The 110,995-nt window shown below is 71.0% G+C and carries 104 protein-coding genes, 2 tRNA genes and 2 pseudogenes (1 of these 108 cut by a window edge); 48 read left to right on the plus strand and 60 right to left on the minus strand.

The features are described from left to right. Positions 1–144 precede the first annotated feature (144 nt). A complete protein-coding gene (locus ACLQ3K_RS07140) occupies positions 145–888 on the plus strand; it encodes a VIT1/CCC1 transporter family protein (RefSeq protein ID WP_295141368.1) in 744 nt (247 codons plus the stop codon). 46 nt (positions 889–934) lie between these two features. On the opposite strand, the gene ACLQ3K_RS07145 is transcribed toward ACLQ3K_RS07140, so the two are convergent. Next, positions 935–1,420, minus strand: a complete 486-nt coding sequence (locus ACLQ3K_RS07145; RefSeq protein ID WP_168547852.1) for a DUF2231 domain-containing protein — start codon at positions 1,418–1,420, stop codon at positions 935–937. A 308-nt stretch (positions 1,421–1,728) separates the two neighbouring features. Between ACLQ3K_RS07145 and ACLQ3K_RS07150 the strand changes: the two are divergent. After that, positions 1,729–1,851: pseudogene (locus ACLQ3K_RS07150) on the plus strand (IS21-like element helper ATPase IstB); the annotation flags it as partial. Between the two features lie 148 nt (positions 1,852–1,999). Here the strand turns inward: ACLQ3K_RS07150 and ACLQ3K_RS07155 are convergent. Further along, a tRNA-Ala gene (locus ACLQ3K_RS07155) sits at positions 2,000–2,057 on the minus strand. A 72-nt stretch (positions 2,058–2,129) separates the two neighbouring features. Between ACLQ3K_RS07155 and ACLQ3K_RS07160 the strand changes: the two genes are divergently transcribed. Beyond that, entirely contained in the window at positions 2,130–2,264 is a 135-nt protein-coding gene (locus ACLQ3K_RS07160) for a hypothetical protein (protein WP_425998157.1), read from the plus strand. 42 nt (positions 2,265–2,306) lie between these two features. Here the strand turns inward: ACLQ3K_RS07160 and ACLQ3K_RS07165 are convergent, their stop codons facing one another. Continuing rightward, complete coding sequence (locus ACLQ3K_RS07165) at positions 2,307–2,639, minus strand: PadR family transcriptional regulator (protein ID WP_168546431.1); 333 nt, start codon at positions 2,637–2,639, stop codon at positions 2,307–2,309. Between the two features lie 30 nt (positions 2,640–2,669). Next, positions 2,670–3,917, minus strand: a complete 1,248-nt coding sequence (locus ACLQ3K_RS07170; RefSeq protein WP_168546432.1) for an APC family permease — start codon at positions 3,915–3,917, stop codon at positions 2,670–2,672. Positions 3,918–4,114: 197 nt separating this feature from the next. On the opposite strand from ACLQ3K_RS07170, the gene ACLQ3K_RS07175 reads away from it, so the two are divergent. Then, entirely contained in the window at positions 4,115–4,501 is a 387-nt protein-coding gene (locus ACLQ3K_RS07175) for a hypothetical protein (RefSeq protein ID WP_168546433.1), read from the plus strand. A 24-nt stretch (positions 4,502–4,525) separates the two neighbouring features. Here ACLQ3K_RS07175 and ACLQ3K_RS07180 read toward each other — a convergent pair whose 3' ends face one another. Continuing rightward, complete coding sequence (locus ACLQ3K_RS07180; protein WP_168546434.1) at positions 4,526–4,867, minus strand: hypothetical protein; 342 nt, start codon at positions 4,865–4,867, stop codon at positions 4,526–4,528. Between the two features lie 77 nt (positions 4,868–4,944). On the opposite strand from ACLQ3K_RS07180, the gene ACLQ3K_RS07185 reads away from it, so the two are divergent. Then, positions 4,945–5,367 carry a hypothetical protein gene (locus ACLQ3K_RS07185; RefSeq protein ID WP_168546435.1) on the plus strand — a complete coding sequence of 141 codons (423 nt, stop codon included), beginning with the start codon at positions 4,945–4,947 and terminating at the stop codon, positions 5,365–5,367. A gap of 32 nt (positions 5,368–5,399) precedes the next feature. Here ACLQ3K_RS07185 and ACLQ3K_RS07190 read toward each other — a convergent pair whose 3' ends face one another. The 5 genes from ACLQ3K_RS07190 to ACLQ3K_RS07210 form a co-directional block, all read right to left on the minus strand. Then, entirely contained in the window at positions 5,400–5,819 is a 420-nt protein-coding gene (locus ACLQ3K_RS07190) for a DUF6262 family protein (RefSeq protein WP_168546436.1), read from the minus strand. Beyond that, complete coding sequence (locus tag ACLQ3K_RS07195; RefSeq protein ID WP_246207826.1) at positions 5,816–8,284, minus strand: tyrosine-type recombinase/integrase; 2,469 nt, start codon at positions 8,282–8,284, stop codon at positions 5,816–5,818. Before ACLQ3K_RS07195 ends, ACLQ3K_RS07190 begins: the two co-directional genes overlap by 4 nt. Beyond that, complete coding sequence (locus ACLQ3K_RS07200) at positions 8,277–9,518, minus strand: tyrosine-type recombinase/integrase (protein WP_425998162.1); 1,242 nt, start codon at positions 9,516–9,518, stop codon at positions 8,277–8,279. The genes ACLQ3K_RS07195 and ACLQ3K_RS07200 overlap by 8 nt, the downstream gene beginning before the upstream one ends. Before the next feature lie 34 nt (positions 9,519–9,552). Beyond that, the gene (locus ACLQ3K_RS07205; protein WP_168546438.1) at positions 9,553–10,815 is read right to left on the minus strand and encodes a helix-turn-helix domain-containing protein; all 1,263 of its coding nucleotides are present in this window, start codon (positions 10,813–10,815) and stop codon (positions 9,553–9,555) included. 61 nt (positions 10,816–10,876) lie between these two features. Continuing rightward, positions 10,877–11,665, minus strand: a complete 789-nt coding sequence (locus tag ACLQ3K_RS07210; RefSeq protein ID WP_168546439.1) for a hypothetical protein — start codon at positions 11,663–11,665, stop codon at positions 10,877–10,879. 166 nt (positions 11,666–11,831) lie between these two features. On the opposite strand from ACLQ3K_RS07210, the gene ACLQ3K_RS07215 reads away from it, so the two are divergent. The 6 genes and pseudogenes from ACLQ3K_RS07215 to ACLQ3K_RS07240 all read left to right on the plus strand — a co-directional run bounded on the left by ACLQ3K_RS07215 (position 11,832) and on the right by ACLQ3K_RS07240 (position 14,340). Continuing rightward, a complete protein-coding gene (locus ACLQ3K_RS07215; protein WP_425998165.1) occupies positions 11,832–12,017 on the plus strand; it encodes a hypothetical protein in 186 nt (61 codons plus the stop codon). After that, positions 12,014–12,814 (plus strand): type II secretion system F family protein, encoded by an 801-nt coding sequence (locus ACLQ3K_RS07220; RefSeq protein ID WP_425998167.1) that lies wholly within the window; start codon positions 12,014–12,016, stop codon positions 12,812–12,814. The genes ACLQ3K_RS07215 and ACLQ3K_RS07220 overlap by 4 nt, the downstream gene beginning before the upstream one ends. After that, a complete protein-coding gene (locus ACLQ3K_RS07225; RefSeq protein WP_425998169.1) occupies positions 12,811–13,413 on the plus strand; it encodes a type II secretion system F family protein in 603 nt (200 codons plus the stop codon). Before ACLQ3K_RS07220 ends, ACLQ3K_RS07225 begins: the two co-directional genes overlap by 4 nt. 23 nt (positions 13,414–13,436) lie before the next feature. Beyond that, positions 13,437–13,631 carry a DUF4244 domain-containing protein gene (locus ACLQ3K_RS07230; protein ID WP_224648440.1) on the plus strand — a complete coding sequence of 65 codons (195 nt, stop codon included), beginning with the start codon at positions 13,437–13,439 and terminating at the stop codon, positions 13,629–13,631. A gap of 35 nt (positions 13,632–13,666) precedes the next feature. Further along, positions 13,667–13,963 (plus strand): annotated as a pseudogene (locus tag ACLQ3K_RS07235) (TadE family type IV pilus minor pilin); the annotation flags it as partial. 56 nt (positions 13,964–14,019) lie between these two features. Further along, entirely contained in the window at positions 14,020–14,340 is a 321-nt protein-coding gene (locus ACLQ3K_RS07240; protein WP_425998171.1) for an Rv3654c family TadE-like protein, read from the plus strand. Positions 14,341–14,346: 6 nt separating this feature from the next. Here ACLQ3K_RS07240 and ACLQ3K_RS07245 read toward each other — a convergent pair whose 3' ends face one another. After that, the gene (locus tag ACLQ3K_RS07245; RefSeq protein WP_425998173.1) at positions 14,347–17,883 is read right to left on the minus strand and encodes an ATP-binding cassette domain-containing protein; all 3,537 of its coding nucleotides are present in this window, start codon (positions 17,881–17,883) and stop codon (positions 14,347–14,349) included. A gap of 125 nt (positions 17,884–18,008) precedes the next feature. Here ACLQ3K_RS07245 and ACLQ3K_RS07250 point away from each other — a divergent pair, with 125 nt between their 5' ends. Further along, positions 18,009–18,338 (plus strand): TfoX/Sxy family protein, encoded by a 330-nt coding sequence (locus ACLQ3K_RS07250; protein ID WP_425998175.1) that lies wholly within the window; start codon positions 18,009–18,011, stop codon positions 18,336–18,338. 1 nt (position 18,339) lies between these two features. Here ACLQ3K_RS07250 and ACLQ3K_RS07255 read toward each other — a convergent pair whose 3' ends face one another. Then, complete coding sequence (locus tag ACLQ3K_RS07255; RefSeq protein ID WP_425998959.1) at positions 18,340–20,613, minus strand: DEAD/DEAH box helicase; 2,274 nt, start codon at positions 20,611–20,613, stop codon at positions 18,340–18,342. Between the two features lie 409 nt (positions 20,614–21,022). Between ACLQ3K_RS07255 and ACLQ3K_RS07260 the strand changes: the two genes are divergently transcribed. The 3 genes from ACLQ3K_RS07260 (at position 21,023) to topA (ending at position 25,046) form a co-directional block, all read left to right on the plus strand. After that, complete coding sequence (locus ACLQ3K_RS07260) at positions 21,023–21,226, plus strand: cold-shock protein (protein WP_068523077.1); 204 nt, start codon at positions 21,023–21,025, stop codon at positions 21,224–21,226. A 131-nt stretch (positions 21,227–21,357) separates the two neighbouring features. After that, complete coding sequence (locus ACLQ3K_RS07265; RefSeq protein WP_336670862.1) at positions 21,358–21,936, plus strand: hypothetical protein; 579 nt, start codon at positions 21,358–21,360, stop codon at positions 21,934–21,936. Between the two features lie 170 nt (positions 21,937–22,106). Further along, positions 22,107–25,046 carry a type I DNA topoisomerase gene (gene topA, locus ACLQ3K_RS07270; RefSeq protein WP_425998178.1) on the plus strand — a complete coding sequence of 980 codons (2,940 nt, stop codon included), beginning with the start codon at positions 22,107–22,109 and terminating at the stop codon, positions 25,044–25,046. Here the strand turns inward: topA and ACLQ3K_RS07275 are convergent, their stop codons facing one another. Beyond that, complete coding sequence (locus ACLQ3K_RS07275) at positions 25,047–26,543, minus strand: adenylate/guanylate cyclase domain-containing protein (RefSeq protein ID WP_224648455.1); 1,497 nt, start codon at positions 26,541–26,543, stop codon at positions 25,047–25,049. Between the two features lie 85 nt (positions 26,544–26,628). Here ACLQ3K_RS07275 and ACLQ3K_RS07280 point away from each other — a divergent pair, with 85 nt between their 5' ends. Then, complete coding sequence (locus tag ACLQ3K_RS07280) at positions 26,629–27,849, plus strand: DNA polymerase III subunit delta' (RefSeq protein WP_425998180.1); 1,221 nt, start codon at positions 26,629–26,631, stop codon at positions 27,847–27,849. On the opposite strand, the gene ACLQ3K_RS07285 is transcribed toward ACLQ3K_RS07280, so the two are convergent. From ACLQ3K_RS07285 to ACLQ3K_RS07295, 3 genes are all read right to left on the minus strand, one after another. Next, a complete protein-coding gene (locus tag ACLQ3K_RS07285; protein WP_425998182.1) occupies positions 27,846–29,492 on the minus strand; it encodes a protein kinase domain-containing protein in 1,647 nt (548 codons plus the stop codon). The genes ACLQ3K_RS07280 and ACLQ3K_RS07285 overlap by 4 nt on opposite strands. 84 nt (positions 29,493–29,576) lie before the next feature. After that, positions 29,577–31,070, minus strand: a complete 1,494-nt coding sequence (locus ACLQ3K_RS07290) for a flavin-containing monooxygenase (protein WP_425998184.1) — start codon at positions 31,068–31,070, stop codon at positions 29,577–29,579. Between the two features lie 130 nt (positions 31,071–31,200). After that, complete coding sequence (locus tag ACLQ3K_RS07295) at positions 31,201–32,445, minus strand: PucR family transcriptional regulator (RefSeq protein WP_425998186.1); 1,245 nt, start codon at positions 32,443–32,445, stop codon at positions 31,201–31,203. Positions 32,446–32,497: 52 nt separating this feature from the next. Here ACLQ3K_RS07295 and ACLQ3K_RS07300 point away from each other — a divergent pair, with 52 nt between their 5' ends. Together ACLQ3K_RS07300 and ACLQ3K_RS07305 are read left to right on the plus strand one after the other, a co-directional pair. After that, a complete protein-coding gene (locus ACLQ3K_RS07300) occupies positions 32,498–33,454 on the plus strand; it encodes an arsenic resistance protein (protein WP_425998961.1) in 957 nt (318 codons plus the stop codon). A 171-nt stretch (positions 33,455–33,625) separates the two neighbouring features. Continuing rightward, a complete protein-coding gene (locus tag ACLQ3K_RS07305; RefSeq protein WP_425998188.1) occupies positions 33,626–34,069 on the plus strand; it encodes a hypothetical protein in 444 nt (147 codons plus the stop codon). An 8-nt stretch (positions 34,070–34,077) separates the two neighbouring features. Here ACLQ3K_RS07305 and ACLQ3K_RS07310 read toward each other — a convergent pair whose 3' ends face one another. From ACLQ3K_RS07310 to ACLQ3K_RS07320, 3 genes are read right to left on the minus strand one after another with little or no spacing between them, the layout of a single operon-like run. Then, positions 34,078–35,280, minus strand: coding sequence for a cytochrome P450 (locus ACLQ3K_RS07310; RefSeq protein ID WP_425998190.1), 1,203 nt, complete (start codon positions 35,278–35,280; stop codon positions 34,078–34,080). A gap of 51 nt (positions 35,281–35,331) precedes the next feature. Beyond that, complete coding sequence (locus ACLQ3K_RS07315) at positions 35,332–35,901, minus strand: TetR/AcrR family transcriptional regulator (protein WP_425998192.1); 570 nt, start codon at positions 35,899–35,901, stop codon at positions 35,332–35,334. Positions 35,902–35,938: 37 nt separating this feature from the next. After that, positions 35,939–36,574 (minus strand): TetR/AcrR family transcriptional regulator, encoded by a 636-nt coding sequence (locus ACLQ3K_RS07320; protein WP_425998194.1) that lies wholly within the window; start codon positions 36,572–36,574, stop codon positions 35,939–35,941. Positions 36,575–36,772: 198 nt separating this feature from the next. Here ACLQ3K_RS07320 and ACLQ3K_RS07325 point away from each other — a divergent pair, with 198 nt between their 5' ends. Genes ACLQ3K_RS07325 through ACLQ3K_RS07340 form a run of 4 tightly spaced genes read left to right on the plus strand, consistent with a single transcriptional unit; the run spans position 36,773 to position 40,981 of the window. Beyond that, positions 36,773–38,191 carry a flavin-containing monooxygenase gene (locus ACLQ3K_RS07325; protein ID WP_425998196.1) on the plus strand — a complete coding sequence of 473 codons (1,419 nt, stop codon included), beginning with the start codon at positions 36,773–36,775 and terminating at the stop codon, positions 38,189–38,191. Beyond that, a complete protein-coding gene (locus ACLQ3K_RS07330) occupies positions 38,188–38,988 on the plus strand; it encodes an SDR family NAD(P)-dependent oxidoreductase (protein WP_425998198.1) in 801 nt (266 codons plus the stop codon). Before ACLQ3K_RS07325 ends, ACLQ3K_RS07330 begins: the two co-directional genes overlap by 4 nt. Further along, the gene (locus ACLQ3K_RS07335) at positions 38,985–39,749 is read left to right on the plus strand and encodes an acetoacetate decarboxylase family protein (RefSeq protein WP_425998200.1); all 765 of its coding nucleotides are present in this window, start codon (positions 38,985–38,987) and stop codon (positions 39,747–39,749) included. Before ACLQ3K_RS07330 ends, ACLQ3K_RS07335 begins: the two co-directional genes overlap by 4 nt. A 5-nt stretch (positions 39,750–39,754) precedes the next feature. Next, a complete protein-coding gene (locus ACLQ3K_RS07340; protein ID WP_425998202.1) occupies positions 39,755–40,981 on the plus strand; it encodes an NADH:flavin oxidoreductase in 1,227 nt (408 codons plus the stop codon). Between the two features lie 56 nt (positions 40,982–41,037). Here the strand turns inward: ACLQ3K_RS07340 and ACLQ3K_RS07345 are convergent. The 4 genes from ACLQ3K_RS07345 to ACLQ3K_RS07360 form a co-directional block, all read right to left on the minus strand. Beyond that, positions 41,038–41,110, minus strand: a tRNA-Thr gene (locus tag ACLQ3K_RS07345). 129 nt (positions 41,111–41,239) lie between these two features. After that, positions 41,240–42,232: an ABC transporter substrate-binding protein gene (locus ACLQ3K_RS07350; RefSeq protein WP_425998204.1), complete on the minus strand. Its 993-nt coding sequence runs from the start codon at positions 42,230–42,232 to the stop codon at positions 41,240–41,242. A gap of 87 nt (positions 42,233–42,319) precedes the next feature. Next, positions 42,320–42,574, minus strand: a complete 255-nt coding sequence (locus ACLQ3K_RS07355; protein ID WP_224648491.1) for a hypothetical protein — start codon at positions 42,572–42,574, stop codon at positions 42,320–42,322. Then, positions 42,574–43,494 carry an SPFH domain-containing protein gene (locus ACLQ3K_RS07360; protein ID WP_425998206.1) on the minus strand — a complete coding sequence of 307 codons (921 nt, stop codon included), beginning with the start codon at positions 43,492–43,494 and terminating at the stop codon, positions 42,574–42,576. The genes ACLQ3K_RS07355 and ACLQ3K_RS07360 overlap by 1 nt, the downstream gene beginning before the upstream one ends. Positions 43,495–43,769: 275 nt before the next feature. On the opposite strand from ACLQ3K_RS07360, the gene ACLQ3K_RS07365 reads away from it, so the two are divergent. Both ACLQ3K_RS07365 and ACLQ3K_RS07370 read left to right on the plus strand, forming a co-directional pair. After that, complete coding sequence (locus tag ACLQ3K_RS07365; RefSeq protein WP_224648505.1) at positions 43,770–44,252, plus strand: SgcJ/EcaC family oxidoreductase; 483 nt, start codon at positions 43,770–43,772, stop codon at positions 44,250–44,252. 158 nt (positions 44,253–44,410) lie between these two features. After that, a complete protein-coding gene (locus ACLQ3K_RS07370; protein WP_336670878.1) occupies positions 44,411–45,130 on the plus strand; it encodes a hypothetical protein in 720 nt (239 codons plus the stop codon). 64 nt (positions 45,131–45,194) lie between these two features. On the opposite strand, the gene ACLQ3K_RS07375 is transcribed toward ACLQ3K_RS07370, so the two are convergent. From ACLQ3K_RS07375 to ACLQ3K_RS07395, 5 genes are read right to left on the minus strand one after another with little or no spacing between them, the layout of a single operon-like run. Then, positions 45,195–45,821, minus strand: a complete 627-nt coding sequence (locus tag ACLQ3K_RS07375) for a PaaI family thioesterase (RefSeq protein ID WP_425998208.1) — start codon at positions 45,819–45,821, stop codon at positions 45,195–45,197. 3 nt (positions 45,822–45,824) lie between these two features. Continuing rightward, entirely contained in the window at positions 45,825–46,997 is a 1,173-nt protein-coding gene (locus ACLQ3K_RS07380; protein WP_425998210.1) for a lipid-transfer protein, read from the minus strand. Further along, positions 46,994–47,410, minus strand: coding sequence for a MaoC family dehydratase (locus ACLQ3K_RS07385; protein WP_304941285.1), 417 nt, complete (start codon positions 47,408–47,410; stop codon positions 46,994–46,996). Before ACLQ3K_RS07385 ends, ACLQ3K_RS07380 begins: the two co-directional genes overlap by 4 nt. Then, the gene (locus tag ACLQ3K_RS07390) at positions 47,407–48,405 is read right to left on the minus strand and encodes a bifunctional MaoC family dehydratase N-terminal/OB-fold nucleic acid binding domain-containing protein (RefSeq protein WP_425998213.1); all 999 of its coding nucleotides are present in this window, start codon (positions 48,403–48,405) and stop codon (positions 47,407–47,409) included. The genes ACLQ3K_RS07385 and ACLQ3K_RS07390 overlap by 4 nt, the downstream gene beginning before the upstream one ends. Beyond that, the gene (locus ACLQ3K_RS07395) at positions 48,402–50,681 is read right to left on the minus strand and encodes an acyl-CoA dehydrogenase (protein ID WP_425998215.1); all 2,280 of its coding nucleotides are present in this window, start codon (positions 50,679–50,681) and stop codon (positions 48,402–48,404) included. Before ACLQ3K_RS07395 ends, ACLQ3K_RS07390 begins: the two co-directional genes overlap by 4 nt. Positions 50,682–50,780: 99 nt before the next feature. Between ACLQ3K_RS07395 and ACLQ3K_RS07400 the strand changes: the two genes are divergently transcribed. Next, on the plus strand, positions 50,781–51,647 hold the full coding sequence (locus tag ACLQ3K_RS07400; RefSeq protein WP_336670882.1) for a TIGR03619 family F420-dependent LLM class oxidoreductase: 867 nt from the start codon (positions 50,781–50,783) through the stop codon (positions 51,645–51,647). Between the two features lie 8 nt (positions 51,648–51,655). Then, positions 51,656–52,066, plus strand: coding sequence for a nuclear transport factor 2 family protein (locus tag ACLQ3K_RS07405; protein ID WP_425998218.1), 411 nt, complete (start codon positions 51,656–51,658; stop codon positions 52,064–52,066). A 116-nt stretch (positions 52,067–52,182) separates the two neighbouring features. Here the strand turns inward: ACLQ3K_RS07405 and ACLQ3K_RS07410 are convergent, their stop codons facing one another. From ACLQ3K_RS07410 to ACLQ3K_RS07440, 7 genes are all read right to left on the minus strand, one after another. Continuing rightward, positions 52,183–53,040, minus strand: coding sequence for a MaoC/PaaZ C-terminal domain-containing protein (locus ACLQ3K_RS07410; RefSeq protein WP_425998220.1), 858 nt, complete (start codon positions 53,038–53,040; stop codon positions 52,183–52,185). A gap of 31 nt (positions 53,041–53,071) precedes the next feature. Continuing rightward, a complete protein-coding gene (locus ACLQ3K_RS07415; RefSeq protein WP_224648541.1) occupies positions 53,072–54,154 on the minus strand; it encodes a ferredoxin--NADP reductase in 1,083 nt (360 codons plus the stop codon). Between the two features lie 15 nt (positions 54,155–54,169). Continuing rightward, the gene (locus ACLQ3K_RS07420; protein WP_224648543.1) at positions 54,170–54,490 is read right to left on the minus strand and encodes a hypothetical protein; all 321 of its coding nucleotides are present in this window, start codon (positions 54,488–54,490) and stop codon (positions 54,170–54,172) included. A gap of 4 nt (positions 54,491–54,494) precedes the next feature. Further along, entirely contained in the window at positions 54,495–55,667 is a 1,173-nt protein-coding gene (locus ACLQ3K_RS07425) for a Rieske 2Fe-2S domain-containing protein (RefSeq protein ID WP_224648545.1), read from the minus strand. Continuing rightward, complete coding sequence (gene kstD, locus ACLQ3K_RS07430) at positions 55,664–57,385, minus strand: 3-oxosteroid 1-dehydrogenase (RefSeq protein ID WP_425998224.1); 1,722 nt, start codon at positions 57,383–57,385, stop codon at positions 55,664–55,666. Before kstD ends, ACLQ3K_RS07425 begins: the two co-directional genes overlap by 4 nt. 173 nt (positions 57,386–57,558) lie before the next feature. Beyond that, positions 57,559–58,002, minus strand: coding sequence for a hypothetical protein (locus ACLQ3K_RS07435; RefSeq protein ID WP_425998226.1), 444 nt, complete (start codon positions 58,000–58,002; stop codon positions 57,559–57,561). Between the two features lie 238 nt (positions 58,003–58,240). Next, a complete protein-coding gene (locus ACLQ3K_RS07440) occupies positions 58,241–59,704 on the minus strand; it encodes an FAD-dependent oxidoreductase (RefSeq protein WP_425998228.1) in 1,464 nt (487 codons plus the stop codon). A 160-nt stretch (positions 59,705–59,864) separates the two neighbouring features. On the opposite strand from ACLQ3K_RS07440, the gene hsaA reads away from it, so the two are divergent. The 4 genes from hsaA to hsaB are packed head-to-tail and all read left to right on the plus strand — an operon-like array spanning position 59,865 to position 63,395. Further along, the gene (hsaA, locus tag ACLQ3K_RS07445; RefSeq protein WP_415675952.1) at positions 59,865–61,040 is read left to right on the plus strand and encodes a 3-hydroxy-9,10-secoandrosta-1,3,5(10)-triene-9,17-dione monooxygenase oxygenase subunit; all 1,176 of its coding nucleotides are present in this window, start codon (positions 59,865–59,867) and stop codon (positions 61,038–61,040) included. A 2-nt stretch (positions 61,041–61,042) separates the two neighbouring features. Then, complete coding sequence (gene hsaD / locus ACLQ3K_RS07450) at positions 61,043–61,912, plus strand: 4,5:9,10-diseco-3-hydroxy-5,9,17-trioxoandrosta-1(10),2-diene-4-oate hydrolase (protein WP_425998230.1); 870 nt, start codon at positions 61,043–61,045, stop codon at positions 61,910–61,912. A 17-nt stretch (positions 61,913–61,929) separates the two neighbouring features. Then, complete coding sequence (gene hsaC / locus ACLQ3K_RS07455) at positions 61,930–62,835, plus strand: iron-dependent extradiol dioxygenase HsaC (RefSeq protein ID WP_425998232.1); 906 nt, start codon at positions 61,930–61,932, stop codon at positions 62,833–62,835. Further along, the gene (gene hsaB / locus ACLQ3K_RS07460) at positions 62,835–63,395 is read left to right on the plus strand and encodes a 3-hydroxy-9,10-secoandrosta-1,3,5(10)-triene-9,17-dione monooxygenase reductase subunit (protein ID WP_425998234.1); all 561 of its coding nucleotides are present in this window, start codon (positions 62,835–62,837) and stop codon (positions 63,393–63,395) included. The genes hsaC and hsaB overlap by 1 nt, the downstream gene beginning before the upstream one ends. Before the next feature lie 23 nt (positions 63,396–63,418). On the opposite strand, the gene ACLQ3K_RS07465 is transcribed toward hsaB, so the two are convergent. Beyond that, positions 63,419–63,859: a MepB family protein gene (locus ACLQ3K_RS07465; RefSeq protein WP_425998236.1), complete on the minus strand. Its 441-nt coding sequence runs from the start codon at positions 63,857–63,859 to the stop codon at positions 63,419–63,421. A 105-nt stretch (positions 63,860–63,964) separates the two neighbouring features. Between ACLQ3K_RS07465 and ACLQ3K_RS07470 the strand changes: the two genes are divergently transcribed. Next, positions 63,965–64,528, plus strand: a complete 564-nt coding sequence (locus ACLQ3K_RS07470; protein ID WP_425998238.1) for a peroxidase-related enzyme — start codon at positions 63,965–63,967, stop codon at positions 64,526–64,528. A 1-nt stretch (position 64,529) separates the two neighbouring features. On the opposite strand, the gene ACLQ3K_RS07475 is transcribed toward ACLQ3K_RS07470, so the two are convergent. The 6 genes from ACLQ3K_RS07475 to ACLQ3K_RS07500 all read right to left on the minus strand — a co-directional run bounded on the left by ACLQ3K_RS07475 (position 64,530) and on the right by ACLQ3K_RS07500 (position 71,153). After that, complete coding sequence (locus ACLQ3K_RS07475) at positions 64,530–65,444, minus strand: SAM-dependent methyltransferase (protein WP_425998240.1); 915 nt, start codon at positions 65,442–65,444, stop codon at positions 64,530–64,532. A 70-nt stretch (positions 65,445–65,514) separates the two neighbouring features. Further along, positions 65,515–66,555 (minus strand): acyl-CoA dehydrogenase family protein, encoded by a 1,041-nt coding sequence (locus ACLQ3K_RS07480; RefSeq protein WP_425998242.1) that lies wholly within the window; start codon positions 66,553–66,555, stop codon positions 65,515–65,517. Next, entirely contained in the window at positions 66,552–67,565 is a 1,014-nt protein-coding gene (locus tag ACLQ3K_RS07485; RefSeq protein WP_425998244.1) for an acyl-CoA dehydrogenase family protein, read from the minus strand. The genes ACLQ3K_RS07480 and ACLQ3K_RS07485 overlap by 4 nt, the downstream gene beginning before the upstream one ends. After that, on the minus strand, positions 67,562–68,722 hold the full coding sequence (locus ACLQ3K_RS07490; protein WP_336670893.1) for an acyl-CoA dehydrogenase family protein: 1,161 nt from the start codon (positions 68,720–68,722) through the stop codon (positions 67,562–67,564). Before ACLQ3K_RS07490 ends, ACLQ3K_RS07485 begins: the two co-directional genes overlap by 4 nt. Further along, entirely contained in the window at positions 68,722–69,630 is a 909-nt protein-coding gene (locus ACLQ3K_RS07495) for an enoyl-CoA hydratase (RefSeq protein ID WP_336670894.1), read from the minus strand. The genes ACLQ3K_RS07490 and ACLQ3K_RS07495 overlap by 1 nt, the downstream gene beginning before the upstream one ends. Next, positions 69,627–71,153, minus strand: a complete 1,527-nt coding sequence (locus ACLQ3K_RS07500) for a FadD3 family acyl-CoA ligase (RefSeq protein ID WP_425998247.1) — start codon at positions 71,151–71,153, stop codon at positions 69,627–69,629. The genes ACLQ3K_RS07495 and ACLQ3K_RS07500 overlap by 4 nt, the downstream gene beginning before the upstream one ends. Before the next feature lie 113 nt (positions 71,154–71,266). On the opposite strand from ACLQ3K_RS07500, the gene ACLQ3K_RS07505 reads away from it, so the two are divergent. The 4 genes from ACLQ3K_RS07505 to ACLQ3K_RS07520 are packed head-to-tail and all read left to right on the plus strand — an operon-like array spanning position 71,267 to position 74,970. Beyond that, positions 71,267–72,427, plus strand: a complete 1,161-nt coding sequence (locus ACLQ3K_RS07505; RefSeq protein ID WP_425998249.1) for an acyl-CoA dehydrogenase family protein — start codon at positions 71,267–71,269, stop codon at positions 72,425–72,427. Next, on the plus strand, positions 72,424–73,212 hold the full coding sequence (locus ACLQ3K_RS07510) for an SDR family oxidoreductase (RefSeq protein ID WP_336670897.1): 789 nt from the start codon (positions 72,424–72,426) through the stop codon (positions 73,210–73,212). The genes ACLQ3K_RS07505 and ACLQ3K_RS07510 overlap by 4 nt, the downstream gene beginning before the upstream one ends. Further along, positions 73,205–73,810, plus strand: coding sequence for a TetR/AcrR family transcriptional regulator (locus ACLQ3K_RS07515; RefSeq protein WP_425998251.1), 606 nt, complete (start codon positions 73,205–73,207; stop codon positions 73,808–73,810). Before ACLQ3K_RS07510 ends, ACLQ3K_RS07515 begins: the two co-directional genes overlap by 8 nt. Then, positions 73,807–74,970 (plus strand): acetyl-CoA C-acetyltransferase, encoded by a 1,164-nt coding sequence (locus tag ACLQ3K_RS07520; RefSeq protein ID WP_425998253.1) that lies wholly within the window; start codon positions 73,807–73,809, stop codon positions 74,968–74,970. Before ACLQ3K_RS07515 ends, ACLQ3K_RS07520 begins: the two co-directional genes overlap by 4 nt. Here the strand turns inward: ACLQ3K_RS07520 and ACLQ3K_RS07525 are convergent. Further along, a complete protein-coding gene (locus ACLQ3K_RS07525; protein WP_425998255.1) occupies positions 74,967–75,665 on the minus strand; it encodes a response regulator transcription factor in 699 nt (232 codons plus the stop codon). The two genes, ACLQ3K_RS07520 and ACLQ3K_RS07525, sit on opposite strands and share 4 nt — an antisense overlap. A 362-nt stretch (positions 75,666–76,027) precedes the next feature. On the opposite strand from ACLQ3K_RS07525, the gene ACLQ3K_RS07530 reads away from it, so the two are divergent. Continuing rightward, on the plus strand, positions 76,028–76,714 hold the full coding sequence (locus tag ACLQ3K_RS07530) for an MspA family porin (RefSeq protein WP_224645366.1): 687 nt from the start codon (positions 76,028–76,030) through the stop codon (positions 76,712–76,714). A gap of 92 nt (positions 76,715–76,806) precedes the next feature. Here the strand turns inward: ACLQ3K_RS07530 and ACLQ3K_RS07535 are convergent, their stop codons facing one another. The 4 genes from ACLQ3K_RS07535 to ACLQ3K_RS07550 are packed head-to-tail and all read right to left on the minus strand — an operon-like array spanning position 76,807 to position 80,274. After that, positions 76,807–77,865 (minus strand): NAD(P)H-dependent flavin oxidoreductase, encoded by a 1,059-nt coding sequence (locus tag ACLQ3K_RS07535; protein ID WP_425998257.1) that lies wholly within the window; start codon positions 77,863–77,865, stop codon positions 76,807–76,809. Continuing rightward, entirely contained in the window at positions 77,862–78,605 is a 744-nt protein-coding gene (locus tag ACLQ3K_RS07540; protein WP_425998259.1) for a CoA-transferase subunit beta, read from the minus strand. The genes ACLQ3K_RS07535 and ACLQ3K_RS07540 overlap by 4 nt, the downstream gene beginning before the upstream one ends. Further along, positions 78,602–79,471, minus strand: a complete 870-nt coding sequence (locus tag ACLQ3K_RS07545; RefSeq protein ID WP_224645363.1) for a CoA transferase subunit A — start codon at positions 79,469–79,471, stop codon at positions 78,602–78,604. The genes ACLQ3K_RS07540 and ACLQ3K_RS07545 overlap by 4 nt, the downstream gene beginning before the upstream one ends. Continuing rightward, entirely contained in the window at positions 79,468–80,274 is an 807-nt protein-coding gene (locus tag ACLQ3K_RS07550) for an enoyl-CoA hydratase family protein (RefSeq protein ID WP_425998261.1), read from the minus strand. Before ACLQ3K_RS07550 ends, ACLQ3K_RS07545 begins: the two co-directional genes overlap by 4 nt. Positions 80,275–80,379: 105 nt before the next feature. On the opposite strand from ACLQ3K_RS07550, the gene ACLQ3K_RS07555 reads away from it, so the two are divergent. Beyond that, positions 80,380–81,177 (plus strand): SDR family oxidoreductase, encoded by a 798-nt coding sequence (locus ACLQ3K_RS07555; RefSeq protein ID WP_425998263.1) that lies wholly within the window; start codon positions 80,380–80,382, stop codon positions 81,175–81,177. A gap of 28 nt (positions 81,178–81,205) precedes the next feature. Further along, on the plus strand, positions 81,206–82,111 hold the full coding sequence (locus tag ACLQ3K_RS07560; protein WP_336670906.1) for an SDR family oxidoreductase: 906 nt from the start codon (positions 81,206–81,208) through the stop codon (positions 82,109–82,111). A 90-nt stretch (positions 82,112–82,201) separates the two neighbouring features. On the opposite strand, the gene ACLQ3K_RS07565 is transcribed toward ACLQ3K_RS07560, so the two are convergent. Both ACLQ3K_RS07565 and ACLQ3K_RS07570 read right to left on the minus strand, forming a co-directional pair. Continuing rightward, entirely contained in the window at positions 82,202–83,179 is a 978-nt protein-coding gene (locus ACLQ3K_RS07565; RefSeq protein ID WP_224645359.1) for an NAD-dependent epimerase/dehydratase family protein, read from the minus strand. Between the two features lie 4 nt (positions 83,180–83,183). Further along, on the minus strand, positions 83,184–84,344 hold the full coding sequence (locus ACLQ3K_RS07570) for a steroid 3-ketoacyl-CoA thiolase (protein ID WP_425998266.1): 1,161 nt from the start codon (positions 84,342–84,344) through the stop codon (positions 83,184–83,186). Positions 84,345–84,590: 246 nt separating this feature from the next. Between ACLQ3K_RS07570 and ACLQ3K_RS07575 the strand changes: the two genes are divergently transcribed. Both ACLQ3K_RS07575 and ACLQ3K_RS07580 read left to right on the plus strand, forming a co-directional pair. Further along, on the plus strand, positions 84,591–85,814 hold the full coding sequence (locus ACLQ3K_RS07575) for a cytochrome P450 (protein WP_224645357.1): 1,224 nt from the start codon (positions 84,591–84,593) through the stop codon (positions 85,812–85,814). Between the two features lie 253 nt (positions 85,815–86,067). After that, positions 86,068–87,204, plus strand: a complete 1,137-nt coding sequence (locus tag ACLQ3K_RS07580) for an MFS transporter (RefSeq protein ID WP_425998268.1) — start codon at positions 86,068–86,070, stop codon at positions 87,202–87,204. A 130-nt stretch (positions 87,205–87,334) separates the two neighbouring features. Here the strand turns inward: ACLQ3K_RS07580 and ACLQ3K_RS07585 are convergent, their stop codons facing one another. From ACLQ3K_RS07585 to ACLQ3K_RS07595, 3 genes are read right to left on the minus strand one after another with little or no spacing between them, the layout of a single operon-like run. Then, positions 87,335–88,507: a thiolase domain-containing protein gene (locus ACLQ3K_RS07585; RefSeq protein WP_425998270.1), complete on the minus strand. Its 1,173-nt coding sequence runs from the start codon at positions 88,505–88,507 to the stop codon at positions 87,335–87,337. Further along, positions 88,507–89,586, minus strand: a complete 1,080-nt coding sequence (locus tag ACLQ3K_RS07590; RefSeq protein WP_425998272.1) for a thiolase domain-containing protein — start codon at positions 89,584–89,586, stop codon at positions 88,507–88,509. The genes ACLQ3K_RS07585 and ACLQ3K_RS07590 overlap by 1 nt, the downstream gene beginning before the upstream one ends. Next, positions 89,583–90,512 (minus strand): Zn-ribbon domain-containing OB-fold protein, encoded by a 930-nt coding sequence (locus tag ACLQ3K_RS07595; RefSeq protein WP_425998963.1) that lies wholly within the window; start codon positions 90,510–90,512, stop codon positions 89,583–89,585. The genes ACLQ3K_RS07590 and ACLQ3K_RS07595 overlap by 4 nt, the downstream gene beginning before the upstream one ends. 162 nt (positions 90,513–90,674) lie before the next feature. On the opposite strand from ACLQ3K_RS07595, the gene ACLQ3K_RS07600 reads away from it, so the two are divergent. After that, positions 90,675–92,228: an AMP-binding protein gene (locus ACLQ3K_RS07600; RefSeq protein WP_425998274.1), complete on the plus strand. Its 1,554-nt coding sequence runs from the start codon at positions 90,675–90,677 to the stop codon at positions 92,226–92,228. Positions 92,229–92,312: 84 nt separating this feature from the next. On the opposite strand, the gene ACLQ3K_RS07605 is transcribed toward ACLQ3K_RS07600, so the two are convergent. Then, on the minus strand, positions 92,313–93,110 hold the full coding sequence (locus ACLQ3K_RS07605) for a crotonase/enoyl-CoA hydratase family protein (protein ID WP_425998276.1): 798 nt from the start codon (positions 93,108–93,110) through the stop codon (positions 92,313–92,315). Between the two features lie 117 nt (positions 93,111–93,227). On the opposite strand from ACLQ3K_RS07605, the gene ACLQ3K_RS07610 reads away from it, so the two are divergent. The 3 genes from ACLQ3K_RS07610 to ACLQ3K_RS07620 are packed head-to-tail and all read left to right on the plus strand — an operon-like array spanning position 93,228 to position 95,529. Then, positions 93,228–94,331 carry an NAD(P)H-dependent flavin oxidoreductase gene (locus ACLQ3K_RS07610; protein ID WP_425998278.1) on the plus strand — a complete coding sequence of 368 codons (1,104 nt, stop codon included), beginning with the start codon at positions 93,228–93,230 and terminating at the stop codon, positions 94,329–94,331. A 4-nt stretch (positions 94,332–94,335) separates the two neighbouring features. Next, positions 94,336–94,833, plus strand: coding sequence for a pyridoxamine 5'-phosphate oxidase family protein (locus tag ACLQ3K_RS07615; RefSeq protein WP_425998280.1), 498 nt, complete (start codon positions 94,336–94,338; stop codon positions 94,831–94,833). Positions 94,834–94,842: 9 nt separating this feature from the next. Further along, positions 94,843–95,529, plus strand: coding sequence for a hypothetical protein (locus ACLQ3K_RS07620; RefSeq protein WP_425998282.1), 687 nt, complete (start codon positions 94,843–94,845; stop codon positions 95,527–95,529). 3 nt (positions 95,530–95,532) lie between these two features. Here the strand turns inward: ACLQ3K_RS07620 and ACLQ3K_RS07625 are convergent, their stop codons facing one another. Then, positions 95,533–96,552, minus strand: coding sequence for an LLM class F420-dependent oxidoreductase (locus tag ACLQ3K_RS07625; protein ID WP_425998284.1), 1,020 nt, complete (start codon positions 96,550–96,552; stop codon positions 95,533–95,535). A gap of 45 nt (positions 96,553–96,597) precedes the next feature. Here ACLQ3K_RS07625 and ACLQ3K_RS07630 point away from each other — a divergent pair, with 45 nt between their 5' ends. Then, complete coding sequence (locus ACLQ3K_RS07630; protein WP_425998286.1) at positions 96,598–98,178, plus strand: succinic semialdehyde dehydrogenase; 1,581 nt, start codon at positions 96,598–96,600, stop codon at positions 98,176–98,178. Positions 98,179–98,230: 52 nt separating this feature from the next. After that, positions 98,231–101,458 carry a BTAD domain-containing putative transcriptional regulator gene (locus ACLQ3K_RS07635; RefSeq protein WP_425998288.1) on the plus strand — a complete coding sequence of 1,076 codons (3,228 nt, stop codon included), beginning with the start codon at positions 98,231–98,233 and terminating at the stop codon, positions 101,456–101,458. Positions 101,459–101,500: 42 nt separating this feature from the next. On the opposite strand, the gene ACLQ3K_RS07640 is transcribed toward ACLQ3K_RS07635, so the two are convergent. Both ACLQ3K_RS07640 and ACLQ3K_RS07645 read right to left on the minus strand, forming a co-directional pair. Next, complete coding sequence (locus tag ACLQ3K_RS07640) at positions 101,501–102,322, minus strand: ABC transporter permease (protein WP_425998290.1); 822 nt, start codon at positions 102,320–102,322, stop codon at positions 101,501–101,503. After that, complete coding sequence (locus tag ACLQ3K_RS07645; protein ID WP_425998292.1) at positions 102,319–103,341, minus strand: ATP-binding cassette domain-containing protein; 1,023 nt, start codon at positions 103,339–103,341, stop codon at positions 102,319–102,321. Before ACLQ3K_RS07645 ends, ACLQ3K_RS07640 begins: the two co-directional genes overlap by 4 nt. Before the next feature lie 102 nt (positions 103,342–103,443). Between ACLQ3K_RS07645 and ACLQ3K_RS07650 the strand changes: the two genes are divergently transcribed. Continuing rightward, the gene (locus tag ACLQ3K_RS07650) at positions 103,444–104,961 is read left to right on the plus strand and encodes an ATP-dependent DNA ligase (protein WP_425998294.1); all 1,518 of its coding nucleotides are present in this window, start codon (positions 103,444–103,446) and stop codon (positions 104,959–104,961) included. On the opposite strand, the gene ACLQ3K_RS07655 is transcribed toward ACLQ3K_RS07650, so the two are convergent. From ACLQ3K_RS07655 to ACLQ3K_RS07670, 4 genes are read right to left on the minus strand one after another with little or no spacing between them, the layout of a single operon-like run. Further along, complete coding sequence (locus tag ACLQ3K_RS07655) at positions 104,947–106,497, minus strand: long-chain-fatty-acid--CoA ligase (protein WP_425998296.1); 1,551 nt, start codon at positions 106,495–106,497, stop codon at positions 104,947–104,949. The two genes, ACLQ3K_RS07650 and ACLQ3K_RS07655, sit on opposite strands and share 15 nt — an antisense overlap. A 1-nt stretch (position 106,498) precedes the next feature. After that, complete coding sequence (locus tag ACLQ3K_RS07660) at positions 106,499–108,142, minus strand: GMC family oxidoreductase (protein WP_425998298.1); 1,644 nt, start codon at positions 108,140–108,142, stop codon at positions 106,499–106,501. Further along, positions 108,139–109,221, minus strand: a complete 1,083-nt coding sequence (locus ACLQ3K_RS07665; protein ID WP_425998300.1) for an acyl-CoA dehydrogenase family protein — start codon at positions 109,219–109,221, stop codon at positions 108,139–108,141. Before ACLQ3K_RS07665 ends, ACLQ3K_RS07660 begins: the two co-directional genes overlap by 4 nt. A gap of 15 nt (positions 109,222–109,236) precedes the next feature. Beyond that, positions 109,237–110,418, minus strand: coding sequence for an acyl-CoA dehydrogenase family protein (locus tag ACLQ3K_RS07670; RefSeq protein WP_425998302.1), 1,182 nt, complete (start codon positions 110,416–110,418; stop codon positions 109,237–109,239). A gap of 121 nt (positions 110,419–110,539) precedes the next feature. Here ACLQ3K_RS07670 and ACLQ3K_RS07675 point away from each other — a divergent pair, with 121 nt between their 5' ends. Continuing rightward, positions 110,540–110,995 carry the 5' portion of a 3-oxoacyl-ACP reductase gene (locus tag ACLQ3K_RS07675; RefSeq protein WP_425998304.1) on the plus strand. The gene runs 435 nt beyond the window's last position, so only the first 456 of its 891 coding nucleotides appear in the window; its start codon is at positions 110,540–110,542; its stop codon lies off the right edge, out of view.

Genomic DNA, 110,995 nt, shown 5'->3' on the forward strand with positions numbered 1-110,995 from the left:
TAGGCACGATGGCCATCCTTCCAGGCCCACCCCTCGGGCAAGCCAGATCAGATGTCACCTATCGGTGCAGCAGTCCCTCCCCCTGCACTAGGGTAGCCTCACGTTCGTTGAAATGGCCGCTGACCAGCGTTTAGTCTGGCCGCTGTGACGAACAGGGACGGGATCGCCGACACCGCGACAGAACGCTCAGGACACGACGGTGAGCCGCACAGCGGCGCAGTCGGGAGCAAGCTGAATTGGCTCCGAGCCGGAGTCCTCGGAGCCAACGATGGCCTGCTCTCCACCGCGGGATTGGTGATCGGCGTCGCCGCAACCGCCGCCACCCCCGGAGCCATTCTGGTCGCCGGCGTCGCCGGACTGTCAGCAGGCGCATCAGCAATGGCCCTCGGTGAATACGTATCCGTGAGCACCCAGCGTGACACCGAGAAGGCGTGGATCGCGAAAGAGCAACGGGAACTTCTGGAGCAGCCGGAAGAGGAGTTCGACGAACTCGTCGGCCTCTACACCGCCAAGGGACTGAGCGAGGCGACCGCCCGGCAGGTCGCCACTGAACTCACTGCCGCCGACCCCTTGCGTGCTCATCTCGACATCGAGTTGGGTATCGACCAGGAAGAACTGACCAATCCCCTGGCAGCGGCGTTATCGTCAGCGGTCGCGTTCAGCCTCGGCGCGCTCATCCCCATCGCAGCCTCCCTGATCGCCTGGCACCGCATGCTCTGGATCGTGCTCGCCGTCGCAGTCGGACTCGCCGTCACCGGCTACGCCTCAGCCGCGCTCGGCGGCGCCAACCGCCGCACAGCGGTCATCAGGCTCCTCGTCGGCGGCGCAGCCGCCATGGCCATCACCTACGCGATCGGCCGACTCCTCGGAACCACAAGCCTCACCTAAACCAAGATCCGCCACCGCAGCGCGCCGCAGCCCGATAACCCGATCGTCAAATGCCTGACCACACCATCGCCGCGCCCGAATGCCCTGCAATCACCACCCCGACGATCCCACCGACGGCAACAAGAACAGACAGAACACCGAGCGCGATTGCGCCCACCCGCCCACGAAGAGCGGCCATCACCGGAACCTTCCGATGAACCCACGAACTAGAACCGGCCCACACCATCACCGCAAGAACGAACAAGGCAATAGACCACAAGAACGTGACTGTCCCCTGCGTCGAGTGATCCTCGATCTGCGCGCGCATCGAAGCCATCGCCAGCCGCTTCTCTAACCGCTCCCCCGACTCCTTCGCCAGATAGCAGCCGATCACCGCAGCAAGCGCAAGGACCGGGAGAACCAAGCCCGCGCGGTCGCAGGCCCGAGCCGACCATGCGCAGACCACCAGTAACAGAGCTGCAAGCGGCACCAACACCACAGCACCGTGAACGAACAAGGGATGCGCCGGAATCCCGGCGATATCAGTGAACACACCGAAACAATGCCACCCGATCCTGCCAATCCACTGTCAACGAAGCCGGAACTCACCAGAGCGCGTGCACGAGGCTCGAGGCGAACACCCCGTACCACGGGCGAGGACTCGGAAGCGTGGAGCCCCCTGACGAGGACCACGAGTTGCGAGCGACGGCCCACCTCCTACCCGCCCTCATTCATCGTGTCATGCACTACAGATGACTCTGTAGCGAACAATGCAGCGGCGGAGCATCACACCGATCGAGACAGTCCCTCTGAATGGGCGCCGAGGTTCGACGCGTACCTGCTGGTTTCGTGCGATGATGCTGCGCCGCCATCGTCGACAGGCTGACCTTCTGCGGGAACATCATCGAATCCGGCACCGACTCTTACCGCCTCGCCCACACCCGGAACCGTCTCGCTGGGGGAGCCGCAACGCCCGCCGAGTGACGCTCAAATTCATGAACATTCCAAGGCAGATCCTGCCCCGGATGGCGCTCAAATTCGTGAACAAGTGATGCTGACCCTCACGAACCTAGCCACCCGACCGGTAGCCGGAAGCTCTCTGTTGACGACGTTCGTCAGTAACCCGCAACGCTAGGGGATTCGAACCCCTGACCCTCGCCTTGCAAAGGCGATGCTCTACCAACTGAGCTGAGCCCCCGTATTCGGATGCGCACCCGCTAACGGGCTCCGTCCTACCGTCAAGCTACGACCGTGTGGTGGACATGCCCACCACAACATCCCTGCTGGCCAACCCCTCACCGGACCCGTCAGCTATAGATAATCTCCGGATGCATCTGGTCCGCGTCGACATCGCCGCCCGCGTCAGCGCCCTGATCGCCGAGCTGGCCAGCCGATAGGCACGCCGCTGCGAGCTGGCCGGTGACCACGACTGCGCCCGGTCAGCAGGAGTTGTCCTCGCGAGGACTGGGATCGAGGAGCTCGCCGGAGAGTTCACCGATGACCCGGCGGAGGTTGCCCAGTTCGTCGATCCCTGCGGTCGTGGCAGTGTAGACGCGGCGGACGCGGCCATCGACGGTCTGCTCCTGCGAGGTCAGTAGCCCGGCGTCCTCGAGCCGTTGCAGCAGTGGGTAGAGGGTGCCCGGTGAGATGCGGTATCCGTGGTGGGCGAGTTCGTCGGTCATCCACGCGCCGTAGACCCCACCGTTTTCGGCGGCATGGTGCAGGACGTGGACGGGAACGACTCCGCGGAGTAGGTCACGTACCAGGTCCATATCGGTCGACGATACCGAAACCGGGACCGTTCACCGGGCCTGCATCTGCCGGCGTGCGCCGTAGACGAGGGCGCCGAGGGCGATGACTGCGGCGCCGGTCAACACCGAAGGCAGTGGCAGCGTGAACGCCAGCACGACACAACCGGTTGCGCCGACGATCGGGATCAGCCGACGGGGGCGGCCTTCAGAATTGCTGAGCATCCAGGCCGAGGCGTTGGCGATGCAGTAGTAGGCCAGTACCCCGAACGAGGAGAAGCCGATCGCGCCACGCACGTCCACGGTGGTGGCGAGAACGGCGACGACCACGCCGACGGCGATCTCGGCGTGATGCGGCACCCCGAACTTCGGGTGCACGGCTGCCAGCGCTTCCGGGAGGTGCCGATCGCGCGCCATCGCCAAGGTGGTGCGGGACACGCCCAGGATCAGTGACAGCAACGACCCCAAGGCAGCGATCGCGCCACCGACACTGACCAGCGCGACGATCCCCGGGACGCCGGCCACGCGAGCGACGTCGGTCAGCGGCGCCGCTGAGGCGGCCATCTGCTCCGGGCCCAGGACCGCCAGTGCCGTCGTCGCCACCACCGCGTACACCACGAGCGTGATCGCCAACGCGATCGGAATCGCCCGCGGGATCGTGCGCTGCGGATCACGCACCTCCTCACCGAGGGTCGCGATCCGCGCGTACCCAGCGAACGCGAAGAACAACAGGCCCGCGGCCTGCAATACCCCGTACACCGACACCGGCGAGGAGATCGCCAGCCGCTCGGCATGCAGCGATCCGGACCCGCTCGCCGACACCACCACCGCGGCGAGCACGGCCAGCACCACCGCCACGATCACCCGGGTCAGCAACGCCGACTTCTGCACCCCGCGATAGTTGACCGCCGTTAACGCCACCACCGCGCCGACAGCGACGGCACGCGCGTGCTCCGGCCACGCGTACGCGCCGACCGTCAAGGCCATCGCCGCACACGAGGCGGTCTTGCCGACCACGAAGCTCCACCCGGCCAGATACCCCCAGAATGCGCCCAAGCGCTCACGCCCGTACACGTACGTACCGCCGGACTGCGGGTACCGCGCGGCCAACCGCGCTGACGAGACCGCGTTGCAGTACGCGACCACCGCGGCGACAGCGAGGCCGATCAGCAACGCTGAACCAGCCGCGGACGCCGCCGGCGCCAACGCGGCGAAGATCCCCGCGCCGATCATCGACCCCAAACCGATGACCACCGCGTCACCGACGCCGAGTCTTCGTTGCAGCGCAGCCTGTTCGGACACCGATCCTCCTCAGTCGTGACCTACCAACCTCGAGAACGGTAGTCGATATCGAAATCCGATACCAGGTCGGTGGTGGTACGCCGATGCGGTGTTCATGCAGCGTTCACGCTCGGCGGCAGTTTCGGCCGGATCCAGCCAGGCCGGGTTGCGGTCGGGGGTGTGGACCGCCGGTGTGCCGGGGCTGGCAGGCTCAGACCATGACAGAGGACCTGACCGAGGCTGCACTGGAGCGGATCCGCGCTCGTTTTCTTCCGGGCGCGTACCCCTCGCTCGACATCCGAAGCGGCTGGTACCAGCTGATCATCGACCTCGACCACGAGCTCAGCGCCATCGACCCCGACTACCAGCTGGTGCAGGTCAAGGAGAAGTTCGGCGGCCTGCGCTACTACGTCGAGTTCGAGCCCGACAAGTCCCGGCCCGGCTTCAACGATCTGATCCGGGCGGCCGAGCGGCGATCGGAGCGGACCTGTGAGGAGTGCGGCGCGCAGGGTGCGCCTTCGCACCGCGGGAGCTGGGCCAGGACACTGTGCGCAGCCGATGCAGCGGCGAGCGGTTTCGTCCCCGACGCCGCTGCGACCGACTAACGAGCACCGCCCCTTTGCGGCGGTTCAGTGTTCGGCGCCGCCGATGACCCGCTGCATCGGCACCGTCACCTCGTGATCGGCGAGCGTGAGCGTGATGCCAACCTCACGCACACCGGCGGCCAGGAGGCGCCGCTGGAGTGCCTCGAGCACTACGGCGGCCGACGTGCCGCCATGGGGCCCGATCAGAGGTTCCGTCGCGGCCACGGCGCTGTCGAGGGCCTGTACGGCCGCGCGGTAGCGGCGGTCGATCAGGCTCATCTCGTCGACGATCGCATCCACACGTGTCCGTAGCTGCGGATCGGACAGGATCTGGGTCAACCGGTCATTGCCGGAGACGAACTGCGCAGCCTCGTCGCTTCTGGCCATATCCGTCAGTATTTACCCCCCCAGGGGCCGGGATCGGGGGTGGACAAGCCCACGCCGCGCCAAGGATCATCGACCGCGTGAACGAGGCCGCCACCGACACCGACGACTCTGACGGCGCAGGCTCTCTGCTCGACCAGCTCGTTGGGCCCTTCTACGACGCGGACGGGGTCACCAGCTACCTCACGGTCACAGACGCTGAACTGAGCGCGATGGTCGCCGCCGACCACGTGATCGCGGTGCCGCTCGCCGCCGGCACGCCGGTATTCCCGGCCTGGCAGTTCCGCCCCGACCGGCGGGTTGACGAGCAGTTGCTCGCTGTCTGGCGTGCATTGCGCGGTGCGGCTGATCCGTGGACCGCGGCGTGCTGGATGTGCGCGCCGTCCCGAGACCTCGATGGCGAGACGGCGATCGCCTTTCTCACCGACCGGGCCCGGAGAGCTGATCGCCTGCAGACGGTGCTGGCCCGGGCAGCCGAGGACTGCGCCCGTTGGTTGCAGTAGCTGATCGGGCCGGCAGTGCCGGAGGGTGGCGGTCAGTCCGGTGAGAGGTCGTCGATCTCACCGTGCAGCCGGGCGATGGTGCCCTCGAGGTGCTTGATTTGCCGGGTCAGCTCGGCGATCTTGGCGTCCTTGTGACGCAGTCGCAGGTGCATTCCTGCGATCACCCCGGCATCGGGGTCGGCCGCTGGCTGCGGCACGGCCGCGGCTGAGCCGTCAGCGGGACGATCCGGCGCGGCGCTCCGGCGTTGCCGGTGGATCTTCTCGAGCAACTTCTTATGCCGGTAGACGGTGGCGCGGGCCAGTCCGGCCCGCCGGGCGACGGCCGCGACGCTGATGGCCTCACCGTCGCGGCGCATCTGCTTGAGCGCCTTCTCGATGCTGCGCTTGGACTCCTCAGATCGGAATGCGGCACTGGCGGCGAGCGCGGTGAGCGAGGCTTCGTTGGCCGTCACAGGCTGCCCGCCTGACCTACGGCATCGTCGCCGTCCTCGCAAGCGTCGTTGACGGTGCCGCGATCGGTGTCGATCCCGGGGGAAGCGGCGCGCAGCGCCGATTCGTGGGTTCCGCGGGTCTGGATCTGCAGGATCGGTAGCCGGTCGCGGGCGCCGGCGCCGGTCACCGTCGCGGTGCTCGCCGGGGACGAGACCGGCGATGCGTCATCCTCCGGTGCGGTCAGGCGGGTGATGATCTGCTCGAGGGAATGCAGCTCTCGCAGCCGCTGGTGCACCCAGATGTTGTCATCGGTCAGCGTCCGGCCGGTCCGAGCGTGGAACTGCTCGCGGCGGACCTGCAGCAGGGCCGTGGTGGCGGCGTGCTGCGAGCGCAGCTCATCGAGGTGCGAGAGGTCGGTGGCGAAGTGCCCACAGGTCAGGCAGGCGTTGCCCTTGTCGCAGGTCTTCACTGGCGGCAGCAAGCACACACCGTTGGGCAGGATCCGGTCGGTGCGCTTGGACAGCTGCGTCATGTCGTAGATGTCGCTGGGGCTGAGTGCGATATCGATGCCGCTGGCGCCGATCTTCTTGTGTTTGAGGAACTCCGCCTCCGACGTCGCGGCCAGCGTGGCAGCGTACCGGAGTGTCATTTCCGGGCTCTTGTGCCCGAGGTAGCGCTGCACCACGTGCAGTGGCACGCCGTCGTTGAGCAGCTCGGTGGCGCGGGTGTGCCGCAGTCGATGGGTCTGGGTGAACCGTAGGGGCCGCCCGGCGCCGTCGGTGATGCCGTGAATCCGGTCGAGCTTGCTCAGGGCCGTCCGGTAGCTGTTGTAGGGGCGGTGCCGGCGGCCCTGGTGGTGATCGCGCAGCGGCACGAACAGGTACCGCGGCGACCAGTCCGGGTGCTCAGCGGCGAGCCAGGCCCGCTGCTCGGCGATCACGTTGACCACGGCCTGCTCGATCAGGATCGTCGGGATGACGCCGTCGACCTTGGTCTGCTGGTACCGCAACTTCGCCACGAACACCGCGTCATCGTCACCGCCAGCCCTCTCGGTGACCCCGTCACTTACCTCGCCGCCGACCCCATCGGTAACCCTGTCACTGACCCGGTCGGTAACCCCGTCGGCGAACCCGTTGCTGGACCCGCCGCCTGTCCCGTTCGGGTGTCCACTGTCCGTACCGGCACCGGGCGCGGCGCCGGCGGCAGGTCGCTCGAACCCTGGGATCGGCTCGATCGGGTCGAGGTCGAGCATGAGGATCTCCGAGGCCCGCCGTCCGGTGAGGGCTTGCAACAGCCAGATTCGGGCCGCCTGCGGATCGCCCAGGCCGGCGATGAGCGAGACCGCCCCGTCGGGATGGGTGATGGTCACGTGCCGGCCGCGATCGGCGGCAAGGACATCGAGGTAGCACAGCATCTGCTGCAGCTCCCCGGTGCTGTACCAGGTCAGTTCCCGGTTCCGCGGCGCGGCGCGGCGGCGGAACGCCGACCCCCACAGCCGGGTGTGTGCGGGCCCGACCGCGCCCCAGCGGGCGATACCGGTGGCGGCGGCCGCCTCGTCGGCGTGGTCGACCATGAAGGTGTAGAACACCTGCGTCTGCGACACGGTCGCCTCGATCGCCGTGCCGGTCAGCCGCCGGTCCGGGCGGGCTGACGCTTCTGGGCTCCGCAGCCACGCCGCGAAGTCGGTGAAGACCATCCGCAACTGGGCGGGATCGTCGGCGAGGACCGGATCGGTCAGGTGCCCGGTCGCGGTGAGGAACCGCCCCAGGTGCCTGGCCGCCATCCTCGAGCGTTCCACCGCCGAGGACCAGCGCAGTAGCTCGGCGGTGATGGACACCCGCAACCAGAACCGCACCCCTTCGCGCAGCCATACCGGTTCGATGCCGCCCAGGCGTGCGGCCATGTCGTGGCTGGGTTCGTGCTCACGTTGGGGGATCCGCGGATCGACCCGCAGGTCCCAGATGTCGTGCTCCCACCAGCTGCGGTCGGTGCACCGCACCGACAGGTACAGGTGCAGGTGCTCGATCAGGTGCGTGATGCTGCGGCGCGTGTTCAGCGGCGGCAGCCGCTTGTTGCGGGTCTGATATGCGAGCAGGGCGTGACGCAGCAGCATCGAGGAGCTCATGTCGGTGATCGACTCCGGGGCGTGCCCGTGCTCACGGGTGTGGCTCTGGCAGGCCAGGGAGATCGCCTCGCAGCACCAGCGCAGGTAGGCCGGTTCGATCTTGCCGATCTGGTCGGTGGCACACAGCCACACGAACCATGCGACCTCGCGGCCGAACCTCGGCGGGCAGTCCGCCGGGGTGAAGTCCAGCCGCCTGCCGAGGTACCGCGAGTTCTGCCGGAACACCTCCCGGTGCTCTGGTGAGTCGATCTGGTAGATCGGCTCGCGCCATGCTGCCGGGACGAGGGCTGCTTGCGCCTGCCAGGTGAATGCGGTGGCCGCGGCGGCGGACAGTCGCGGGGCCCGCCCGGGTTCAGTCATTGTGCAGCCCTTTCCATCCGGCGACGTAGCTGCGCCATTGCGCGATCGAGCGCATTTCGGCGTCCTCGGTGACCCATCCGTACGTCGACAGGGTGGTCTGCACGTCCGCGTGGCCGAGACGGCGCATCACGACATGAGGCGCGACACCGGAGAGCAGTAACGCGGTGGCGTGGGTGTGCCGTAACCAGTGCGGTGTCCATCCCGGCTGCAGCACCTGCTGCGCCGGGCCTCCATGGCCACCATCGGTGGCATGGCTGTTGCAGCGGCGGGTGACCGACCGGACTGCCGAGTAGACCGTCTCCGGGCGCATCGGCGCGAACCGTGTCCCGTGTGTGAGGTTGACGAACACGAAATGCGTGGTGAAATCAGGCACGTCGAGGTCGGCGCCGTCGTCGATCAGCGCCCACACGTACTCCGAGTAGAGCGCGGCCAGGTCGTCGCCGACGTAGATCCGCCGCGGCCCGGTCTTGCAGCGCACCTCGTGGGGGTGGTCCTGGCGGCCGGCGACTTCGACCCAGGGGGTACCGCCGCCGCCGATGTGGAAGTCGTGATGCCGCAACGACAACGCCTCACCCAGGCGCATGCCGGTCTCAGCCAGGACCGCGAACAGTAGCCGGTTCCGCAGCCCAGTGCCACCGCCGGACCAGCTGGTGCCGTCGTGCGTGGCGCAGGCGTTGAGGATCGCGGCGACCTCCCGGGGCAGCAGCACCGGGGTGGCGGCCCGGTTGGGTTGCCGGACCCGGTAGATCGGGTGATCGGCGCTCTGGTGCGGGCCGACGCCGTCGAGGAACCCGATGTAGCGGGAGCGGCGCCGCCACTGCCCGTGCGAGGTGAACAGCTTCTCGTACGGGCCCAGTAGGTGGTGCGCGTCGGCCTGGAACCGGTAGAAGCTGAGCACCGCGGTCGCCCGTAGCTGCACCGTCGCGGTCGATGAGCCGCCGACGACCTCCGGGCCGATCTGCCGAGTTCCCGGCAGATCCCCGGTCCGCAGGAATGTCAGGAACTGCCCGAACAAGGTGGTGGGGAACTCGTCCCAGCGGTGCCCGCTGTGATCGAGCACCGTCCACCACAACGCCAATCCGGCCGCGTACGCGCGGACCGTGTTTGGTGACGCTGCGCTCGCCGTGAGGAACCGCAGGTACTCGCGGGCCGGCTTGATCGGCCGATCGAGGTCATCGACCACGACGTACGTGCCGGGTCGGTCTGAGTACCGCACCCGCTGTACCTTCGCCACCGCCCCGCACCTCCTCGCCCTGGCTCGCCTGGGGTCAGGCTCGCCGGGAACGCTGCTGGAACCGGCGGAAGTCGATCACATCGGCGGTACCGTCCCCGGCGCCGCGATCGCCGCCCCGCGAACCGGTGGTCGTTTCGACGGCCGGTACGGCCGGTGCCGCAGGCGATGCGCTGGTCGACGGCGCAGGGCGTTGCCCGACCAGGAAGTCCCCGAGAATGTCGCCGGGGAAGATCAGGTCGTAGGTCGACAGAAGCTGAGCGGACGGCACAGCAAAGCCGAGCTCGACCCATTTGCTCAGCAACCGGGGCCGTTCCACGGCGCGGTCATCCCAGCCCGGTTCAGTCCGGCCCCAAGTCCGACCGGTGTCGGGGTTCACCCGCTGGTAGAGCTGCTTCTGCAAGCTGCGGAACCGGTCGTCGTCGAGCATGCCACCGGTGTGCAGGTGCCGCAGCAGTGCGCCGATCGAGATGCCCCACTTCTGCTTGACCGGCACCAGCGACATCAACGACGGTGTCGGTGAGACCTCCTTGCGGATCTGCGCGAGAGGCGCAAGCAACTCGGACGCGAACCGTGAGGCCTGCTCCTCCTTGTCCTCGGTGACGTCACCGCTCCAATGCAAGCTCAGGTGGCCCAGCTCATGTGCGAGCGTCCACCGTGTCCGCTCCCACGACGTCGACTGCCGCACCACGATCAGCGGGCGTGCCTTGAACTCACCAACTCGCGTCGAGTACCCCAGGTGCTTCTCCGACGCGGCTCCACCGTCACCGTCGCGCAGTGTGGCGGCGGCGAGCATCCGCCGCATCACGATCGGCACACCCGCGTGCTCGATGTTGTGGGTGAGGTAGTCGATCGGCTCATCCCAGGCCACACCGAGCGCTTCACGCACCCGCGCCGCCGCTTCCGCGACAGGCGCCGACGGATCGACCATCGGGATCTTCACCGCCGGCAACTGCCACCGCGAGTGCAGCTCGTCGAGAAACTCCCCGACCATCGACGCGAAGTCCGCCAGATACTCCTGCTCAGTCTTCGTTGTCGACTGCGGCGCACGGAACAGCAAGTCCGACGCATGAATTCGCATCGGAGGCTCAGTAGTGAAGAACCGGGGCGGGAACCGCAGAATCGTCGTCAACGCCTCCAGCTCCGCCGTACTGATCTCGCCCGTGATCGACTTCTCCAGACGGGTCAACCGAGCCGCCGACGGCCATCCCAGCTCAGCTGCCAGTGACTTCGCGGTCATCTTCCGCATGATCCGGGCTTGACGCACCCGGCGTCCGTAAACGTTCACCGTCGCCTTCATTGCTCATCCGATTCAACGCTGCAGGTCCCCGCTGCATACCAGTTTCCCCCTGCTGTGACGGCTACGCAGGCGTAGGCGTGGGGTCCGGCGGCTCGTCGTCGCTGCCCGGGCCAGTGACCGGCGTCTCGAAGCTCCCGAAGTTGCCCGTGCTCTTGACGGGCGTTTCGTAGTGCGCGAAGTCGTCCGCCGGAGCGCCGCCGACCGGCTTCGGCCTTTCCTGCCCGTAGAACGGCGACTCCGTCGCCGGCGGGAACTCCACCAGCGCCAAGATCTCCGCACTGGCAGGGTTCTTCAAGCCGCGCACCACGGCCAGGTGAAGCGACTCCAACGTGGTGTTGTCCTTCGTTGACCACAACGCGTAAATGCCGTCGTGAACAGGCTCGGCCTCGTCGTCGCTGTCCTCGGCGGACGAATCGACCAGGCCCCAGTTCGTGAACAGGTTCATCTGTTTCGGCTGCAGACTGCCACTCGCGAGTGCTTTCTCCACCTCCGGCGGGAGTACGACGTCCCGGTCGACCGCCGCCTGCACATGCCTGGACAGGAATTTCCGCAGCCGAAACTCTGTGCCCAGGTTCATGAATACGGTGCCGCCGCCCTGCCCCCGGTTGCACTGCAGATTGATCCCCGGCTTGCCGTTGCGTTCCTTTTTCCAGATGTCGCGCATCATGTGCCGCACATCCGCGCAGAACGTCTCGCCGGACACCTCGGCTGGATCCGCGTGTCGCGCCGACCACATCTTCCCGACCTCGGTGATCGCCGCCGGCAGGTCGAGACGCACCGTCGCCAACGCGGGGCGATGCTGCTCGACGAATTTCTCGAGCGTCTTCTGAAGCTCCGCATGGAGTGCCATAGCGAAATAATTGCACGGAAACCCTCCACTTGCAAGAGGCTCGCTCACTGCCGTTGTTCACGGTAGATCCGACCACTGACATGCATCTAATGTTACATGTCTAGGACGATAGAAACCAGCTCTGATATGAATGAATTATCGTGTCATGCATCGCAATTACGGATAAGTGGGACAGGTGGTGTTCGCGGTGCACCGCTGGCCCTCGGGCCGGCGTGGGCTGCGCAGCATCGGCGTCGTCGACCGGGGCGACGACGGCTACGTCCGGGTGCTGCCCGCGTGGGACCGCGAGGGCGGTTTCACGGCGGAGGCGGAGCGCGTGCAGGTTCTGCTCGCCGAGCGGGGTATCCCGTGACCGCCGCGATCGTCCTGCTCGCCGCGGCGGCGCTGGCCTGGCCGGGCGGTCCCGCCGCCGCGCGGCTCCGGGCGCAGAACGCGCCCGCGTCGTCGCCGGTCGCGGTGCGCTGGGGGTGGCTGGCGGTCGCTGTGCCGCTCGGTGCGCTGCTCATCGGCCCCGGTCAGGCGCTGGCGGCGGCGCTCGCCGCGGGCACCGTCCGCGATCTCCGGGCGCGGAACCGCGCCGCGCGGGAGCGGATGTCCCGGCTCTCGGCGATCCTCGCCGGCGTGGAGGCGATGGTCGCCGAGCTGTCCGTCGGCGCCCACCCCGCTGCCGCCTGCACCACCGCGGGCCGCGACGCCGACGACCCGCACGTCCGGGCCGTCTTCGCGGAGATGGCCGGGAGGGCGGAGCTCGGCGGCGACGTGGCCGTGGGCCTCCGGGCGCACGCCGGCGAGAGCGCGGCGTGGTCCCGGATCGCCGCGGCCTGGGAGACGGGCACGCGGCACGGGATAGGCATGGGCGAGCTCCTCGCCTCCGTCCGGGAGGACCTGCGGGCGCGCGAGCGGTACGAGCGGCGGGCGCACTCGGCGCTGGCCGGGGCACGCGCCACCGCGCAGGTGCTCGCCGCCCTTCCGGTACTCGGCGTGGCGATGGGCCAGCTGATCGGCGCCGACCCGCTCGGCACGCTGCTCGGCACCGGCGCGGGCGGCGTCCTGTTGGTGCTCGGGACGTGCCTGACGTGCGCCGGGCTGCTCTGGTCCCGCGCCATCGCCGACGGTGCCGCCGGCACCGGATCGGGGGAGCGGTCGTGAGCGGGCACGGACCGCTCGCCGCCGCGCTGGCGTTGCTGGCGGCGGCGCTGCTCGTACTGCCGGTGGCGGCGCGCTCGGCGGTGGCGGCCACCGTCTCCGGGGAGACGGCGCGGTCGCGCGGGATGCGACTGCCGCGGCGGGCCGCGGTGCAGGACCCGTTCGAGGCCGCCGCGGCCTACGACCTGTTCGCCGTCTGCCTCCGCGCGGGTATGCCGACGGCCGATGCGGCCCGCGCCGTCGTCGCGGGCGCGCCGCCCGCGCTCGCGGAGGTGCTGACCCGCGCGGCGGAACTGCTGGCCCTGGGCTCGGACGCCGAGACCGCGTGGCGGACGGAGTCGGCGGACCCGCAGGTCGCCGGGCTCACCCGCATGCTCCGACGGTCCGCCCGCGCGGGTTCCTCGCCGGCCGCCGGGCTGGCGGACCTCGCGCGCACCGAACGGGCGCAGGCCGAGGACCGCGCGGTCGCGGCGGGCGAGCGGGCCGGCGTCGCGGTCGCGGGGCCGCTCGGACTGTGCTTCCTGCCGGCGTTCGTGTGCTTGGGCATCGTGCCGGTGGTGATGGGACTCGCGGGCAAGGTGCTCGGGGAGGGGCTGCTGTAGCGGTCCGACGGAAGGGGGATGGAATGTGGATTCGATTGCGATGCAGGATGACCGAGCTGATGCTGGAGGACGACGGCATGTCGACCGTGGAGTACGCGATCGGCACCATTGCGGCTGCGGCCTTCGGCGCGGTGCTCTACGGAGTCGTTACCGGCGACAACATCGTCAGCGGGCTGACGGACATCATCGGCAAGGCGCTGGGCACCTCGACCGGCTAGCCGGGGAGGCGGGCGCCGTCACCGTCGAGGCGGCGTTCGCCGTCGCCAGCCTGATCACCGTGTTGGTGCTGAGCGTGGGCGCGGTCGTGGGCGTCACCGCCCATGTGCGGTGTGTGGACGCCGCGCGCGAAGCGGCCCGGCTCAGCGCCCGGGGCGACGACGCCCGCGCTTCCCGCGCGGTCGAGTCGGTCGGCCCGCCGGGCGCGACGTCGACGGTGAGCCGGAGCGACGACACGGTGACGGTGCAGGTCCGGGCCCCGGTGGCGCTGTTGCCGGGACTGACCGTCTCCGCCACGGCGGTCGCCGCCTTGGAACCGGGGGCGGCACCGTGACGGCGGGGCCGCGCGCCGCTCCGACGAGGGCCCCGCGTGGCGGGCGGGAGGACGGCGTGGCGACGGTGCTCGCCGCCGTGATGGTCGCCGCGATCGTCGTGGTGGCGGTCATGGTGGTCGACGTGGGCGCCGCCGTATCCGCCCGCCACCGCGCGCAGGCCGCGGCCGACCTGGCGGCGCTCGCCGGCGCCGCGAGCGCGATCGACGCGGAGGAGGCGTGCGCGGCGGCGGACCGTCTGGCCCGGGCGAACGCGGGATCGCTCCGGGCGTGCGGCGTGGACGGCTTCGAGGTGACGGTGCGCGTGAGCGTCCCGGTGTCCCTGTCGGTCTTCGGATCCGACGAGGCCGCCGCGGTCGCCCGAGCGGGCCCGGAGTGAGCGACCTCAGCCGGCGAGGTAGCCCCACTCCGGCGCCAGCTCGGCCCACGGCCCGATCGCGGCGATCCGCCCGTCGACCAGCACTACCACCCGGTCGGCCTGGGCCAGCGCGGCCCGCTTGGACGTCGCCCCGATCACGGTGGCGCGGCGCTCGCGCAGCGCCTGCCACAGCTCGATCTCGGTCGTGGCGTCCAGCGCGCTGGACACGTCGTCGGCGAGCAGCAGCTCGGCGTCGGTGGCCAGCGCCCGCGCGAGCGCGAGCCGCTGGACCTGGCCGCCGGAGAGTCGCACGCCCCGGTGTCCGACCAGCGCGTCCCGTCCGCCCGCCGCGGCGACGTCCGATCCGAGTCGGGCGTCGGCGACGGGGCCGTCGAAGGCGCGCTCGTGGCCGAGCCGGACGTTGTCGGCGAAGGTCCCGGACAGCACCCGGGGCACCTGGGCGATGTGCGCCACCTGTCCCGGCCGCAGGAACACCTCGGCGTCGGCCACCGGCCGGCCGTTCCACAGGATCTCGCCGCGGTGCGACACCAGGCCGGCCAGGGCCGCCAGCAGGCTCGACTTGCCGGATCCGACCTGGCCCACGAGCAGCACCAGCTCGCCCGCCGAGACGCGCAGGTCGACGTGCTCGACGCCGATCGTCCCGTCGTCGTGGACGGCGGCGACGTCGCGCAGTTCCAGCTCGGCCAGCGGAACCCGGGGCACCTCAGGGGGCTCCGGTGCGGCGCCGGCGACCAGGTCGACGCCCGGCGGCACGGTCATCAGATCCACGCCGCCGGCGAAGCGGCTCGTCTCGGCCTGCCAGGCCCGGGTGCCGGGGGCATCGGTCACGACGCTGCCGGCGACGCGTCCGAACCAGCCGAAACCGCTGACCGCGTTGGCGACCAGCAGCGTCGTGGCCAGCTCCCACATCCCACCCGCGTACGCCGCCCATGCGGCCACCACCCCGGCGCTGACCATGACGACCGGCACGCCCTCCAGGACGGCCTGTACGCGATGCTCGGTCACGGCGGCCTGGACGCGGCCGGAGTCGACCCTGCGCAGGTGCGCCAGGACCGCGGGGGTGGTGGCGGAGAGCTTGACGGTGCGCGCCGACTCCAGTGCGGACACCAGGGCGCGGCCGAATCGCGCTCGGGCCCTGGACGCCGCCGCCGCGGACCGGCCGGCGATCGGGCGGCCGATGCTGGAGGCGACGGCGGAGGCGAGCAGAACGACGAGCAGGATGCCGCCCGCCGCCCAGGTCCCGCCGAGGACCGAGGTCGCCGCGGCGATCAGGATGCCGTTGACGAAGTCCACCCAGCGATCGGCGTACCGCGCGTAGCGGTCCGCGTCCATGGTCCGGGCGACGACCTCCCCCGGCGGGGTGCGGGGGAGGCGATGCGGTTGGGTCTGGCCGTGCAGGACCGCCATCCGGACCCGCAGCATGACCTCGATCCACCACCGCGGGTAGAGCCGGAAGGCTTCGGAGATCGCCAGCGGTGCGACGATCATCGACAGCACCACCCCCAACGTCAGCCACGTCGGCCGTTCGCCCCGGCTGATCGCCTCCACGGTCTGGCCCCAGAGAAGTCCGGTCACCGCGCCCTGCGCGCCGGTCAGCGCCGCCACGAGGAACAGGACCGCGCCGACGACACCCCAGAGCGGCCGGACCAGCAGCACGTGGACGATCCCCCGGGTCAACGACGGGCCGTTGCCGACCTCCCGGAGCGGGGGCGGCGGTCCCATCCGCCGGCGCCCCCCGACGGTGGCCTCCGGCGGCGCCGCCGGAGCCGCGGAGGACGCTCCCTCGGCCGGGGCGTCGGTCCTGCTGGCGGCGAGCAGTGCGGCGAACGGCCCGGGCACCTCGGCCAGCGCCGCCCGAGATCCCTGTTGCACGATCCGACCCCGGTCGAGCACGGCCACGAGCGGCGCCCGCTCGATGGTGGTGAGCCGGTGCGCGATCAGGATTCCGGTGCGGCCCACCAGCAACCGGTCCGACGCGGCGATCACGAGCTGCTCGGTGAGCGGGTCCATCCGCGCGGTGGCCTCGTCCAGGATCACCACATCGACGTCGCGGACCATGAGCCGACACAACGCGACCAACTGCTCCTCACCCGCCGACAGCGTCGTTCCGCCCGGCCCGAGCGGACTGTCCACCCCGTCGGGCAGGCCGTCGACCCAGGTCTGCAGGCCGAGCCGGCGGATGGTGGCGTCGATCTGCTCGTGGGTGATCGACGGGTCGAACAGGGCGATGTTGTCGGCCAGCGACCCGATCAGGATCTCGGTCCGCTGGGTGACGACGCCGACCCGGGACCGCAGTCGGTGCAGGTCGATCCGATCGATGTCCATCCCGTTGAGGAAGACGGTTCCCGCCGGGGGATCGACGGCGCGCGACAGGAGCGCCGCCAGCGTCGACTTGCCGGACCCGGTCCGCCCGACCAGGGCGACGGTCCGCCCCGCGGGGATCGTGAGGTCGATCCCGCTCAGCGCGAATGTGCCTTCGGCGTAACTGAAGTCGAGGTCGCGGATCTCGATGGTCACGCCCGGATCGCCGTCGGGGGTGGGGATGTCCGCGCCGCCCTCGGGCTCCGGCGTGGAGGCGAGCAACTGCCGGATCCGGATGACCGCACCCATCCCTGCCTGCAGATCGGGCAGCTGCTCGGCCAGCTGGGCGACCTGACCGACGAACATCGAGGTCACCAGGAACAGGGTGACCAGCCGGGCGACCGACATCGAGCCGTCGACCGCCAGCGCGATTCCGGCGACCGCGATCCCGGCGAGCAGGCCATGCAGCAACAGTCCGGCGCGGCGCGCCAGCCGCGTTTCGACGCGGACGACGTCGTAGAACCGGGCGTGGATGACGGCCGAGAGCCGTGCCAGCCGGGCGATCGAATGCGACTGGCCCAGGCTGGTGCGCAGGTCGTCGCGGCCGGCGATGCCCTCCTCCAGGGCGGCCGCCTGGTCCGTCCACGCGATTTCCTCGATCACCTTGCGGCGTGCGATCTCGCCGAGCAGTCGCCGGATGGCGAACCAGGTGAGGGCCGCGAGGATCGGGAGCAGGAGGAACGCCGGCCACCACGAGACGCCGGCGATGATCCAGATCGGCAGGCACGACGCGACCGTGCGGAACAGTGACCACAACTGCCAGCGCGCCAGGTTGCCGATCTCGTGGGTGTCGTCGTCGACCCGGTCGAGGATCTCGCCCACCGCCTGCTCGGTGAGCACCGACAGGGGCTGACGCATCGCCGACTGCAGGACGTCGTCGCGCAGTGCGCCCTCGGCGCGGTCGACCACTCCGACCCAGGCGATCTTGCCGACCGATTCGATCACCGCCGCCCCCAGCAGGCACACCGCCAGCGCGACGATCAGGTGGCCCGCAGGGTTCTCCGCCAGCCGCCCGGCGAACACCGTGCCCGCGGCGGAGCCGAGCGCGGCCACCCAGACGGCGACGATCGCGCCGACCGCCACGGGGCTGCGAAGCCGCCGCCAGGTCACCTGGCGTTCGGGGCTGATCGGCGGGATCGGCGGCGTCGAGGTCGGCGCGGCGGAAAGGGTCGAACTGGACATCGTAGGTCCACGGTAGAGCGCGCCGGTGACCGTTGTCGCGTCGTTTTCCGGCCGGCCGGGTCACCGTAGTTCCCGATCGTCGGAGACGTGCTGCGCGCCGCCGACGACCGGCGCACACTGGGGCGATGGCGTACGACGAGGGGCTGGCGGACAGGATCCGGGACGCGTTCGGCGGGCAGCCCGGTGTGGTGGAGAAGCGCATGTTCGGCGGGCTGGCGTTCCTCGTCGACGGGCACATGGCGATCGCCGCGAACAGCAAGGGCGAGGCCATGGTGCACCTGGCCCCGGACGTTGCGGACGAACTGCTCGGGCCGCACGTCACGCGCACCGTCATGCGGGGGCGCGAGATGCGCGGCTGGCTCGACCTCGATACGGAGGCGACGGCCTCGGACACCGAGCTCGCGGACTGGGTGCGGCGCACCGTCGACTACGCGCGGTCCCTGCCGGCCAAATGACTCAGCCAGCGGCCACCGCGGCGAGCACCAGGTCGAGCACGAGGACGGCGCCCTCCTTGTCGAGCGGGTCGTTCCCGTTGCCGCACTTGGGGGACTGCACGCACGAGGGGCAGCCCGACGGGCACTCGCAGGCCGCGACGGCGTCCCGCGTCGCCACGAGCCAGGTCGCCAGGGACTCGTAGCCGCGTTCGGCGAAGCCGGCCCCACCGGGGTAGCCGTCGTAGACGAAGATCGACGGCAGGCCGGTGTCGTCGTGCAGCGCCGTCGAGAGCCCGCCGATGTCCCAGCGGTCGCACGACGCGACGAGCGGCAGCAGGCCGATCGCCGCGTGCTCGGCGGCGTGCAGCGCCCCCGGCCAGCGTTCCGGGACCAGGCCCGCCGATTCGAGCACCTCCGGGGTCAGCGTGATCAGGGCGGCGCGGGTGGCCAGCGTGGTCTCCGGCAGGTCCAGCTCGACGGCGTCCATCACCTCGCCGCTGCGCAGCGTCCGCAGGTAGCCGACCACGCGGCTGGTCACCTCGACGGAGACGAACCGCGCGGTCACGTCGCCCAGCACCTCGGTCTCGTGCACCGCGGTGACGTGCACGTCGAGGTCCTCGCGCGCCGACGTGGTCCACTCCGGCTCCTCCGCGCGCACGAGCGCCAGCCCGTCGTCGAGGTCCAGCTCGTCCACCACGTACGACTCGCCCTGGTGCACGTGCACCGCTCCCTGGTGCACCGTCGAGAGCGCGCGCGTGAAGTCGATGGTCCCGAGCAGCCGCCCGGTCGCCTCCTCGACGATGAGGATCTCGCTGCCCGCGCCGCCCCGGATGTTCACGCCCGCATGCGGATCGATCCCCGCCGCGAGGAAGTAGCCCGCGGGCCGCTCGCGCAGCAGCCCGTCGGCCACCAACCGGCCCACGACGTCGACGGCGCCGAGCGTGCCGACCTCCGCACGGCTCAGCGGGATCTCGCTCGCCGCGCACAGCAGCTGCGGCCCGAGCACGTACGGATTCCACGGGTCGGTGATCGTCGCCTCCACCGGCCGCCCGAGCAGCGACTCGGGATGGTGCACCAGGTAGGTGTCCAGCGGATCGTCGCGGGCGATCAGCAGGATCAGCGAGCCCTGCCCGCGCCGCCCGCTGCGCCCGGCCTGCTGCCAGAACGAGGCGACGGTGCCGGGGAACCCGGCCATGAGCACCGCGTCCAGGCCGGCGATGTCCACGCCCAGCTCCAACGCGTTCGTCGTGGCCACGCCGAGCAGCGCCCCGTCGTTGAGGCCCTGCTCGAGCCGGCGTCGGTCGTCCGCGAGGTAGCCCGCCCGGTAGGCGGCGATCCGCTCCGCCAGCTCGGGCGTCGCCTCGGCGAGCATCCGCCGGGCAGAGAGCGCGACGGTCTCGGCGGACCGTCGGGACCGGACGAAGGCGAGCGTGCGCGCCCCCTCGACGACCAGGTCGGACAGCATCCGCGCCGCCTCCGTGGTGGCGGGGCGCCGCACGGGCGCCCCGTTCTCGCCCTCCAGGTCGGGCAACAGCGGCGGCTCCCACAGGGCGACGGTCCGCGGCCCGTGCGGGGACGAATCCTCGGTGACGGCAACGCAGTCCGCGCCGATGAGCCGCGACGCGGCGCCCGCGGGATCAGAGGTGGTCGCGGACGCGCAGATGACGGTGGGGGTGCTGCCGTACTTCGCCGCCACCCGCAGCAGGCGCCGCAGCACCAGGGCGGTGTGCGAGCCGAAGACGCCGCGGTAGTGATGGCACTCGTCGACCACCACGTACCGCAGGCCGCGGAGGAAGCGGGCCCACTTCGCGTGCCGCGGAAGCAATCCCACGTGCAGCATGTCCGGGTTGGTGAACACCCACCGGCTGTCGGAGCGCGCCCAGCGGCGCATCTCCTGCGAGGTGTCGCCGTCGTACATGGCGGGCGAGGCGTCGTTCGGGCCGTAGTCGGTGGTCAGGCGCACCGCGGCCCGGTGCTGATCGGTGCCGAGCGCCTTCGTCGGCGACAGGTAGAGCACCGTCGCGCGGGGGTCCTCCGCGAGGGCCGCGAGCACCGGTAGCTGGTAGGCGAGGGACTTGCCCGAGGCGGTCCCCGTCGAGATCACGACGTGCCGGCCCGCGTGCGCGTGCTCAGCGGCCGCCGCCTGGTGGCGCCACGGCTCCCGGACACCCTCGTCGACGAGCCCCTCCCGCACCCGCGGCGGGACCCAGGTCGGCCAGGGGGCGAATTCCGCTCGGCGTGACGGGATGTCCGCCACGTGGGTCAGGCTCTCGGCGCCGGACCCCGAACCGGCCATGACCCGGTCCAGCAGCTCCCTGCCGAAGGTGTTGTGCTCCACCGTGATAGCCCCCGCATCGACCCGGCGTCCGCCGGGCCGCACGGGCCGCGGACGCGCCGATCGTCCAGTCTAACCGTGCCGAGAACGGACCGTCGTCCGGTGGGACGGCGGGTGAACGGAAGGCGAAATCGCGCCGCCCGCTGTTGCTCGATGGGAAATCGTGATTGACTGTACGCGGTCGCAGCTCCCGCCGGGGGTCCGAAGGGACCATCGGGGGATCGATGTTGCGGGCGTGGTACTGAAGGTTTTTGTGTGCGGTCTCCGCAAACGGCTCCAGAAAGTATGGCGGCCGGAACCGGCCAGGAGTCGCGCCCCACAGGGGGAACGGTTCCTACACCGGTAGGTAGACAAGTTAGGAAACATCTCAATGGCACAGGGAACTGTGAAGTGGTTCAACGCGGAGAAGGGCTTCGGCTTCATCGCACCGGCCGACGGCTCGGATGACGTGTTCGTCCACTACTCGGAGATCCAGGGCAACGGCTTCCGTACCCTCGAGGAGAACCAGCTCGTGGAGTTCGAGGTCGGCCAGGGCACCAAGGGCCCGCAGGCCACCGGCGTCCGCGCTCTCTAAGAAACCTCGCACCACGCGATAAGAGTTTCTCGCAGCACCCCTCCGCCTTCGGGTGGAGGGGTGCTGTGCATTTCCCGGCCCGTTCGCCGTGTCGACGGCGCCGCCGCACCACGGCCCTCTAGGCTCATCACGTGTCCCAACTGTCACTCTTCTCCGCCGAGCAGACCGAGCCGTCGCCCCGCGACCTCGCCGGCCTGCTCGCCTCGACGGGGCAGATCGTGCAGGTGGGTGGGAGCGCGCGGGTCTCGGTGGTCGTCGCCGATCCGTGGCGCGCCGAGGCGATCGCCGTGATGATCGAGGAGGCCGGCCTGCGGCCGCAGCTCGACACCTCCGAGGAGGGGAATCCGCTGGTCCGGACCCTCGCGGCGCCGGAACTGCAGCCGATGGCCGTCGCCTGGACGCGCGGCGCGGCCAAGACGGCACCGTCGACCTGGGTCCCCGGCCCGCGCGCGCTGCGGGCCTGGGCGCTCGCGGGCGGCGACGTGGACGGCGTGCACTACCTCCTCGCGCTCGACCAGCACGCGCCGGAGAGCGCGCCCGTGCTGGCGACGGCCCTCATGCGGGCGGGCGTCGCGCCCACCCTGGTGGGCACGAGGGGGACGAAACCGGCGCTGCGGGTGTCCGGGCACCGTCGGCTCCTGCGACTGCGGGAGAGCATCGGCGACCCGCCCGCGCACGCCGACGCGGCCGCCCACTGGCCGCAGCCCTGACGCCGGATCGGACCCGTCCGGCGGAATCCATGAGGCGTGCAGCGGCCCCTGTATATAAGGTGGGGCCCGAGGTGCGGCAGAATGGGCACCGGAGTGGCCGCCTACGTCGCAAGTGACGCGAGGGGTCGAGGTGGTGACGCAGGTGCCACCGGAACAGATCAGGAGGGTCCATGGCGGCACGAGGGAAGGCAGCAGCTGGAGACGGCCTGCATCGTCTGGTGATCGTGGAGTCCCCCGCCAAGGGCAAGAAGATCGGCGACTTCCTCGGCCCGGACTACACGGTCCGCGCGTCGATGGGCCACATCCGCGACCTGCCGAGCCGCGACAACCCGCTGCCCGAGGCCGACCAGGGCAAGCCCTGGGCCCGCCTCGGTGTCGACGTGGACCACGACTTCGAGGCCCACTACGTCACCTCCGCGAGCAAGCGCTCGACCGTCTCCGAGCTGAAGTCCCTGCTCAAGCAGGCCGACGAGCTCTACCTCGCGACAGATGGTGACCGCGAGGGCGAGGCCATCGCGTGGCACCTGCAGGAGGTGCTCAAGCCCAAGGTCCCGGTCAAGCGGATGGTCTTCCACGAGATCACCCGGCAGGCCATCCAGGCCGCCGCGGAGGAGCCGCGCGAGCTCGACATGAACCTCGTCGACGCGCAGGAGACCCGCCGCATCCTCGACCGCCTCTACGGCTACGAGGTCAGCCCCGTGCTGTGGCGCAAGGTCAACCAGGGCCTCTCCGCCGGGCGCGTCCAGTCCGTCGCGACCCGCATCATCGTCGACCGGGAGCGCGAGCGCATCGCCTTCCGCACCGCCGGGTACTGGGACATCGCCGCGCAGCTCGACGCCGGCGCCGAGGCCACCCCGCGCACCTTCGGCGCGCGCCTGGTCACGGTCGGCGGCGACCGCGTCGCCACCGGCCGCGACTTCGACGCGCAGGGGCAGCTCAAGAAGCCCACCGGCATCACCGTGCTCGACGGTGCCCGGGCGAACGCCCTGGTCGCCGGCCTGCAGGGCGCGAACCTGACGGTGACCTCCGTCGAGGAGAAGCCCTACACGCGCAAGCCCTACGCGCCGTTCATGACCTCCACGCTGCAGCAGGAGGCCAGCCGCAAACTGCGGTTCAACACCGACCGCACCATGCAGATCGCGCAGCGCCTCTACGAGGGCGGCTACATCACCTACATGCGTACGGACTCGACCACGCTGTCGGAGACCGCGATCGCCGCGGCCCGCGAGCAGGCCGGACAGCTGTACGGCCCCGAGTTCGTGCACCCGACCCCGCGGCAGTACACCCGCAAGGTCAAGAACGCGCAGGAGGCGCACGAGGCGATCCGCCCCGCGGGCGAGACCTTCCAGACGCCGGGCGCGCTGGCGTCGGTGCTGAACTCGGACGAGTTCCGGCTCTACGAGCTGATCTGGCAGCGGACCGTCGCCTCGCAGATGGCCGACGTCAAGGGCACCACCCTGAGCCTGCGCATCGGCGGCGCCGCCTCGACCGGCGAGAGCGTCGAGTTCGCCGCCTCGGGCCGCACCATCACCTTCCCCGGCTTCCTCTCCGCGTACGTCGAGACCGTCGACGACCAGGCCGGCGGCGAGGCCGACGACGCCGAGTCGCGGCTCCCGCAGCTGGTCAAGGGCCAGGCCATCACAGCCGCCGAGCTGGCCGCCGCCGACCACGTCACCAGCCCGCCCGCCCGCTACACCGAGGCCTCGCTGGTCAAGACCCTCGAAGAGCTGGGCATCGGCCGACCGTCGACCTACGCCTCGATCATCAAGACCATCCAGGACCGCGGCTACGTCGTGAAGAAGGGCAACGCCCTCGTCCCGCAGTGGGTGGCGTTCGCCGTGATCGGGCTGCTCGAGGGTCACTTCGGCGGCCTCGTCGACTACAACTTCACCGCGTCGATGGAGGACGATCTCGACGAGATCGCCGGCGGCCGCGAGGGCCGGGTCGACTGGCTCACCCGGTTCTACTTCGGCGACGGCGGGCCCGAGGGCGACGGTGCCGCGGTCGCCGGTGCCGACGGTCCCGGCCCGGACAGCCCCGGCCTGAAGAACCTCGTCGCCGCGAACCTCGACGCGATCGACGCCCGCGCGGTCAACTCGATCCCCCTCTACACCGACACGGACGGCAACGTCGTCTACGTGCGCGTGGGCCGCTACGGCCCGTACCTGGAGCGCACCGTCACCGGCGAGAAGGGCGAGCCGGAGGTCCAGCGCGCCAACATCCTGGCGGCGATGACCCCCGACGAGCTGACCGAGGAGGTCGCGGAGAAGCTGTTCGCGACCCCGCAGGACGGCCGCCCGCTGGGCATCGACCCGGCGACGGGCCACGAGATCGTCGCCAAGGAGGGCCGCTTCGGCCCGTACGTCACCGAGATCCTGCCGGAGCCCGAGAAGGACCCCGAGGCGGAGGACCTGGACGCCGAGGCTGCGAAGCCCAAGACCCGGAAGAAGAAGGCCGACGCGCCGAAGCCGCGCACCGGTTCGCTGCTCAAGACCATGGACATCGAGACCTTGACCCTCGAGGATGCGCTGCGGCTGCTGTCGCTGCCCCGCGTCGTGGGCGTCGATCCCGAGTCCAAGGAGGAGATCACCGCCCAGAACGGCCGCTACGGGCCGTACCTGAAGAAGGGCACCGACTCCCGCTCGCTGGCCACCGAGGACCAGATGTTCACGGTGACCCTCGAGGAGGCGCTTAAGCTGTACGCGGAGCCCAAGCGACGGGGCCGCGGCGCCGCCGCCGCGCCGCCGCTGCGCGAACTCGGCAACGACCCCGTCTCCGGCACCGCGATGGTGATCAAGGACGGCCGGTTCGGCCCGTACGTCACCGACGGCGAGACCAACGCCTCGCTCCGCAAGGGCGACGAGGTCGCGACCATCACCGACGAGCGCGCCTCCGAGCTGCTCGCGGACCGTCGCGCCCGGGGGCCGGTGAAGAAGAAGGCCACCAAGAAGGCGGCGGCCAAGAAGGCGCCCGCGAAGAAGGCACCGGCCAAGAAGGCCGCGGCGAAGAAGGCGGCGGCCAAGAAGACCACTGCGAAGAAGACGGTCGCCAAGAAGACCACGCCCGCGAAGAAGGCGCCCGCCGCGGCGCCCGCGGACGAGACCGTCTGATCAGTCGTCGACGGGGCGCGCCAGCCGCGTGAGCTGGCCGCGCCCGCGGAGCTCGATGGCCTCGCCGAGCACCCACAGGGCCTGCTCGGCGGGCGTCGCGGCCTCGACCGCGCGCCCGGCCGCGAGCAGCGACGAGGGCTCCGACTTCGCGATCTCGGTGATCCGCGCCGCCTCGTTCACCGGGTCGCCGATCACGGTGTACTCGAACCGCGCCTTCGCGCCGATGTGCCCGGCGACCACCTGACCGGCGGAGACGCCGATGCCGAAGCCGGTGCCGCCGAGCACGTCACCGAGCTGGATCCGCATCTCGCGGGCCGCGGCCAGCGCGGCGCCCGCGGCGTCCGGGTGGGGCAGCGGGGCGCCGAAGATGGCGAGCGCCGCGTCGCCCTGGAACTTGTTGACGAAGCCGCCGTGCAGGTCGACGAGGTCGACGACCACCTTGAAGAAGTCGTTGAGCAGGTCCACGACCGCCGCGGGCTCCTCGGTTACCGCGATCTTCGTCGAGCCCACGAGGTCGACGAACAGCACGCTGACCTCGTTGATCTCGCCGCCCAGGTGCGTGCCGTGCTCGAGGGCCTGCCGCGCGACGTCCTGCCCGACGTACCGGCCGAACATGTCGCGCATCCGCTGCCGCTCGGCGAGGTCGTGCACCATGTCGTTGAAGCCGGCCTGCAGCAGCCCCAGCTCACTCGAGTCGTAGATCTTCACGGAGGCGGCGAAGTCGCCGTCGCGGACCTTGCGCTGCGCCTGGAAGAGGTCGCGGATCGGGTCGCCGATGGACTTCGCGGCCCGGACGGTGCCGAGCAGGCCCGCGCCGAGCGCCACCACGGACAGCAGCAGCACCGGGTTGATCAGGGTCGGGGCGTCGGGGTCGATGATGCCCGATTCCTGCGAGACGACGACCATGATGATGCCGACGATCGGCGTCGCCGTGCCGAGCACCCAACTGAGCAGGATGCGGGTGGTCACGGACAGGCCCGCGGAGCCCTGCGGCTCCTGCGCCAGCGCCGCGACCGTGATGGGCCGCAGCACCCGCTCGGTCTGCATGTAGCTGAGCGCGCACGTCGTGGTGGCGCCCAGCAGTACCGTCAGCGCCACGACGATCCGGATGCCGCCCGGCGAGTTGTAGTTGATGACCACGAAGATGCCGCCGCCGATGAGCCAGAAGATCGCCTGCATGAGGGCCATGCGCAGCGGAATGGCGAGGGCCCGGCGGGAGATCTCGGGGTCGTACGGGGCGCTGCGCCGGTGCCAGCGCAGCACCGGGAGCACCAGCTTGAGCCCGATCAGCATGCCGAGCACGCTCGCGACCACCAGGTAGGTGATGAAGACCAGCAGGTTGACGCCGCTGATCTCCTGAAGCTGCACGGACTGCTGCACGGGCAGCGCGAACCGGAGGAAACCGAAGACGAAGACCGCGCCCAGGATGTTCGACCGCAGGATGTCCAGCGCGAAGATCGGCCAGGGGGTCTTGGCGAGCCACCGCGCCAGTCGCATAGCGCGACTGAGTCTGCTCTTCGGTGCTGCCACCGCTCCAACTTAGCGTGCGCTCGGCGTCGGACGGGAGGGCTAGGGTGTGGGGGTGAGCTCAGTGTTCGATCGCCTGGTGGGGCAGGAAGCGGTGGTGGTGGGCCTGCGGGCCGCCGCCGAGGCCGCACGGGAGGTCGTCGCGAGCGGGGGCACCGTCGCCGATCTGGCGGGATCGTCCATGACGCACGCCTGGCTGTTCACGGGCCCGCCCGGCTCGGGGCGGTCCGTCGCCGCCCGCGCGCTCGCCGCCGCCCTGCAGTGCGACGATCCCGGGGAGCCCGGCTGCGGGCGCTGCCGGGCCTGTACGACGGTGCTGGCCGGCACCCACGCCGACGTGCGCGGCATCGCCCCCGACGGGCTCTCCATCGCCGTCAAGCAGATGCGCGAGGTGGTGGCCGACGCGTCGCGGCGTCCGTCCGTCGGGCATTGGCAGATCGTGCTCATCGAGGACGCCGACCGGCTCACCGAGCAGGCCGGCAATGCGCTGCTGAAGATGGTCGAGGAGCCGCCCGCGCAGACGATCGTGCTGCTGTGCGCGCCGACCGTCGACCCGGAGGACATCTCGGTCACGCTGAAGTCCCGGTGCCGGCACGTGCCGCTCGTCACACCGTCGGCGCCCGCGATCGCGGCCGTGCTGGAGCGGGACGGCATCGACGCCGAGCGCGCGGCCTGGGCCGCGGGCGTTTCGGGCGGGCACGTCGGGCGGGCCAAGCGCCTCGCCACGGACCCGGAGGCGCAGAAGCAGCGCAAGCAGGCGCTGAGCCTGGCGCGGGCGGCCACGTCCGAGGGCGTCTACGGCGTCGTCGAGCAACTGCTGCGCGACGCGGAGAGCACCGCCAAGGAGCTCAACGCCGACCTCAACGAGCGGGAGACCGAGGACCTCAAGACGGCGCTCGGCGCCGGCGGCGTGGGCCGCGGCACCGCGGGCGTGATGCGCGGGTCGGCCGGGCAGCTCAAGGACCTCGAGAAGCGGCAGAAGGCCCGCGGCACCCGCGCGGTGCGCGACGCGCTCGACCGCGCGCTCATCGACCTCGCCGCGCTCTTCCGTGACGCGCTGGTGCAGGGCTCGGGCGCGCAGGTCACGCTCATGCACCCCGACGAGGCCGAGCAGACCCGCCGGCTCGCCGGCTACGCGCGGCCCGAGGGGCTGCTGCGCTGCGTCGAGTCGGTGCTTCAGTGCCGCGAGGCGATCGACCTCAACGTCAAGCCCGTCGTCGCACTGGACGCGATGGCCGCGGGCGTCTCGTCGGCGCTCCGGGAGAACCGCCGCTAGTCGCCCTTGAGCTGCACCTGCTCGAGGGTCGTCGACCACTGGCCGTTGTCGACCTTGACCAGCCCGGTGATCCACACCAGCACGTACCTCGACGACGGTGCGTCGCTCGCGGTGAACTCCGTGTCGCCGTTCGACAGGGTCCCGCTCCACACCCGCTGCGTGTCGTCGACCGAGCTCGGCGACGCCGAGTCGGCGATCCGGATCTCGACCGTCGAGCCGGAGCTCGGCGACGTGATGGTGCCGGAGGTGATCCTCGTGGCCTTGTCGAGGGTGATCAGCAGGCCCGTGCCCTTCTTGAGGCCGCCGAAGCCGGGGCCGGAGAAGTAGTAGTCCGTACGCCACGAGGGCTTGTCGCCGGTGAGCACGTTCGCGGCGCTGGAGGATTTCTCCGCGCCGGCCTGGAAATACACCTGCTTGACCGAGGAGGCGGTCACCGTCGAACCTCCCCCAGACCCGCCCAGGTCGCCGATGGACGGCTTGACCAGGTAGAACACACCTGCGGCGAGGGCGATGATCACGACGGCGGCGAGCGCGGCGACGGCCCGGCCCCAGCGGCGGGGCTTCGCGGGCGGGGGCGCGACGGGCGCCTCCTGCCGCGCGGATGCGGGCAGCTGCTCGGCGCGGGTGGGCGCCGGCTGGGCCGCGGTGTGCGGGCGGGGGTACTCGCCGGTCGGGACGTACTGCCCCGTCGGCGGCCCCGGGTAGGGCGCGGTGCCGGGCCCGGCGTGGGCGCCGGTGTGCTCGCCCGGGTACGCGGGCTGTTGGGCGGTGCCGGCCGGGATCGACTGTGGTGCGGTGCCCGACGGCATCGACGACGGTGCCTCCCCGCGCAGCCCGGCGACGAACTCCGCGCACGTGGCGTACCGGTCCTCGGGGCGCTTGGCGAGGGCCTTGCGGAAGACGGCGTCGAGGTGGCCCGGCAGCGCCGGGTTGCGGGCGGTGATCTTCGGCGCGGGCTGGTTCAGGTGCGCCGCGATGACGGCGGCGGGGGAGTCGCCGGGGAAGGGCGGCTCGCCCGTGAGCAGCTCGAAGACGGTGCAGCCGAGCGAGTAGAGGTCGGCGCGGTTGTCGAGGATCTTGTTGTCGAAGGCCTCGGGCGACATGTACGCCATGGTCCCGACGGTGATCCCGGTCGACGTGACGCCGACCGCGTCGCCCGCGGCCTTGGCGATGCCGAAGTCCGCGAGCTTGACCTGCGGCGCACCGTCGGAGTCGAAGGCGACGAGGATGTTGGCGGGCTTGACGTCGCGGTGGGTGATGTTCGCGCGACGGTAGGCGTAATCGAGGGCGGCGCCGGCACCGTCGGCGATGTCGATCGCGAGCGACAGCGGCATCGGGCCCCGCTCGGCGACCATCCGCGCGGTGTCCGGCCCGGCGACGTACTCCATCGTGATCCACAGCCGACCGTCGACCTCGCCGCGGTCGTACAGGTGGATGATGTTGCGGTGGTTGAGCTGCGCCAGCACGTAGGCCTCGCGGTCGAACCGTGCCTTGTACTGCGGGTTGCTGCTGACGGAGGTGTGCAGCAGCTTCAGCGCGTCCTGCCGGGGCAGGCGCGGGTGCTGGACCAGGTAGACCTCGCCCATTCCGCCGCCGCCGAGCTTGCGGACCACCCGGTAGCCCGCGATCTGCTGCTCGTTCATCCGCTCCCTCAAAAACGCGACCGCCCGTCGGCCGCACCGAGTCAACGGTAGCGGTAGACGGGCGGCAGCGGCGATCGTTGCAGGTCAGACGGTGACCTTGGCCTGCTTGCTGGAGCTCAGGCGCAGGCCGGACTCCTCGCCGAGGGACAGCTCGCTGTTCAGGCGCTTGGCGTCCTCGAAGTAGCTCATGGACATGCGCCAGTCGTCGGCCTCGCCCTGGCGGGGCAGCTCCTTCAGCGCCCGCTGGACGTAGCCGGCCTCGAAGTCGAGGGCGGGACGGGTCGCCATGTCGGGATCGGCGACTGCGACCGCGGTGTCCAGGCCCTTCGCGTCCATCGTCGAGATGAGCTGGGTGATGTACTTCCACAGCATCCCGACCTTGAGCGTCCACGACGAGTTCGTGTAGCCGATGGCGAGCGCCGCGTTCGGGACGCCGGAGAGCATGGCGCCGCGGTGGATGACGGCGTTCGGCACGTCGACGTCGCGGCCGTCGACCGACAGGGTCACCCCGCCGAGCAGCTTCAGCTTGAGGCCGGTCGCGGTCACGATGATGTCGGCGTCGAGGTGCTCGCCGCTCGCCAGCTCGATGCCGGTCTCGTCGAAGGTCGCGATCTTGTCGGTCGCGACGTCCGCCTTGCCGGACCGGATGGCCTTGAACAGGTCGCCGTCGGGCACGGCGCACAGGCGCTGGTCCCACGGGTTGTACGGCGGGTTGAAGTGCACGTCCACCGGGTAGCCCTTGGGGAGGCGCTTGGCGTTCTCGTTGCGGATGATCTTGCGCGCGAGGTCCGGGAAGCGCTGGGCGAAGACGTACACGCCGCGCTGCTGCCAGATGAACCGCTTGCGGCTCAGATCGTGACCGATCTTGTGGCCGAAGACCTTGTGCAGGGTGTTCGTGATCGGATCCTGCTTGGGCACCGGCATGATGTACGTCGGCGTGCGCTGCAGCATGGTGACGTGGCCGGCCGGCTTCTCGCTGGTCAGGAGCGACGGGACCAGGGTCACCGCGGTCGCGCCGGAGCCGATGACGACGACCTTCTTGCCGCTGTAGTCCAGGTCCTCGGGCCAGAACTGCGGGTGCACGATCTGCCCGGCGAACTTCTCGCGGCCGGCGAACTCGGGCGTGAAGCCCTGGTCGTAGTCGTAGTAGCCGCTGCCGAAGAGCACCCAGTTCGCGGTGAGCGCGATGCGCTCGCCGGCGTGGTCCACCTGGACGGTCCAGCGGCCGTCCTCGCTCGACCAGTCGGCGGAGACGACCTTGTGGTCGTAGCGGACCTTGTCGAGGAGGTCGTTCTCCTCCATGGTCTCGTGCAGGTAGTCGAGGATCTTGTGCGCGTCGGCGATCGAGTCCTTCGACTCCCACGGCTTGAACTCGTAGCCGAAGGTGTGCAGGTCCGAGTCCGAGCGGATGCCGGGGTACTTGAACAGGTCCCAGGTGCCGCCGAAGGTCGCGCGTCCCTCGAGGATCGCGAAGGACTTCCCGGGCAGCTCGGCGGTGATGTAGTGGCCGGCGCCGATGCCGGAGATGCCGGCGCCGATCACGATGATGTCGAGGTGCTCGGGCGTGGTGCTCGTCATGCTTGTCTCTCCTGGTCTCCGACGGATCGGCTGGGCTCAGTGATAGAACCGATGACTTACTCTCTCGCCCGACGGCCCGTCGCGGCCAGCGCAGAGTGCACCCGGTTGCCTCCCGGTCTGGTGCAGATCGTCACGCAGGGCCGTCGGGCCCGAGCCAGCGCAGCACGTCCAGGGCCACCGCCACCCCCGTGGGGTTGTCGGCCAGGGGGCGGGGCAGCAGCTCGTCGGCCCTGGTCAGGCGGCGGATCACGGTGTTGCGGTGGGTGTACAGGCGCTCCGCCGTCCGCGAGGTGTTGAACTGCTCGTCGACGTACGCGGCGACGGTCTCCCGGGTCTCCTGATCGGCGTCCATCAGCTCGCCGAGGGTGTCGCGGACGAACTCGTCGGCCTTGCCCGTGTCGCTCGTGACCAGGGAGATCAGCGCGATGTCCTCGTACCGCGCGACGCGTCGTCGGGTGCGCAGCCGCGCCATCAGGCGCTGCGTCGTGCCGGCGTCGAGGTGGCTGCGCCGGAAGCCGTCCAGGTCCTCGCCCGGCCGCCCGATCGCGACCCGGACCTCGGGGTGGTCGGCCAGTTCTCGGGCGAGGTCGCCGGAATCGAGGTCGACGGTGCCCGGCAGCCACAGCCACAGCGCCGAGGCGCTGGCGACCACGGTCAGCGGCCGCGGGGTGCCCGCGCGGCGGGCCAGGGCGTGGGCTGCCGCGTCGAGGTCGCCGACGGTGCCGGTGGTCCAGATGACGGCCGCGGTGTGCGGTCCGGTGAGCCGGTAGCCGAGCTGCTGCTCGGCGCGGGGCCGGGTGATGGGGGCGCCCTCGAGGATCAGCGAGACCGCGGCCAGACGGTCCGCGTTGGTCCCGGTGGTCAGCTGCTCGCGTTCGCCGGCCATCCGGATCGTGATGGCGTCGATGGTGTCGTCGACGTACGTCGACATCGACGCCCACGTCACCGCGAGGAGTTCCCGCAGCTCGGCGGGGTCGTCGGTGAGTTCGAAGCAGACGTTCATCCACAGCGTCCAGGCGGTGTTGAGGCCCTTGCGGTAGGTATCGATGCCGTGCAGGTCGAGGCCCCGTCGGACCAGGTCGCGAGCGACGGCGAGGGCGTCGGCGGAGTCGATGTTCGGCGGCACCCGGCGGCCGGGCTGGGCCAGGTTGTGCGCCGCCCAGTGCAGCATGACGGCGGTGTCGGAGTTGCGGACCAGCTCGGCGAGGGTCGGGTCGGAGGCGATCGGCGAGAGGATGACGCCGGTCAGCGTCGCGTCCTGCAGCGCGGTCACCCACTCCTCGGGCGCGTTGCTCGCGAACTCCGCGGCGCGGCGGATCAGCTCCTTGACCCGGTCCGAGGGCTCGGGCCAGGTCTGTTCCGTCGGCGCACCCATGGGTGGAACCCTACTGACCCGCGGTCGGAACTAGGGTGTGCGCGTGACGGGAATGCGGTCGGCGGCCGGCTGGGCGGAGGCCCACCAGGTCCCGCTGTACGTCGCCGGGCTCGTTCTCGGGGCCGCCCTCGGGCTCGCGGTCCCGACGGTGGCGGGTCCCGCCGAGGCCGTCATCAACCCGGTGCTCGCGCTGCTGCTCTACGCGACCTTCCTCGGCATCCCGTTCGCGCGGATGGGGGAGGCGCTGCGGGACGTCCGGTTCCTCGGCACGGTGCTGGCGGTGAACTTCGTGGCGGTGCCGGTCGTGGTGTTCGCGGTGTCCCGGATCGTCGCGCACGACCGGGTGCTGCTCGTCGGGGTGCTGTTCGTGCTGCTCACGCCGTGCGTCGACTACGTGATCGTGTTCAGCGGTCTCGCGGGCGGCGCCAAGGACCGGCTGCTCGCCGCCGCGCCGCTGCTCATGCTGGTGCAGATGGTGCTGCTGGCGCTGTACCTGTGGTTGTTCGTCGGCGCGGACGTGATGCGGACCGTCGAGTACGGGCCGTTCGGGGAGGCCTTCGTGTGGGTGATCGTGGTGCCGCTGTTGCTCGCGGGTGCGACGCAGTGGGCGGCGGCCCGGACCCGATGGGGCGCTGAGCTCGCAGCGGGGGTGGCCGGCGCGATGGTGCCGATCATGGTGCTGACGCTGGCCGTCGTGGTGGCCTCGCAGATCGCGGGCGTACGCGACCAGCTCTCGTCGCTGTTGCTCACGGTCCCGGTGTACGTGCTGTTCGCGGCGGTGATGACGCCCGTCGGCGCGGCGGCGGGCCGACTCGCCGGGCTCGACGTGCCGAGCCGCCGCAGCGTGGTCTTCAGCGGTGTCACGCGGAACTCGCTGGTGATCCTGCCGCTGGTCCTCGCCCTCCCCGCTGAGTACGCCCTGGCGCCGCTGGTGGTGGTCACGCAGACCCTCGTCGAGCTGGTGGTGATGGTCCTCTTCGTCCGCCTGATCCCGCGGTTGATCCGCTAGCCGAGATTCATCGATCGCTATCCTGACATGATGGATGCGGATTCCGGTCAGGCGACTGCTCAGGGAGCGACCGCGCTCGGCACTCTCGGTGGCGTTCTCGGAGGACTGGTTGCGATCGAGGTGATCGCTTGGCTATGGGCGCAGACTGTCGGCGCGGACTTCGGGTGGTCGGTGCTCACACTTCTCGCCGGCGCAGCTCTTGTCGTCGCGTGGCTCGCCTACCTCGTGGCCTGGGCGATCCGTCGCAGACGGTTCGCTTCTCACCTCCTGATCATTCCGGCGATCGGCCTGCTCGGGCTGGCCGCGGCGTTCACGGGCCTGCCGCAGAAGGCGCGGTGGGCGTACGACGAGCCCCGGCTCACCGCCGCTGCGCAGGCGGCGTTGGCAGATCCGCGCGCGGAGTTCCACGATCAGAGCGACCGGACGATCGGCACCCAGGAGGTGTCCAGCACGAACAGGGCCGACGGTGTGGTCACCTTTCATCTTTACGGCGCCGGCGGGTTCTTCAGCATCACGACGCTCCAGTACCGGCCCGACGGGAGCTCCCCAGACCGCTGTGGCACCAATCGATGCCGGAGCCTGTCCGACGACTGGTGGCGCGTGCTCGTCGACTAACGGGCGGATCATCGTCGCGCGACGCGGACCGGCAGCGACGAGAGCCCGCGCACGTTGAGCGAGTGCACCCGCTCGATGTTCTCGAAGTCCACGTCGTAGCTCCGCACCGTCGATACCACCTCGCCCAGCGCGATGTCCGCCTCCAGCTTCGCCAGGTGCGAGCCGAGGCAGAAGTGGCTGCCGAAGCCGAAACTCAGGGACGCCGACGTGTCCCGGCCGATCCGGAACGCGGCGGCATCGTCGAACACCTCCCCGTCGCGGTTCGCGGATGCCACCAGCAGCAGCACCCGATCCCCCTGGGGGATCACGGTTCCGCGGAACTCCACGTCGACGGCCGCGCGCCGCAACAGCATCTGCGTCGACGTGTCGTAGCGCAGGGTCTCCGCCGACCAGTCCGGCACGGCCGACGGTGCGTCGAAGGGCTTACCGCCCTCGTCGGGATGTCGTGCACCCCAGTACATGGCGTTGCCCAGCAGCTTCGTCGTGGTCTCGTTACCGGCCACGATCATCAGGATGAGGATGCCGACGATCTCCGCATCGGTGAGCGATTCCCGTGCGCCGCTCTCGTTCTCGACCTGCGCGGCGATCAGCGCGGAGATCAGGTCGTCGGCCGGCCGCGCGCGGCGCGCGGCGACCAGGTCGACGTAGTACTGGTACAGGCCGAAGAAGGCCTCGGCCGCGGGCTGCGGCACGTCGAAAACGCCGTCCTTCCGGTGGATCAGGACGTCGCCGAGGCGACGCAGCTCATCGCGGTCGGCGATGGGGACGCCCATCATCTCGGAGATCACCTCCATCGGGACGAGGGCGGCGAAGTCGGCGACGAAGTCGAATTCGGTCCGGTCCAGGCACGCCGCCCAGTGCTCGCGCACCCGCTGCTCGATCCACGGCCGCAGCGCGGCGACGCGCTTCGGGGTGAAGGCCTTGGCGACGAGCCGGCGGATCCGCATATGTCGCGGGTCGTCCATCGCGAGGAAGCTCATCGCGTACTCCGCGTCGGGGGTGTACGCCGCCGGCTCCAGCGTGACGCCCCACGCGCTGGAGAGGCGCTCGGTGTCGCGGAAGGCGGCGCGGACGTCGTCGTACCGCGACAGCGCCCAGAAGTCGCGCTCGGCGTTGTAGTACACGGGCTGCTCCGCGCGCAGCCGCTCGAAGACCGGGTACGGGTCGTCGTGGAAGGCGTAGGAGTACGGATCGAGAATCATGCTGGACATGTGTCCAGATAGTAGTCCAGAATTATCTGGAAGGGAACAGGTTCTCGTTCTTCAGTGCGACATCATCAGGTCGACGGCCCGGGTCAGCGCGGCCTTCGAGGCGTCCACGTCGAGATACCCCATCCCGGCCTGCACGAGCACGCCGGAGTACGCGAGCTCGACCGACTCCACCAGGCCCGACGGTGCGCCGCGTCCCAGGGCCTCCGTCAGCCGGGCGCGGATGAGCAGGCCGACCCGCAGCCGCGCGGACTGCGCGTCGGCCTCGTGGCCGAGGAGTGCGGTGTTGACCGCGGTCGCGAACTGCCGATCGATCAGCACCAGCTCGACGAGACCGGTGAGTACCTGCAGCACCCGGTCCCGCGGTGTGGCATCCGGGTCGGGCTCGACGAGCTCCGCCTCGACGCGTCGCGCGAAGACCTCGGCGATCAGGTGGTTCTTCGACGAGAAGTACGTGTACGCCGTCGCGGGCGAGACGCCCGCGGCCCGCGCCGCCAGGCGCACGGTGAACCCGTCGACCCCGTGCTCTGCCAGCGTCGCCGGCACCGTGGCACACAGCTTGGACACCGTCTCGGCCTGGGCGGGGGACAGTCGCCTGCGGGGGAGGTCCGTCGAACTGGACATGCGTCCAGACGTTAGACCATGCGCCGTCTCGTCGGGTTCAGGCTCCGAAGGATTCGATCGCGATGCGAGCGCCGGCGATGAGGCGCGCGCGGGTGAACACCTCCGGCTGCGACAGCAGCAGTCTGCCGGACTCGATCACCAGGGCGACGATCATCCGGGCGTACAGCTCGTGATCGCGACGCGGGTCGTGCGTGCCCTCCTCGCCCGCGGTCATCGACAGCATGCGGGTCACCATCTCCGCGGCCTGGTCGCGCCCGCGGTCGACCGTCCTGCGGAACTCCGGGGTCGCGCTGTCGACGAGCTGCAGGATCGCGCTCCACAGGTCGGGCGAGGTGTCGAACATCTCCAGCAGGTTCGCGTACAGCGCCATGGCGAGGTCCGCCCGGTTCTCCTGGGTCTTCGCCCGCGCCGCGGCGTCGTAGCACTGGGCGATCGCGCGGCGCTCCTCCCGCTCCAGCGATGCCCGAAGGAGCGCCGGGGAGTCGTCGAAGTGCTTGTAGACCACCGGACGCGATACCCCGGCGGCCTCGGCCACGGATTCGATCGACACCTTGTGCACGCCGCGCTCGACGACCACGCAGAGGACCGCGTCGAGCAGGTGCTCCCGGCGCTCCTCCGGCGTCATCCTCGGGGCGTACGGGCGCTTGGCCTCCGCCTTCGCCACATCTGTCATCACGCCGCCCCTCTCCTTCGGTCGTGTCGGGAATCTCGGGCAATCCTACGGCTTGTGTAGCTACAGCGATCGAAGCTACATTGTGTGTAGCTACAGTGAATGTAACTTTGGGAGATCGGTCGATATCACGACTCCCACGCCCGGATCCGCCGGATACGGCCGAACGGTGTTCGGCTCATCGAACGAGGAGTTGGTGCAGTGGACAACCGAAGTGATCGCGTCTGCGTGATCGGGGCCGGCTACGTCGGAAACGGTGCCGCCGGCGCCCTGAAGCGGGCCGGAGTGCCCTACGACCAGATCGAGGCCACCGACCGGATCGGCGGCAACTGGTCGCACGGGGTCTACGACTCGACGCACTTGATCAGCTCGAAGTCGTCGACCCAGTACGTCGAGTTCCCCATGCCCGCCGACTACCCGACCTTCCCCAGCCGGGCCCAGATGCTGGCCTACTTGCAGTCCTACGTCGATCACTACGGGCTCGCGGAGCACATCGAGTTCAGCACCGAGGTCGTCGACGTCCGTCCCGTGGGCGCCAACGGCATGGCGGGCTGGATCGTGCAGCTGGCCTCCGGCGAGGTGCGACGCTACCGCGCCGTGGTCGTGGCGAACGGCCACTACTGGGAGCGACACCTGCCGCAGTACCCCGGTGAGTTCACCGGGAAGCAGTTGCACTCGAAGGACTACAAGCGGCCCGCGGACTTCGCTGAGGGTGGAAGAGTCCTCGTGGTGGGGGCGGGCAACTCCGCCAGCGACATCGCCGTCGAGGCATCGGCGACCTTCGGCTCCGCCGACATCTCGATGCGGCGTGGCTACTGGTTCATCCCCAAGACGATGTTCGGTGTGCCCGCGTCCGAACTGGACCGGGTATGGATTCCGATGCCGCTGCAGCGCACGGCTTTCAAGGCCATGCTGCGCTTGAGTCACGGTGACTACGAGCGCTACGGCCTCAAGCGGCCCGACCACAAGCTGTTCACCCGCGACGTCACCGTCACCACCTCGCTGATGTACGCGCTCCAGCACGGCAAGGTGCGGCCGCGGCCCGAGATCGAACGGTTCGACGGTGCCACGGTGCACTTCACCGACGGCTCCTCGGCCGACTTCGACACCCTGGTCTGGGCTACCGGGTTCCGCACGCGATTCCCCATGCTCGACGAGTCGATGTTCGTCTGGGAGAACGGCGATCCGCTGCTGATCGAGCACGTGCTCGCACCCCGGTTCGCCAACCTCTACCTGATGGGCCTCGTTGCCCCGCGTTCCGGCGCGGGACGGATCATCTCCCACGGCTCCGCCTTCCTCGCCGAGGCGATCCCGGCGCAGGCGCACTTCGCCGAGCCGCTCTCCGATGTCGTCGCTCGCTGGATTCCGGCGCGTTCGACGATGCTCGCCGGCTCAGCGGAGATCCTCGGCCGCGTCCGGCTGTTGCGCCAGGCGATACGACTGCTGGTGGCGAAGTCCGTGCTCCGCCCTCAGACACCCGGGCTCCAGGCCCCTGCTCGGCAGTCGTCCGCGCCGCAGCCGTTCATCGCACCCGTCCCGCTCGATCCGACCCCACCGGCCGCCGCGCCCCAGGACGCCGCGCGTGTCGATTCCACACCCAAGGAGAGCATCCCGTCATGAGTCTTCCCACTCCCACACCGGATTCCCGGATCGTCGTCACCGGCGCCTCGAGCGGAATCGGTGAGGCGCTCGCCGAGTCCTTCGCCCGCCGCGGGTATTCCCTGATCCTCGTCGCGCGCCGTGAGGACCGGCTGCGGGCCCTCGCTGAGCGGCTCGCCGGCCGCTACGTGGTGCAGGTCGATGTCGAGCCCTGCGACCTGGCGGACGCGACCCGACGCGCCGAGCTGATCCGCCGCCTCAGCAACGTGGAGGTCAGCGGGCTCTGCCTGAACGCCGGCTTCGCCACCTACGGCAGCATCGTCGAGCTGGACGCCGACCGGGAGCGTGAGCAGGTCGAGCTGAACGTGGTAGCGGTCCACGACATCCTCGTCGGCCTCCTGCCCGCCCTGGTCGCCCGCGGCTCGGGAGTGGTGCTGGTGACGGGCTCGACCGCCGGCAACCAGCCCAGCCCGAACAACGCCACCTACGCGGCGAGCAAGGCCTTCGCGAACACCCTCTCCGAATCGCTGCACGGCGAGCTCGCGGGCACCGGCGTCACCTGCACGCTGCTCGCCCCGGGGCCGGTGCGAACGGAGTTCGCCGAGGTCTCGAACCTCGGCGCCATCGAGCAGCGCCTCCCCGGGTTCGCCTGGGTCACCGCGGAAGCCGCGGCGGAGGCCGCCGTCCGCGGCGCCGCCGCCGGTCGCCGCCGGGTGGTTCCGGGCGCGACCGCGAAGCTGCAGGACTTCGGCGGCAAGTACGCGCCGCGCACCATCCTCAACCCGATCCTCCGCAAGGCCTACGGGGATCTCCGATGAGGGGCCGCGGATCGGAGTACGGCCTGCGCGGCAGCGTGCGGCAGGTGCTCGAGCTCGCGCCCCCGCGCGGCATGCTGTACCGGGACGCGCACTACTTCACCGCGACCGTCGAGGTCGACGTGCCGACGATGCAGTCCTGGCTCCCCGCGGGCGTCCACGCGGTGACCCCGGGGCGCGCGGACGTCTTCACCGCTTGGTTTCCGGACTGCACCTACGGCTCGGTGTATCACGAGGCCGGAATCTTCGTCCACATCAAAACGATCGGCGGGCGCACCGGTATCCACTGTCCGTGGATGATCCTCGACGACGACGTCGCCCTCATCCTCGGCCGCGAGCTGCTCGGCTATCCGAAGAAGCTCGGCGAGATCGAGTGGAACCTCGAGGAGCCCTGCATCGCCGCCAAGGCCGTCCGCCGGGGAACCGAGGTGATCGCCATGGGCGGCCGCCTCGGGGAGCTGATCGAGGACGCACCCCCGATCCTCGGCCGGCCGCACCGCAACGTGACCGGGACCCTCGGCGTGGCCGTGCCCCGGATCGTCGGATTCACACCGGGCGAGCATCCGATCGAGACCCGCGCGGTGCACCTCGACGAGTTCCGCATCGCGGGGTCGGATCGCGACCCCATCGACCGGATGGGCCTCGGCGAGGTCGTCGACGCCCGCCTGCATCGGGTGGATCTGTCGGCCGGGATCCCCCCGATCCCGCTGCGCCCCCTGACTCCTCTGTTCTCCCTGACCCGCCTGCGACCGAGAGTGCTGTGAGCATCATGACCGAATCCCTCCTGTCCGAACCCCTGGTCCTGCCCTGCGGGCAGACCCTCTCCAACCGCATCGCCAAGGCCGCCATGAGCGAACAGTTGGCCAAGCGCGACGGCACCGCGAGCGACGAGCTCCGTCGCCTGTACGCCGTCTGGGCTCGCGGCGGCGCTGGCCTGCTGCTCTCGGGGAACATCATGATCGATCGGGACGCCCTCACCGAGCCCGGCAACGTGATCCTCGACGACGCCCGCGGCCTGGAGGCGATCCGCGCCTGGACGGGCGCCACGTCGGGCACCGACGCCAAGATCTGGGCCCAGATCAACCACCCGGGCAAGGTCGCGGTCTCGCCGTTCGATCGTCGCCCCGTCGCCCCCTCGGCACGACGCAGCACGGTGCCCGGCTACAACATCCGCAAGCCGCGGGAGCTCTCGTCGAGCGAGGTCGGCGACATGATCGCCAAGTACGCCCGGACCGCCGAGCTGGCCGTGGCCGGCGGTTTCGACGGGGTGCAGGTGCACGCCGCCCACGGCTACCTGCTTTCGCAGTTCCTCTCGCCGCTGTCCAACCAGCGCAACGACGAGTGGGGCGGGGACGAGACCCGGCGCATGCGGGCGCTCCTGGAGACCGTCGCGGCGGTGCGCGCCGCCGTCGGCAACGGCGTCCCCGTCTCGGTCAAGCTGAACTCGACCGACTTCCTGCGCGGTGGCTTCGATTCCGAGCAGGCGCTCGCCGTGGCGCTCGCCCTGGGGGAGGCCGGTATCGACCTGCTCGAGATCAGCGGCGGTGGCTACGAACAGCCCGCCATGACGGGTGTCGCGGCGGGACAGGGCACAGGTGCCGACGGCCGCGGCTACTTCTTCGACTTCGCGCAGCGGATCCGCGCCGCCTCGACGGTGCCGATCATGCTCACGGGCGGCCTCCGCGACCCCGCCGTCATGGACGAGATCCTCGGCGCCGGCGTCGTCGACGTGATCGGCGTGGGGCGACCGCTCACCTTCGTCCCGGATTACCCGCGACACCTGCTCGACGGCCACGCCCCCGCGCTCCCCAAGAGCGCGCCGCGCGTGGGGTATCGGCCCGCGAACGGATACCTCGAGCTGGCCTGGCACAACAACCAGCTGCACAGGATCGCCGCAGGCAAGACCCCGCAGCGCCGCCCCGGTTTCCGGACGCTCGTCCAGTCGCTGTCGCGGATCACGGTTGCCGCCGGCAAGCAGGCGTCCATCCCGCGGTAGCCTGAGAAACCAGAAACGCCAGGCCGGACGTGTCGTCCGGCCTGGCGTTTCTCGTGAGCTGCCTGCGAGAATCGAACTCGCGACCTTTTCATTACGAGTGAAGCGCTCTACCGACTGAGCTAAGGCAGCGTGGCCCCGCACGGATGCGTGACCGAGGACCAAGTGTACTGACCACCCCGTCGACCACCAAATGCACCGCTCAACTGGGGCCTTGGTGCCGGAGCGGGCGGCGTTCCCGCCCGCCCCGGCACCGTCGGATTACTTCCCCGAGATCCAGGAGGGGATCGCGGGCCCGGGCACGTCGAAGGCCTTCGCGATGTCCGCGAGGATGTGGTACGCGCCCTGCACGCTCACGGCGCTCATCCATTCGGCGTCCTTGACCTCGACGGTCCGCGGCTCGAGCGGCGCCCACAGCGGGTTCTGCCGGTAGGTGTTGAGCGAGTCGACGCCCTTGTCGCCGTTGGTGGTCACGAAGATCTTCGTGCCGTCGGCCTCGGGGATCCGCTCGGCGCTGATCTCGGTCATGAACTCGTCGATGTTCTGCGACGCCGGCCGCGCGAGGCCGGCGTCCTGCAGCACGATGCCGGAGAAGGACTTCTTCGCGTAGAGCCGGGTGGGGCCGTCGAGGAAGCGGACCACGGAGATCGTGGTGTCGGGTCCGGACTTGGCCTTCACCGCGTCACCCACGCGACGTGCCTGCGCCTCGTACTCGGCGAGACGCTGGTCGGCGAGCGTCTCCTTGCCGAGGGCCTTCGCCAGCAGCCGGATGTTGTCCTTCCACGTCGGGCCGGTGGTCTCGCTGAAGACCGTCGGCGCGATGCCGGTGAGCTGCGCGTACTCCTTGGCGTGCCGCACCTTGGCGCTCACGATGAGGTCGGGCTTGGTGGCGATGATCTTCTCGAGCGACGGCGCGGCCAGCTTGCCCACGCTCTGCGCCTCGGCCCCGTAGTTCGTCGCGGACGCCCCGAGATAGTCCGGGAGCTTGCTGCCCAGCGTGTTGTACTCGGTGAACGCGACCACCTTGGTGTCGAGCATCAGCGTCGCGTCGGTGAAGGAGGCGTCCAGCGCGGCGACGCGCTGCGGCTGGCTCGGGATGGTCGTGCTGCCCATCGCGTGCTCGACGGTCCGCGGGAATCCGTCGGCGGCCGCGCTGCTGCCGGCCGCCGTGTCCGACGGTGCGCCGCTGCCGCACGCCGTGAGCGCGCCGATCGTGAGCGCGGCGAGCGTCACGCGCGCCAGGGAGAGCTTCATGGGTTCGGGGTTCCTTCCTCCCCGCGGGCATCGCGAGGATCGCGAGAGGGAAGGTTACGCTCGCCTTAGTGCTGGATACAACAGTGATTAGCGCTGGTCAGGGTTTGCAGGTGGCCGTCCGGGGCCGCGCATCGGCTGCGCCTTCCGCGGCATCCGGCCGGCGTCGTCGAGCGCCCGGCGCAGGAGGAACTCGATCTGCGCGTTGACGCTGCGCAGATCGTCCGCGGCCCATTTCGCGAGCGCCTGATAGACGGCGGGATCGATCCGGAGCGGGACCGCCTTGCGGCCCCGCTCCGGTCGGTCGCCCGCGGCGGGGCGCTCGGGGGAGTCGGTCGAACCCACTAGCTGTACAGGCTCCCCGTGTTCACGACGGGCGTGGTGCGGCTGTCGGAACACAGCACCACCAGCAGGTTCGAGACCATCGCCGCGCGTCGGTCGTCGTCCAGCTCGACGGTGCCGTTGTCCTCGAGCCGGGTGAGCGCGTTCTCGACGATGCCGACGGCGCCCTCGACGATCTTCTCCCGCGCGGCGAGCAGCGCGGAGGCCTGCTGCCGCTGCAGCATGGCCTGGGCGATCTCCGGTGCGTAGGCCAGCGACGAGATGCGGGCCTCGAGGATCTCCAGGCCGGCGAGCTCGACGCGGGCGGCGACCTGTTCGGCCAGCTCCGCGGCCACCTGATCGGTGGACCCGCGCAGCGATGTCGCGCCGGCGACCGCGTCGTCGGCGTCGTACGGGTGGCTCGTGGTCACGTGCCGCAGAGCCGATTCCGCCTGCGAGACGATGAACTCCTCGTAGTCCTCCACCGCGAATGTGGCGCGTGCCGTGTCCGCGACCTGCCACACGATGATCGACGCGATGTTCACCGGGTTGCCGGTCGAGTCGTTGACCTTGAGCTCGGCGGTCTCGAAGTTGTGCACGCGCACCGAGACCCGCTGCCGCGTGGTCAGCGGCAGCACGAGGCCGAGGCCCTGGGTGCGCACGGTGCCGACGTACCGGCCGAAGAGCTGCACCACCAGGGTGTGCCCGGGCGCGACCACGACGACCATGCTGATGAGCAGCAGTGCCGCGATGCCGAGCAGCACGCTGACCGCGATGAGCGCCGGCGCCTTCGCCGAGATCGACAGCACGACGAGGCCGACGGCCCCCGCGATGAGCGCGAGGAAGCCGAAGAACGCGGCCACCGCGGCGCCGGCCCCGGCGTGCCACGCCGCCCGCTCCGTGATCGCCACCTGGGTGTCCTCGGGTTGAACGATGCCTGTCATCACCCCTCCTTATTCTGATATCACTTAAGTAAGTGATATCAGTTTTTCGTTCGCGACGTCAAGGACGCGTCAGGGTCCCGTCAACGGCTCTTCCCGCCGGACGGGGCCGGCAATAGCGTTCCGGGCCATGACCTTCCTGCTGATCGTGACGGGCGTGCTGCTGCTCTTGCGCCTGGTCAACGAGCTGTATTATCGCCGCGTCGACCGTCTTCCGATCGAATCGCGCTGAACCGAAGGCTTGACCTCAACCGGGGTTGATAAGCGAGCCTGGAGGCATGGCTGACGACCTCTCGCGGAACCCTGCCCGCGACCTTCCGGACATCCTCGGCGACGGCGCGCCCGGCGACGCCACGGCGATCGTGGACTTCGTCTCCGAGGTGCTCGAGGCGCAGCGCGCGGGCAGCGTCCCGCGCGTGCGCTCGCTGTTCCGCGACGACGCGGTCTGGACCACGGCACACGGACGCCGCCTGCACGGCCGCGCCGCGATCGACGCCTTCCTCGCGCGCACGGTCCACGGCTCGATGGCGCGCGGCGCCGCCGATTACGTCGTCGAGCGGGTCCTGTTCATCCGCCCCGACGTGGCCGCGGTCAGCGTCCGGGTTCGGCCCCTGGGGCCCGACGGTGCGCCGCACCCGGCGGTCCCGGACGCGGCGCCGCTGTACGTGCTGTCCAAGGACGACGGTGCCTGGCGCATCGCCGCCGCGCAGTCCACGGCCGTCTTCGACGATCCGGCGGCGCAGCACCGGCGCGCCGGGTAGCCTTCGGTCGTCGTTCGACGGTGACGTCCCGCTCGCGCAATCGCGCGCGAACGGCCCCCGCGAAACTGGAACGTGTTACAGTTCTGCCCACGAGACCGTGAGCGTCGAGCTGTCCTGCCTGGGCTTTTCCGACGGCGCTGCGGGAGAGGGGTAGCACCATGGCGACATCACAGCCTGAGACCGACGACGTGACCGTCGAGTCCGTCGACGAGCCCGGCGCCGGCGCGAGCGAGACCGAGGCGGCCGAGACCACGGCGAAGATCACCACTACGAAGGCTCCCGCGCCGAAGGCCGCGAAGGCCCGCCCGGCGGCGGAGAAGGCCGACGAGGCGCCGCGCGGCATCGTCGTCACGCCGCTCATGCTGGCGCTGTCCGCCGTCGTCGTGCTCCTCGCCGTGGCCGCCACGGCGTTCGGCTTCCTCTGGCAGTCGGCCGCGTCCGACCGGGACGACGCGCGCGATCAGCTCGCCGCCGTCACCGCGACGCAGGAGACGGACGCGCGCGCCGAGGACATCGCGAAGAAGTACGCGATCGGCGCCGCCACCATCGACTACCAGAACCTGGCCGCGTGGCGCACCGCGCTCACGGCCGGCACCACCGACGAGCTCGCGAACCAGCTCCGCGAGGCGTCCACGCAGTTCGAGCAGGTCGTCGTGCCGCTGCAGTGGCAGTCCACCGCGACGCCGCTCGGGACCATCGTCGCGTCCACCAAGGACGGCCTGATCACGGTCAACGTCTTCGTCAACATGATCACCAAGAGCACGCAGCGCCCCGAGGGCATCCCGTCGACGGCCACCTACACGCTCACGATCGACACCAAGCAGGACTGGAAGATCAGCGACGTGCGCGGCATGGACGCCGCCTTGTCCGGCAAGTAGCGGCTCCACACGAAACGGCGCGGACCCGAGGGTCCGCGCCGTTCGTCGTGTCAGGGATTGCGGGTCAGGGCTGGCCGGGCAGGAGCTGCACCATGAGGCCCTCGCCGTCGGCGAGCAGGGTGCCGTCCTCCTCGGTGAGCCGGGCGGTGATGAAGGTCTTCCGCCCGTCGACGCGGTCGACCTTGCCCTCGATGACGAGCGGCACGTCCAGCGGCGTCACCTTGCGGTAGTTCACGTGCAGGTACGCGGTGCGGCTGATGGGCCGCTTCGCGGCGTAGACCACGTTGCCGAAGTTGTCGTCGAAGATGAGCGGCAGCACGCCGCCGTGCGCGACCCCGCCGCCGCCCAGGTGGTACCGGCGCAGCACGCCGCGGGCGACCACGGACTCCTCGTCGAACTTCTCGACGTGGAAGGGCGGCATCAGCAGGCTGCCGCGCCCGGGCAGCGACATGCTGCGGTTCGCGGGCCCCTTGCCCTCCCGCGCCGCGTACGGCGCCAGCAGTTCGACGAGTTCGGCTGCTCTGTCCCGCGCGGTCGCGTACACCTCGTCGGGGGCGTCGACGCACACCGCGAGGTCCTGCAGGCGCCGCATGTTCTCGACGAAGTCGCCGAACGCGGGCGGCGGCGTGGCCTCTCGGAATCGCGGGATCTCGCTCCGCAGGTCCACCTTGTCCGAATCCGAGTCGCTCATCCGTCAGACCTTACTCAGGACCAAACCGCTGGTCGGAACCCCGGTCCCGGCGGTGACCACGGCCCGCTCCGCGCCGGCGACCTGATTGGCGGCCGTTCCGCGGAGCTGACGTACCGCCTCGGCGATGCCGTTCATCCCGTGGATGTACGCCTCGCCGAGCTGGCCGCCGTGCGGGTTCAGCGGTAGGGCCCCGTCGAGCTCGCCGGTCCCGGCCGCCAGGAACGACGGCGCCTCGCCCCGCCCGCAGAAGCCGAGTTCCTCGAGCTGCATGAGCACGTAGGGGGTGAAGTGGTCGTAGAGCACGGCCAGGTCCATGTCCGACGGTGCCATCCCCGCCTGCGCCCACAGCTGCCCGCCGACGACGCCCATCTCGGGCAGGCCGGTGAGCCCGTCGCGGTAGTAGCTAGTCATGACGTACTGGTCGGGGCCGCTGCCCTGCGCCGCGGCGGCGATCACCGTGGGTGCCTGCTTCAGATCGCGGGCGCGTTCGGCGCTCGTGATCACCAGCGCCACACCGCCGTCCGACTCCTGGCAGCAGTCCAGCAGGTGCAGCGGCTCGGCGACGAACCGCGACGCCTGGTGCTCCTCCAGCGTGATCGGCTTGCCGAAGAACCAGGCCTTCGGGTTGGTCGCTGCCCGCGCCCGGTCGAGCACGGCGACCCGGCCGAAGTCCTCACTGGTGGCGCCGAAGTCGTGCATGTAGCGGCGCGCCGCCATCGCGACCGTCGCCGCAGGGGTGGCGATCCCGGCGGGGTAGTGGAAGGCGTTGTCGATGCCGTTCGTGTTCACCTGCTGCGCAGCGGCGTTCGAGACCTGCCCGAAGCGGTGCCCGGACCGCTCGTTGAAGGCGCGGTAGGCCACCACCACGTCGGCGACGCCCGTCGCGACGGCCATCGCCGCCTGCTGCACGGTCGCGGCCGCGGCGCCGCCGCCGAAGTTGATGCGGCTGAAGAACTTCAGCTCGGGGATCCGCAGCTCGCGCGCCACGGCGATCTCGGAGTTGGTGTCCATCGTGAAGGTCACCAGGCCGTCGACGTCCTGCGGCGTGAGGCCGGCGTCGTCGAGCGCCGCCCGCACGCACTCGACGGCCAGCCGCAGCTCGCTCCGGCCGGAGTCCTTGGAGAACTCCGTGGCGCCGATGCCGGCGATCGCGGCCCTGCCGCTCAGCCCGCTCATGCCGGCAGCACCACGGTCGCGGTGCCCGAGATGTGGTCACCCAGGCTGTCCTTCGCGGTCACGGCGATGGTGACGGCGGCACCGTCGACCGCGGTGACCGCGCCCGAGAAGTGCAGTGTGTCGCCGGCGTAGCAGGGCGCGCCGAGCCGGATGGAGATGTTCCGCACGAAGGCCTCCGGGCCCGCCCAGTCGGTCACGTACTTCTGGACCAGGCCGTTGTCGGTGAGGATGTTGACGAAGATGTCCTTGCTACCGCGGGCGTGCGCCGCGTCGCGGTCGTGGTGCACGTCCTGGAAGTCGCGGGTCGCGATGGCCGTGGTCGCCACGAAGGTGGTGCTCGCGTGGATCGTCATGGGCGGCAGCGCGGTCCCGACGGTGACCGCGTCCGCGCGCAGGGTGGTGGGGTACGTCATCGTGCCTCCCAGGCGGGCAGGGTCAGGTCGTCGTCGACGCGCAGGAACACACTCCGCACGGGCATGCCGATCTCGACGGCGGCGGGATCCACGTCGATCAGCTCGCCGAGCACGCGCACGCCCTCGTCGAGCTCCACGAGCGCCACCACGAAGGGGAGGCGCTTGCCGGGGACCTTGGGGTGGTGGTGCACCACGAAGCTGAAGACGGTGCCGGTGCCGGGGGAGACCACGTAATCGGGGACGAGCCCCAGGTCGCCGCCCGGGTCCATCGGACCCGGCGGGTGGCGGAGCGTGTCGCCCCAGCGCTGGATCCGCAGCTCCCCGGCCTTGGCGCCCTCCCAGTAGAAGGCGGTGTCGCGCGAGATCACGGGCCGCAGTACGCCGCCCGCGTAGGCGGAGGCGTCCACGATCCGGCCGCTCAGCCCGGCATCGGGCACGGTGCCCTCCGACGGCGCGTCGGCCGACGGCGGGCGGAACTTCAGCATCCGGAAGGTCATCTCGGCGACGACCTCCTCGCCCACGCGCCACAGCGTCCGGGTGGTGAAGAACCAGCCCTCGCCGAGCCCGGTCTTCTTGGGGCCCACCACGTCCTCGAGCCGAGAAGAGGAGGTCATCACCTCGCCCGGCCGCACGTGCCGGTGGTACGTCTGGTCGGAATTGGTGGCGACGACGGAGGTGAAGCCGGCGTCGTCGAGTGCGGCGGACATCAGCCCCATCGGGTCGTCGTCGGCCCGCACCCCGTGCAGCCCGCGCATCGACCACACCTGCGCCATCGCGGGCGGCGCCACGGGCCCGCCGAACACCGACTGCTCCGCGAACGCGGGGTCCGAGTACAGCGGGTTGGCGTCGCCGATCGCCTCGGTCCAGTTGTTGATCATCGGCTGGTTCACGGGATCCCGGCCGGCGCGCGGCGCGGAATCGCCGAGCGCGCGAATGCGTTCCGCCGCGGCGAGCACGGCCGCGGTCGTGTCCGCCGTCGTGTCGGGCGCGGTCATCGCGGCACCCGCGGCAGCTGCAGGCCCATGAGGGCGATCAGTTCGCGCTGGATCTCGTTGACGCCGCCGCCGAAGGTGAGCACCAGGTGGCGCTTGGCCTGTACGTCGAGCCAGTGCAGCAGCTCGGCCGTGGCCGGCTCGGCCGGGTCGCCGTGCGTCCCGACGGTCTCCTCGAGCAGCGCGGTCAGGCCCTGGATCCGGTCGGAGCCGAAGACCTTGGTGGCGGAGGCGTCCGCCACGTCGACGGGGCCGCCGGCCTCCGCGGCCGCGACCTGCCAGTTGAGCAGCTCGTTGATGAGCTCCGCCGCCCGCACCCGGGCCAGCGCCTCCGCGACGTCGGGCACGCCCAACAGCTCCTGTTCGTGGGCCCAGGCGTCGACCCGGTCGTATAGCGCGCCGATCCGGCCCGACGGGCCCAGCATGACCCGCTCGTGGTTGAGCTGGGTGGTGATGAGCTTCCAGCCCTCGTTCTCCACCCCGACGAGCATGTCCACCGGGACGCGGACGTCGTTGTAATAGGTGGCGTTCACGTGGTGCGCGCCGTCGGCCGTGATGATCGGCGTCCAGCTGTAGCCCGGGTCCTTCGTGTCCAGGATGAGGATCGAGATGCCCTTGTGCTTGGGCGCATCCGGATCGGTGCGGACGGCCATCCACACGTAGTCGGCGTCGTGGCCGCCGGTGGTGAAGATCTTCTGCCCGTTGACCACGTAGTGGTCGCCGTCGCGGACCGCGGTGGTGCGCAGCGACGCCAGGTCGGTGCCCGCCTCCGGCTCCGTGTAACCGATCGCGAAATGCACCTCGCCCGAGAGGATCTTCGGCAGGAACTTCGCCTTCTGCTCCTCGGTGCCGAAGGCCTGCAGCGTCGGCCCGACGGTCTGCAGCGTCACCGAGGGCAGCTGCACGTCGGCGCGGGAGGCCTCGTTGACGAACAGGTACTGCTCGATCGGCCCGAAGCCCTTGCCGCCGAACTCGGTGGGCCAGCCGACGCCCAGCCGGTCGTCGCGACCCATGCGCAGCACCACGTCCCGGAAGACGTCGCCGTGCCGCTGCACCAGCATCGCGGTGCGCTCCTCCGGCGTCATGAGAGTTGAGAAGTAGTCACGCAGCTCGGCCTGCAGGGCGCGCTGCGCGGTAGTGAGGGCGAGGAACCGGCCCGACTCGTCCGCGCTCGTCGCGTCGTCGCGGTGCGCGGTGGCCAGCGCTCGCACCGTCTGGGGGACGCCGCCCACGAACCGGGTGAGGTCCTTGATCGCCGAGTAGAACCGGTGCAGCGGGTACGTCGCGTCCACGCCGATGCCGCCGTGCAGGTGGTGGCAGGTCCGCACGGCCGACGGTGCCTCCGCGGCCAGCCAGTGCGCCGCGAGCGCGGTGGCCTCCTCGGCCGGCGAGCCCGTACCGATCCGCCAGGCGGCCGAGACCGCGGCGAGGTGCAGCGTGCGGGAGGCGATGTAGACGTCGGCGATCTGCTGCGCCACGGCCTGGAAGGCGCCCAGCGGGCGCCCGAACTGCTCGCGCTTGCGCAGGTGGTCGACGGTGAGCGCGAGGGCCCCGGCGAGCGCACCGTCGGCGACGGCGGCCGCGCCGGTCAGCCCGCACTCGCGCACGGCCTGCGCGACGGTCCCGTCGGTGGACCCGCCCAGCACCGCCTCGGCCGGCACCTCGACACCGGCGAGGTCGACGGTGCCCTCCGGCGTCCCGGCGGACGTGGGGCTGGGGGAGACGGTGACGCCGGGCGCGGACGCGGGAACCACGAAGACCGCGGCGCCGTCGTCGGTGGCGGCGCTGACCAGGAGGTGCGTGGCGTGCTGCGCATACCCGACGGCCACCTTGCGGCCCGTCAGCGCCCAGCCGCTCGCGGTGCGCACGGCGCGCGTGGACGGTGCCGACGGCACGGCGGCCCCGGCCTCGCCCAGCGCGCCCACGATCAGCTCGTCGCCGGTCAGGGCGGCGGGCAGGAGCCGCTCGCGCTGCTCGACGGTGCCGTGCGTCGCGACGGGCAGGATGCCCAGCGAGAGGGCGGGGAGCAGCGGGGCGGCGATCGCGAGCCGGCCGGCCTCGGTGAGCACGGCGGCCACCTCCTCGGCGCCGAGTCCGGCGCCGCCGAGGCTCTCGGGGGCGGGGAGGCCGAGGAGATCGGCCCGGGCGAGGTCCGCCCATGTCGCGCGCCAGGCGTCCCCGGTCTCGGCGCCTCCGCTCTCGCGCGCGGCGGCGTGCCCCAGCACGTCGGCCGCGAGGCCGGCGACGGCCACCTGGTTCTCGTCCGGACGGAAGTCCACGCGCACTCCTGATCTCGATACCGCGTACAAACGGTGAAACGTGTTCTATTTTTAGCAAGTGGAGTGAACGCTCGCAAGCAGTTCGACGAAAGGGTGACCATGCGATTCACGTACGCCGAGGCGATGACGGATCCGTCGTACTACGTCCCGCTCGCGCAGGCGGCGGAGGAGGCCGGCTACCACAGCATGTGCGTCGCCGACAGCATCGCGTATCCCGAGGTCTCGGACTCGACGTACCCGTACACCCCCGACGGCAGCCGGGAGTTCCTCGACGGCAAGGAGTTCGTCGAGACCTTCGTGCTCGCCTCGGCACTCGCGGCGTCGACGAAGACCCTCCGCTTCACGCCCTTCGTCCTGAAGCTGCCGATCCGCCCGCCGGTGCTGGTCGCCAAGCAGGCAGCGTCGCTGGCCTCCCTCAGCGGCAACCGCTTCTCGCTCGGCGTGGGCATCAGCCCGTGGCCCGAGGACTTCGAGATCATGGGCGTGCCCTTCGAGCGCCGCGGTAAGCGCATGGACGAGTGCATCGAGATCATCAAGGGCCTCTCGACCGGTGAGTACTTCGAGTACCACGGCGAGTTCTTCGACATCCCGTCCATCAAGATCGCCCCCGTGCCCACGGAGCCGCTGCCCATCCTGGTCGGCGGCCACGCCGACGCTGCGCTGCGCCGCGCGGTGCGCCTCTGCGACGGCTGGATGCACGCCGGCGGCGACGGCGAGGAGCTCGACCGCATGCTCGCGCGGATCGACGAGCTCCGCGCCGAGCACGACAAGAAGGAGTTCGAGATCCACGTGATCTCCCTGGACGCCTACACCGTGGACGGCATCAAGCGGCTCGAGGACAAGGGCGTCACCGACGTCATCGTCGGCTTCCGGCTGCCCTACCAGCTCGGCCCGGACACCGAGCCGCTGCAGCCCAAGATCGACCACCTGCGGCGCTACGCCGATTCCGTCATCAGCAAGTTCTAGGAGGCCTCATGAAGGACGATCACCCCGCCGTGCTCGCCGGCCGCGCTTCGCAGTCGGCGGCGAGCGGCCACCGCAAGGAGCAGTGGCTCGACTTGTTCGCCGCCGACGGCGTGGTCGAGGACCCGGTCGGCCCCTCCGGCTTCGACCCCGAGGGCAAGGGACACCACGGCCGCGAGGAGATCGCGGCCTTCTACGACAAGACCATCGGCGTCGCGGAGTCCCTGGAGTTCCTCTTCGACGACGGCTTCGCCTGCGGCAACGAGGTTGCCTTCACCGGCCTCATCCGCACCGTGATCGGCGGGCACGTCATCGACGCGGAGGGCGTCTTCACCTACAAGGTCGATGACGCGGGGAAGATCGTGGCGCTCCGCGCCTTCTGGGAGGTCGACCGCGCCATGGCCACCGCCCGCCCCGTCTGAACCTCGGTCCCGGGTCTGTGAATCCACGGCTCAGCTCGACAGGAGGCCAGATCTGGCCGCCTGCGCATCTCAGCCGTGGATTCACGGACGGGTCAGTGGTGTGGAGCGGAGCAGGTTCAGCGCGCGGTGAACACCGCGTCCGCGAGCACGGGGGCGGCGCGCTCGACCGACTCCGCGGTCACCAGGTGACGATCCCCGTCGTGCCAGATCCGCACGCGCAGCGTCTCGCCCGGCAGCATGATCCCCGCGAACTTCGCCGACCACGAGCCCACCGCGGAGGCGTCGCCGTCCAGCACGGCGTCGGTGACGGCCTTGGCGACGATGCCGTAGGTGCACAGCCCGTGCAGGATCGGCGCGTCGAAGCCCGCGCCCTTCGCGAACGCGGGATCCGAGTGCAGGGGGTTGCGATCGCCGCACAGCCGGTAGAGCAGCGCCTGCTGGGGCAGGGTCGGCACGTCGACGGTGACGTCGGCGTCCCGCTCGGGCAGCTCGACCTTCTCCGACGGCCCGCGTTCCCCGCCGAAACCGCCCTCGCCGCGGGCGAAGATGGACGACCGCGCGGTCCACAGCGGCTCTCCGGCCCCATCGACCACCTCGGTCTCCTGCCAGATCACGGCGGCCTTGCCCTTGTCGTGCACGTCGCTGATCCGGGTGCGGGCCACCGCGGTGCCGGAGGCGGGCAGCGGACGGTGCGCGGTTACCGACTGGCTGCCGTGCACCACCTTGGCGAGGTCGATCTCGACGCCGGGGAACGAGACCTTCGGCGGCTCGGTGGCGTGGAAGTTCTGCGCCACGGTCGCGAAGGTCGGCAGCACGACGGTGTCCTGCTCGGTGGCGTAGCGCAGCTCGCGGGCCGAGAGCGGGTCCGCCCCCGCGCCCAGTGCCAGCTGGTAGAGCAGCACGTCGGAGGTGCTCCAGGAGAACTCGGCGGTGCCGAGCTCAGCACCGATCGCGACCGACGGGTCGATGGGCATGGATCTCCCTAGGCAGTAGGACGGTGACGGGCTATTCGTAGGTGATGTGCACGGACGGGGTGCGGCGCATCGACTGGCAGGCCAGGATGAGCCCGTCGTCGAGGTCCTCCTGGTCGAGCACCTCGTTGTGGGCCAGCTCGACCTCGCCCTCGACGATGCGGCAGGCGCAGGCGCTGCACGCGCCCTCGCGGCAGGAGTACGGCGCCTCGAGGCCGGCCTCGAGCATCACGTCCAGCAGCTTCTTCTCGGCGGGCCACGCGAGCTCGGTGGTCGTCCCGTCCAGCTCGACGGTGACGGTGCCCCCGTCGTCCGCGGGCGCCGGTGCGTCGTCGACGGGCAGATCCTCCGCCTCGGCGATCGCGGCCTTCTCCTCCGCCTCCTCCTGCGCGGCCTCCACCTCGAAGGGGTTGCGCGGCAGGGAGCGGAACTTCTCGATGTGCACCTCGCGGCGGCCCTTGCCGAGCGAGGTCATGGCCTCGGAGACCGCGTCCATGAACGGCCCGGGGCCGCACACGAAGACCTCGCGGGAGGCGTAGGGAGCGGCGAGCGCCGCGAGGTTAGCGGCGCTCGGCAGGCCCTGCACGGATTCCAGCCAGTGCACCACGACGAGGCGGTCGGGGTACGTGCGGGTCAGCTCGGCGAGCGCGGAGGCGAAGATCACCGACTGCGCATCGCGGTTCGCGTAGATCAGCGTCACGGAGCCGGTGCCGGTCTCCAGCACCGACCGCAGGATCGACAGGATGGGCGTGACGCCGCTGCCGCCCGCGAAGAGCAGCATGTCCACGTCGACGGACTTCGGCGTGAAGATGCCCGCGGGCACCAGCACGTCGACCTCCATGCCGGGGGTGGCGTTGTCGCACAGCCAGTTCGAGGCGTAGCCCTCCGCGGTGCGCTTGACGGCCACCCGCAGGGGGCCGCCGTCGTGGGGCGCGCTGCACAGGGAGTAGCAGCGCGCCACCGAGCCGGTCTCGTCGCTCGGCACGCGCAGCGTGAGGAACTGGCCCGGCTTGTAGGTGAACTGATCCGCCAGCTCGGCGGGCACCTCGAACTCGATGGAGTGCGCGTCGTGCGTCTCCGAGACCACCTTGGCGACGAGTAGTCGGTGGATGCTCACTTCTTCGTCACTCTCCTAGTCGGTGTCCGGCGGAGCGACGTCCGTCGGCACGGGTACCTCGCCGAGTTTCGCGGCGCGCGTGATCGATTCCATCAGGCGCGGGCAGGTGGCCCGCAGGGCGGACCCGGCACCGTCGGTGGCGAAGACCGTGCACTCGCGCGCGGAACCGCACCACTGGATCGACGTGTGTTCCCGGCTGTTCTTGCGGACCTGCACCGCGACGCCGCAGGTGCCGCAGTTCAGCGGGGTGAAACCGTCGGTGAGGAAGCCCTCCCGATCGGACACCGTCGACGGCAGCACGACCGGCTCGCCGAACATCGTCACCGTGGGGGACATGGGATCAGGCCCCTGCCCCGGATGCGTCCGCGGCGGCCTTCTCGGACTCCTGGCGCGCGATGTTCTGCGCGACCTCGGCCTCCCACGCCTCGACGGCGTGGGTGGTGTCGATCTCGAACTCGAAGCGCTGGGTCATGTCCTCGGAGACCTCGGCGGCGTCGACGTAGAACTGCTCGTACCACCGGCGCAGCTGGTAGACGGGGCCGTCCTCCTCGCACAGGAGCGGGTTGTCGATGCGGGTCTTGTTCTTCCAGATCTCCACGTCCTGCAGGAAGCCCAGGCCCACGTTCTTGGCGAACTTGCCGGCCAGGTAGTCGGACTTCTCGTCGTCGAAACCGGGCAGCTTCTTGACCTTCACGCCGTACATCAGCTTGAACGAGTGCTGATCGATCGGGTAGTGGCAGTTGATCAAGATGTTCTCGATCTGGAAGCCCTTGTAGTCGTTATGCAGGTAGTTGATCATGTACGACGGCCCGAAGTAGTGCGCCTCGGACTTGAGCAGCACGTCGTCGCCGCCGGAGAGCCCGATGTCGGTGACGTCGTTGCGGCCCTTGGTGTCCAGGTACTGCGAGGCGATGTGCCCGTCGAAGACGTTCTTGAAGTACGTGGGCAGGCCGTAGTGGATGTAGAAGAAGTGCGGCATGTCGACCACGTTGTCGACGATCTCGCGGCAGTTGCTGCCCTCGATGATGATCTCGTTCCACACCCAGTTCGACCACTCGGGACCGTCGACGTCGCCGTCGATCTTCGGAATGTCCAGTTCCGCAGGCGGCTTGGAGTTCTCCACGTCGTGCCAGATGAACAGCTGGTCGTTCTCGACCATGGTGGGCCACGTGCGGGTGCGGGCCCGCAGCGGCACGCGCTTGGCGTACGGGATGGCCTTGCACTTGCCGTCGCCGCCCCAGCGCCAGTCGTGGAACGGGCAGGCGATCTCGTTGCCCTTGACGGTGCCCTGCGTCAGGTCGCCGCCCATGTGCCGGCAGTAGCCGTCGAGGACGTTGATTTTGCCGTCCTCGCCGGCGAAGACCACGAGCTTGGTGCCGAAGGCCTCGACGGAGTGGGGCTTCCCGTCGGCGAAGTCCTTCAGCAGGCCGACGCAGTGCCAGCCGCGGGCGTAGCGGGTGGGTGCCGTGCCGCTGTCGATGAGGCGGGCTGTCGCCTCGGTCTCAGTACTCATGCGATCTCCTCTTCCGCGCGGACGGGGGCTGCCGCCGCGGGGATCGATTCCTTACCCGCCATGTCCTCGACTGCGAGGTAGGCGAAGACCATGGCGGGGCCGATTGTGGCGCCGGGGCCCGCGTAGGTGTGGCCCATGACGGGCGAGCTGGTGTTGCCGGAGGCGTACAGACCGTCGATGACGGTGCCGTCGGCGCGCTGGACCCGGCCCGCGACGTCGGTGCGCAGGCCGCCCTTCGTGCCGAGATCGCCGGGGACCATACGTGCAGCGTAGAACGGCCCGGTGGTCAATTCGGCGAGACTGGGGTTCGGCTTGTTCCGGGGGTCGCCGTAGTAGTGGTCGTAGGCGCTCTCGCCGCGGTGGAAGTCCTCGTCGCGCCCGGCGCGGGCGAAGCCGTTGAACTTGTCGACGGTGGCGGTCAGCGCCTCCGCCGGGACGTCCATCTTCTCGGCCAGTTCGGCCAGGCTGTTCGCGCGGACCATGTTGCCGGACTCGTACCAGCGCTTGGGGAGCGGCTGACGCGGGGGCTGGCCGGCGAACATGTAGCGGTTGCGGTAGCGCTGGTCGAAGACCAGCCAGCACGGCACGTTCTCGCCCGGGCCCTCGCCCTGGCCGTACCGGCCGCCGTACATCGCGTGCACGGCCTCCACGTAAGGCGCGGACTCGTTGACGAAGCGCTCGCCCGCGGTGTTCACCATGACGCTGCCCGGCAGCGAGCGCTCGGACAGGGCGAACCAGGCCATCTTCGGCAGCTGGATGGACGGGCCCCACCAGGCGTCGTCCATGAACTCGAGGGCGCCGCCCACGGCCGCTCCCGCGCGGATCGCGTCGCCGGTGTTGGCGGGGACGCCGTTGGTCCACTCGGTGCCGATGGGGGCGCGCTGGTACTGCGCGCGCATCTCAGCGCTGGATTCGAAGCCGCCGGCGGCCAGGATCACGCCGCGCCGGGCGGTGAGGTGCACTTGCGTTCCGTCGCGGTCGACGGTGACGCCGGTGACCCGGCCGTCCTCCTCGGTGAGCCCGACGAGGGAGGTGTTCAGCCACAGCGGCACGTTCGCGCGCTGCAGGCCGACGCGCAGCGCGGCGATCAGTGCCTGGCCGCGGCCGAGCAGGTGCTTGCCGCGAACCCGGGCGCCGTAGTAGCGACCGGCCACCCGGAGCGCGCGCAGCGGCCCCTTGGGGTGGCGCATGATCAGGTTGAGCCACTTGAAGTCGGCCTGCGTGACCACCAGGTTCATGGGGGCCTTGGTGTAGTCGGGCTCGAGGTTCTTCAGCTCGTCGCCGAGCTGCTTGCCGTCGAAGGGCTTCGGCTCGCAGGAGCGGCCGTGCGCCCGCCCGCCCGGCGCCTCCGGGTAGTAGTCGGAGTAGCCCGGCACCCAGGTGAGCTCCAGCGGGCTCATCCGGTGCACCATCGAGATGACCTCGGGGCCGCGGTCGATGTAGGTGTCGATCCGCTCGGCCGGCACCACGTCGCCGATGATGGAGTGCAGGTACTTGCGCGCCTCATCGGGGGTGTCCTTGATCCCCGCCTTCACCAGCGACTCGTTGCCGGGTACCCAGACGCCGCCGCCGGAGCGGGCGGTGGACCCGCCGTAGTGCGCCGCCTTCTCCACGACCAGCACGCTGAGCCCGCTGTCCGCCGCCTTGAGCGCGGCGGTCATGCCCGCTGCGCCGCTACCCACCACGATCACGTCGTATTCGGTGGTCTCCGCCGTCATCGACTCTCCTCGCTGATGAAACAAGTTCTCTAGCCTCACCTGCGCCGATGGGCAGCAGGTACGCGCTACAACTGCAGCATAGACTAGAACACGTTTCACTCGCCAGGGTTCAGCGGTGATCGGGCCGCGGCGCCACACGGGCGCCGCCGCCGAGGAGGTCGATCGTCAGGCGATCAGCAGGGGATGGTGATCCGCTCGTAGGTCCCGGTACTGGGACGGAAGACCCACTTGGGCTGCGGCGTGCACCGCGGCGTCGGGGCCGGCGTGGTGACCCGCGGCACGGTCCGCACGGGCGCGGGCGCGGTGGTGACCGGCTCGGGCGGCGCGACGGTCGTCGGCGGAGGGGTGGGGCTCGGCGTCGACGGCGCGGTCGTGCTCGCGAGTGCCGGGCTCGACGGTGCCGTGGACGACGGGGAGGCGCTCGGCGCGACCTCGGTCGACCGGAGCGAACCCGACGGTGCCACAACGGGCCGCGGGTCGGTCGACGGGCCGCTGCACATGCTCACGCTGACGGCGATCGCCGCGACGCAGAGCGCCGTCGCGGCCGCGATCGCGAGCACCCGGCCGGTGAAGCCGCCGAGGCGTGCGGAGCCCGAGGAGTTCACCCGATGGGTCATCCCGCGCACCCGTTCCGGTCGATCGCGGGCGCGGCGGACGCTGTCGCAGTCATCGCACCATCTTCGCAGCCCGCGGCTTGTTTCGGGAGAACCGGCACCAGTGCGAGTGTGGTTGGCGCACAGCGAATTCGATTCCGTGTCCGTGGTCCGCGAACGCGGATCGCCGAATTCGTTCGCGATCGCGACAACGTCCAGGTCGAAGGGCAACAGGAGACGCGGGTTACTGCAAAGCGAACCGCTATCCAGTTGCGGCGGCGATGCCCGCGCGACGACCGAAGAAGCTCCCGTCGCCGAGGCTGGTCCCGCTGGCGTACCCGCCCGCGCACACCCCCGACGTGCACCGCCCGGCCGCGAACAGGCCGGGGATCGGCGCACCGTCGACGTGCAGCACCCGCGCCTCCACGTCCGTGCGCAACCCGCCCAGGGTGAATCCGGCGGTGAAGCCGCGCATGTCCCAGGCGGCCACGGGTCCGGCGAGCGGCCGCACCCACTGCTCCTTCTTGTGCAGGAGGGGATCGGTGCCGTTCTCCGCGTGCCGGTTGTACGTGTCGACGGTGCCGGTCAGCGCACCGTCGGGGAGGCCCATGTCGGACTCGAGCTCCGCGACCGTCTCGGCGGCCCAGGTCGGCGGCTGCCGGAAGTAGGGCGTCGAGGTCTCGGTGGCGAGCGCCTCCTCGTGCGCGTCCATGTCCATGACCAGGTACGCCGCGTTGTCCTGCTGGATCAGCACGGCCTGGCCGATCCGCCCGCCGTAGGTGTCCTCGGCGATGAACCGCTGGCCGCGGCCGTTGACGAGGATCCCGCGGGCCATCATCTGGGGGTCGCCGAAGAAGGCGACCTCGGTCGCATCCATGTGGGCCAGCGCGGCGCCCGCGGCCTGCGCCATGAGGATCCCGGCCCCGTCGTGCTCCTCGATCGCCGCGGCCGGGCGCCCGATCAGCCGCGGCGCGTAGGTCTCGATCATCTCCGCGTTGTAGGCGAAGCTGCCGGTGGCGAGGACGACGCCCCGTCGGGCCCGCACGTGCAGGTCCGTGCCGAACCGGCGGGCGACGAGGCCCTCGACGCGGCCGTCCGGGCCCGTCACCAGTGCCCGCGCGCGGACGTCGTACTCGGCGCGCACCCCGAGCGCCTCTGCGGTCTCGACCAGCGGTTTCATCAGCATGTAGCCCGCCCCGCGCACGCCGGTCCGCTTGTCGGCCATCTGGGGGACGTGCCCGCGGGGCGCGGGCGTCGCGATCGTGCTGAAGGGTGCGGCGTTCTCCCCGCCGGAGAAGCCGAGCCCCTCGTCGTGCGGCACCTCCCAGCCGGGCTCGCCCCAGAACTCCACCTTGAAGACCACGCCGCAGCCGGTCAGCCAGTCGTAGTGCTCGGTGCTGCCGTGGGCGTAGGCGTGGATCTTCGCCCCGTCGACGCCGGGCCCGAGCGCGGCGGTCAGGAAGGTCTCCATGTTCTCGGCGCTGTCCTCGAAGCCGAGTGCTCGCTGCAGCGGGGTGCCGCCGCCGAGATAGATCCACCCGCCGGACAGTGCGGCCGCCCCGCCCCAACCGCCGGTGCGGTCGAGGACGAGGACGTCGGCGCCGGCGCGGGCCGCCTCGATCGCGGCGCAGACGCCCGCGATGCCGTACCCGGCGATCACCACGTCGGCCTCCAGATCCCAGGTCGGAACGTCGGCGGCGGGGACGGGGCGGCGGCTCTCGGGCATGGCTCTCCTCGGACGGTCTCGAAACCGGTTACAACAGCAAGATAGGTGGATCCGAACCTTTGATGTAGCGTTTCGCGTCAGAAAATGAGAACGTGTTCTAGTATCGATTCCAACGGCGGGCTTCGGGGTTCGCCAGAGGGTCTTCAGGAGGCGAGGAAAGATGAGCGATCAGAGCGTCGACGCGGTGCTGGCTGAGGTGGCGGAGCTGCTGCCCACCCTCCGGGACCGGGCGCAGGAGACGGAGGACGCGCGCCGGATCCCGGCCGAGTCCATCAAGGCGCTGCAGCAGAGCGGCTTCTTCCGCCTCCTGCAGCCGAAGCGCTACGGCGGTTTCGAGGCCGATCCGGTGGCGTTCTACACCGCGGTCAAGATGCTGGCGAGCGCCTGCGGTTCCACCGGCTGGGTCTCCTCGATCCTCGGCATCCACCCGTGGAACGTGGCCCTGTTCGACGACCGCGCGCAGCAGGAGGTGTGGGGCGAGGACCAGGACACGCTGATCTCGTCGTCGTACGCCCCGATGGGCAAGTCGGAGATCGTCGAGGGCGGCTACCGCCTCTCGGGCAAGTGGAGCTTCTCCTCCGGCTGCGACCACGGCACCTGGGCGCTGCTCGGCGGCCCCGCGTTCAAGGACGGCAAGCCGGTCGACTTCCTGACCTACCTCGTGCCGATCAGCGACTACACGATCAACGACGTGTGGCGCACCGTCGGCCTCCGCGGCACCGGCAGCAACGACATCGTGGTCGACGACGTCTTCGTCCCCGAGCACCGCGCCCTCAGCTTCCAGCTGGTCAGCAAGTGCAAGGGGCCGGGCCAGGAGGTCAACACCAGCCCGCTCTACAAGCTGCCCTTCGGCTCGGTGCACCCGTCCACGATCACCGCCCCGATCATCGGCATGGCGCAGGGCGCGTACGACGCCCACGTCGAGCATCAGCGCAAGCGCGTGCGCGCCGCCTACGCGGGCGAGTCCGCGAAGGAGGACCCCTTCGCCATGGTCCGCGTGGCCGAGGCGGGCAGCGAGATCGACGCGGCGTGGCTCCAGCTGATCTCCAACATCAACGAGGAGTACGCGCTCGTCAAGGCCGGCGAGAAGATCCCGTTCAACCTGCGCCTCAAGGTCCGTCGCGACCAGGTGCGCGGCACCGAGCGGGCGATCTTCGCCGTGGACCGCATGTTCGAGAACTCGGGCGGCCGCGCGCTGGCCGAGGGCACGCCGATCCAGCGGTTCTGGCGCGACGCCCACGCCGGCCGGGTGCACGCCGCGAACGATCCCGAGCGCGCCTACAAGATGTTCGGCACCGGCGAGTTCGGCCTGCCCGTCATGGACGGGATGGTCTAGGCATGCCGGACACGGACGTGGACGTCCTCAAGGAGGGGAAGTTCGCCACCACGGCGGCCGGCCTCACGCTGCACTATCACGAGGCCGGCGAGGAGAACCGCGCCAACGGCACCGTCGTGCTGCTGCACGGCAGCGGCCCCGGCGTCTCCTCGTGGAGCAACTTCGGGCGCAACATCCCGGTGTTGGCGCAGCGCTTCCACGTGCTCGCCGTCGACCAGCCGGGCTTCGGCCGGTCCGACAAGCCGACCGAGCACCCGCAGTACTTCGTGCACAGCGCGACGGCGCTCGCGGGCCTGTTGGACACGCTGGGCATCACGGGACGCGTACACCTGGTGGGCAATTCGCTCGGCGGCGGCACCTCGGTGCGGTTCGCTCTCGACTTCCCGGAGCGGGCGGGCCGGCTCGTGCTCATGGGCCCGGGCGGCCTCAGCGTGAACACCTTCGCGCCGGACCCCACGGAGGGCCTGCGCACCCTGCAGAAGTTCTACGCCGCTCCCAGCAAGGAGCGGCTCGAGGACTTCCTGCGGATCATGGTCTTCGACCAGAAGATGATCACGCCCGAGCTCGTCGAGGAGCGCTTCGAGCTCGCGCTCGACCCCGAGGCGATCGCCGCGTTCAAGGCCATGGGCAAGTCCTTCGCGTCCGCGGACTACGAGAAGGGCATGCTCTGGCGCGACGCCTACAAGCTGCGCCAGCCCGTGCTCATGATCTGGGGCCGCGAGGACCGGGTCAATCCGCTCGACGGTGCCCTGCTCGCGCTCAAGCAGATCCCGCGCGCCCAGCTGCACGTCTTCGGGCAGTGCGGCCACTGGGCGCAGCTCGAGAAGTTCGACGAGTTCAACCGGCTCACGGCCGATTTCCTGACCGGCTGACAAGGAGAAACAGGTAGATGGCGATCAAGGCCCTCGGGTACATGCGCATCGAGGCCACCGACATGGCGGCCTGGCGCGAGTACGGGCTCAAGGTGCTCGGGATGATGGAGGGAACGGGCAACGACCCCGATTCGCTCTACCTGCGCATGGACGACTTCGCGGCCCGCCTGGTGATCGTGCCCGGCGAGAAGGACCGGCTGCTGGTCTCCGGCTGGGAGGTCACCGACGCCCTCGGGCTCCAGGAGCTCCGCGACACCCTCAGCGCCGCGGGCGTCGCCTTCGAGGAAGGCACCAAGGACGAGAAGGCGGAGCGCCGCGTCGAGGGCCTGATCCGCTTCCAGGATCCGGCGGGCAACACGCTCGAGGCCTTCCACGGTGCGCAGTACCTCGGCCGACGCTTCGTCAGCCCGTACGGCCACCGGTTCATCACCGGCGAACAGGGGCTCGGCCACGTCGTGCTCACCTGCACGGACGACGCTGCGGCGCAGGAGTTCTACCAGGGCGTGCTCGGCTTCCGGCTCCGCGACTCCATGCGGCTGCCCCCGCAGATGGTGGGGCGCCCCGCGGACGGCGACCCGGCGTGGCTGCGCTTCTACGGCTGCAACCCGCGCCACCACGCGCTCGCCTTCCTGCCCCTGCCCAACCCGACGGGGATCGTCCACCTCATGGTGGAGGTGGAGAACTCCGACGACGTCGGCCTGGCGCTGGATCGCGCGAACCGCAAGAAGGTCAAGATGTCCGCCACCCTCGGCCGGCACATCAACGACAAGATGCTGTCCTTCTACATGAAGACGCCGGGCGGCTTCGACATCGAGTTCGGCTGCGAGGGGCTCGAAGTCGAGAACGACGACTGGATCGCACGGGAGTCGACCGCGGTCAGCCTCTGGGGCCACGACTTCTCCATCGGCTTCAAGGAGCAGTGATGACCGCCCCCGTGATCGAACCGCTCGACTACCGCACCGCGATGGGGCACTTCTGCACCGGCGTCACGGTGATCACCGCCGCGGACGACGAGGGGCCGGCGGGCTTCGCCTGCCAGTCCTTCTCGGCGCTGTCCCTCGACCCGCCCCTGGTCCTGTTCTGCCCCATGAAGACCTCGGGCGCGTGGCGCACCATCGAGCGCACCGGGCGGTTCGCCGTCAACGTGCTCGGCGAGGGCCAGCAGGACGTCAGCTCGGTCTTCGGCTCTCGGCACCCGGACAAGTTCGGGGCGGTCGCGTGGAAGCCCTCGCGCACCGGTTCGCCGCTGCTCGACGGTGCGCTCAGCTGGATCGACTGCGCCGTCGAGACGGTGCACGACGGCGGCGACCACCACATCGTGATCGGCCGGGTGCTCGAGCTCAGCGCGCCGAACGCCGGGCGGCCGCTGCTCTTCTACAAGGGCCGCTACACGCAGACGGTGACCGATCCCGGCGAGGCCCTCCCGCGCACCCTGTCGCTGGACTCGTTCCTCACCTGGCCCGTCGGCGACGACTGGATCTGAGCCCGCGCGCACGTGAGCGCAGGTCAGTCGACCTGCTCGAAGTACGGCGCCTGCGCTGCGCGGGTACGTTCGGCTTGTGGGTTGAGCCCGGTGGACCATGCGGGATAGAGCCGGAAGCCGCGCTTGCCCGCTGAGCTCGAGGAGGAGTACACGCCGAGCGTGCAGAGCACCTCGCCCGGGAACGCGAAGGCGCCGAAGCGCGGACCGTCGGGGACGAGGACGAGCAGGCCCGCGGTCGGATCGCCGGCGTCGAAGGGTTCGGTCTCGCCGTCCGGCCCGCGCCGCCACACCGCCACGAACGCCCCCGGCTTCGTGGGCGTGATCCGCGCTGTGCGGACGCGCCACAGGGCCCCGTCGATATCGGCCGTGCAGGCCTCGTAGTCGCTGCCCTGCGTCTCCGCGGTCACGGCTCGCAGGCGCGCGCCCTTCGCGGCCGCGAAGTGCTCCAGAGCGTGGAAGGCCATGGACCCCAGGATAGTTGCGGCGGTACCGATCTCGTCGAACGGGCGGGGCCGGCGCCGGCCACCTGGTAGTCAGAGAGGGTAGTGGCGGACGTACGAGGAGATGACATGACGGAGCGGATCACCGCGCTCGACCTGCCCGCGGGCGAGCTGAGCGAGGGCACGCGGAAGTACTTCGAGATCTGCCGCGAGAAGCTCGGCATGGTGCCGAACGTCCTGCAGTCGCTGACCTTCGACGAGGCCAAACTGCGCGTATTCAGCGACACCTACAACGACCTCATGCTCGGCGACTCGGGCCTGAGCAAGCTCGAGCGCGAGATGATCGCCGTCGTCGTGTCCTCGGTGAACAAGTGCTTCTACTGCCTCACCGCGCACGGTGCCGCGGTGCGGGAGTTGTCGGGCGACCCGGTCCTCGGCGAGATGCTGGTGATGAACTTCCGCGCCGCGGAGCTGCCGGCGAAGCAACGGGCCATGCTCGAGTTCGCCGAGAAGCTCACGGAAACGCCGTCGAAGATCGACGAGCCGGACCGGCAGCGGCTCCGGGACGCCGGGTTCAGCGATCGCGACGTCTACGACATCGCCAACACCGCGGCCTTCTTCAACATGACCAACCGACTCGCCTCGGCGATCGACATGCGGCCGAACCCGGAGTACCACTCCGCCGCGCGGTGACTCAGTCGGCGGGCAGCGCCGCGGTGAAGTAGCCGATCGTGTCGGCCATGAGCGACGCGTCCGCGGGGACGGTGTCCTGCACGCCGTAGCTGCGGCCCAGTTCCACCGGGTTCCCCGCCCGGGTGACGGTCCACCCCTGCGCGGTGAGGAATTCGGCCGGATCGGAACGGTCCTCGTCGGCGACGAACAGCGAGGTCACGTCGAAGTCGCCGAGAGGATTCCCCTTCTGCGAGTACTTCTCCGTGATCGCGCGGAAGCCGTCGAGGTCGAGCGGCCCGTTCTGGCCCTCCACGGCCACGCGGCTGCCGGGCGCCGAGTGCTCGACGATCCGCTCGAAGAGCAGCGCCTGCGCCGCGGCGGGCAGGTAGGGGAGCAGGCCCTCCACGAGCCACGCCGTCGGTGCGGCACCGTCGAACCCGGAGGACTGCAGCGCGGCCAGCCAGCCGTCGCGCAGGTCGACGGGCACGTGGCGGAGCCCGGCCGCGGGCGCCGCGCCGCGCTCGGCGAGCGTCGACTCCTTGAACGCCAGGACCTCCGGCTGGTCGAGCTCGTAGACGACGGTGCCGGCGGGCAGGTCGAGCCGGTAGGCGCGGGAGTCCAGTCCCGCCGCGAGGATGACGATCTGCCGGACGCCCGCCGCGACCGCGGCCGCCACGAAGTCGTCGAAGTAGCGGGTGCGCACGCCGAGGTGGCGAGTCGCGGCCATCGGATTGCCCGCGTCGTCACCGGCGTCGGCCAACGCGATGGCCCGGGGATCGCCCGCGGCCTCGAGGAAGACCCGCGCGAACGGGTCGCGCGCGAGCGCGTCGGCGCGCTCGGTCTCCACGGCCCGCGCCGCGGCGACCAGCAGGGCCGTGAAGCCCACGCTGGTCGTGATGGTCCAGGTGTCGCCGTCCGTGCGCGTGGTGTCCGACATCCGCGTTTCCTTTCGCAAGTAGTTCGTCTACGAAAGTACCTTGCGTCCGGAGGTCCGGCAAGAACATGTTTCAGGAATGCGCCAGCTCCCGGCGGGCCAGGTGGTGCGCCGGATCGCCGAACAGCTGCGACGAGGAGTGCGCGCGCTTGAAGTACAGGTGCGCATCGTGCTCCCAGGTGATGCCGATGCCGCCGTGCAGCTGAATCATCTCGGCCGCGACGGCGCTGAACGCCTCGGAGCAGTAGGCCTTCGCCGTCGCGACCGCGAGGGCCGCGTCCTCGTCGCCGCGGTCGAGGGCCTCGCCCGCCGCGAGGGCCGCGGACCGGGCCGACTCGACGAGGACGAACATGTCCGCCATCCGGTGCTTGAGGGCCTGGAAGGAGCCGATCGGCCGGCCGAACTGCACGCGGGAGCCCGCGTACTCGACGGTGACGGCCAGGGCCTGCGCCGCCGCGCCGGCCTGCTCGGCCGCGAGGACCGCGCACGCGACGTCGAGCGCGCGGACCAGTGCGGCGCGCGCGCCGTCCCGGAGGAGGCGGGCGGGTGGACCGTCGAGGGCCACCTCCGCGAACCGCCGGGTCGGGTCCATCGACGGGGTGTGCCTGCGGGTCGTCGCGGCGCCGTCGACGAGGTACAGCCCGTCTCCCGCGACGACGAGCAGATCGTCGGCGAGGTCACCGTCGAGGACGAATCGCGCGGTCCCGGAGAGTCTCCCGTCGGTCGCGGTGATCGGGCGCGCGGCGAAGCCGTCGCCGGCGAAGGCGACGGCGGCGATCCGCTCGCCGCTCGCGAGACCGGTCAGCAGCTCGGCCTCGTCGGTGTCGGCGAGCAGCGCCGACGCGAGCACAGCGGAGCCCAGGAAGGGCGACGGGACCAGGTGTCGCCCCAGTTCCTCCGCCACCGTCTGCAGCGCGCGCACCCCCGCGCCGACGCCGTCGTGCGCCTCGGGGACCGCCAGCGCGGCGACGCCGACCTGCTCGCACAGCACCGACCACAGGCCGCGGTCGTAGCCCTCGGCGGAATCGATCGCGGCGCGCAGCGCCGCCGGCGACCACCGTCGGTCGATGACGCTGCGGACCGCGGCCGCCAGATCGTCCAGTTCCGAGCTCATCGCGCCGCCTTCCGGACCGCGTCGAGCACCGTCGCCCGGTGCTCGGCCTGGGTTCCCCACGCCGACTGCAGGGCCCGGACCTTGGTGATCCACAGGCCGAGGTCGTACTCCGCGGTGTAGCCGATCGCGCCGTGCACCTGGAGCGCGGTCCGCGCGGCCAGGTAGGCGGCGTCCGCGGCGGCCACCCGCGCCGCCGCGACGTCGCGCGCGGGATCGAGATCGACGCCGCGGGAGGCGTTGCCCGACAGCGCCACGGCCGCTCCGCTCAGGAGTGGCGCCGCCAGCTCGAGCCGCGTCGCCACGTCGGCGAGGAGGTGCTTGATCGCCTGGTACTCGCCGATCGCCTTGCCGTACTGGGCGCGGGCCTTCGCGTACTCGACGGTGTCGTCCAGCAGCCGTCGCCCGGCGCCGAGCAGCTGCGCCGCCACCGCGAACGCCCCCGCCACCTCGCCCGATTGAACGACGTTCTGGAGATCGCGACCTGGGGTTTCTCCCTCCAGAACGTCGTTCAATTCCGTGGGGAAGAGGCGACGGGTCGGGTCGACGGAACCCAGGGGCCCGGTCGACGGTGCCTCGACCGTCGCGATTGCGCCGTCGGCGCCCACGACGAAGCGGAGGTCCGCGACGTCGGCGTCGAGCAGGAACGGGGTGCGCGGCGCGAGGGCGACGGTGCCGATCGCGCCGTCCGCGAGGGAACGAAGGTGCCCGGGGTCGCTGAGCAGCGCGGGCAGCACGGCGATGGACTCGACGACCGGTCCGGGCACGCCGTGATAGCCCAAGGCCTGGAAGGCGACGGCGAGATCGACGGGGTCGCCGCCGACGCCGCCGTGCTCCTCCGGGATCGCGAGGCCGGTCACGCCGAGGTCGGCGAGCGCCGCCCAGACCTTCCGGCCGGGGCTGTTGTCGCCGTCGGCCCACGCGCGGGCCGCGGCCACCACGCCGGCCCGCGAGAGCAGATCGTCGAGCGACTCCGTGAAGGCCGCGTTCTCCTGCGACGGTGCGAATCTCATCGGGCTCCCCGAGGTAGGCCGAGGAGACGCTCGGCGATGGTGTTGCGCTGGATCTGGTCGGTGCCGCCGTAGATGGGGCCCGCCAGCGAGAACAGGTAGCCGGCCGGCCAGCGCCCCTCGTCGGGAGCGGATTCGCCGGTGAGTTCGCCGCGCGGGCCGAGCAGGTCGAGGGCGGTCTCGTTGAGCGCCACGTCCAGGTGGCTCCAGAACAGCTTGTTCACACTCGATTCCGGGCCGAGCTCGCCGCCGTCCTGCAGGCGGGTCACGGTGCCGAAGGTGTACAGCTGGTACGCGCGCGCCCCGATCCAGGCGTCGGCGACGCGCTGCGCGTCGGCGCTGGATGTGTCGCCGTCCTCGCGCTCCCACAGGTCGACGAGGGCGTCGGCGGCCGAGAGGAAGCGACCCGGGCTGCGCAATGAGAGACCGCGCTCGTTGTTGGCCGTCGTCATCGCGACGCGCCAGCCCTGGCCGGGCTCGCCGATCACGTCGGCGTCGGGCACGAAGACCTCGTCGAGGAAGATCTCCGCGAAGCCGGGCTCGCCGTCGAGCTGGGGAATCGGACGCACGGTCACCCCCGGCGCACGCAGGTCGAACATCAGGTAGGTCAGACCGCGGTGGCGCTCCGACCCGGGCTCGCTGCGGAACAGGCCGAAGGCACCGTCGGCGAAGGCGGCGCGGGAGCTCCACGTCTTCTGACCCGAGAGCTTCCAGCCCCCGTCGACGCGCGTCGCGGTCGAGCGCAGCGAGGCGATGTCGCTGCCCGCCTCCGGCTCCGACCAGGCCTGCGCCCACACCCGCTCCGAGCGGGCCATCGCCGGAAGGATCCGGGCGCGCTGCTCGTCGGTGCCGTGACTGAAGAGGGTGGGCGCCAGCATGAACAGGCCGTTCTGGTTCACCCGCAGCGGTGCACCCGCGGCGTAGTACTCCTCCTCGAAGATCACCCACTGCAGCATCGTCGCGTCGCGCCCGCCGAACTCGGCAGGCCAGGAGACCGCGGCCAGCCCGGCGTCGGCGAGCTTCGCCTCCCACGCGCGATGCGCGGCGAAGCCCTCGGTGGTGTCGAAGGAGGGGAGGGGCTCGGCCGGCACGTTCGCGGCGAGCCAGGCGCGCACCTCGTCGCGGAAGGCGACGTCGGCGTCGTCGAACTCGAGGTCCACTACTCGGCCTTCCGCGCGGAGTCGCCGGTCGCGCTGCGCGCCCCGGACGCCATCGATTTGGCGCTCTGCCCGCCGAGGGAGTCGCCGCCGGAGACCTCGGCGTTGTGCGCGTGCGCGAAGTGGTGCAGGCCGAACACCGAGTCCATGCCGGCCCGCATGCCCATGAGGTCCTCGCACTGGTTGACGGCCTTCTTCGTCAGTGCCAGGCCGAAACTCGGCATGTCCGCGATCCGCTCGGCGAGCGCGAGCGTCTCCTCCTCGAGCTCGCTGCGGGGCACGACGCGGTTGACCATGCCCCACTCCTTGGCCTGCTGCGCCGAGAAGCGGTCACCCGTGAACAGGAACTCCTTGGCGGCCCGCGGACCCATGACCCACGGGTGCGCGAAGTACTCGACGCCGGGGATACCCATGCGCACCACCGGGTCCGAGAAGAAGGCGTCGTCCGAGGCGACGATGAGGTCGCAGCTCCACGCCAGCATCAGCGCGCCCGCGATGCAGGCCCCCTGCACCGAGGCGATCACGGGCTTCGGGATCTCCCGCCACCGCCGGCACATGCCGAGGTACACCTCGGACTCGCGCGCGAAGCGCTGGTCGCCGCCCTCGCGACCCACGTGATCCCACCAGAGCACGGCCTTGTTCTCGAAGTGCTGGTCGACGTCGCGGCCCGGCGTGCCGATGTCATGCCCGGCCGAGAAGTGCTTCCCGTTGCCCGCCAGCACGATCACCTTGACCGCCGGGTCCTCCACCGCGCGCACGAAGGCGGCGTCGAGCGCGTAGGTCATGGCCGAGTTCTGCGCGTTGCGGTACTCGGGACGGTTCAGGGTGACCACGGCGACGGGGCCGCGCACCTCATAGGTCACCACCTCCGCCTCGGTGTTCGCGTCGGGGGCGGGCGTGCTGTCGGTCATCGCTTCTCTCCTGCTGCAGGGGCGGGCTCGCCGCGCAGGACGCGCTTGAGCACCTTTCCGGTCGCGTTGCGGGGTAGCTCGCTCACGAACTCCACGCTGCGGGGGACTTTGAAGTTGGCCAGGAACTCCCGGCAGTGCTCGATCACGGCGTCCTCGGTCAGCTCACGTCCGGCGGTGAGCACGACGAAGGCCTTGCCGACCTCGCCGAGGCGCGGCTCGGGGACGCCGACCACGGCGCTCTCGGCGACGCCCGGGATCCGGGCGATCACCTGCTCGATCTCCGCCGGGTAGACGTTGAACCCGCCGTTGGTGAACATGTCCTTGATGCGGTCGGTGATCCGCAGGTTCCCCGCATCGTCCATCGATCCGGCGTCGCCGGTGTGGAACCAGCCGTCGGCGTCGAAGGCCTTGGCCGTCGCCTCGGGATCCTCGAAGTACTCGGCGATCACGTTGGGGCCGCGCACCAGGATCTCCCCGTCGTCCGCGATCCGCACCTCCATGTCGCGCACCGCCCGGCCGGAGGTCGTGGCGACCACCTCCGGGCCGTCGTCCGCCCGGCACATCGTCACGACGGGGGCCTCCGAGAGGCCGTAGGCGGTGAGCACGCGCTCGTACAGTTCGGCGCGCATGCGCTCGATCAGGACGACGGGGATCGTGGCCGCGCCGGTGGTGGCGGCGCGCAGGCTCGACAGGTCGTACTGCGCGCGATCCGGGTGGTCGAGCAGCATCTGGTGCACGGTGGGCACGCCGGGCAGGATCGAGATCCGTTCCCGCTGGATGAGATCGAAGGCCGCCGTGACGTCGAAGGTCTGCGCCGGGTAGATGGTCGCGCCGAACTGGAGCGCGGCGAGCACCCCGGCCTTGTAGCCGAAGATGTGGAAGAACGGGCTCGCGATGAGGTAGTGGTCCGCCTCCGTGACGCCCACCAGTTCCGCCCAGTTCGCGGCGTTCGCCAGGGTCTGCGCGTGGGTGCTCATCGCGCCCTTGCTGCGGCCGGAGGTGCCGGAGGTGAAGAAGATGTCCGACGGGTCGTCGGGTGTGACCGCGGCGGCGGCACCGTCGAGCTCGGTGTCGGCGATCCGTGCACCCCGTGCCGCGACACCGTCCCACTCCGGCAGGCGGAGGACGGCGGCGATGTCGCCGGGGAGGCCGCCGGCGGTCGCGATGACGAGCTCGAGCCGGTCCACTCCGAGGAACGGGCCCGCCACGACGAGGCCCCGTGCCCGCGTGCGCACCAGCAGGTCGACGATCTCCGGACCCGTGTAGCGGGTGTTGACGGGGACCAGGACGGCGCCGATGTACGCGGCGCCGAGCGCCGCCTCGATCCACTCGTGTCCGTTCGGCGCGCAGACGGCGACGCGGTCGCCCCGTCGGATCCCCTCCGCGAGGAACGCCCGGGCGACGTCGCGGGCGCGACCGTGCAGATCCGCGTAGCTGATCCGCAGGTCGCCGTCGACCACGGCGGTGTGCTCGCCGAACCGCTCTACGGCGTCGCGCAGCGCCGCTGCGATGGTGCGTGACATGCGCAAACCCTTCTGCCTAGCAAGTGCTTGGTAGAACACGTTACAGTGCGAGCCGAGTCTGTGTAACCTGATTCCACCAAGCAATTGCTTGGTGGAATGGCGAAGGGAGTGCCGTGGCCACGGCGAGCGGCGAGACGGACGCGGAATTCCGGGCGCGGATCCGCGACTGGCTCGCGACCAACCTGTCCGGCGAGTTCGCCGGACTCCGCGGCGCGGGCGGCCCGGGGCGCGAGCACGAGTTCTTCGGCGAGCGCGTCGCCTGGGAACGCCACCTGGCCGCCGCCGGGCTGAACTGCATCGGCTGGCCGGCCGAGAACGGCGGCGGCGGGGCCAGCATCGCGCAGCAGGTGATCTTCCACGAGGAGTACGCCCGCGCCGGCGCGCCCGCCAAGGTCTCGCACCTCGGCCAGGAGCTCCTGGGGCCCACGCTCATCGCCTTCGGCTCCGACGAGCAGAAGGCGCGCTTCCTGCCCGCCATCCGCGACGTCCGCGAGCTGTGGTGCCAGGGCTACTCCGAGCCCGGCGCCGGCTCCGACCTGGCGAACGTCAGCACCACGGCGCGCCTCGAGGGCGACGAATGGGTCATCTCCGGACAGAAGGTCTGGACCTCCCTCGCGCACGTCGCCGACTGGTGCTTCGTGGTCGCCCGCACCGAGCCCGGCTCCGCCCGCCACAAGGGCCTGTCCTACCTGCTCGTCCCGATGGACCAGCCGGGCGTCGAGGTCCGGCCGATCGTCCAGCTCACCGGCACCTCGGAGTTCAACGAGGTCTTCTTCGACGGTGCCCGCACCGCCGCCGCCAACGTGGTCGGCGAGCCCGGCGAGGGCTGGCGGGTCGCCATGGGGACGCTCGCCTTCGAGCGCGGCGTCGCCACCCTGGGCCAGCAGATCGGCTTCCGCCGCGAGCTGCAGACCCTCACCGACCTCGCCCTCGACACCGGCGCGGCCGACAGCCCCGAGGTCGCCGACGCCCTGCGTCGCGCTTGGACCGAGCTCGACGTGATGCGGGCGCACGCCCTCCGCACGCTCGGCTCCGCCGAGACCGGCACCGCCGAGGTCGCGAAACTGCTGTGGGCCAACTGGCACCGCCGGCTCGGCGAGATCGCGATGACGGTGCGCGGCGCCGCCGGACTGCTAGCCGACCCCGAGCTCGACGACTGGCAGCGCCTCTACCTGTTCACCCGAGCCGACACGATCTACGGCGGCTCCAACGAGATCCAGCGCAACATCATCGCCGAGCGCGTGCTCGGCCTGCCGAGAGAGGCCCGCCCGTGAGCGCCATCCCCGCACCCCCGTACCCCCAGGGACGCAACCTCGTCGAGGACAAGGTCGTCGTCGTCACCGCGGCCGCCGGCACCGGCATCGGCTCCGCGACCGCGCGGCGCTGCCTCGAGGAGGGCGCCCGCGTCGTCATCTCCGACTGGCACGAGCGGCGACTGGGCGAGAAGCGCGACGAGCTCGCCGCCGAGTTCGGCGACCGGGTGCACGCGATCACCTGCGACGTCACTGTCGAGGAGCAGGTGCAGGCCCTGCTCGACGGTGCCGCCGAGCGCTACGGCCGGATCGACGTGCTGGTCAACAACGCCGGCCTCGGCGGCAGCGTCGCCGTGCAGGACATGACCGACGAGCAGTGGTCGCGCGTGCTCGACGTGACCCTCACCGGCACCTTCCGCGCCACCCGCGCCGCCATCAACCGGTTCATCGCGCAGGGCGGGGGCGGGGTCATCGTCAACAACGCCTCCGTGATCGGCTGGCGCGCGCAGGCCGAGCAGGCGCACTACGCCGCCGCGAAGGCGGGCGTGATGGCTCTGACCCGCTGCTCCGCGGTCGACGCGGCGCCGCACGGCGTCCGGATCAACGCCGTCTCGCCCAGCATCGCGATGCACGCCTTCCTCGCGAAGGTCACCTCCGACGAGCTGCTCGACGAGCTCTCTCGACGCGAGGTCTTCGGGCGCGCCGCCGAGCCCTGGGAGGTCGCGAACGTGATCGTCTTCCTCGCCTCCGATTACAGTTCTTATATGACCGGCGAGGTGGTCTCGGTGAGCAGTCAGCATGCCTAAGCCGGACCCGTCCGCGCGCCGCGCGGAGGTCCTGTCCCTGAGCGCGAAGCTGTTCGCGGAGAACGGCTACCGCGCGACGACCGTGCGCGACATCGCCGACGCCGCGGGCATCCTCTCGGGGAGCCTGTACCACCACTTCGACTCCAAGGAGTCGATGCTCGACGAGATCCTCCGGGACTTCCTCGACCGCCTCTTCGGCGAGTACCGCGCCGTGCTGGCGACCACCCTGGCCCCGCGGGACCAGCTGCGCGGCTGCGTCATCGCCTCCTTCGCGGCGATCGACGCGAGTCCCGACGCCGTGGCGATCTACCAGGCCGAGGCGCGCGGCCTCGCGCAGCAGGAGCGCTTCGCCTACATCGCCGACTTCCTGCAGGAGTTCCGCTCCATGTGGCGCGGCATCATCACGCGTGGCATCGAATCCGGCGACTTCCGAGCGGATCTCGACGTCGACGTCACCTACCGCTTCCTCCGCGACACCGTCTGGGTCGCGGTCCGCTGGTACCGGCCCGGCGGGCAGCTGCCCGTGGGCGCGGTCGCCGACCAGTACCTCACGATCCTGGAGCACGGGATCGCCAGCCCTGACAAGGAGCAGTCATGACCGATCTCGCCCCCGGCGCCTACATCCTGGACGCGGTGCGCACCCCGTCCGGCAAGCGCGGCGGTTCCCTGTCGACGGTGCACTCCGCCGACCTCGGCGCACACGTGCTGCGCGCCTCCGTGCTGCGCTCCGGCGTCGACCCGCAGCTCGTCGACGACGTGATCATGGGCTGCTGCGACACCATCGGCCCGCAGTCCGGCAACATCGCCCGCACGTCCTGGCTCGCCGCCGGCTTGCCGGAGCACGTCCCCGGGGTCACCGTCGACCGGCAGTGCGGCTCGAGCCAGCAATCGGTCCACTTCGCGGCCCAGGCCATCCTCTCCGGCACCGCGGACGCGGTCGTCGCCGCGGGCGTGCAGAACATGAGCGCGATCCCGATCAGTGCGGCGATGCTCGCGGGCCGCGAGTACGGGTTCGACGACCCGTTCTCCGGCTCGGTCGGCTGGCGCGAGCGTTACGGCGACGTCGAGGTCTCGCAGTTCACCAGCGCCGACATGATCGCCACGAAGTGGGGCGTCTCCCGCACCCGGATGGAGGAGTTCGCGCTCGCCAGCCACGAGCGTGCCATCGCCGCCACCGACGCGGGCCGGTTCGAGGCGGAGATCGCCCCCGTCGGGGACTTCGCCATCGACGAGACGCCCCGTCGCGGGACCACACTGGAGAAGATGGCCGGTCTCGCCCCGCTCGCGGAGGGATCGGCGATCACCGCCGCTGTCGCCAGCCAGATCGCGGACGGCGCGGCCGCCGTCATGGTGGCCTCCGCCGACTTCGTTCAGCGCCACGGCCTGCGGCCCCGGGCGCGGATCCACCACATCTCGGTGCGCGCCGCGGACCCGGTGTGGATGCTCACGGGCCCGATCCCCGCCACGCAGTACGCACTGCAGAAGACGGGTCTCACCGTCGCCGACATCGACCTCTTCGAGTGCAACGAGGCCTTCGCCTCCGTACCGCTGGCCTGGATGGACGAGTTGGGCATCCCGCACGACAAGGTGAACGTCAACGGCGGTGGGATCGCTCTGGGTCACCCGCTGGGCGCCACCGGGGCGAAGCTGATGACCACGCTGTTGCACGAGCTCGAGCGCCGCGGCGGCCGGTACGGCCTGCAGACGATGTGCGAGGGCGGTGGCACCGCCAACGTCACCATCATCGAACGGAGCTAGCGGAGCACGTAGCCGAACCCGCGCACGCTGTGCACATGGCACCACCCCGGGGTGTCGATCTTCCCGCGCAGGCGTTGGACCGCGTTGTCCACGATCCGCGACTTGCCGTGGAAGCCGTGCCCCCACGCGAGCGTCAGGAGCGATTCGCGCGACTGGGGCACGCCGCGCCGCTCGGCGAGCGCGATCAGCAGTCGGAACTCGGTGGCGGTGAGCGGGATCGGCTGCCCGTCCCGGCTGACGGTCTGCCGGCGGACGTCGATGCGGAGCCCGCTGGGCTCGACCACGATCTCCGAACCGGACCCCTCGTGCGTATCGCAACTGAGTGAGCAGACGGCGCCGGCCGTCCGCGAACGGCGCAGGATCGCTCGGAGCCGCGCGTCGATCTCCCGGCCGGTGACCGGCAGCGCGACCACGTCGTCCGCGCCGACGGCGAGGTCGGCGACGGTGTCGACCTCGTCGTGCCGGGAGGCGAGGACGAGTAGGGGGACGCCCGTCGCGCGCCGGACATCGCGGCACGCGTCGGTCCCCGCCGCGCCGTCCGCGGCGACGATGACGGCATCCGTGGCCGCAAGGGCGGGTGCGGGGAGCGGCGATGCCAGCGCCGATTCCGTGACCTGATGCCCGAGTGCGCGAAGGGAGTCACCGCCTCGCCGAACTCGGTCCCCGGGTGTCGGCGTGAGGTACAGGATCTGCACTGGGCAACCTCCTCGATCAGTGCGAGATAGCAAAGTGACTATACCCATGTTCCACTTTGCTACGCGATGTCATGGTTCGACGGGGTGGTCGCCCGAGGTTGCTCGGATGGATTCCGGCGGAGAAGCGACCCTGACGCCAAGTGAACGGGTGTTCTCGAAAGGCTGCCCGATTCGCACAGGACAGGCCGTTCGTGGCGAGATGGCGGTTCCGGTGTCGAGCGCGTGAAGATTGTTGCAGAACGGCCGCGGGCCGCCGACTTCTGTCGCAAGCGGCGGCGATAGTGAAGATTCGTGTTGGTGAATAGTTCGACGGCGTGCTTCGGTGAGTCATCTCGAACGAGTGGACACGAAGGAGTCGAAGAGTGAGACGTTTCAGCGTCGTCGCAGCGGGGGCCGTCACGGTGACCGCGATGATGTCGGCGGCCGTCGCCGGCCAGGCCGCAGCCCAGATCACCCCGCAGAACCCGTCCGGGCCGGTGAAGGGCGCGACCCAGAGCCTGAGCTCGCCGGAGGGGCTGCGCGCGAAGATCGCCCTGAAGGATCTGAAGGCGAAGCTGTTCCCGCCGCTCGCGGGCGACAACAAGTCGCGGCTCGCGTACGTGGACGGCAAGGCGGAGGGCACGATCCAGGCGGGCAGTTCCGATGCCGCGTCCGTCGAGGTCGGGTACGTCGTCGCGTGCGGCGTCAAGGACGGCGGCTTCGAGTCGTGGATCGGGAGCAATCAGACCATCGGCGCCGCGGGCGCACTCGCGGGCAGTATCCCGGCGGCGGGCGCGGCCCTCGTCGGTGTCGGCGGGTCGCTGGGCCTGACCCAGAACCAGGTCATCAAGACCGCGCCGGGCGCGATCGTCTACCTGCCGGTGGGCACCAAGGAGATCGACAAGCCGAAGGCCGGGGAGACGTTCGGCGTGCGGTTCGGGGAGAAGCGGGTGAGCATCGAGGGTTGCATCGGCAGCGTCGACGCGGTCGCGTACGCGACGCTCAAGGTCTCGTCGCGGACCTTCGACGACTCCAAGACCGTCTACAGCGAGGTCATGCGCTTCGCCTGATGTAGAGACCGGGCCGGCGGCGGGGGTCCTCCGCAGAATCCGCCGCCGGCCCGGGTTCCGTCCCCGGCCGCGTCGCTGCGGCCGGGGCGGGATCAGGCGCGCAGTCGCGCGAGCTCGTCGAGCCGCGACTCCGCGTCGGCGACGATGCGCTCGATGAGGTCGGCAACCGTCGGGAGGTCGTCGATGATCCCGGCCACCTGGCCCGAGGCGAGGACCCCGGCGTCGGTGTTGCCCTCGACGAGGCCCGCGCGCAACAGCATCGGCGTGTTCGCCGACATCATGAGCTGGCTCCACGAGCGATCGCCGCTCTTCTTCATGGCGAGCCCCTCGCCGACGAGGCCTTTCCAGGAGACGCCGGTCAGTGCCTGGAAGCGCACGGTGTTCAGGGCGGCGTGCGCGAGCGTCGCCACGCCGTGCGAGCGCTCGAGCGCGTCCACCAGCGCGGTGCGCAGGACCCGGTGCGGCATCCCGTCGACCTTGGTGGTGACCACGGTGTCGCCGAGCCCGCGCTGCAGGTACTCGGCCTTCACGGACTCGGGGACCCGGCTGTCCCGGGTGAGCAGGAAGCGGGTGCCCATGGCGACGCCGGACGCACCGTACGCGAGCGCCGCGGCGAGGCCGCGGCCGTCGAAGAAGCCGCCGGCGGCGACCACCGGGATGTCCACGGCATCGAGGACCGACGGCAGGAGCAGCGTGGTGGCGACGCCACCGGTGTGGCCGCCGCCCTCGCCGCCCTGCACGACCACGGCGTCGGCGCCCCACGAGGCCACCTTCTCGGCATGCCGCGCCGCGCCCACCGACGGGATCACGACGAGCCCGGCGTCCTTGAGCTTCGCGATCATGTCCCGCTTCGGCGCGAGCGCGAACGAGGCCACCCTGACCCCCTCACGGATGAGGAGATCCACGCGCTGCTGCGCGTCCTCCGCGTCCGCGCGGAGGTTGACGCCGAAGGGCTTGTCGGTGCGTTCCTTGGTCTTGAGGATCGCGGACTCGAGCTCGGGGTAGGTCATCGTCGCGGAGGCGAGGATCCCCAGCCCGCCGGCGTTCGCGGTGGCCGCGGTCAGGTGTGCCCCGGAGACCCAGCCCATGCCGGTCTGGACGACGGGGTGCTCGACGCCGACCAGCTCGGTGAACGGGGTCCGCAGCGTCATGCGGGGACCTCCTTGCTGCGCAGGTTCTTCGGGTCCACCACGGTGCGGATCAGGTCGAGCTCCTCGGCGGTGGGTACCCGGGTCTCCGGCACGTCGGAGCCGGCCAGCGCGAAGCTCGTGGCCTCGCGCACCTGGTCCTCCGTGACGCCCGGGTGCACCGACAGCAGCGTCATCGCACCGTCGTCACCGAAGCCGAGGACGGCGAGATCGGTGACCACGCGGTGGATGTCGTGGAACCGCGATGCGGACGGCCCGGCCGCGCGCGCCCGGTCGTAGCCCACGCCGCTGACGACGTCGACGGCGTCCACGAAGACGCGCGTCGAGTGCTTCGGAATCCAGTACGAGGTCCGGTTGTTCACGGTGTTGCCGGGTCCGCCGCGCACGCCCAGCAACTGGCGCGACGGTGCCCGGTGCTCGCCGATCGCGGAGATGTTCTGATTGCCGTACCGGTCGATCTGGCTGGCACCCATGATGACGTGGCGCTTACCGTTCGGGACCACCACGTCGAGCACCTTCTTGAAGGGCTGCCAGCCCTCGATGCCGGCGGACGGATTCGCCGCGTCGGCGACGAGGTAGGCCTCGCCGTCGGAGAGCAGCAGGTCGGGGGCGAAGGTCAGGCGCGCGAGGCGCCCGCCCAGCGAAGGGATCAGGCCCATCGGGCTGGCGGTGATCTCGCCGTCGCCGCGGAACAGGTCGGCGATCGCGGTCACGCACACCTCGGCGCGGGTGATGTCGGTCATTTGGTCGTCTCCTCCGCCGCCCACGCGGCCACTTCAGCCTGGTAGTGCGCCTCGTCGCCGGAGAGGAAGCGCTGCTCGAACGCGGTCCATGCGGCGGGATCCTTGGCGCTGGCGGCGTAGTGCCGCTGGAACTTCTCGTCCCGCCCGTAATCGGGGGCGGCGGTGGTGAAGTGCGCGCCGTTCGGCGTCTCCACCACGCCGGCCACGGCGCTGCGATTGATGATCAGCGACTGCACGGGCCCGCCGGCCACCAGCTCCTCGGTGGTCACGATCCGCTCGCACGAGACGTAGCAGCGGTCGGCGGCGAGCGCGAAGTCGTCGTCGAAATACGGGTCGGGGCCCAGGTACTGGGCGTTCCCCCGGGCGTCGGCGCGGTTCATGTGCACGAGTGCGGCGTCGAGCCGCAGTGCCGGAACCGCCACCAGTTCCTCGCCGTCGGCGTAGGGGGAGACGATGGTGCGCAGGTCCGGATTGACGTCCATGACCGACGAGCCGAGGCCGGCGCGGATGGGCAGGAAGGGCAGGCGCTGCACCGCCGCCTTGAGGCCGGCAGCGAACATGCCCTCGTCCCACTCGGCGACCTCGATCGCGCCGGACTGGCGGACGCGCGCGAAGTTCGGGTCGATGGGCACCGTGTCGAGAGTGACGAAGCCGAACACCAGCTTCCGGATCTTCCCCGCCGCCGCGAGCAGACCCACGTCGGGCCCGCCGTAGGACACCACGGTCAGGTCCTTGAGGTCGGAGCGCAGGATCGCGCGCACCAGGGCCATCGGCTTGCGCCGCGAGCCCCAGCCGCCGATGCCCAGTGTCATGCCGTCCTCGAGTTCGGCGACCACCTGCTCGGCGGTCATGGTCTTGTCGGTCATGCGTTCTCCTGTGCTGCGTCGTCGTTCGCCTCGCCGACCGTGCGGCCGGTGGAGACGAACTCGCGGCGGTGCTCGTCCGAGTAGCCCGCGAGGTTGAGTTCGAAGGTGAAGCCCTGCTCGAACCGGTAGCTGGTGTGGACGTTCACCGGGTCGATCCCGTTGATCGCCTCCTTCGCCTTACGGATCACGCGAGTGTCCTTGGCGGCGATGGCCCGTGCCACCTCGAGGGCGGCGCCGTCGAGCTCGGCGCGGGGCACCACGCGGTACACCGAGCCGAAATGATGCAGCTGCTGGGCGGTGATCGTCCCGGCGGTGAAGTACAGGGTGCGCATCAGGTGCTGCGGCACGAGCCGGGCGAGGTGCGTCGCGGCGCCGAGCGCGCCGCGGTCCACCTCGGGCAGGCCGAAGGTCGCATCGTCGGAGGCGACCACGACGTCCGCGTTGCCGACGAGGCCGATGCCGCCGCCGAGGCAGAAGCCGTTCACCGCGATGATCACCGGCACCGCGCAGTCGTAGACCGCGGAGAAGGCCGCGGCGCAGCCCTGGTTCGCGCCGATCAGCGCGCCGTAGCCGTCGCCGGCGGCCTGCGCCGCGTCGATCTCCTTGATGTCGACGCCGGCGTTGAAGCCGCGACCCTCCGCGCGCACCACCACGACGTGGCACGACGGATCGCGGCCGGCCTCGGTGATGGCGTTCGCGAGGTCGAACCAGCCCTGCACGGTGAGGGCGTTGACGGGGGGTGCGTCGACGGTGATCGTGTGGATCCCGGGCTCGTCGACGGTGGTCGTGATCGGTGAAGGCACACCGACTCCTTCGAGGTAGACAGGTAGAACGTGATCTAAACCTAGCAATTGCTTGGTACGCTACCACCGAAGCCCGGCCGACCGGAATGGGAAGTGGTGAATCTTGTGGCGAACGCACCTGCGGGGCGCGATCTCGGACTCGACGGCGCGGTGGTGCTGGTCACCGGCGGCGTCCGGGGGATCGGCGCGGGCATCGCCCGCGTCTTCCTCCGGCAGGGCGCCACGGTGGTGGTGTGCGCCCGGCGGGAACCCGAGAGCCCGGTCGAGGCCGACGGTGCCGCAGCCGAATTCGTGGCCGCCGACGTCCGCGAGCCCGAGCAGGTCGACGCCCTGATCGCGGGCATCGTCGAGCGGCACGGCCGGCTCGACGTGCTCGTCAACAACGCCGGGGGAGCGCCTTTCTCGGACGCGGCCACGGCGTCGCCCCGGTTCCACGAGAAGGTCGTCGGGCTCAATCTGCTGTCCCCGTTGCTGGTCGCGCAGCGAGCGAACGCGGTGATGCAGGAGGCCGGCAGCGGGGCGATCGTCAACGTCTCGAGCGTCAGCGCCACGCGCCCGTCGCCCGGCACCGCCGCCTACGGGGCGGCGAAGGCCGGTCTCGACTCCCTCACGGCGAGCCTCGCGGTGGAGTGGGCGCCCGCGGTGCGCGTGAACGCACTCGACGTGGGCATGGTGCGCACCGAGGCTGCCGAGCAGCACTACGGCGACGACGCCGGGATCGCGGCGATCGGCGCGACCGTGCCCCTCGGGCGGCTCGCCGACCCCGAGGAGGTGGGGGCGTGCGCCGCCTTCCTGGCTTCGGCGCTCGCGTCCTACGTCACCGGCGCGACACTGCTCGTCCACGGCGGCGGCGAACGCCCCGCTTTCCTGGCCGCGGCGAACGCCGAGCGCGTCGCGCGGTAGATCCGAACCACGAACGAGGAGAAGAACAATGACAGGAATCGTCGACGGTCGCGTCGTCATCGTCACCGGCGCGGGCCGCGGCATCGGCCGCGCACACGCACTGGCCTACGCCGCGGAGGGCGCGGCCGTGGTGGTCAACGACTACGGCGTCGGGCTCGACGGCGCGGACGCCTCGTCGGGCCCCGCCCAGCAGGTCGTGGATGAGATCCGTGCCGCGGGCGGCCGCGCGATCGCGAACGCCTCCGACGTCGCGGACTGGGACGGAGCGCAGGCGCTGGTGCGCAGCGCGATCGACGAGTTCGGCCGGCTGGACGTGCTGGTGAACAACGCGGGCTTCCTCCGCGATCGGATGCTGGTGAACATGTCCGAGGCGGAGTGGGACGCGGTGACCCGGGTGCACCTCAAGGGGCACTTCGCGATGCTGCGCCACGCGGCGGGCTACTGGCGCGACGAGTCCAAGGCGGGGCGGCAGCCCGACGCCCGGGTGATCAACACCAGTTCCGGCGCCGGCCTGCTCGGCAGTGTGGGCCAGGGCAACTACGCCGCCGCCAAGGCGGGCATCGCCGAGATGACGATCCAGGCCGCCGCCGAGATGGGGCGCTACGGCATCACCGTCAACGCGATCGCGCCCGCCGCGCGCACCCGCATGACCGAGGTGACCTTCGCCGACGACATGGCCGCGCCCGAGGGCGGTTTCGACGCGATGGCGCCCGAGAACATCTCGCCGCTGGTGGTGTGGCTCGGCAGCGTCGAGTCCGCCGATGTCACGGGCCGGGTGTTCGAGGTCGAGGGCGGCAAGGTGTCCGTCGCGCAGGCCTGGCGGCACGGCCCGCAGCGCGACAAGGGCGCCCGTTGGGCGCCGTCGGAACTGGGTACCGTCGTGCGCGAATTGATCGCCGAGGGGCCGGCGCCGGAGCCCGTGTACGGGGCCTGATCCCCGAGAAACGACGATGCCGGCCGCGCGGGAGGGGATCTCCGCGCGGCCGGCCGCGTCTCGGCGAGGGGGTGTGCCGAGTCTGTGGGGTCAGTCGAGCCGGCCGGACTCCGCGAAGAACCGCACCAGTTCGGCGGCGGTGGTCGCCATCGCGCGCGGCGCGTAGCCGAGTTCGTTGCGGGCCTTGCTGATATCGACGAGCGGCGACGCGAAGAGCGGGCCGAGGGCCGCCTTGGACAGCACGTCCGACCCGAGCCGGGCATTGATGGGCTCCAGGACGGGCATGATGGCGGCGAGCGCCCCGATGGGCACGGCCACCCTCGGCCCGGACTTGCCGGCGGCCTGCGCCGAGAGCCGCATCGCATCGATGATCGGCGCGAATTCGCCGCCCAGGAGGTAGTTCTCGCCCGTGCGGCCCTTCTCGGCCGCGAGCATCACGCCCGTCGCCACGTCGCGCACGTCGACCAGGTCGAAGCCGGCCTTGGAGACGAAGGCGGGCATCCGGCCGCGGGCCGCGGTGTGCGCGAGGCGGTTCAGGCGCGAGAGCGCGGCACCGTGATCGGCGGGCCCCCACACACCGGTGGGGTTGCAGACGGTGGCGTCCAGGCCGTCGTCGATGACCTTGCGGAGCTCCTGCTCGCCCGCCCACTTGGACCGGTCGTAGACGGGGATCTCGGGGCGCTCGGACCGCGGCGCCGTCTCGTCGATGACGTCGACGAGATCCTGGTCGAAGGCGTGGATGGAGCTCAGGTGCACCATCTTCCGCACGCCCGCGTCCAGCGCCGCGCGAGCGACAACGCGCACGCCCTCCGTGTTCAGTCGCCACGCGGCCTCGTCCTGCATCCGCAGGGTGATCATGGCGACCAGGTGGTAGACCACCTCCACGCCCTCGAGCGCCGCGCGCATCTCGGCGGGCTCGAGCACGCTGGCCTGCACCCAGCGCACGCCCTCCGGGGCGTGCGGCGAGCTGGTGCGGTCGATCGCGACCACCTCGTGCCCCTGCTCGACGAGCTGCTGCAGGAGGTTCCCGCCGACGAATCCGGCCGCGCCGGTGACTGCTACGCGCATCGGCTCAGATCCGCTCGATGATGGTGCCGGTGGCCATCGCGCCGCCGCAGCACATCGCGATGAGGGCCGTCGACGCGTCCCGGCGCTCCAGCTCGTGCAGCGCGGTGGTGATGAGGCGGGCGCCGGTGGAGCCGACCGGATGTCCGAGCGCGATGGCGCCGCCGTTGACGTTGACCTTGTCCGGGTCGGGGCCGATGACCTGCTGCCAGGACAGCACGACGGAGGCGAAGGCCTCGTTGACCTCGAACAGGTCGATGTCGCTCAGCGAGCGGCCGGAGCGCTCGAGCACGCGCTCGGTGGCGCGGATCGGGCCGTCGAGGTGGTAGTACGGCTCTCCGCCGACGAGGGCCTGCGAGACGATCCGGGCGCGCGGCTTCAGGCCGAGCGCGGCGGCGCGGTCGGAGTCCATGAGCAGGACGGCGGCGGCACCGTCGGAGACCTGGGAGGAGGTTCCCGCGGTGTGCCGGCCCCCGTCGAGCATGGGCTTGAGCTTGGCGAGGCCCTCCGCGGTGCTCTCGCGCGGCCCCTGGTCGCGGGAGACCTCGATCGTCTCGCCGGTGGGCGCACCGTCGGCCATGGCGGGCGCCTTGAGCGAGACGACCTCGCGGTCGAAGCGACCCTCCTGCCAGGCCTGCAGGGCCTTGCGCTGGGAAGCGAGGCCGAAGGCGTCGATGTCCTCGCGGGTGAGGCCGCGGCGCTCGGCGATCCGCTCGGCGGCGAGGAACTGGTTGGGCATGTCGATGGTCCACGACGGGGGTCGGGAGTTGCCGAGGCCCTCCGGCCGGTTCGCGCCCAGCGGGATGCGACTCATGGACTCGACGCCGCACGAGACGCCGACCTCGATCGCGTCGGTGGCGATGAGACCCGCGATCAGGCCCGTGGCCTGCTGCGCGGAGCCGCACTGCGCGTCGATCGTGGTGGCGCCGGTCAGCTCGGGCAGGCCGGCGTTGAGCCAGGCCGTGCGCGTGATGTTCCCGGCCTGCTCGCCGGCCTGGGTGACGTTACCGCCGATGATCTGCTCGACCTGCGCGGCGTCGACGCCTGCGTGCTCGAGGAGTGCGGTGACGGTGCCACCGAGGAGCTCGGCGGGATGCAGTCCGCTCAGCCAGCCGCCCCGCTTGCCGATGGGGCTGCGGACGGCGTCGACGATGACGGGGATGCCCATATCGATCGTTCCTCACATTCTCGGCTCGCCCCGATTGGGTAGAGCACGTTCTCGATTGTGGCGCCGATCTCCGGCTCTGTCGAGCCTCATGCGGTGGCGCCGCGACTGGTTCGTCCCTGTGTAACTGCTGTGCAACCAGCGTCCTTCGCAATCTAGCTCACGAGCGGACGGTCTGTGCTTCAATGAGTAGAACATGTTTCAGATACGCCTGGCCAGAGACCGGGTGGAGACGCTTGAGGAGGCGGCGTGAGCGTGCACTTCCCCGCGGGGTTCGATTTCACCAGCCCCGACCTGTGGTCGGAGCGGCGGCCCGAGGCAGAATTCGCCGAGCTGCGGCGATCGGCGCCGGTCTGGTGGCAGGACATACCGCCCGGCACCACGGGGTTCGATGACGGTGGCTTCTGGGTGGTGTCCAAGCTGGAGGACATCAAGGCCATCTCGCGGAACCCGAAGCAGTACTCCAACTGGGAGAACGGCGCGATCGTCCGGTTCGGTCCCGAGATCGAGCGCGAGCAGATCGACATGCAGCGGATGCTGCTGCTCAACATGGACCCGCCGCAGCACACCAAGACGCGGCGCATCATCTCGCGGGGATTCACCCCGAAGGCGGTGCAGTCCCTGCACGACGCGCTGGCAGAGCGGGCCGAGCAGATCGTGCACGAGGCCCGCAAGGCGGGCGGCGGCGACTTCGTCGAGCAGGTCGCCAGCGAGCTGCCGCTGCAGGCGATCGCCGAGTTGCTCGGCGTGCCGCAGGAGGACCGCAAGAAGCTCTTCGACTGGTCGAACTCGATGATGGCCTACGACGACCCCGAGTTCGAGGGCGACTACCTCACCGCGATGACCGAGTTCACCGGCTACTCGTGGAACCTCGCGGAGGAGCGCCGGAAGTGTCCGATGGACGACATCGTGACCACGCTCGTACAGGCGGACATCGACGGCGACGGACTCGGCAGTGACGAGTTCGCCTTCTTCGTGCTGCTCCTCGCCGTCGCCGGCAACGAGACCACCCGCAACGCCATCAGCCACGGCATGAAGGCCTTCGTCGACCACCCCGATCAGTGGGAGATCTACAAGGAGCAGCGACCGCGCACCGCCCCCGACGAGATCGTGCGTTGGGCGACGCCGGTGTCGGTGTTCCAGCGGACCGCGCTCGAGGACGTCCAGCTCGGTGAGCAGACGATCAAGAAGGGGCAGCGCGTGGCGCTGTTCTACGCCTCGGCGAACTTCGACGAGGACGCCTTCGAGGATCCGTACACGTTCAACATCCTGCGCGATCCGAACCCGCACGTCGGATTCGGCGGCTCCGGCACCCACCACTGCGTGGGCGCGAACCTCGCTCGGCTGGAGATGGACCTCATGTTCAAGGCCATCGCGGACGTCATGCCGAACCTGCGCGAGCTGGAGCCCCCGCAGCGCCTGCGGTCCGGCTGGCTCAACGGCATCAAGCATTGGAAGGTCGCCTACGAGTAGCGATGCACCCACGTCGAAGCCCCCGGGAATCTCCCGGGGGCTTCGTCGTGGTGCGGGCCGGAAACCGGTGGCTTCTGGGTGGGCCCACGGGTTAGCGTGGCGGGGTGAGCACACCGGAATCGCATGAGGAAGGGGTCGCCGGTCCCGCCGCCGACCCCGTGCAGAACCGCGCCCTCGCGCGCTGATCCGCGGGCCCGAGTCGGCCGCGGCGACCGGAGACGATCCCTCGTTTCCCTCGTCCCAGGAGTGCCCCGTGCCTCGACTCGTCCTGTTCCTCGCCCTCGCCGTCTTCGCGATGGGTACCTCCGAATTCATGCTCGCCGGGGTGTTGCCGGCTCTCGCCGCGGACCTCGCCGTTACCCCGTCCACCGCGGGGAGCCTGGTCTCCGCCTTCGCGGTGGGGATGGTCGTCGGTGCCCCGGTCACCGCTGCGCTCGCGCGACGGTGGCCGCCCCGCTCAGCTTTGCTCGGCTTCCTTGTGGTGTTCGCGATGGCGCACGTCGTCGGTGCGCTGACGGCATCCCTTCCGGTGCTGCTCGGGACCCGCGTGATGGCGGCGTTCGCGAACGCGGGCTTCCTCGCGGTGGCGTTCACCGTGGCCGCGGCGGCCGTCGGGCCCGAGCGGCGGGCGCGAGCGCTGTCGATGCTGCTCGCCGGGACCACCATCGCCATGGTCGCGGGCGTCCCGGCAGGTGCGGCCGTCGGTGCCGTGGCGGGGTGGCGCGCCCTGTTCTGGGCGGTCGCAGTGCTGTGCGTGCCGCCCTTCCTCGCGATCCTCGGAGCGGCTTCCCTCGATCCCGTCGGCGGCGGGCGCCGTTCGCTCCGAAAGGAACTCGTCGCGCTGTGCGACGGCCGGACTGCCACTGTGCTCGTCCTCACCGCACTGGTGAACGCGGGCACCTTCGGCGCCCTGACCTACCTCGCAGTCCCGGTGGAGGAAGTGCTGTCGGTGGCGTGGATCCCGCTGGTGCTGATGCTGTTCGGGGCGGGCGCGTGCGTCGGAGTCGCGATCGTCGGTCGGATTGCAGACGCCCGACCCCGGACGCTCCTCGCTGCGGGCGCGCCGCTCCTGGTGGGGGCTTGGGCGGTGCTCGCCGTCGGCGGCGGAGCGCCGCTCGTCCTGCTGGTGATCGTGCCCCTGGCCGGTCTGCTCGCCTTCGCCGTCGGCGGGACCCTGATCGCCCTCGCGATCGGTTCCGCCGCGGATGCCGCGCCGACAATGGCCGGCTCGTACGCGACGGCCGCGCTCAATGTGGGCGCGGTGGTGGGTCCCGTCGGCGCAGGTGCCGCCCTCACCGGCTTCGGAGGGATCGCGGGGCCCGCGGGTTTCGCCGCGGCAGTCGTGGCCGCGGCGATGGTGGGAGGCGCGGTGTTGCTCCGGAGGGCCTGACGCCCGGTGTCAGGCCGGCTTGTCCGCGCCCACCAGCCCATCGAGAGGTATGGGGAACGCTGCCGGGCGTCAGGCCGGCTTGTCCGCACCCACCAGCCACATCGAGAGGTATGGGGAACGCTGCCGGGCGTCAGGCGGGCTTGTCCGCGCCCACCAACCACATCGAAAAATACTGCGAGCCGCCGCCGTAGGCATGGCCGAGGGCGGTGCGGGCACCGTCGACCTGGTAGTCCCCGGCCCGCCCCATGACCTGCTTCGCGGCCTCGGCGAAGCGGATCATGCCGGACGCGCCGATGGGGTTGGAGGAGAGCACGCCACCCGACGGATTCACGGGCAGTTCCCCGCCGATCTCGGTACCGCCGGACTCGGTGAGCTTCCACCCCTCGCCCTCCGGGACGAATCCGAGGTTCTCCAGCCACATCGGCTCGAACCAGGAGAAGGGCACGTAGATCTCGGCGGCGTCGACCTGGCGCAGGGGATCGGTGATCCCGGCGTCGCGCCACAGGGCGGCCGCGGCGTCCTGGCCCGCGCGGGGGCTGACGTGCTCGCGGCCCGCGTAGGCGAGGGGCTCGGTGCGCATCGCGGTCGCGAGCACCCAGCCGACGCGGTTGCCGGTGGCCGCCTCCGATGCGGCGGCCGCCTCCTCGTCGCCGAGCACGATGGCGCAGGCGCCGTCGGACGACGGGCACGTCTCGTCGAAGCGGATGGGGTCCCACAGCATCTGGGACGCCTGCACGGACTCGAGCGTGATGTCGGGCTGGTGCAGGTGCGCCAGCGGGTTCCGCGCGCCGTTGCGTCGGTCCTTCACCGCCACCATCGCACCGATGTGCGAGGGCGCGCCCGAGCGCCGGATGTAGGAGCGGACGTGCGGGGCGAAGTAGCCGCCCGCGCCGGCGCCGACGGGCACCGTGAACGGAACCGGGATCGACAGCGCCCACATGGCGTTCGACTCCGACTGCTTCTCCCACGCCACCGTCAGCACGCGCTTGTGCACGCCCGACTTGATCAGGGCCGCGGCGACGGCGGCCGTCGAACCGCCGACCGAGCCGGCGGTGTGCACGCGCAGCAGGGGTTTGCCCACGGCGCCGAGCGCATCGGCGAGGAACAGCTCGGGCATCATGACGCCCTCGAACATGTCGGGCGCCTTGCCGATCACGATGGCGTCGATGTCCGCCATGGTGGTGCCGGAATCGAGCAGCGCGGCGTCGACGGCTTCGCGGATCATGCCGGCCATCGAGACATCGGTGCGCTTGGCGCGGTGACGGGTCTGGCCCGTTCCGAGTACGGCGGTGGGCTTGCCCATCACTTGGCCTCCATCACGGCGATCAGGTTCTGCTGCAGGGCGTGTCCACCCGTGGCGTGGGCCAGGACGCGTTCCGCGTCGCCGTTCCACACCGCGCGGGCGGCCTCGCCGATCCGGGCGAGGCCCGCGGAGAACATCGGGTTCCCCACGAGCGCACCGCCGGACGGGTTGATCCGCACGTCGTCATCGAGCCCGATGGCCTTGCGCAGGATCAGTTCCTGGTGCGTGAACGGCGCGTGCAGCTCGGCGAGCTGCACGCCGTCCGCTCCGGCGGCGCGGGCCGCGGCGGTGGTCGACGGGGAGAGGGTGAGATCGCGCGAGCCCAGTGCGGGCGAGTCGATCCGGTGCTCGAGACCGGTGATGAACGCGGGGTTCTTCCGGATCTCGCGGGCACGGTCCGCCGAGGCCAGGATCGCGACCGCGGCGCCGTCGGTGACGGGCGCGATGTCGTGGCGGCGCAGCGGATCCGCCCACAGCGGCTCGCCCAGCAACGACTCCGCGTCGACGGTGCGCGACACCTGCGCCGCGGGGTTCGCCGTCGCGTCGGTGAGGCTGCGCGCGGCGACCGCGGCCATGTCGGCCTCGGTCCACGCGCCGGAGTCGATGCCCGCGCGGGCCTGCAGCGCGGCGACCGACACCGAATCGGGCCACAGCGGCGCGACGGTGTACGGGTCGAGTTGCATGGTCAGCGTGCGACGCAGCACGCCGGCGGAGGACTTGCCGAAGCCGTAGACGAGGGCTGTGTCGATCTCGCCGGTGCGGATCTTCACCCACGCCTCGTACAGCGCCCACGCGGCGTCCATCTCCACGTGCGACTCGTTGATCGGCGGCACGGCGCCGATGGAGTCGATCGCGGCGATGAACGAGAACGCGCGTCCCGCGAGGTAGTCCGACGAGCCGGAGCACCAGAATCCGATGTCGGACTTGGTGAGACCGGTCTGGGCGAAGACGTCGGCGAACAGCGGGATCAGCATCTCCACGCCGTTGGTGGTGGTCTGGGCGGCGCGCAGCCAGGGGGTGGCGGCGTAGCCGACGACGGCGACGGAGCCGTCCGGATCGGTGCAGGTGCGTGTGCTCACAGGTGCTTCTCGTAACTGGAGTAGGGGGCGTCCGGCTCACCGGTCGGTTCGAAGTGCGAGATGTTGCCGGGACTCTCGGTCCACTCCTCGCGCGGCTTCCAGGTGGCCCGCACCCGCATGCCCATCCGCACCTCGGACGGGTCGCAGCCGAGGACGAGGTGGAGGAACGGGATATCGGCGCCGTCGATCAGCACGTAGGCGGCGACGTACGGCGGCTTGATCCGCTGCCCCTGGAAGGGCACGTTGACCACGCAGAAGGTGGTGACCACGCCGGTGTCCGGCAGGTCGACCTCCTCGGTGGTGGGGATGCCGTCGATCGGGCAGGCGTTGCGCGGCGGGACGTAGACGTTGCCGCACGTCCCGCACCGCTGGCCCAGCAGCCGGCCCTCGGCGAGGGCCTGCAGGTACCGGGTCTCCGGCACGGACGCGGAGTGCTCGAGGCGCAGCGCGACCGGGGTGACGAGGACCCCGATCGGGTCGCCCGACGGTGCGGCGAGCTCGGGGACGCCGTCGCCCTCTCCGGGAACGAAGTGCGTGATGTCGCCGATCGCGCCGGTCGTCTCTGCGGCCCAGCAGGCGTGCACCCGCATGCCGGTCGAGATGTGCTCGGGGCCGGCGACGTCGACGGCGTGCAGGAGCGAGGTATCGGCACCGTCGAGCCTGATGAGGGCGTACGCGAAGGGCCGGTCGAAGGGCTGCCCGTCGACCGGGTGCGCGTTCCAGCTCCAGCTGGTCACCGTGCCGGTGTCGGAGACGGGAACGATCTCGCTGAGGGCGGCCGTGGTGTCGGGATCGAACTCCAGCGGGGGCACGTGCACCCGCCCGGCCGCGTCCCGCGTGCCGACGATGCGGCGCTCGCGGAGGTTCGTCATGAACGCGCCCAGGACCGGTCCGAGCGACCGGGTGTAGTCGAAGGACAGGTGCATCGGCGCCGAGAGGGTCTGCGGTTCTGCGGTCACCTCACGAGTGAAACATGTTCTAACTTTTTGGCGCAAGGGTATCCCGGAAACGGCGATCAGCCCTTACCGTGGAAACAGTTACTACCGCGTTCCGCGTCGGTATTCCCGCAACGATCCACGAGGTGTTCCATGGACGATCTGCACCGCGAGCCGCTGGCCGGCGACATCCTGCTCGGCTCCCTCGCCGCCTACCCGGACCGCGTCGCCGTCCACGTCACCGGACCCGACGGTGACTCCGTGCTGACCTACGCGCAGGTGCGCGACGAGGTCAGTCGCTACGCGCAGGCGTACGCCTCCGTCGGGCTCGGCGTGGGCAGCCCCGTCGCGATGCTCTCGGGCAACCGGCACGAGGTGCTGATCGCCCAGTCCACCAACCTGATCACCGGCGTCCGCTTCGCGGCGCTGCACCCGATGGGCTCGCTCGACGATCACGTCTACGTCATGGAGGACGCGGGGATCGAGACGCTGATCTACGACCCGCGGCTGTACGAGCAGCGCGCCGCGGACCTGCGGGATCGGGTGCCGGGGCTGAAAACGCTGCTCTCCCTGGGTCCCACGGAGGCTGGTGTCGATCTCACCGCCGTCGCGGCCGGCTTCGAGCCCGGACCGCTCGCCGCACACACCGCCGACCCGTCGTCGACCGCGAGCCTCGCGTACACCGGTGGCACCACAGGCAAGAGCAAGGGCGTCATGCTCAGCTACTCGGGCGGCGCGGCGCTGCTGCGCATTCAGCGCACGGAATGGGAATGGCCGGAGGAGATCCGGTTCCTGGTGTGCGCCCCGCTCAGCCACGCCGGCGGTGCCTTCTGGAACCCGACCTCGATGGCCGGCGGCTCGATGGTCGTGCTGCCCCGGTTCGAGCCGGAGGCCGTGCTGGCGGCGATCGAGAAGTACCGGATCACCGCGACGATGCTGGTGCCCACCATGATCTACGCGCTGCTGGACCACCCGAAGTTCGGCGACTACGACCTCTCCAGTCTGGAGACCGTCTTCTACGGCGCGTCCGCGATCTCGCCGACCCGGTTGACAGAGGCGATCGAGCGCATCGGGCCCGTGTTCTTCCAGTTCTACGGCCAGGCCGAGTGCCCCATGACGATCTCCGTGCTGCGCCGCGGCGACCACGATCCGTCGAAGCCGGAGCGGTTGGCGAGCTGCGGCAAGCCCGTCCCGTGGGTGAACGTCGCCCTACTCGACGATGCGGGGCGCCCCGTCGAACCCGGTGCGCCGGGGGAGATCTGCGTGCGGGGGCCCCTGGTGATGCAGGGCTACCTGAACAAGCCGGAGCAGACCGCCGAGGCCACCGAGCACGGCTGGCTGCACACGGGCGACGTCGGCCGGTTCGACGACGAGGGCTACCTCTACATCGTCGATCGGAAGAAGGACATGGTGGTCACCGGCGGCTTCAACGTCTTCCCGCGCGAGGTCGAGGACGTGATCTCGACGCACCCGTCCGTCGCCTCCGTGGCGGTGATCGGCGTGCCCGACGAGAAGTGGGGCGAGGCGGTCAAGGCCGTCGTGGTGCCGCGCGCCGGCGCGACCGTCGATGTCGAGGAGCTGCGCGACCTGGTCCGCGACCGCAAGGGCGCCGTCTACACCCCGAAGACCGTCGACCTCGTCGAGTCCATCCCCGTCAGCCCGCTCGGCAAGCCGGACAAGAAGGCCCTCCGCGCCCAGTACGCCTGATCACTGGAATTGAACGACGTTCTGGAGAGCAAACCCGCAGGTCGGATTCTCCAGAACGTCGTGCAATCGCCGCGGCGAAGCGGGTCAGCGGCCCTCGAAGACCGGGGTGCGCTTCTCGGCGAAGGCGCGCGGGCCCTCCTTGGCGTCGCGGGAGAGGAACACGGGCAGGCCCTCCTTCGCGTCGATCGCGAAGGCCTCCTCCTCGTGCATGCCCTCGGTGGCGCGCATGGTGCGCAGCATCGCCTGCACCGCCAGGGGGCCGTTCGCGTTGATCAGCTCGGCCAGCTCCAGCGCCTTGTCCAGCGCGCCACCGTCGGGTACGACGTGGCCGATCAGCCCGTACTCCTTGGCCTCCGCCGCGGTGATGTGCCGGCCGGTGAGCAGCAGGTCCGCCGCCACCGTGTACGGGATCTGCCGCGGCAGCCGGACGGCGGAGCCGCCCATCGGGTAGAGGCTCCACTTCGCCTCGGAGACGCCGAACTTCGCGCTCTCGCCCGCGACGCGGATGTCGGTGCCCTGCAGGATCTCCGTGCCGCCGGCGATCGCGGCGCCCTCGACCGCGGCGATGAGCGGCTTGCCGGGTCGGCGGCCCTTGATCAGGCCGGGGATCCGGGCCGGGTCGAAGGCGCTGCCCTCCTTCATGGCCTCGCCGGGGTTCGACTTCGCCATGTTCTTCAGGTCCGCCCCGGCGCAGAACGCGCCGCCTGCGCCGGTGAGCACCGCGCTGCGGATCTCGGGGTCGGCGTCGATGCGGTCCCACGCGTCGCTGAGGATCTGCAGCATCTCGCCGGTGAGCGCGTTCTTGCGTTCCGGCCGGTTCATCGTGATGAGCAGCGTGTGGCCGCGCTGCTCGACGATCGCGTGCGGGGCGTCATCGGTCATGGCGAAAGCTCCTGGTTCGAGGATCCTCACCGAGACGAGGATCGGCAATTGCGGGAATCCGCTTCCTCGAACAGTAACAGGTTCTAGTTTGGAGGAAAGAAGTCTTCAGGAGGATTCATGCGCACACCCCTGTGCGAGGACCTGGGCATCCAGTACCCGGTCATCGCTTTCACCCCGTCGGAGCACGTGGCCGCGGCGGTCTCCCGGGCCGGCGGCCTCGGCGTCCTCGGCTGCGTCCGGTTCAACGACCCCGACGAGCTCGACACCGTCCTCGACTGGATGGACGCCAACACCGACGGCCGGCCCTACGGCGTCGACATCGTCATGCCCAACAAGGTGCCCACCGAGGGCAGCGCGGGCGATCTCACCGAGCTCATCCCCGAGGAGCACCGGGCCTTCGTCGAGCGGACGCTGCGCGAGCTCGGCGTGCCGGAGCTGCCCGACGGTGCCGCCGGCGCGGGCGTGCTCGGCTGGCTGCACTCGGTGGCCCGCTCGCACGTCGACGTCGCGCTCAAGCATCGGATCGCGTTGATCGCCAACGCCCTCGGCTCGCCGCCGAAGGACGTTATCGATGCCGCGCACGAGCACGGCGTCAAGGTCGCCGCGCTCGCCGGCCGCGCCAAGCACGCCCGCGCCCACGTCGACAACGGCGTCGACATCGTCATCGCGCAGGGCTACGAGGCGGGCGGCCACACCGGCGAGATCGCGTCGATGGTGCTGCTCCCGGAGATCGTCGACGAGGTGGGCGAGGACGCGACCGTCGTCGCGGCGGGCGGCATCGGCTCCGGGCGGCAGATCGCCGCCGCCCTGGCGCTGGGCGCCGAGGGGGTGTGGATGGGGTCCTACTGGCTCACCACCACCGAGTACCTCGAGACGCACACGAAATCGCAGACCATGCAGGACGCCCTGGTCGCCGCGACGAGCGCCGACACCGTGCGCACCCGGATCTTCTCCGGCAAGCCCGCCCGCCTGCTCAAGACCCGGTGGACGCAGGCCTGGGAGCAGCCGGGCGCACCGTCGGCCCTGCCCATGCCCCTGCAGAACCTACTGGTGGGGGAGGCGCACAGCCGGATCCACGCCTCGGGCGATCCGTCGGTCGTCGCCATGCCGGTGGGGCAGATCGTCGGCCGGATGAACGCCGTGCGCCCCGTCGCCGAGATCATGGCGGAGCTCGTCGGTGACTTCGAGGATGCCGTCGACCGCCTGAACCTGGCACGCTGACCCCATGGGAACGAATCAGCGCGGCACGATCCAGATGACCGAGGCGGAGATCGGGGACTTCCTCGAGCGCAGCCGCACCGCCACCATCGCCACCCTGGGCGCGAGCGGGGCGCCGCACCTCGTCGCCATGTGGTACGCCGTGATCGACGGCGACCTGTGGATCGAGACGAAGGCCAAGTCGCAGAAGGTCGTGAACCTGCGCCGCAATCCCGTCATGAGCGCCTCGATCGAGGCCGGGCAGTCGTACGACCAGCTGCGCGGTGTCACCATCGAGGGCACCGCCGAGATCGTCGAGGACGAGGCGACGGTGCGCGCGGTCTGCGAGCAGGTCTACGAGCGCTACTTCGGTCCGTACTCCGAGGAGCTCAAGCCGGCGATCGACGAGATGATGAAGAAGCGCGTCGCGGTGCGCCTGCGCGGCGGCCGCGTGCGCTCCTGGGACCACCGCAAGCTCGGCATGCCCGAACTGCCGGTCGGCGGAAGCACTGCGGCGTACCTGTAGGGGCGGATGATGCCCGGATCGCATGCGCAGTCGGACGACGCCGACGGCTTCGTCGAGATCAGCCCCTGCGTCGGGGGGCTCGTGCGGACCTGGTCGGACGACGGTTCCTCGCGCCTCTGGTCGGTGCCCGACGATGCCTGGCTCCGCGAGGTCCAGGGGACGGGCCGCATCGGCCGGGTCGCCCGCAAGGAGGGCCGGTACCGCGAGGCGGCCCGGCTGTCCGAGGCCGACGGTGCGCTCCTCGTGCGGCCCCGCGTCCCGCTCCGAGCGGGCGACGGGAGCCTCACGATGGAGGCGCAGTCCATCGCCCTCGCGCCGGAGAAACGGTCCTCCCGCTCGACCTTCGAGGACTTCCGCGAGGTGCTGACCCGGGCGGTCGAGCACTGCGCCGCCACCGACGAGTACCTCGTGGTCGAACGCGGCGCGCGCGACGCGAAGCGCGAGCCGTTCTGCCTGTTCGCGGTGCTCCCGGCGGGCGCCGAGCCCGGCGTCTTCGTCACCGTGGTCGAGACCGCGCCCCCGCCGCGGGACTCCGACCTCTGGGCGCCCTACATCGACGAGTGGGACCGGACCGCGACGATCAGCGCACCGTCGAGCCCGGAGACCGTGGCGACCGCCCCGACCGTGATGATCGAGGCGATCAGCCGCTGGGAGGCGGACCCCTGGGACCTCGCTTTCACGTTCGGGCGTCGTTGACGCTCAGCCCCGGGCGGCGTCGACCAGGGCGCGCAGTGTGGGCTCGTCGCGCACGCCGCTGAACAGCACCGTCGTGACGGGGGAGTCCCGCCACAGCGCGAGGCGTTCGGCGATCCGGTCGATCGGCCCGAGGAGGGCGATGGAGTCGGCGAGCTCGTCCGGGACCGCGCCGATGGCGCCCGCGCGGTCGCCGGCGAGGAACTTCTCCTGCACCGCCACCGCGGCATCGGCGAAGCCGAGCCGCCCGATGAGGTCGAGGTGGAAGTTCGTCGACTTGTGGCCCATGCCGCCGATGTAGAAGGCGAGTGGGATCTTCGCCTGGGTCAGGGCGGCGTCGAGGTCGTCGGAGACGATCACCGAGACGGTCGCGGCGATCTCGAAGTCCGCGGAGCGGCCGGCGAGGGATTCGCCGAAGACGGTCTCGACCTGCTGCGGATCGACGAACAGCGGAAGCCAGCCGTCGGCGATCTCGGTCGACAGCGCGACGTTCTTCGGCCCCTCCGCGCCGAGGAAGATCGGGATCCGCGGCCGCACGGGCAGGGCGATGGATTTCAGCGGCTTGCCCAGTCCGGTGCCACCCGGCAGGGGTAGTGGGTAGTGCGGGCCCGCGCTGGTCACGGGCTCCTCCCGGGCGATCACCTGGCGCACGATGTCGACGTACTCGCGCGTGCGGGCGAGCGGCTTGGGGAAGGGGTTCCCGTACCAGCCCTCGGCGACCTGCGGCCCGGAGGCGCCGAGGCCGAGCACCATGCGGCCGCCGGAGAGGCCGTCGATCGTCAGGGCGTGCATGGCGGTCGCGGTGGGCGTCCGGGCGGGGATCTGGGCCACGGCGGTGCCCAGCTTGATCCGCTTCGTCCGGGCCCCGTACCAGGCCAGCGTCGAGAAGGCGTCGGAGCCGTAGGCCTCGGCGGTGAAGACGTAGTCGTAGCCGAGATCGTCGGCCGCGACCACGGCCGCGGTGTGGTCCTCCGGCCCACGGGTCCAGTAGCCGAGGTTGATGCCCAGATTGAGATCGTTGACCATTCCTCGAATCTAGAACAAGTTCTAGGGTTTGGGTTACAGTTCGGTATGGCTTCGCCCACGCAGATCGACAGCACCCTGCCCGCGCGCATCACCGATGAGCTCATCGAGCGCCTCACCGCGCTGGTGGTGGCCGACGGCAGCCGCGAACAGTTCGCCATGACCGAGGTGTTCACGGGCGCGGGCATCGGTGCCCTCCCGCAGTCCACCCCGAGCGACGTGGTCGCCGCCTTCGCCACCGCACGGGAGGCGCAGCGGGAGTGGGCGCAGCGGCCCCTCGAGGACCGGCTCGCCGTCTTCCGTCGCCTGCACGAGCTGATCCTCGAGAACAACGAGCTGCTCGTCGATCTCATCCAGAGCGGCACGGGCAAGAACCGGCGGATGGCCTTCGAGGAGTCCTGCGACGTCCCGATGGTGATCAGCCATTACCTCAAATCCGCGCCCAAGCTGCTCCGTTCGCGCCGCCGCGGCGGCCCCGTCCCCGTGGTGAGCAACTCCGTCGAACTGCACCGGCCCAAGGGCGTCATCGGTGTCATCGCGCCGTGGAACTTCCCCTTCGCGATGGCGCTCTCCGACGCGATCCCCGCCCTCATCGCCGGCAACGGCGTCGTCCTCAAGCCCGACAACAAGACCGCTCTCGCCGCCCTCTACGGCGTCGAACTGCTGCGCCGCGCCGGCGCGCCGGAGGGCCTGTTCCAGGTGGTCTGCGGCCAGGGGCCGGACGTCGGCCCGGCCCTCATCGACGAGTCGGACTTCGTCATGTTCACCGGCTCGTCCGCCACCGGCGTCACCGTCGGCGAGCGGGCCGGGCGCAACCTCATCGGGTGCAGCCTCGAGCTCGGCGGCAAGAACCCGATGATCGTGCTCGACGACGTCGACCTCGACGAGGCCATCCCGTCGGCGATCTTCGCGGTCTTCGCCAATGCCGGCCAGGCGTGCATGCACATCGAGCGGATGTACGTGCACGAGAAGATCTACGACGAGTTCTCCCGCCGGTTCGTCGCCGCGGCGGGCGCCCTCAAGCTGGGCGCGACCTACGACTACGAGCCCGACATGGGCTCGCTCGCCTCGCCGGACCAGCTGCGCCGGGTCTCCGCGCACGTCGAGGACGCGCGGGCCAAAGGCGCCACCGTGCTGTGCGGCGGGCGGGAGCGCACCGACGTGGGCCCCGCCTTCTACGCGCCGACGATCCTGACCGGCGTCACCCCGGACATGCACCTCGCCTCCGCCGAGACCTTCGGACCGGTCGTCGCCCTGTTCCGGTACTCGAGCGACGACGAGGCGATCCGCCTCGCCAACGACACCCGCTACGGCCTCAACGCCAGCGTGTGGGGCAAGGACCTGCGCCGCGCGGCGCGGATCGGGGCGCAGCTCGAGGCGGGCAACGTCAACGTCAACGACGGCTTCGCGGCCTCCTTCGCGAGCAAGGGCACCCCGTCGGGCGGCTGGAAGGCGTCGGGCGTGGGCGTGCGCCACGGCGACGCGGGCCTGCTCAAGTACACCGACACCACCAATCTCGCGACCCTGAAGCAGCAGGTGTACAACCCGCGTCCGGGGCAGAGCTACGAGCAGTACGCCCAGCAGACCAAGCAGGTCCTGCGCTGGATGCGCAAGCTGCGCATCCGCTGATCGGGCCACCGCGACCGCGGACCGGCGGACCGTCCGCGACTACGCTGGCCGGGTGCACGACGGCAGCGCCCCCGACGACGCGGCGATGATCGGCGTCCTCGGACCGGTCGTCGCCGGCGGTCGGCCCGTGCCCGGAGTCCGGGCCCGGCGGCTCCTCGTCGCCCTGGTGCTCGCCGACGGTCGCCCGGTCAGTGCCGACCGTCTCGTCGACGAGGTGTGGGGCGACGCCCCGCCCAAGTCGCCGAACGCCGCGTTGCACACGCAGATCTCGCGCGTCCGTGCGCTCATCCGGCCCGCCGTCCTCGAGGCCGTGGCCGGCGGCTACCGCCTCGACGCGGACTCCGACCTCGCCCGGGCCGAGGCCGCCCTCCGCGATCGGGGCGACGAGGCGCGGGCCCTGCGCCTGTGGCGCGGAACCCCGGCCGGCGACCTGGACGACGGTGGGCCCGCTGACGAGCTCGCGAGGCGCGCGGCCGCCGTCTTCGACCGGCTCGAGGCGCGGCGGGCCGCCGCGGCGCTGGCCGCCGGCGACTTCGACGCGGCGCACGCGATCGCCGAGCGACGCATCGCCGCCGACCCGCTCGACGAGCCCGCCCGGGTGATCCTCATGCGCTCGCTCGCCGGATCCGGCCGGACCGCCGAGGCCCTCGCCGCCTACGCGGATCTGCGGCGTACGTCGATCACCGAGTTGGGCACCGAGCCGGGCGAGGAGGCGGCGCGCCTGCACCGCGAGCTCCTGGCGGGGACCGCCCCGGCGCCGTCGAAGCCCGAACGGGCGGCCGCCGTGGGACTTCCGGCGGAGATCACGCCGCTCGTCGGGCGCGCCGCGGAGGTCGCCGACCTGGTCCGCCTGGTCGACGAGGCGCGGGTCGTCACCGTGCTCGGGCCGGGCGGCGTGGGGAAGACCCGCATCGCCGAGGCGGTCGGCGCCGCCGTCGCGGACGCCGGTACTGCGGTCTACTACGTCCCCCTCGCGGCGGTCCGATCTGCGGCGGGCGTGCTGCCGGCCGTCTCCCGCGGTCTCGGCCTGGCGGAGTCGGACCTCGGCGCGGACGGCATGCCGCGCAGGGCGATCCGGGACCTGGGTGCGCGCGTCCTGGAGGCGCTGGGGCGACGCCGTTGCCTGGTCGTCCTCGACAACTGCGAGCAGGTCGTGGACGCCTGCGCCGACGTGGTGGCCGACCTCGTGGCCGGGGCGCCCGGCGTCACGGTGCTCGCGACCAGCCGCTCGCCCCTGCAGATCCGGGCGGAGCGGGTGTACCCGCTACCCGTCCTGGCGACCGCCGGTGCGGGCTCCGCCGCGGTCGAGCTGTTCACGCAGCGCGCCCGCGCCGTGCGTCCCGACGTGTCGCTGCCGGAGGACGCCGTCGGCGAGCTGTGCCGCCGACTGGACGGCCTACCGCTGGCGATCGAGCTCGCCGCGGCGCGGGTCCGCACCCTGAGCGTGGAGGAGATCACCGACCGGCTGGAACGGCGTTTCGCGCTGTTGCGCTCCGCCGACCGGTCCGCACCCGACCGCCATCGCACCCTGCACGCGGTGATCGAATGGAGTTGGGACCTTCTGGAACCCGACGCGCAGCTCGCCCTGCGTCGCCTGTGCCGCTTCCCCGCGGGATTCGACACCGGGGCCGCGGCCACGACCACGGGGCTGGATCCGGTCGCGCTCGACGACGCGCTGATCTCGCTCGCGAACCAGTCCCTCGTGCACGTCGCGGAGAGTGCGGGCCGTACCCGCTACCGGATGCTCGAGACGGTGCGCGAGTTCGGCGAGGAGCGGCTCATGGAGGCGCCGCCGTCCGCCGACGGCACACCCGAGAGCCGTCTCGTGGACCTGGCGATGGCGTCCTGGGCCGCCGCCCTCGCCTCCGGCATGTGGCGCGAATACCGTTCCGTCGGTGGTCATGCGGTGATCGGACGTCTCGCGGACGACCTCGAGAACCTGGCATTCGTGCTCCGCGGAGCCGTGGACGCACTCGACGCCGGCGACCGCGACGCTGTGTGGACGGTGATCCGGGTCTTCCCGCTGCTCGCGGGCCTGTGGTCGATGCGGAGCCTGCACGCGCAGGTGCAGGAACTGGGCATCCGGATCGTCCACGCCCTCCCCGACCCGCGGGAGGCGCTGGCCGCAGGGCTCGCGGACGAGGACCGCGAGCTGTGGCAGGCGACGGTGCTCGCGGCCTGCGCCGCGCCCGGGGCGGATCCGACGTCGCGGCACGTCGCGCGGGGACGCACCACGATCCGCCGGCTGCACCGGCCGGAGCGGACGCTGCTCGACCCGGCCGACTACTTCAGCGCCTTCTTCCTGCAGCGTTCGGTGTACGGACTTCTCCGGCTCGTGCTCGCCGGGGTGACCTCGCCCGCGGACGACGTCCGCCTGCACGCCCTGGCGGCGCGGATGAACCTGCGGGAGAACTGCGGTGATCTGGCGGGCGCCCTGGAGGACTCCGCCGCGATCGGCGCGATCGGCGAGCCGGGCGACGCCTGGACGGAGGCGATGCTCGCGATGAGCACTGCGAGCATCTTCGGCCAGCAGACCCGCTGGGAGGAGGCGGAGCGGCGCTACCGTACGGCCGCGGAGAAGCTGGCCTCGATCGGTGCCGACGAGGACGCGAAGCAGGCGATGGCGTACCTGGTCGCGAGCCTGTGCTCGCTCGGCCGGATCGACGACGCGGAGGCGCTGCAGCGCACCCTGCAGGGGGCCTGGCTGCCCTCGGAACCCGATCCGGACGGCGGGCCCGAGGTCGTGGCCGCGACGATGATCGGGGCCGCCGAGCTGGCGCGGCTGCAGGGTGCGCCCGACGCGGACCTGTACCGGCGGGCGGGCGGGCTGCTGGTGCGCCGGATCCCCAACGGCAGCAGGGACCCCGGCGGCGAGATGCTGGTCGCGATCGCACTGCTCGGCGTCGTGGCGTGCGGCGCGCCGGAGACCGGAGGAGAGCTCGTCTCGGCGCTGATCGCCGGCGACGAGGCCATGTTCGGGATCACCGGCTACTGGGACCTGCCCCAGGCGGCGACGATGGCGCTCGCCGTCGGCGCCCACCTGGTGGCGACGGATCCGGCGTCCGAGGAGGCCGCGATCATGGTGGGCCTCGCTCGCAGACTCCGTGCGCGCCAGGACTATCCGGTCATGCACGAGACGATGCAGCGGCTCGCCGTTCCGCCGGAGGGCGCACCGGAGGCGGCGTGGCGCGCGCAGGCCGAGCGCATCGCCGGGCTGTCCCGGTCGCGGGCGGTCCGGCTCCTGCGCGACACCACCGCCGCGCTCCGCCGGACGGCGTAGCGCGGCGGGTGGGTGCCGACGGGTGCTGCGGAGAGATCCCCGTCAGCGGGCGTTGCGGATGTAGGCCCGCACCGCGAGCGGCGCGAAGATCGCGATGATCACCAGCGCGCCGACCAGGCTCCACACCACGTGCACGCCGGCGTGACCGGAGTTGCAGAGCTCGCGGATCGCGGAGACCAGGTGGCTGATCGGGTTCACGTTCACGAAGGCCTGCAGCCAGCCGGGCATCGTCTCGACCGGGACGAAGGCATTGGAGAGGAAGGTGAGCGGGAACATGATCATCATCGACACGCCCTGCACGGAGGTGGCCTTCTGCATCAGGCCGCCCATGAGCGCGAAGATCCAGGACACGGCGAAGCTGCAGAACAGGATCAGCGCGGTGGAGGCCAGGACGCCCACCGGATCGGGGCGCCACCCCATCGCGATGCCCACGATGAAGGTGATGACCGTGGCGATGAGGTAGCGCACGACGTCGGCGAGCAGCGCCCCGGCGAGGGGGCTGATGCGAGCGATCGGCAGCGACCGGAACCGGTCGAAGACACCCTTGTTCATGTCCTCGCGGAGCTGTGTACCCGTGACGATCGACGCGACGATCACGGTCTGCACCAGGATGCCGGGGATGATGACCGGCAGGTAGCTGTGCACGTCGCCGCTGATCGCACCGCCGAAGATGTAGGTGAACATCAGCGTGAAGACGACGGGCTGCAGCACGACGTCGAAGAGCTGCTCCGGGTTGTGCCGGATCTTGAGCACGCCGCGCCAGCCCATCGTGAAGGACTGCCGGACGGTCTCGGCGAGGCCGATGTGGTTCGGGGCCGCGCGGTCCGGCGTGCGGCCGGGGGCGCGGGTGAGGGTGGTGGTCATGACGCCTCCTGGGCGGAATCGGTGGCGGCCGTGTCATCGGGGCGGCCGGTGAGGGTGAGGAAGACCTCGTCGAGGCTGGGCTTGGAGACGGTGATCTCCTCGATGGCGACGCCCTGCTCGCGCAGTGCGATGAGCAGGTCGGGCACGAGGTCGGGGCGGTGCAGCGGGGCGGTGACGCGCGCCGCCTCGGGGCTGAACGCGGCCGTCTCGGTCAGGATCCGCTCGACGGTGCGGGCGACGACCGGCGCGTCGACGCGGTCGGCCGGAGTGAGCTGCAGCGTGGACGAGCCGACAGAGGCCTTGAGCTCGTCGGCGGTGCCGTCGGCGATCACGAGGCCGTGGTCGATGACCGCGATGCGGTCGGCCAGCTGGTCCGCCTCGTCGAGGTACTGGGTGGTGAGCAGCACCGTCGAGCCCTGTGCGACGAGCTCGCGGATGGTGTCCCACATCTGCGAGCGCGTGCGCGGGTCGAGGCCGGTGGTCGGCTCGTCGAGGAAGAGCAGCGGCGGGGTGTCGATGAGGCTCGCGGCCAGGTCGAGCCGCCGTCGCATGCCACCGGAGAACTCCTTGAGCGGGCGGTTCGCCGCGTCCTCCAGGCCGAAGGCGCCGAGCAGCTCCTCGGCGCGCGACCGGGACTCGGCGCGACTCTTGCCGAGCAACCGGCCGAAGAGCATCAGGTTCTGCCGCGCCGTGAGGTCCTCGTCGACGGAGGCGTACTGGCCGGTGACGCCGATGAGCGAGCGCACCGTGGTGGACTCGGCGACGACGTCGTGGCCGAAGATCCGGGCGCTGCCGGCATCGGGCTTGAGCAGCGTCGCGAGCATGCTGATGGTGGTCGTCTTCCCGGCGCCGTTGGGGCCGAGGACGCCGTAGACGGTGCCGGTGGGCACCTGCAGGTCGACGCCGTTGACCGCGCGGGTCGCACCGAAGTGCTTGACCAGGCCGCGGGCGTCGATCGCGAGGTCGGTGGGGGAGGACGGGATGTGGTCGGCCCTCATCTGGGTGATCGTCATGGCCATCACGATGCATCGCCCCGCTGTCGTGGGTCTGTCGTGACGCTGACGCGGCCTGTCGCCCTCGGTCGCGCCGCATCTGTCAGGGGCGTGCGCCACAATGACGGGGTGCTGTTCGCCGAGGTCGTCGCCGTGTCCGCCGAGGTCGCGGGCACGCGCTCGCGCACCGCGAAGATCGCCGCGTTGGCCGCCGTGGTCCGCGCCGCCGATCCCGCGGACGTGCGGCCCGTCGTCGCGTGGCTGTCGGGGGAGCTCCTGCAGGGCCGTCTGGGCGCCGGATGGCGCACCGTCGCGCGGACCGTCGACGCGCTCGCGCCCGCGGCGGAGCCGGTCCTGACGGTCGAGGAGGTCACCGCCGCGCTCGACGAATTGGCCGGCACCTCGGGCGCGGGCTCCGTCGCCCGACGGGACGCCGTCCTCGTCGGCCTGTTCGGGCGGGCGACGGCGGCGGAGCAGCGGTTCCTCGTCGGCCTCATCACCGGCGAGCTGCGCCAGGGCGCCCTCGCGGGCGTGGTGACCGACGCGGTGGCTCGCGCCGCGGAGGTCCCGCTGGAGACGGTGCGGCGCGCGGCGATGCTGTCCGGTTCGCTACCGGACACCGCCGCCGCGGCGCTGCGCGGCGGTGCCGACGAGCTGGCGGGGTTCGGCCTCGAGGTGCTGCGCGGCGTCTCGCCCATGCTCGCCTCGCCGGCGGAGGGCGTGGACGCCGCGCTGGCCGACCTGGGCACCGACGTGAGCGTCGAGTTCAAGCTCGACGGCGCCCGGATCCAGGTCCACCGGCTCGGCGACGAGGTGCGGGTCTACACCCGCACCCTCCGCGACATCACCGCCGCGGTGCCCGAGATCGTCGCGCTGGCCCGGGAACTGCCGTGCCGGTCCGTCGTGCTCGACGGGGAGTCGCTCGCCCTCACCGACGCCGGTCGGCCGCGGCCCTTCCAGGAGACGATGAGCCGGTTCGGATCGAGCGAGTCCAGTGAGACGGTGCTGCGCCCGTACTTCTTCGACTGCCTGCACCTCGACGGCCGCGATCTGCTGGACGAGCCGCTGTCCGTCCGGCTCGACGCGCTGCAGGCGGTGGCGGGGGAGCTGCGCATCCCCGCGCTGGCCCGGCCCACCCCGGCCGAGGCCGCGGCCCACTACGCGGCGGCGCTCGCCGCGGGTCACGAGGGCGTGATGATCAAGGCGCTCGCCTCGCCCTACGCGGCGGGGCGCCGGGGCCGTGCGTGGCAGAAGGTCAAGCAGACGCACACGCTGGACCTGGTGGTGCTGGGGGCGGAGTGGGGCTACGGTCGCCGCACGGGGATGCTCTCGAACCTGCACCTGGGTGCTCGCGACCCGGACGGCGACGATCCGGTGATGGTGGGCAAGACCTTCAAGGGGCTCACCGACGCGCTGCTGCGCTGGCAGACCGAGGAGTTCCCGCTGCACGAGCGCGCTCGTGACGAGCACACCGTCTACCTGCGGCCCGAGATCGTCGTCGAGATCGAGCTGGACGGGGTGCAGGTCTCGCGCCGTTACCCGGGCGGGGTCGCGCTGCGCTTCGCCCGGGTGCTGCGCTACCGCCCGGACAAGACCGCCGCCGAGGCGGACACGATCGACGCGGTGCGGGCGCTACTGCCCGGGTAGCGGTGCGGTGGCGTCGATCCCGTCCGCGACGAGGGCGCGCCGGAGCACCTTGAACGACGGGGTGCGCGGCAGTTCGTCCACGACCCGCCAGCGGCGGGGGTACTGTCGCGGGCCCAGGTCCGGCTGCGCGCGGAGGAACGCGGCGAAGTCCGCCGGGGCCAGCTCCGCGCCGGGGATGAGCACGAGGGCCGCCGCCACCTGGTCGCCGACCCGGTCCGGTAGTCCGTAGACCGCCGCCTCCGCGACCGCGGGGTGGCGCAGGAGCGCGCGCTCGATGGGGGCGACGCCCAGGTTCTCTCCGCCCACCCGCATCCAGTCGCCGGTACGGCCGGCGAAGTGGACGTAGCCCGCCTCGTCGACGTACGCGAGATCGCCCGTGCGGTAGACGCCGCCGTCCGAGCGCGCGGCGTCCGCGGCGGGATCGTTGTAGTAGCCCGAGAAGCCGTCGGTGCCGGCGGTGTTCACGAGCTCGCCGATCGCTTCGTCGGCGTTGCGGAGCGTCCCGTCCGGGGCGGTCTCGGCACGCGGGCACTCGATCGAGGTGCCGGGCTTCCACACGGCGACCCCATCGGGCAGCGGGCCGAGCGCGTCGGCCGGGGTGTCCGGGGTGCGGGCGATCGCGACGCCGTTCTCCGACGAGCCGTAGCCGTCCTGGACGTGGCAGTCGAAGCGCCGTGCGAAGGCGGCGACGTCCTCGGCGCGCCCCTCGTTGCCGTACAGGACGCGCAGCGGATTGTCCGCGTCGTCGGGGCGCTCCGCGGTGGCGAGGATGTAGGAGAGCGGTGTGCCGACGTAGTTCGCGTAGGTGGCGCCGTACCGGCGCACGTCGGCGAGGAAGCCCGACGCCGAGAAGCGCTCGGCCAGGGCGATGGTCGCGCCGACGGCCACGGCGACCGCCCAGCCCGCGAGCAGGGCGTTGGAGTGGAAGAGGGGCATCGCGACGTAGGCGGTGTCGTCGCCGCCCAGCCCGAATCGCCGGGCCAGCATGATGCCCGCGCCGGTGAACTTGCCGTGGGTGGCCTGCACCGCCTTCGGCTCGCCGCTGGTGCCGGAGGTGAAGACGAGTGCGAGCAGGCTGTCGGAGGTCACTGCGGCACTCGGCAGCGGGGCGCCCGCGTGTGCGTCGAGGAGCGCGGCCCACCTCGGACCATCGAGATCGATGATCGGGACGCCCAGGTCGAGGTCGTCGAGGAGGGCGGCGTGCCGGCCCTGTGTGAGGACGACGCCGCAGTCGGCGAGCGCGACGTCCCGGGCGAGGGCGTCGCCCCGCCGGGTCGGGTTGAGCCCCACCACGACCGCGCCCGACAGGGCCGCGGCGCCGAGCAGCAGCGAGAACTCGGGGACGTTGTCGGCGAGCACCCCGATGTGCGGTGGCGCGCTGTCCGGCAGCAGCTCCCGCAGGGCGGCGGCGCGGACCGCCGACGCCGCGACGTGCTCCGACCAGCTCCACGTGCGGTCGCCCGCCCGCAGGCCCGCGCCGGGATCGTCGGCGCGGGCACGGAGCAGGTCGGCGACCGTCGGGAGCGCAGCCGTCATGTCAGGCGCCGAGGAACCGCGCGCACATCTCGCCGATCATGTACGACGGCGCGTTCGTGTTGCCGCCCGTGATCGACGGCATGATGGACGCGTCCGCGACGCGCAGCCCCTCGACGCCGATGACCTTGAGCTCGGGGTCGACGACGGCGCGCTCGTCGGTGCCCATCCGGCAGGTGCCCACCGGGTGGTACACCGAGTGCACGCGGTTCGGGAGCTCGCGGCGCAGCGCGGCGTCGTCCGTGTAGGCGGCGCCGGGGGTGAACTCCTCGCTGACCATCGGCGCGACAGACGGGTGGCGCATGACCTCGCGGATCATGCCGATGCCCTCCATCAGCACCTCGGTGTCCTGCGGATCGGAGAGGTAGCCGGGGTCGATCAGGGGCTGCTCCAACGGATCAGCCGAATTGAGGCGCAGCTCGCCGCGGCTCTGCGGGTAGATCAGCGTGGGCAGGATCGTCAGGCCCGGACGGGGATCCACCATGTGCAGCTTGTCGGCGTCCTGATTGGGCGTCGGGTAGTTCCACGGCAGGCAGTGGATCTGCAGGTCGGGGATGTCCTTCGCGTACGACGTGCGCACGAAGGCGGCGGCGTCGAAAACCGTGTTCGCCATGAAGCTCTCACCGGGGCTGCGCCACTCCTGCGCCAGGCCCTTCGCGAAGTAGGCGGGAGTGCCCTTGTGCACCGCGTCCTTCATCAGGAAGGTCAGTGGGACGAAGAGGTGATCGTGCAGGTTCTGCCCCACGGGGAGGTCCGCGTGGACGTCGATCCCCTTCTCCCGCAGGTGCGCGCCCGGCCCGATGCCGGAGAGCATGAGGATCTGGGGGGTGCCGATCACGCCGCCGGAGACGATGACCTCGCGATTCGCGCGGATGGTGGTGACCGACTTCCCGTCGAGCACCTCGACGCCGGTGGCCCGCCCGTTCTCGATGACGACACGCTTGACGTGTGCGTTCACGTGCACGCGCAGGTTCGGTCGCGCGCCGCGGAGGTAGCCGTGCGCGGAGCTGAACCGCGTTCCGCCCGAGGCGCTCTGTTGGAAGACGCTGACGCCCTCCTGGGAGGGGCCGTTGTAGTCCTCGATGACCGGTGTGTCCAGTGCGGAGGAGAGGGCCTGCATGTACGACCGGGTGGCCGCCGTGAGGTGCTGCTGGCGCGTGACCTCGATGGGGCCGCCGGTGCCGCGGAGGTCGGTCGCGCCGTCCTCCCAGTTCTCGAGCCGTTTGAACGCGGGCAGCACGCCCTCGTAGTCCCAGCCGGTGGCGCCCTCGGCGGCCCACGAGTCGTAGTTCGCGCGGTTGCCGCGCACGAAGAGCATGCCGTTGATCGAACTCGAGCCGCCGAGGATCTTGCCGCGCGTCATAGGGATCCGGCGATCGTTGGCGAACTTCTGCGGGACCGAGTACTGCTTCCACGCGACCCGGGCCTTGAGCTGCGGCACCGTGTGGACCATCGAGATCATCCCCGGTACCTGGGCGAGCCGGGTGTTGTCGTTGCGGCCGGCTTCGAGCAGCGCGACGGTCGCACCGGTGTCGGCCAGCCGTCCGGCCATCACCGAACCGGCGCTGCCGGAACCGATGACGATGTAGTCGACGGCCTCGTTCGGCGCGAGCGCGGTGGTCGTGGTCTTGTACGGCTTGCGGATCATGCGGGGTTCCTTCCGGCGAGGATTGCGCCCAGGGCGCGGAGATGGGCCGTCGCGCCGCCGAGCGCGAACTCCGCGCGCTTGGCCGCCACGAAATAGCGATGGGTGGGGTGATCGGTGTCGATGCCGACGCCGCCGTGCACGTGGACAGTGGTGTGCGCCACCCGATGTCCGGCCTCGGCGGCCCAGAACTTGGCGGTGGCGATCTCGGCGGTCGCGTCGAGCCCCTCGGACTCGCGCCAGGCCGCTTCGAGCACGGTGAGGCGGACGGCCTCGACGTCGATGTAGGCGTCCGCCAGACGCTGCCGCACCGCCTGGAAGCTGCCGATCTGCTTGCCGAACTGCTCGCGGGTCCGGGCGTAGTCGGCGGTCAGTTCGAGCGCCCGCTCGGTGATTCCCGCCTGCAGGGCGCACCAGCCGATGGTCGCGAGCCGGCGGGCCCGGGCGGGGGCGCCGTCGCCGACGAGCCTGGCCTCGCGCGGGAGCGTCACCGCGGCGGCCTCCACGAGCGCGGCGTCGGACCCGTTCACCACGTGCTGCCGGGTGATGCTGATGCCCTTGGCTTCCCGGGGCAGCAGGAAGAGCGCGGGGCCCTCGGTGGTGATCGCCTCGATCAGCAAGGTGTCGGCGAAGGCCGCGGACGAGACCGCGGTCTGGGCGCCGTTGAGCCGCCACCCGTCGGGCGAGACCGTCGCCGTGAAGCCGGTGTGCTCGTCGCCGAAGACGACGGCGACGGTGTCCTCGCCCCGCAGCACGGGGACGAGCCACTTCTCGATCTGCTCGGGCGTGCCGTACTCGGCGAGGGTCTCGGCGCCGACGAGGACGGTGTCCAGGTACGGCGCGGGGGCGACCGTGCGACCGAGTTCCGCGAGCACCGCGGCGTGCGCGGTGACGCCGAGACCTCCGCCGCCGACCGACGCGGGCAGCGCCGCGTCGAGAACGCCGGACCGGGCCAGCACGGCCCACAGCTCGCGGGAGAAGCCCGCATCGCCGGGCTTCGGGTTCTTCTCGAACCAGTCCTCGGTGATCCGTCGCGTGAGCGCGGCGAGGTCGGTCTGTGCCTCGGGAACAGTGAAGTCCATGGGTCCTCCTTCGCCTCAGCGGCTCACGGGCAGGTGCAGTCCCGCACCCGCGATCAGGTCGCGCTGGATCTCGTTGGTGCCGCCGCCGAAGGTGAGGATCAGCGAGCTGCGGTGCAGCCGTTCGATCCGTCCCCGCAGCAGCGTGCCCGGCGACTTCGCGCGGACGATGCCCGCGCTGCCCAGCACCTCCATCAGGAGGCGGTAGCCCTCGGTGGCGTACTCGGTGCCGAAGACCTTGGTGGCGGAGGCGTCGGCGGGACCGAGCTCGCTGTGGTCGGCGGCCCAGGCGATCTTCCAGTTCCGCAGCTTGAGGTACTGGGCGTGGGCGTACACGCGGGCGAGGTGGGTCTGCACCCACTCGGCGTCGATCACGCGCGAGCCGTCGGCCAGCCTGGTGTTCTGCGCCCAGTGCCGCACCTGCCGTTCCGAGTCGAGCAGGGGCGCCGCGGAGGTGAGGGCCACGCGCTCGTGGTTGAGCTGGTTGGTGATGAGCTTCCAGCCGCCGTGCAGCTCGCCGACGACCGAGGTCACCGGTACCCGGACGTCCTGGTAGTAGGTGGCGGAGGTGCCCGGCCCGGCGACGGTGTGCACCTTGGTCCAGGAGAAGCCCTCGGCCTCGGTGGGCACCACGAGGATCGAGACGCCGCGGTGACGCTGCGCCTCGGGGTCGGTCCGTGCGGCGAGCCAGATGTAGTCCGCGTACTCGATGAGCGAGGTCCACATCTTCTGGCCGTTGATGACGTAGTCGTCGCCGTCGCGGACCGCGCGCGTGCGCAGGGAGGCGAGGTCGGTGCCCGCCTCCGGCTCGGAGTAGCCGATGGAGAAGTGGGTCTCGCCGGCGGCGATGCCGGGCAGGAGCTCGGCCTTCTGCTCCGCGGTGCCACCGGCCATGATGGCGGGCCCCACGGTGTTCACGGTGAGGAACGGGACGGGTACGCCCGCGACGGCGGCCTCGTCGGTGAAGATCAGCTGGTCCAGCATGGGCCGGGCCTGGCCGCCGAACTCCTCGGGCCAGCCGATGGCGAGCCAGCCGTCCTTGCCGAGGGTGCGGGTGATCTCCTTGTACACCTCCCCGTCGCCGTACTCGCCGCCCGGCCCGAGCAGGGCCTCGCGGCGCTCGGACGTCATCAGCTGGGCGAAGTACGCGCGCAGCTCGGCCCGCAGCTCCTGCTGTTCCGGCGCATAGTCGATCCGCATGGCGCCACTGTAGAACAAGTTCTAGAAAAGCGGAACGAAACCGGGCTCTCCGCAGTATTTTCCTCTGGAGGGGGAGCGTGCGCTCCCCAGTGGAACAGGTTCCTACATCGGAGGGTGGCACATGACGCAGGCAGAGGTCGCGAACCTGGACGGCAAGGTGGCGATCGTGACCGGTGCGGGGGCCGGCCTCGGCCGGGCCGAGGCGCTGGCGCTCGCCCGCGGCGGCGCCGCCGTCGTGGTGGGCGACGTCTCGCCCGCGGCAGAGGAGGTCGTCGCGCAGATCCGGGCCGACGGTGGGCGCGCCGAACTCGTCCTCGGTGACTCGGGCGACCGGGAGACGGCCGACTCCCTCATGGCCGCCGCCGAGGGTCTGGGCGGCCTGCACATCGTGGTCAACAACGCCGGCTTCTGCCGGGACAAGATGATCTTCTCGATGACCGACGACGAGTTCGACGCGGTGGTCCGCGTGCACCTGCGCGGGCACTTCCTGCTCTCCCGCAACGCGTCGGCGTACTGGCGCGACGCGGCGAAGGCGTCGGGAGGCGAGGTCTACGGTCGCGTGATCAACACCTCCTCG

The organism is Tsukamurella sp. DT100 (assembly GCF_049844855.1).
Classification (GTDB): domain Bacteria; phylum Actinomycetota; class Actinomycetes; order Mycobacteriales; family Mycobacteriaceae; genus Tsukamurella.

Excerpts from the sequence above, each read along its gene's own strand:
- ACLQ3K_RS07160 (WP_425998157.1), top strand. The coding sequence starts at position 2,130 with ATGCCCACCACAACATCCCTGCTGGCCAACCCCTCACCGGACCCGTCA.
- ACLQ3K_RS07165 (WP_168546431.1), bottom strand. The coding sequence starts at position 2,639 with ATGGACCTGGTACGTGACCTACTCCGCGGAGTCGTTCCCGTCCACGTC.
- ACLQ3K_RS07175 (WP_168546433.1), top strand. The coding sequence starts at position 4,115 with ATGACAGAGGACCTGACCGAGGCTGCACTGGAGCGGATCCGCGCTCGT.
- ACLQ3K_RS07180 (WP_168546434.1), bottom strand. The coding sequence starts at position 4,867 with ATGGCCAGAAGCGACGAGGCTGCGCAGTTCGTCTCCGGCAATGACCGG.
- ACLQ3K_RS07195 (WP_246207826.1), bottom strand. The coding sequence starts at position 8,284 with ATGACTGAACCCGGGCGGGCCCCGCGACTGTCCGCCGCCGCGGCCACC.
- ACLQ3K_RS07205 (WP_168546438.1), bottom strand. The coding sequence starts at position 10,815 with ATGAAGGCGACGGTGAACGTTTACGGACGCCGGGTGCGTCAAGCCCGG.
- ACLQ3K_RS07210 (WP_168546439.1), bottom strand. The coding sequence starts at position 11,665 with ATGGCACTCCATGCGGAGCTTCAGAAGACGCTCGAGAAATTCGTCGAG.
- ACLQ3K_RS07230 (WP_224648440.1), top strand. The coding sequence starts at position 13,437 with ATGTGGATTCGATTGCGATGCAGGATGACCGAGCTGATGCTGGAGGAC.
- ACLQ3K_RS07245 (WP_425998173.1), bottom strand. The coding sequence starts at position 17,883 with ATGTCCAGTTCGACCCTTTCCGCCGCGCCGACCTCGACGCCGCCGATC.
- ACLQ3K_RS07250 (WP_425998175.1), top strand. The coding sequence starts at position 18,009 with ATGGCGTACGACGAGGGGCTGGCGGACAGGATCCGGGACGCGTTCGGC.
- ACLQ3K_RS07255 (WP_425998959.1), bottom strand. The coding sequence starts at position 20,613 with ATGGCCGGTTCGGGGTCCGGCGCCGAGAGCCTGACCCACGTGGCGGAC.
- ACLQ3K_RS07260 (WP_068523077.1), top strand. The coding sequence starts at position 21,023 with ATGGCACAGGGAACTGTGAAGTGGTTCAACGCGGAGAAGGGCTTCGGC.
- topA (WP_425998178.1), top strand. The coding sequence starts at position 22,107 with ATGGCGGCACGAGGGAAGGCAGCAGCTGGAGACGGCCTGCATCGTCTG.
- ACLQ3K_RS07275 (WP_224648455.1), bottom strand. The coding sequence starts at position 26,543 with ATGCGACTGGCGCGGTGGCTCGCCAAGACCCCCTGGCCGATCTTCGCG.
- ACLQ3K_RS07285 (WP_425998182.1), bottom strand. The coding sequence starts at position 29,492 with ATGAACGAGCAGCAGATCGCGGGCTACCGGGTGGTCCGCAAGCTCGGC.
- ACLQ3K_RS07290 (WP_425998184.1), bottom strand. The coding sequence starts at position 31,070 with ATGACGAGCACCACGCCCGAGCACCTCGACATCATCGTGATCGGCGCC.
- ACLQ3K_RS07295 (WP_425998186.1), bottom strand. The coding sequence starts at position 32,445 with ATGGGTGCGCCGACGGAACAGACCTGGCCCGAGCCCTCGGACCGGGTC.
- ACLQ3K_RS07300 (WP_425998961.1), top strand. The coding sequence starts at position 32,498 with ATGCGGTCGGCGGCCGGCTGGGCGGAGGCCCACCAGGTCCCGCTGTAC.
- ACLQ3K_RS07310 (WP_425998190.1), bottom strand. The coding sequence starts at position 35,280 with ATGTCCAGCATGATTCTCGATCCGTACTCCTACGCCTTCCACGACGAC.
- ACLQ3K_RS07315 (WP_425998192.1), bottom strand. The coding sequence starts at position 35,901 with ATGTCCAGTTCGACGGACCTCCCCCGCAGGCGACTGTCCCCCGCCCAG.
- ACLQ3K_RS07320 (WP_425998194.1), bottom strand. The coding sequence starts at position 36,574 with ATGACAGATGTGGCGAAGGCGGAGGCCAAGCGCCCGTACGCCCCGAGG.
- ACLQ3K_RS07330 (WP_425998198.1), top strand. The coding sequence starts at position 38,188 with ATGAGTCTTCCCACTCCCACACCGGATTCCCGGATCGTCGTCACCGGC.
- ACLQ3K_RS07335 (WP_425998200.1), top strand. The coding sequence starts at position 38,985 with ATGAGGGGCCGCGGATCGGAGTACGGCCTGCGCGGCAGCGTGCGGCAG.
- ACLQ3K_RS07340 (WP_425998202.1), top strand. The coding sequence starts at position 39,755 with ATGACCGAATCCCTCCTGTCCGAACCCCTGGTCCTGCCCTGCGGGCAG.
- ACLQ3K_RS07350 (WP_425998204.1), bottom strand. The coding sequence starts at position 42,232 with ATGAAGCTCTCCCTGGCGCGCGTGACGCTCGCCGCGCTCACGATCGGC.
- ACLQ3K_RS07360 (WP_425998206.1), bottom strand. The coding sequence starts at position 43,494 with ATGACAGGCATCGTTCAACCCGAGGACACCCAGGTGGCGATCACGGAG.
- ACLQ3K_RS07365 (WP_224648505.1), top strand. The coding sequence starts at position 43,770 with ATGGCTGACGACCTCTCGCGGAACCCTGCCCGCGACCTTCCGGACATC.
- ACLQ3K_RS07370 (WP_336670878.1), top strand. The coding sequence starts at position 44,411 with ATGGCGACATCACAGCCTGAGACCGACGACGTGACCGTCGAGTCCGTC.
- ACLQ3K_RS07375 (WP_425998208.1), bottom strand. The coding sequence starts at position 45,821 with ATGAGCGACTCGGATTCGGACAAGGTGGACCTGCGGAGCGAGATCCCG.
- ACLQ3K_RS07380 (WP_425998210.1), bottom strand. The coding sequence starts at position 46,997 with ATGAGCGGGCTGAGCGGCAGGGCCGCGATCGCCGGCATCGGCGCCACG.
- ACLQ3K_RS07385 (WP_304941285.1), bottom strand. The coding sequence starts at position 47,410 with ATGACGTACCCCACCACCCTGCGCGCGGACGCGGTCACCGTCGGGACC.
- ACLQ3K_RS07390 (WP_425998213.1), bottom strand. The coding sequence starts at position 48,405 with ATGACCGCGCCCGACACGACGGCGGACACGACCGCGGCCGTGCTCGCC.
- ACLQ3K_RS07400 (WP_336670882.1), top strand. The coding sequence starts at position 50,781 with ATGCGATTCACGTACGCCGAGGCGATGACGGATCCGTCGTACTACGTC.
- ACLQ3K_RS07405 (WP_425998218.1), top strand. The coding sequence starts at position 51,656 with ATGAAGGACGATCACCCCGCCGTGCTCGCCGGCCGCGCTTCGCAGTCG.
- ACLQ3K_RS07410 (WP_425998220.1), bottom strand. The coding sequence starts at position 53,040 with ATGCCCATCGACCCGTCGGTCGCGATCGGTGCTGAGCTCGGCACCGCC.
- ACLQ3K_RS07420 (WP_224648543.1), bottom strand. The coding sequence starts at position 54,490 with ATGTCCCCCACGGTGACGATGTTCGGCGAGCCGGTCGTGCTGCCGTCG.
- ACLQ3K_RS07425 (WP_224648545.1), bottom strand. The coding sequence starts at position 55,667 with ATGAGTACTGAGACCGAGGCGACAGCCCGCCTCATCGACAGCGGCACG.
- kstD (WP_425998224.1), bottom strand. The coding sequence starts at position 57,385 with ATGACGGCGGAGACCACCGAATACGACGTGATCGTGGTGGGTAGCGGC.
- ACLQ3K_RS07435 (WP_425998226.1), bottom strand. The coding sequence starts at position 58,002 with ATGACCCATCGGGTGAACTCCTCGGGCTCCGCACGCCTCGGCGGCTTC.
- ACLQ3K_RS07440 (WP_425998228.1), bottom strand. The coding sequence starts at position 59,704 with ATGCCCGAGAGCCGCCGCCCCGTCCCCGCCGCCGACGTTCCGACCTGG.
- hsaA (WP_415675952.1), top strand. The coding sequence starts at position 59,865 with ATGAGCGATCAGAGCGTCGACGCGGTGCTGGCTGAGGTGGCGGAGCTG.
- hsaD (WP_425998230.1), top strand. The coding sequence starts at position 61,043 with ATGCCGGACACGGACGTGGACGTCCTCAAGGAGGGGAAGTTCGCCACC.
- hsaC (WP_425998232.1), top strand. The coding sequence starts at position 61,930 with ATGGCGATCAAGGCCCTCGGGTACATGCGCATCGAGGCCACCGACATG.
- hsaB (WP_425998234.1), top strand. The coding sequence starts at position 62,835 with ATGACCGCCCCCGTGATCGAACCGCTCGACTACCGCACCGCGATGGGG.
- ACLQ3K_RS07465 (WP_425998236.1), bottom strand. The coding sequence starts at position 63,859 with ATGGCCTTCCACGCTCTGGAGCACTTCGCGGCCGCGAAGGGCGCGCGC.
- ACLQ3K_RS07470 (WP_425998238.1), top strand. The coding sequence starts at position 63,965 with ATGACGGAGCGGATCACCGCGCTCGACCTGCCCGCGGGCGAGCTGAGC.
- ACLQ3K_RS07475 (WP_425998240.1), bottom strand. The coding sequence starts at position 65,444 with ATGTCGGACACCACGCGCACGGACGGCGACACCTGGACCATCACGACC.
- ACLQ3K_RS07480 (WP_425998242.1), bottom strand. The coding sequence starts at position 66,555 with ATGAGCTCGGAACTGGACGATCTGGCGGCCGCGGTCCGCAGCGTCATC.
- ACLQ3K_RS07485 (WP_425998244.1), bottom strand. The coding sequence starts at position 67,565 with ATGAGATTCGCACCGTCGCAGGAGAACGCGGCCTTCACGGAGTCGCTC.
- ACLQ3K_RS07495 (WP_336670894.1), bottom strand. The coding sequence starts at position 69,630 with ATGACCGACAGCACGCCCGCCCCCGACGCGAACACCGAGGCGGAGGTG.
- ACLQ3K_RS07500 (WP_425998247.1), bottom strand. The coding sequence starts at position 71,153 with ATGTCACGCACCATCGCAGCGGCGCTGCGCGACGCCGTAGAGCGGTTC.
- ACLQ3K_RS07515 (WP_425998251.1), top strand. The coding sequence starts at position 73,205 with ATGCCTAAGCCGGACCCGTCCGCGCGCCGCGCGGAGGTCCTGTCCCTG.
- ACLQ3K_RS07520 (WP_425998253.1), top strand. The coding sequence starts at position 73,807 with ATGACCGATCTCGCCCCCGGCGCCTACATCCTGGACGCGGTGCGCACC.
- ACLQ3K_RS07535 (WP_425998257.1), bottom strand. The coding sequence starts at position 77,865 with ATGACGCTGCGGACCCCGTTCACCGAGCTGGTCGGCGTCGAGCACCCC.
- ACLQ3K_RS07540 (WP_425998259.1), bottom strand. The coding sequence starts at position 78,605 with ATGACCGACATCACCCGCGCCGAGGTGTGCGTGACCGCGATCGCCGAC.
- ACLQ3K_RS07545 (WP_224645363.1), bottom strand. The coding sequence starts at position 79,471 with ATGACCGACAAGACCATGACCGCCGAGCAGGTGGTCGCCGAACTCGAG.
- ACLQ3K_RS07560 (WP_336670906.1), top strand. The coding sequence starts at position 81,206 with ATGACAGGAATCGTCGACGGTCGCGTCGTCATCGTCACCGGCGCGGGC.
- ACLQ3K_RS07565 (WP_224645359.1), bottom strand. The coding sequence starts at position 83,179 with ATGCGCGTAGCAGTCACCGGCGCGGCCGGATTCGTCGGCGGGAACCTC.
- ACLQ3K_RS07570 (WP_425998266.1), bottom strand. The coding sequence starts at position 84,344 with ATGGGCATCCCCGTCATCGTCGACGCCGTCCGCAGCCCCATCGGCAAG.
- ACLQ3K_RS07585 (WP_425998270.1), bottom strand. The coding sequence starts at position 88,507 with ATGGGCAAGCCCACCGCCGTACTCGGAACGGGCCAGACCCGTCACCGC.
- ACLQ3K_RS07595 (WP_425998963.1), bottom strand. The coding sequence starts at position 90,512 with ATGCACCTGTCCTTCGACTACACCCGGTCGCTCGGACCGGTCCTGGGC.
- ACLQ3K_RS07600 (WP_425998274.1), top strand. The coding sequence starts at position 90,675 with ATGGACGATCTGCACCGCGAGCCGCTGGCCGGCGACATCCTGCTCGGC.
- ACLQ3K_RS07605 (WP_425998276.1), bottom strand. The coding sequence starts at position 93,110 with ATGACCGATGACGCCCCGCACGCGATCGTCGAGCAGCGCGGCCACACG.
- ACLQ3K_RS07610 (WP_425998278.1), top strand. The coding sequence starts at position 93,228 with ATGCGCACACCCCTGTGCGAGGACCTGGGCATCCAGTACCCGGTCATC.
- ACLQ3K_RS07615 (WP_425998280.1), top strand. The coding sequence starts at position 94,336 with ATGGGAACGAATCAGCGCGGCACGATCCAGATGACCGAGGCGGAGATC.
- ACLQ3K_RS07620 (WP_425998282.1), top strand. The coding sequence starts at position 94,843 with ATGCCCGGATCGCATGCGCAGTCGGACGACGCCGACGGCTTCGTCGAG.
- ACLQ3K_RS07625 (WP_425998284.1), bottom strand. The coding sequence starts at position 96,552 with ATGGTCAACGATCTCAATCTGGGCATCAACCTCGGCTACTGGACCCGT.
- ACLQ3K_RS07630 (WP_425998286.1), top strand. The coding sequence starts at position 96,598 with ATGGCTTCGCCCACGCAGATCGACAGCACCCTGCCCGCGCGCATCACC.
- ACLQ3K_RS07640 (WP_425998290.1), bottom strand. The coding sequence starts at position 102,322 with ATGACCACCACCCTCACCCGCGCCCCCGGCCGCACGCCGGACCGCGCG.
- ACLQ3K_RS07645 (WP_425998292.1), bottom strand. The coding sequence starts at position 103,341 with ATGGCCATGACGATCACCCAGATGAGGGCCGACCACATCCCGTCCTCC.
- ACLQ3K_RS07655 (WP_425998296.1), bottom strand. The coding sequence starts at position 106,497 with ATGACGGCTGCGCTCCCGACGGTCGCCGACCTGCTCCGTGCCCGCGCC.
- ACLQ3K_RS07660 (WP_425998298.1), bottom strand. The coding sequence starts at position 108,142 with ATGATCCGCAAGCCGTACAAGACCACGACCACCGCGCTCGCGCCGAAC.
- ACLQ3K_RS07665 (WP_425998300.1), bottom strand. The coding sequence starts at position 109,221 with ATGGACTTCACTGTTCCCGAGGCACAGACCGACCTCGCCGCGCTCACG.
- ACLQ3K_RS07670 (WP_425998302.1), bottom strand. The coding sequence starts at position 110,418 with ATGCGGATCGACTATGCGCCGGAACAGCAGGAGCTGCGGGCCGAGCTG.